Below are 115,343 nucleotides of genomic sequence, written 5' to 3'. Positions count from 1 at the left end.
CTTAATAATCCACGGGGCCTAAGTTTTGCTCCTGATGGAAGTCTCTACGTCACAGAAGCAGGAACAGGCGGAAATGGAGCTTGTGTTCCTTCACCGAGCGTTGCCAACCAATCTTTATGTTATGGCACGACTGGTGCAGTGACAAAAATTAGAAATGGTACGCAACAACGTATACTTACAGGACTTCCTTCTTTGGCATTACCAGATGGTACTGATACTTCTGGGCCTCAAGATATCAAATTTGATGCTACTGGCAAGCCTTATATTGCAATTGGGTATGGTTCAAATCCTACATTTCGCGCCACATTAGGTAACACTGATTTAGGAAAAATCATCACTGCTAATTTTAATACAAATTCCTGGACTAGTGTGGCTGATTTAGCTAATTATGAACTTGCAAATAATCCCGATGGAGGCGATGTAATTAGCAATCCCTTCTCTATTCTTTTAGATGGAAATAATATTGTTGCAGTTGATGCTGGTGCTAATGAGTTACTCAGTGTAGGGACTGATGGAAGTAATTTGAAAGCGATCGCCACAATTCCCCGGCAGACATTAACTAATCCAATTTTCCCCTCTGGCCCATCGTCATCGCCATTTGAAATCCAAGCAGTACCCACAAATGTCGCCAAAGGCCCAGATGGCGCTTATTATATTAGCCAATTAACTGGTTTTCCTTTTCCACAAGGTGAAGCAAAAATCTATCGAGTTGGTGCTGATGGTCAACCAACAGTTTATACCGATGGATTTACTCAACTTACTGACTTAGATTTTGATAGTGAGGGCAATTTATATGCTTTGCAATACGCCAATCAGTCACTTTGGAAAGGTAATCTAGATGGTTCTGTAATTAAGATAGCTAGGGATGGGACTCGCACAACTATTCTTAGTGGCAATGGATTAGAGTCTCCTACTGCTTTGACTATTGGTGCTGATGGTGCTATTTACGTGACAAACCGAGGCGATCGCCCTGGACTTGGACAAGTGATCAAAATTGAGAATCCTAAGTCTGTTCCTGAATCTACTTCTACTTTGAGCTTATTAGCATTTCTTGGCACTGCGAGCATTATGTTGCACAAGGGTAAAGCCAAACGACTGAAGATTTCGGGCAAGTTTGTTCAGGAGTGTTGAGTCAGCGATCGCCCTCGGTGTTTCCCCTTCTCTACGAGACGCTACGCGAAGGGGTAAGTTTTTCCATCAGCCGTTGTCTGCTTGGTGCTGGTGGTGTTGCTATTCGTAAAATTAACTCTAACAACCAAGGGGCGAGGCGTTGACACAACACGGCTAAATGACTTTGCCATCCAACTAAAATTTCTGATGAATCATTCTGCATTCCGGTAACGAGTGCTTTAGCCACTTGCTGGGGAGTCATAGGGATCACCCAGCGAAATAATTTTAAGTCGCGCACCATGTCTGTGTCTGTCAGGGAAGGCAGTAATGCAATGACGCGGATATTGTGTTGGGCTAATTCTTGACGCAAGGCTTGGGTAAATCCTAAGATGGCAAACTTGGTTGCTGAGTATGTCGCCATCGTTGGTGCTGCAACTTTCCCCATCAGACTCGATACATTGACAATTGTCCCTTGTCTTTGACTGGCCATGCGTCGAGCAATCAAACTAGTGAGGTTGTACATTCCTAACAAGTTCACAGAAATTTCTTCTTGAACTTGGGGCATTTTAGATTGCAAAAATGAGCTTTGGTATGCAACTCCCGCACAATTAACTAGCAGATGAATCTGTCCGTAATTGCGCCATAGTTGGGCAACAGCGATATTTACTTCAATTGTCTGCGTCAAATCTAAAGCCACGATCGCAGCTTCTGTACCCATCGCCTCGATTTCGTTGGCTACTTCCACTAACTTGCGGCGATCGCGTGCTACTAATATCATCCGTTTGATGCCTTGTTGCGCTAATTCGAGAGCGATCGCTCGTCCAATTCCACGCGAAGCCCCTGTAATTAGGGCAACTTTACCTTGAATCTCCATTAGTTTTATTCTCCAAAATTTAAGTCTTACCAAACTCTTCGTTATTGCCGATATACACAAGCAAGAGCTACTTACTTGTCGGCACAAAGTAAGACAAATAATCAATCGCAATTGAAATCAAACTGAAACTAAGCCTTTAGCAACGAGATATTTCTTGGTTAATCTGCAATCCCTCATAGTTGTCTATATGAGGCAGAAATTTCTGGTTTTGAACCCGTCAAAGCCTAACACACTTGGCTGAATGGGTATAGCTCATAGATTTTATTTCTCCTAGATCCGAGCGTTCATCAGCATCCTTGCCATACACACGTTAGCAATTAAATCAAGGTATTGCAATATTCTTTAATAAGGATTTCTTAATACTTCTTAACGACAAGCATAATATATATACAAAAGATTTTATTAAATAAGTTTTTATGAATCCCTCAGTACAAATATCTCACTTTCCTGACAAATAGCCTGATTTTGAGAAAATTACATAGCTTGGAAACAAATAGTCTTTTGGCAAATGGTTGCAATAGTTAGAGTTCCGAACTAAATCATCAAATCGCATCAGTATATTTACTGCTTTATTGAGATAAAGATTGATGACTTTTATTTATTGAAAATCATTAAAGAGGATTAATCATTGTTTGGAATCATCTACTACAACTTTAGGATAAATAGTAATTTGTTTAAGTTTAGCTTTGAGTTCATCAAAGTAATGCTTGAGACTTATCTCGTCTACAACATACTTCAATTATTCGTGAACAATAAGATCCCCGACATCTGAAAGAAGTCGGGGATCTTAGCTGTAAGTCAATATGATTGCTAATTGATGATTTTACCTAAAGCTACACTCCGTGAATTTACGTAATTAGTAATTCCCCAGCTAAAATTGACTTGCTCAAAGCAAGGATAGATATTTCCTTTTCACTCATATCTCTATTATATTTTTCCAATTTCCTATAACTAACGGGGAGTAGGAATAGGTTGAGGATTTGATGGTTTGCTTGCCTGGGGAGTTGGCCCACTCCAAATTTGATTGAACTGATCTACCGATAATGACTGTAAAAGACTGAGATTAAGTGGCTCTTTGCTGATAAATGTAGCGTAGGAAGGCTGCAAATAGGAACGATATTCAGGGCGGTTAAGAAGATGGGTTTCTAAAAAAGCGACGCTGAGGGCGTTGAGATAAGAAAAAACAGCAGCACGATCGGGGCCTAGCAAGGCAGGTGGTACAGGTAAGACATTGTTTTGAGGAGTAGGTTCGGCGATCGCAGAAAAGTGGGTGGCATTTTCAATCAAAGCCAGGTACTTATTAGAGTCAGAAAGCCAGGTAAAGGGGCGAATTTGCTCAAATACAGGTGGTGCGAAAACATCTTGACTACCTGCTACCAGCATTACTGGAATTTTAATTTGGCTGATTCCCCCTTGACCCAAAACTGAGCTGTCAATGGGATTAATTGCAATGATCGCCTTGATGCGATCGTCTTTGAGTTCGTAATTTTTTGGAGGTAACTCAGTTGCTTGACACTGCAAAAAGAGCGACAAATTAAAGGAGGAATTATCGGGATTACAATCTTGCCTGAGTTGCTCAAAGTTAATATTGGCTCCTGCTAAAGTCAAAACAGTATAACCACCAAAGGACTGACCGATCGCCCCGACTTGCTGAAAATTGAGTTTTCCCTGGAGGGTGGAATCGGATTTATCTAGACGCTGAAGTTCATTGAGTAGATATTTGATATCCAAAGGTCGATTGATAAATTCTGCTGCATCAGGCGGCCCTGCCAAACCTGCAAAATATTGCTGAAAGCGTTCGGCATTACTACCAGGGTGTTCTAATACAGCAACGGCAAAACCATAAGATGCTAGATGTTCAGCCAGGTAGACAAAGGTAGAGCGGTCTGAGGCCAGTCCGTGAGAAATTACAATCAGAGGAAAGGGAGGCGAAAGTAAATCTCCAGGGTTTTGTGAACCTGCTTTTGGCAAATAGATATCCACAGGTAGACGGCGTGAGCGAGAAATGTCATTTAACTCCAGGCTTTTTTTCTGCCAGGTGAATTTTCCTGGCGATCGCAAATCTGGTTGTTTGGAGAAGTCAATTTTGTCAGTGGCGGCTTGAGCGATCGCTTCTTTTTGAAGAGAAGCAAAAACTTCATCCTTTTTTTTAATTAATTGCGACAAGTCATCGACTATCCTTAATCCCTCTGTGAAATTCACCCGTATAGTATCGCTAGGGAATTTCCGCAGTAAATTCACCACTGTTAACCCCTCTTTTTGATCAGCAGCAGACAAAATTAAAGAGGCACGTATGGCATAAAAGCCATTCTTGCGAGACTCAGTGAGGAGTAATTTTCCTAGTTGTTGCACCAGCTGCTCGCCTATCGGTGAGTAGGTAACTTGAGATACTAATGTAGGAGTGACATTAAAGCGCTGCTGGAGTAGATCCCGCAGTTGAGCGAGTTGTTCAGGAGTCGCACGACTAGCATAAAATGAAAAATCTTGATCGATTTTGCCCTCTTTAGCAAAGGTTTCCAGCGAATCCACCGATAAGGAAAATTCGCCGAAGGGAGGATAATAAAAGCTAATGCGTTCAGCTCCCAATCCAGGAGTAGCAGTCAAGAACGTAGATAGCAAACCTAAACCCAGATATTTCAAAAATTTTTTCATTAGAAAAACCCACTATCTAACCCTACTTAAACAAGTTTGGACAGGGAGGAAAGCGGGGCGGGATCTATAACCGCTTTCCTGTTTACACAGGCTACAAGCACAACAAAGCAAGTACTTGCATCCATAGTTTCGCATATACGCAATAATTGGCACTCAAATAAATTTTTGGATGCTAAGGCGCACAGCTGTGATCCCCTATTTATTGTCCTGAATTATCAAAACATATCGGTAACAAATTTTTCCGCTAAACAGCATTAGTAGAGAGATAATAGATATAGAGATCAAAATAAGTTATATGTCTTTAGCCTCCTGCGCTTGTTGTGCTGTCGTCCTTAACCAACAACAACAAAATATCTCGCACCAAAACCAGTGCCAGGATGTGCCAGTTAACCACAGCAAGAGTATGGTTAAAACTTGCACTGTTGTTGAAAATGGTCGGGTGGTTGTTAAAGCCTTAGAAGCACCACTCAATCAAACTGACGAGTAAATTTCACGCCTCTAATCTAAAGGTAAAACATCGTGGAAGCGGTTGTAATCAATGTAGCGATGTCCATCGGGTGTGTGGTGAAAGATATCGACAAATTGATTGTTCCACAAAATCTCATTCGCACTATAGCTATGACGGGCATGGACGACCTGGGCAACTGTTTCATCAATGCCACTCAAAGAGACAATCAGGATAGTATTTGTCTGGGTTAATGATTCTGGTGTCATCCCATATAGAGGACTAAACTCATCAATCACATGCATCACTGACCAACTTAACGTGAAGCTAGGTGTTTGGTTCCTCACCAGTTTGAGATCGTGGAACCGACGCATGAACTGTCCTTCTAGGGTTACTTCGTCGCGCATCAAGTAGACTCGCATCTGCGCCTCCAGAATCGTATTGCGACGCTTATTAGCGCTGCGAAATATCAGAGTCGGCATCGCATCATGAGCTGTAATGACAGCAACACGACTAAAAAGTACGCGGGCTGTAGGTCGAGAGAATCGAGCAAAGGCTAGTCCGGTCATTACAGCAATTCCCACCAAACCCATCATTGCTTCAATGGTGACAATAATGTTGGCGTAAGTTGTTTTCGGATACATTGCCCCATAGCCAATAGATGCTAGGGTTTGCACACTAAAGAAAAATACATCTAAAAAAGAGCCAGGTCGGGCGTTGGCAATACAATCTCCTCCGATCAAGTAAGCTAGGGCAAATAGAGCATTAATACTTATATAAAAAGTACAAGTCAGGAGCAGAAAGCCAATCCAGGGAATCGTTAGCAGCAGATGATAAGGATCGCGCCAGTAGGAATGCCATGCACCCATACCTATAATCTCAAATTTTCCATCTTGAACTTTAATCCGAATCGGTGGGATCAGACGCTGTCGTTTCTTGGGTGAAAGTCTCTTCAGTCGAAATTTCATTGCAAGTAGCCAAAAGAACGGCAACTTCTTAGTATTGTAAATTAAGTTGCTTTAGAGACATTCCACTTACCCGCAAGGCAATGGAAACTTCACTTTTCTTTTCTTAAAATCAGCAAAAAAATAGGGTGGACATTGCCCACCCTAGTAATTTATCTGCTAGAAACTTATTTTTCTGGCTTTAGTGATTGACCTTTAGAACAACGGTCAAACCACTCCTGGTATTTTTTCTGGTGCGACTCATCTTCAACAGCAATGGTAACACGCACCTGCTTACAGCCGTGATTTCGCTCTAGTGCGATCGCATTCAACAATAAGTTAGCAATTTTAGGCGAGCTAAATTCGCCACTGACCGTTAAACCGTTGTCAAACCGTGTAGCTTCGAGTCTTTCTCCCGCCGTCAAGTCAACGCCAGCAATTTCTCCTTGTCCTAAATCAATTTCTGCAAGTTGTTTGTGTTCTGGGCTAATTTGTTCCACAATCAGCTTTTCATGCCGGACAGGAACTTGTACCATCCGGGTTTCAATTACTTTGCGAACAATTACCTCACCAACTTTACGCTTACTGCTTTCAACAAATAGTCGTTCTTCTAGGAGACGAATAATCTGTTCTTCAGGAACCTGTTCTAAATTTACTGGTTCAACTGGGGTATTTTTAATTTGATTATTGGCTAGTTGCTCATTTGAGTTGCTATCGCCTGGTGTTTCCGCTTCTAAATATTCAGGCATATACTCAATTTCTGATTTGTTTAAGTCTAGGAAAACAGATTTAGTCGGCTTGTCGATTTGTTTTATTCTCTGACTCTGTAACCGAAATAAAGAAGAATGTTGCTTGCCTAACTGCTGACCATATTTTACAGTTTGTTGATTCGCCTGCTTAGATATAACTAAGTTTAACCGACGATTAGCATCCACAATTAGATCATGAACTACTCCTACTAGCTGACCTTGCTTATCAAACACAGCAAAATTATTAACCTTCTTTCTTAAATCTGCTAAAGAGGAGCTAGTGCGAGAGTTACCATTTGCCTGTACAACATTTTTTGCCATAGGTTGGCTATTTATCTTCAAAGTTTACTAACTGCTTCTACTTAGCTAAATTAAATGTATTAATCGTCTGGATACCATTTAGAAAATGTTTGTATTTTCACATTTATTCCAGCCACATCCAGAGCAATATTTGCTATTGCAAGCACAGGTAAAGCTAATTCAACAGCCTCACCTGCACTGTGTAGAATTAATTATTAGTCATTAGCTACTAACTAATGACTATATTTAGTTAGCGTTCTTCAATCGGAAGATTACCAGAATTCACATCTAACTCTTCACGACGCACAGTTTCTTGAGTTTCAACTGTGTCTTGCTCGACTACTTTTCTCACTCTGACTTCTTCGCGCAAAAATGCTTCTTTGCGAACATCAGCAGTTTCTTCATGGATTTCTACACGAGCAACTTCGCCTTCACGGAAGTCTGCTTCGCGCCCAGAAACAGCCTTACCCGCATCTGCTGGAGTTACACGCTCAATCACAACTCTTTCTCTTTCTACTGGCACTGCAATCCGTGCAGTATCAGTCTCAACGTGCTTACCAATTGTTACTTCTCCAGTTTTTTGGCGTCGTTTACTGGCAATCAGCCGTTCTTCGTACAATCTTAGAGTTTGATGATCTTGCTCATTTAATCCGAATAAAGAAGGCTCACGTTCGTAAGTGTAGTTATCACGAGCGTAAGTTGGAGTTGGAGCTGGAATTGGAGCTGGAGTTGTACCCAATCCTGCTGGTGCTAAAGGATCTAATGGTGTTAAAGGATCTACAGGAAGAGTCGAGTCTATAGGTTGGCGATATACACCACGCACCCGTTCTTCATAGTCGTAATCAAGGGTTTGGCGTTCATTAAACTCAGGCAAATCTTCAGCTTGCTCTCTAGTCAAGCCAATTGTGTATACACGATCAACGCTATAGTCGACACGGGCACGACCAATTGGTAGTAGTACTTTTTTACCAAAAATCCAGAAACCTAAGTCAACGATTAAATAGCGGAAATGACCTTCTTCATCTACTAAAATATCGCTGACAGTACCAACTTTCTCATCAGTTCCTTGTGTATAGACACCAAGCCCTTTAATGTCATGACCATCAAAACTCTCTTGATAATTAGGCTCAAAATCTTCTAGTTTGTAAAGAACCATGATGTTTAACCTCAAAAATTATTCTTCTCATCTCTTAATAACTAAACTAGACATTTAATTATTTTTCTACATCCTTCTGCCGAATGAATTATTTCCAGAGTAAAATAATCGAAAGTTATAGAGGTTTTTATTAATATGGCTAATAAGAAAGGCAAAATCATTCTAATTTCGCCTTTTATTACGAAAAATATCTTTACTATTTGTATATGTTAAGCCAAATCCATTATTATAAAAGGTTGTTTTAAAAGTAGTTAGCTGTGATTTTAGGGAGTTATTGATTCCCTTTAACCCACGCCAGTCGCTCCACTTGGGGAAACCCCAAGACCGCGCTGGCTCCCCTGAAAAAAGGGGGGACTGGAATTAAAGTCCCCCTTGAAAAGGGGGATTTAGGGGGATCTAGAACGTTTTGTTACCCAGAAGAGGATTTTTCAAACAACCTCTAAGATTGCCACAAAGTTACGCTTCTTTAAATGATTTATCAAAAAGTTACTTTTTGCTATTGAATAAAAAATACAGGCATAGATAAAAATTAACTTTGCCTGCATTATGATTTCAGATCAATCTACTAAACAAAATTAGGAACCAGCTAATTAAATCGTTTCATGTGCATTTATACCATTTTCTTGCACATGTAAATTACCCTCAGTATCAACATCTAATTCTTCTCGACGAATGGTTTCTTGTGTTTCTACAACATCCCGTTCTACTACTTTCTTGATGCGGATTTCTTCACGTACAAAGGCTTCTTTATGAATTTCAGGCGTTTCTTCGTATACTTCTATACGTGCTACTTCTCCTTCTTGAAACTTAAGTTCACTAGGATCTATAGCTTTACCTGCTTCTGTTGGCACAACTCGCTCAATCAAAACTCGTTCTTTTTGAATAGGCACTGTAACGTTTGCGGTGTCTATTTCAATGTGCTTACCGACTGTTACTTCTCCGGTTTTGATCCGGTGTTTGTTGGCAATTAATCGTTCTTCATAGAGTCTGAAAGTTTGATGAGATTGATCGTTTAACCCGTATAAAGCTGGTTCTGCCTGGTAATTGTATGTATCGCGATCATAAGTTACACCGCTACTTGGAGAACGAAATACACCACGTACCTTTTCTTCATAATCTCTATCAAGGATCGCATCGTCTGTGTGATCGGGTAAACTTTCTATTTGCTGTCTGCTTAATCCATCAACATAGACACGTCTTTCTGAATCATTAATCCGGGTAAGACCAATTGGTAGTAATATTTTCTTGGCAACAAAATCTAAGCTGATATCAACAATTAAATAGCGAAAGTGACCATCATCATCAACTAAAACATCGGCTACTGAGCCAACTCTATCTCCTCCCTCAGTATAAACATCCAGGGCTTTAACGTCGTCTTTGCCAAATATTTCTCGATAATTGGGGTCAAAATGTTCAAGTTTGTGAATAGGCATACAGTGTTCCTAATTTGTGTATAAGGTTTATTTGCCAGTGTAAAAAATATTATGCTAAGTTTCATCCTGCTGGCGACTGAGTTTAATAGAGATAATTGAGGATTTATATTAGGGAAATACTCTAGTTGAACGCTATTAATAATCAATCGAGATATAACTAAAGTTATAAAAAACCAGATTTGATACTGGTATAAAATAATTTTTCAACTGGTTGAGGCGATGTCTACGACGGGCTACGCCAACGCACAATGGCGACAAGCAAATTTATTACCCATACTATTGACAAAAGAGAACGAATGAAACAGCCCTGTGTTTTAAAGGGATTGGGCAATCTCTTCTCTGTAAGTCCTAATTAAGAGCCAATACTGAAACAATGGGAGTAGACACTACAGAACCATGCAGATTATGAGTGAACTTCCAAATAGTCTTGAAGATGCGATCGCCCAATCTCGTACAGCCGTCCAAGCTGCCCTTGCAGATGGCTGTACTCGCATACAAGTTGAGTTCCTGTTTCCAGAACTCAAGTTTATGCCAGTAGCAGAACAATTTTTGCCCGTGTTTACAGATTATGATTCTCGTTTGAAAATTTTCTTTGCTGACGCGGGTGCTGCGGCTTTAGCCCGTCGTGATTGGGTAGATGCACCATTTCAAATTTTGGATATTGGTACGGGTAGGGCTGCTTCTTTGCAGACAAAAATTCAGCCAGAGGATGAAATTTTCTTGTTCATTGCCCCCACTTCTGTAGAAGTACCGCAGTTGGAAAAGTTATGTGAAGTAATAGGCGATCGCCCTGTAGTCTTTTTAAATCCTCGCTTAGAAGATTCTGGAACTGTGGGTATTGGTTATACAGCCAGAAAAATCCGCGATCGTTTCATCAGTACCATTGAATCCGCCTATTATCTGCGCCCCATAGACGATCAAAGTGCCTTATATCGCTGCTACCCAGGACAGTGGGAAGTTTGGCTAGAAACCAACGGCGAATATCAAAGTATTGCCGAATTACCTACAAAACCATCGGGTGATGATTTGGATCTCATCCTTTTAAAAGGACAACCGCAAACAACAACAGACGCGACACCTGCGAAAAAGCCCAGTGTATTTAAAAGTTTGCAACGGTTTTTAAAGGCGTTAAGCAGTTAGGAAAAAGTAGAGGTAGCAGGAGGAAACTTTCTCATCTGCTGCCTCATGGGGAATGGGTAAGGGGTAAAGGGTAAAGGATGTATTCAAAACCTTTCCCCTTTTCCCTTTCCCCTTTAACCGAACCGTATTGCCACCGCCGTATGAAACTCAGAAATAGTTGAAGTGCCGATGAAACTTTTCACTTCAACCGCTATTACTTTTCCCTCTCTTTCTGCCGCAATAATTCTCTCTGCTCCCAAGTCGATGTACATATCAGTAATATTTTCTATGCGAATTAGCAAAGGGTCATGATACCAATTCTGTATGAAGATGCGCCAAACTAAATAAGAAACGAACCGCAAAGGGCGCAAAGAACGCAAAGAAAGAAGCCAAGAGAATTTAGCGCAGCCTCACAAAGAAATGGTATGAGTAATTCGCCACCCGTCCTTTTGTAATGCCAATTTCACAACATTGTGAAATTTATCTCTAGCTGACATAAACTATTTCTCAGCCTGTGTAGGCATGATAAATATATTTTGACAAAATCCTCAAAAAAGAAGAGGAGTTAGAAATTTTACAGACGCGATTAATCGCGTCTCTATAACTTTTTTAATTCCCTTGCAACGGTGCATTTAAGACTTTCTCGATGCGATCGCGCGTTTCTAATAAGTGCGCTTTAGTATATTCATCCTCTGAATTAACCCCTTTGAGTTTATCATCTAGTTGTTTGAGTTTATACCAAGCCAGAGTACGAGCATCTTCTGGAACATTTTCTTTTCGCAATACCATAGCAGTCAAAATGTCCAGATATTGACGCTGCAAGCCTCGCCGCAAACTAGCAATCTTCATTGATTTAGCTTTTGGTTTGATGACTTCCGTCCAAATATCTGATTGCAAAGTGTCAAATAGTTCTGGCAGAGTCAGTGCTTTTCCTTCGGGAGTTTTGAGTTCAATATCCTTGAGACGAGAAAGGCGATCGCCTGAAAGTAAATCTCGCAACACAGAACCCTGCATCAGTAGCACCAAGTCATGAATGGGAAAATCCAAACGACCTACTTGTGGAGAACTACCCCAATGCCGCCAACGGGAAGGTGCTAATTTATTCAGTAATTCTGGTGAAAAACTAAGGGCATCTTCTGCAAATACATATTTTTGTAGCGTTTCTAAAGCTTGGCGTTGTTCTTCAACTGGTACTGCTTCAAATGGTAAACGGTGTTGGGGAACTCCAGAGACTTTCTCGGCAGGTAACTCGCTAGGGTGAATGCGATAGAAAGATTGTCCTCCGATGTATTTTGTGGTGAAATATATTTGCTGGAAATAGTTACCTAATACTGTGCTAAAACGTTCGCTGACATCGCTGTAACTATCACCAGCCGTTGGGAAACGCTTATCGAGACGTTCCCACATCACCCGCGAATTATTCAATTGCCACTGAGAATAAAGCAGCACATTACCGCTATTATCCCAAGCATTAGCGGTTGGGTCGAGGTCATATACATCTTCATCTGTGGAATAACTCAACTCTGGCTTGTAGGATTGTGCAGCAATTTCCTCCAAAATTGGCTTTTCCGTTAGAGGAGTTGATGCCTGAATTGTTGTGTAGCCGTACTTAATCGCCCATTCATCATAAGGCCCCACCATACTAGGAAAATAATCTCCCTGTTTTGTACCTTGAGGAGCGATATTTGGGGGAATATAATCCATTACGGAAGTTGTCAGACCTTTAGTTTTGGTAATTTCCGTATTATTCATCTCTTGTGGTGGTAGCAGTGTACTACCACGGAAGTTATGGCGTAAACCAAGAGTATGTCCAACTTCGTGAGCGATGATTAAACGTAAATATTGATTGATATATTCCTTCACCTGGTCTGGAGTGGCTATGGTATCTGGCAGTAGTGACATCGCCAACGAACCAAAGGCAAACTGGTTAGCAGCTTCCATCCCGTAGCATAAATCGTACTCGCCTGCCATTTTCGACAAACGACTCAACAATCCCTGTTGCCCTTCTACCTTCTGGGGTACACCATTGTTTTTCGCATCTAAACCATTGGTGCAAAGTAGGCGATTTTGCATCAAAGCTGATAAGGTAGTGCGATTTTCTGTTTGGCTGGGTTGGACTATTTTACGATACTCACTCTTGAGTGCCCGGATAAAGCTAGCATCTACAAGAATGTCTGCATCCAAAATTTCTCCTGTCAATGGATTAACACGGGATGGCCCCATTGCAAAGTATCCATCTACTGTGTTAATCCAACGAATCGTGTTGTAACGAATATCTGCTGGGTCCCATGTGGCATCATCTGGCATTTGGCGGACTTCAATTGCATCTCTGAATCCGGCTTTCAAAAAGGCTTTGTTCCACATAAGAACGCCTTCTTTCATGGCATCGCGGTACTCTAAGGGCACAGCGTTATCAATCCAGAAGACAATTGGTTTTTTGGGAGGAGAAATAACTGCTTTTGGGTCTTGCTTTTCTAAATGCCAGCGATTGATGTAGCGGACAAAAGAATCGCCTTGATCGTCTTTGGATAAATCTTGGTAGGCGGTGATAAAATAACCGATGCGATCGTCAGCAAAGCGCGGTCGATAATCTTGATCGGGTAGTTGCGAGAGGCTGTAGTGAACGCGTAGGGTAAAGCCACGGTTGTCAGCTAGGGAGGCAAAGTTTGCCACTTCACTTTCATGGTCAACGCTACCAGAGAAATTCAAAATTGATTCAATTTCTAAGTTTTGGGGAAAGGCTTTGGCATTACCAAAATAAGATTGGTCTGTGCTTCCTGGAAGTCCTAAACTTGCAGATAATCCACTTAAGTCTGTGAGTAACAAATCACTCAAGTCGATGAGAAGAGTTTTGCGTTGTGGATGAATGCTTTTAATCGAAATGCTGTATAAAACAGAGTCACTAAAAGACCGGGCTAGCGATCGCACTTGGGGATCTCCCTCGCGAGTGCGAAAATTCACATTGCGAATCACAAAGTGTAGTTTATCATCCACCCGTTGGAAATAAAACAAAAAATCTTGCAGAGGCATACCACTGTAAATACCCCGTTCGCCAATGCCCGATTCCAGGGTTGCCGTAGCTAGGTAATTTTTATTAAGTTGCTCTGGCTTAATTTCTAGATAAATCTTATTTTTTTCTTTATTGCGATAAAGAGTGAACAATCCCCCTGATTTTTGGGTATCTTTGGTTACTTCATTAAATGGCTCTAAATCATCCTTTGCTGGTTTAGTACTAGAATTAGGCTTTGTATTCGGTTTCTCTGAGGGTTTTGCAACTTCCAAAAACGGTTGTTGTCCTGCTTTCTTTAGGTCTTTTACTACCCAAATAAACGGTTGAGGCTGTACGTGTTTACTTTGATTAACTACCCAAACTTGCCCTGAAGGTAGGCTCTGTTTCTGAGGAAGATTGATATTATTTACCGATAAGGCTGAAATTTGAGTTGAAGAAGTTTCTGTCGTTAACTGACTATTAGATTTTTGCCCACTTCTGGCTGTAACCACGCCTTCTAAAACTCGATGACTAGCTGACATTTCTGTATCAACTCTGTTAACAGACGGTGACTTAGCGCTAGCCGTTGCTACTCCTAAAAACAAACCATGTAACAAAATAATATAAAAGGTTAATCTGTTCATCGCATTCATTCCCCGATAACTATCCCGTAGTTAATTTTTAACTTTTGCAAAGCTATACAGCCTGCCTGATGTCGATTCTCTTAGCTGCTTTATATTAAGCAGAAAACTTTTGAATGTGCCAATTTCAGATTTGGGATTAAAATTTTTTTGGTAAATGCCTCGCTACTTGTAGTCAGGTTCAATCCAAAAGACCTTTGTGACACTCGATAGGGTTCGCGCAGCATCTCGATTAGAAGCGTTAGTCTCTGAATCCTTAGTGTCAATCTCAAATCATTGAGTCAACTAACCTTGTCGTCAAAAATCGTTTGACTTCAATTTTAGTTGCCATTTTTCAGCTTTGTTATGCTGTTTTGGTGTAGGATTTTTCCTAACAATTGCGTCTCCCAGAAACAGGAAGTATTATTTGTACATCAGACTAGTAAATTTTTGGGAAAAAAGTATAACAAATTAACCAAAACATGGGGATTACTTGATTTTTGAAAGATTTTTTTAGCTAACACTTCATTTAGATCAGGAGAAGAGGCTTAAAGCGACTACATCCGAGCAAGAAACCGCCTTCCAAGAACGGCGTTGGCAAATTCACAAGAAGTAGCCCAGCGTAGACATCGCCAACTCGTGATTTTTTGAATATAGTATTTATTTATACTATTGATTGTTGGAAATGATCAGCAAACTAGCATAGAAAAGTTTTTAATTCAGAATTATCAAAACAGTAATTTAAATGTAACAACGGGCACAGAAATGTCAACATATTTATCTCAAGTCTGGCTGCTGCTGAGAAATTATGTGAGGGGTACAAGGTTGCAAGAGATGCCAAAGACCACATCGGCAGAAAATGAAGCAGTTTTACCTCAAGGAGAAAGTATTAAAGCAGAGAAAAGCGTTAAGTTTACTCAAGATAATTTACAGGAATATTTATACTCCTTAAGACTGCAAGAAAGTTTAAAAAAATGGACAATAGCAGGCAGAGGTTTGACTTCTGAGATCGGCGATCAGATATTGGGCATACCATCTGGGTTTTGTTTTCGAGTGTGCGATCGCCAGATGCATGAAGAGATTTACGATTTATTGGGCAATAGTGCCCTAAAACCAGAAATAGTCAACCAACTAATGGAATTGGTTGTAACTGATCAAAAAATTCGCCCAGAACAGCTTTTCTGGCGGCTAGAAGATTTTTATCGTCGTTGGTGTCAAGGAGAATTTATCGATGGGACACCAAATGATAACCTACCTCAGAAAACCAGGTTAAAGTTGGCGGCACAAAATATTGCGATCGGCTTGAGACAGGTAGACATATATACAGGTCTAAACGTACTAATTTTACTGTTAGAGTTACACCGCTACGCCCAAAGGCGAGATGAACTCAAACAAAAAATTACCTTCTATCCATCTGCCCAACCAGACACAGACAACTTTTTCACATCCCAACTGCTGCGGATTATTAACTATAGCGATGCCCTAGAAATTGGCAACTTTAGCAGTATAGTTGGGCAATTCCTCAAAGGCGGCAACTTTCGGAATGCTTACCTGGGTGATGCCAACCTTACTGGGGCAGACTTTACCGGTGCCGACCTCAGCCTTGCTTATCTCGGCGATGCTAACTTAACTGGCGTAAACTTCAGTGGTGCCAACCTGAGTGGTGCTAACCTTGGCGATGCCAACCTCAGTAGTGCCAACCTTAGCGGTGCCAACCTTAGCGGTGCCGACCTCAGCAGCACCAATCTTAGCGGTGCTAACCTTAGTTGTGCCAACCTTAGCCGCGCCGACCTCAACCGCGCCGACCTCAGCAGCACCAACCTCACCCGCGCCGACCTTAGCCGCGCCGACCTCAACCGCGCCGACCTCAGCAGCACCAACCTTAGCCATGCCGATCTAAGTAACGCCATCCTTTTTGGTGCGAATTTAAGTGAAGCCAACCTCAGCAGGGTCAGCCTCAGCCATGCCGACCTATGCCGCGCTGACCTCAGTGGCGCTGATTTGAGTTACGCCATCCTCAACGGTACTAATCTCAGTGACACAATTCTTTTCAGTACCAACCTTAGTGATGCCATCCTTATAGCCGCAGACCTCAGCTACGCCAAACTGAACGGTGCCAAACTTAACAATGCCAGACTTAACGGTGCAATGTTCTTAGGTGCCGACCTTAGCGGCGTAGACCTGAGTCGGGTGATTCTCAACGAAGCCGACCTTAGCGGCGTGATTCTTAACGATGCCGACCTTAGTGGTGCCGACCTCACCGACGCTATCTTGTTCGGTACAGACCTCAGCTATGCCAACCTTAATAGTGCTAACCTCAGTGGCAGTAACCTCAGTGGTGCTATCCTCAATGGTGCGGATCTCAGCTATAGCAACCTAAGTTACGCCATACTAGGTGGAGCCGACCTCAGCGACGCCAATCTCCAAGAAATGACCTGGGGTAAAAAGCAGCAGTGGGAAGGTGTGCGGGGATTAGAGACAGCAGTTAATGTGCCAGAGGCATTAAAAGAAGAACTGGGATTGAATTGAGATTCAGGGGAACAAGGGGAAAACTAAAATCCCAGCTTTAGGCGATCGCATTTTCTCTTCCTCCATATCTTCTGCGCCTTCTCTGCGAAGGCGGTTCGTCATTCTGCCTACACATATTCAGCTTGCTAGAGTGTGAGTAGTTCACGTAAAATATAGTGCCATTGTTGCAGCAGTTCTCATGACCTCATCTGCGTCGTTTGACACATTAGAGTCTTTACAGGCGGATATCGCTGAATTGGTCGCTCGTTTACCGACATTAAAAAATCGGCAATTTATTCAGCAAGCACTTGCTACTATTATTCGTCTAGCTGATACCGAAATTGAGCGTCTCGATTGGAAAATATTGTCGGCTGCATTAGCAGATATGGAGCGCGGTTTCCAGCTTTTTTATGATTACCGACACGTTCGCAAAGTTACTATCTTTGGTTCTGCTCGTCTAGCACCAGATACACCAGAGTACCAAATGGCCCTTGAGTTTGCTCGTGCTATTTCTCAATTGGGATTTATGGTGATGACTGGCGGTGGTGGTGGAATCATGCAGGCGGGTCATGAAGGTGCAGGGCGAGAAAATTCCTTTGGATTAAACATTCAGCTACCCTTTGAACAGGAAGCAAACCCCTTTATAGAGGGCGATCCCAAGCTAATTAACTTCAAATATTTCTTTACCCGCAAGTTATTTCTCCTGAAAGAAAGTGATGCTGTAGCCTTGTTTCCGGGAGGCTTTGGCACTCAAGATGAAGCTTTTGAATGTATGACATTAAGTCAGAACGGTAAATTTGGCCCAGTACCTCTAGTTTTAATCGATCGCCCTGGTGGTGATTACTGGCGCTCTTGGAGCGAATACATTGATAAGCAATTAGTAAAAAATGGTCTTGTCAGTCCTGAAGACCCCAGCCTTTACACGGTGACAGATAACCTGGATGTGGCTTGCGACGCTATCACCCGTTTTTACCAGGTTTATCACTCCTGTAGATATGTAGGCGATAAGTTAGTCATCCGCTTGAAGACAGATATATCAGACGCGCTTGTAGAGAGACTCAATACTGATTTTAGCGACATTATTATTCAAGGAAGGATTGAAAAAAGTCAGGCATTACCTCAAGAAGCCCAAGATGAAACTGCTGGACTACCCCGCCTGATTTTGTACTTCAATCAACGCGACTTAGGGCGTTTGTATCAGATGATTGCCATAATTAACCAGATAGGTACTCCTTCATTAGAGGATGCAGCGCATCCAGAAAGGAAGTAAGTATAAAAAATGCAAGGGGAGAATTTTGAATTACTTCCCTTTCTTACCTTCAAGGTTATAAAATTTCGTAGGCGTAGGGTGTCGTAGACATCGCCTGTTTCTGAATCAAGCTAACTGCGTAGTCTCTTCATATAAAAAAAGTCTACTGTATAAGTATTTTTATCAGAAATCTCATGCGGGTATCTTCTTGAGCAATGGGCATTTTGGCATTTTCCAAAGAGCTACAAAAACAATATTATTCACCCTACTTACAGATGAGAAAAACACCAGTTATTATGACTCAATACTGATTGTCTGAAAAAAACTTGTATATTAGCACAGTAAACAACGTTTCAAATCCTGACAGAGGAATAAAAGATGCTGGAATTATTGGGTTCAGGTTTGGTGTCGCTTTGGCTGGAAATGGCTGGGGTACAAATCAAGCCTCTAGATGCCTTAGATGCACTAACTTGGCAAAGTAGCCCTGGCTTAGTTATTGCCCCCGATCCAAATCCAGCAGGGGCGACTACGGTACAGGAATATCTGAAAAAGCTCATAACATCAAAGGTGGTGGCGCAAAATCTGGCTGAGAGTCAGGGAATTTGGATGCAGTCGGGGCCGATGTTGATGGCAAATCACCAAGGTACGACTCCTCTACCGGCTGCTTCTTTAACCAAAATTGCCACTTCCCTAGTTGCTTTGAAAACTTGGGGGCCAGATTACCAATTTGATACTTTGGTGAGTGTTACTGGGCCTGTAGTAAATGGGGTTGTGCAGGGCGATTTGGTTGTTGCTGGCCGTGGCGATCCTTTGTTTGTTTGGGAAGAAGCGATCGCTCTTGGTAATACTCTCAATCAAATGGGTATCAAGCAAATAAAGGGAAATTTGATCGTTAGTGGCAATTTTGCCATGAATTTCCAACGTCAGCCGATGCTGGCGGGTTTGATGCTCAAGCAAACACTAAATCGTGCGACTTGGGGTCGCCCCGCTATTTATACACACTCAATCATGCCCAAGGGAACGCCCAAGCCTCAAGTTATCATTGCAGGTGGGGTGAAAGTTGAGGCGCAACCAAATCAACAAACTTTGTTACTGCGTCATCGCTCATTACCCTTGAAGCAACTGCTCAAGGAAATGAATGTTTATAGTAACAATGATATGGCAGAGATGCTGGCAGAATCAGTGGGGGGAGCGGCTGTAGTGCAATCAACTGCTGCTAACCTGGCTAGGGTGCCACAAGCGGAAATTCAGTTAATCAATGGTTCTGGACTGGGGCCGGAAAATCGCATTTCCCCCAGGGCTGTTTGTGCCATGTTTATGGCAATTCAAGCTGAGGCATCTGCCCATCAGTTGAATCTTGCTGACTTGTTCCCCATGTCTGGATTCGATCACCGGGGGACACTGCACACCAGACACATTCCCCTTGCGACTGTGATCAAAACTGGTACTCTCCGGGATGTAAGCGCTTTAGCGGGAGTGATGCCCACACGCGATCGCGGTTTGGTTTGGTTTGCTATTATCAATCGTGGGACAAATGTCTGGGGTTTCCGTACTGGACAAGACCAACTCTTACAAAGTGTTGTCAAACAATTACAACAACCTCCCACAGTTCCTATTGCCCTCACTCCCCACTCAGTCATCAACTCTTTACCCCAGCTAGGCGCAGCTAATCGGAATGAAATTTTATACAAAAGTTAGGGACTTCCATAGTCCACGGTTAAAACAGACAGAAGACTAGTCTTAATTAGCAATCCAAAAGTTCTATCGATGGGTAAAAACCGAACTTGTAAAGGGTAAATGTCCATAATAGCTTTTGGGTTAAATTTTCTATTAAGTTGATTACAGGTTGTTCGCAAAATGCCCTAACTCCAGTAGTGAAAACAGGCGAAACCTAAAGTAAAAATAACTGTAAATAGATTTGTCACGACTAAGCAACAATTAAGCTTATAAATTAGGTTGTGATTATGCGATTTCCCAAATTACCCCGGTCTTTACGTCAACTCAGTACTCATGTTTTAGCGATCGCGCTAGGAGTTTTGCTAACGGTTAGCACATTGCAGGTATTGCCCTCCCAAGCCGAACCCGCACCCCTAGTAACTGCTGGTGATAATTCACAACTGATTGCCCAACGGCAATCACCAGCCAGTGGTGCGATCGGTAGCAGTAGCTTTGTGACAGCAGCAGTGAATCGTGTTGGTTCAGCAGTTGTCAGAATTGATACTGAGCGGACAATTACTCGTCGCGTCGATCCATTTATGGAAGACCCCTTTTTCCGGCGGTTTTTCGGTGACGGTTTCTCCCAACAGATGCCGCCTTCTGAGCAGTTACGCGGTTTAGGCTCAGGTTTCATTATTGACAAGAGCGGGTTAGTTATGACTAATGCTCATGTGGTCGATAAGGCTGATAAAGTAACAGTCCGACTCAAAGATGGCCGCACCTTTGAAGGGAAAGTTCAAGGTATTGATGAAGTTACAGATTTGGCAGTAGTCAAGATTAACGCTGGTAGCGATTTACCAGTCGCGCCCTTGGGTTCTTCCAGTAATGTACAAGTAGGAGACTGGGCGATCGCAGTTGGTAATCCTTTGGGATTTGATAATACCGTTACCTTGGGAATTGTCAGTACCCTCAAACGTTCTAGCGCCCAAGTTGGTATTAGTGATAAACGTTTGGATTTTATTCAAACAGACGCCGCTATTAACCCTGGTAACTCTGGCGGGCCACTATTGAATGGTCAAGGTGAAGTAATTGGTATTAATACAGCCATTCGCCCTGATGCAATGGGAATTGGGTTTGCGATTCCTATTGATAAAGCTAAAGCGATCGCAGGACAATTGCAACGTGATGGCAAAGTTGCTCACCCCTATCTAGGTGTGCAAATGCTAACTTTGACACCCGATCTCGCCAAGCAAAATAACACCGATCCCAACTCTCCTACTCAGATACCAGAAATTAATGGGGTTTTCGTCATGCGAGTTGTCCCCAATTCTCCAGCTGCATCTGCGGGTATCCGGCGCGGGGATGTAATTCTGCAAGTTGATGGTAAAGCAATTACCAGTGCTGAACAATTACAGAATGTTGTGGAAGACAGCCGCCTTGGTCAAATATTACAGGTGAAAGTGCAACGGGGTAATAAGACAGAGCAGCTTTCAGTCCGCACAGCCGAGTTGCAAAATGCTTCGTAGGGGCAATGTAGCTGATTTAAATTGTGTAGAATAGTAAGGGCACAGTATTGCTGTGCCCCAGGCGCGTGTCGTCTCAAAATGAAATCCACTGGTTCAGCATTTCGTTTCACAAACCTACGAAATGCTCGTTTGAATTTTGGGGTCAAAACCAGCAGTCTCATTCCTCTAGTTCGTTTAAAGACTGGCGTAATGCTGCAATAACATCTTGGGCTGACTGATGCCGAAATTTACCTGTATGGAAATCAGCTAGGGTTTGTTGAGCATCTGTAGCTATTTCTGCACGACGATTTTCATAGTGGCGGTTTTGTAGAATCTTGATCAGCATTTCTTGCTGCTCGGAGGAAAGTTGCAAAGCGTCTTCCAGCACTTGATTGAGAGTACTCATGATCAAATTAGACTATCAACTCTCAGGTTGAAAATGATTACAAAGTTGAGTAAATTATAGCGTTCTACCTCACAATCTACGAGACAATCCGCCTTTACACACCAGATCGCGCCATCTCAACAGAAAAGCGAATTGACAAGTAAGTGCTTGTGGGTAGCTTGCCACCGTAAGCATCGTTCTAGCACTGATTAAAAACTGCCAATCGAGTCAAATCACTTACCAACGGTTAATATTAGACCTTCATGGGCTAATATGGCTTGAGGAAAAGCAGATTTAATATCGACTTGCACCCGATCAAGAAAATCATCATGGTCATCTGGGTGATGATGAGAAATGGCTAGCCGTTGAACGCCAGCACTCAGAGCTGCATTCACCGCAGCTTGCCAGAGTAAATCAGCACAGTCATGGTTGTGAGATGTCGGGGGAGTGTAAGTAGCATTGGCAATCAGCAAGTCAACGCCTTTAATAAACTCTAAAATCCGCTCTCGCTCCACTTGATCGGCATTTTGGTGCAAATCTGTGATGTAGGCAACACTATACTCTTGCCAAGTAACTCGGTAGCCAACTGACCTCTGAGTTTGATTAATTAATGCAGTTGTAATGGTGACATCATCTAACTTCACGTCACTGTCTGGAGTCAGATTATAAAATTGCAATTCCGACTGCATTACCTGTAAAGGGTAAGGAAAGTGTGGCTGGAGCATCTGATCGTACAGACATTGTTTGATTGAGGCTCCATTTGAGGCAGCTGTGCCGTAAATATGGAAGCAATTTTCTCCAATAAATGCAGGAGCAAAAAAGGGAAACCCTTGAATTCGGTTTGATTGGCAATTGGTAAAAAATAAATGGGCTTCTAATGGCTGTTGTAGTTCTTGCCAAGTTTTACCCAGTATCCGTAAGCCAGTACCGCCATCAAAAATCAAGCGTTTCCCAGCTACCTGCATTTCTAAACAAGCGGTATTACCACCATAACGGTTGGTGTCGCTACTTGGGGTGGGAATCAAACCTCTTACACCCCAGAATTGCACGAGAAATTCACCTGCTGGATTACTTGGCAGGGTAGCGGACTTTTCAGGTATGTAGCTTTGGGAACCCGACAACTCAAAATTTGACATTTTTCTTGAAATTTAGACCTTACTGAGCAGGTCATCGTAGCGCCGCACTTCCAACAGCCTGTTTTTTTCGTCCACAATGACTACCGTAGGAGAGTAACTTTTTAACTCTTCTGGAGTGAACTGCCCGTAAGTCATTATAATCAAGCGATCGCCAATAATGCCTAGACGTGCTGCTCCCCCATTTAACTCAATAACTCCTGAATGGGCTGGAGCCGGGATCGCATAGGTAATAAAGCGCTGACCGTTGGCACTATTAACTACTTGCACCTGTTCATAAGGTAAGATACCAGCTTTTTCTAAAAGTATTTCATCAATGCTGATACTACCAACGTAGTTGATATTCGCCCCTGTGAGGGTGCAGTTATGAATTTTTGCCAAAAGGAGAGTACGCTGCATTCTGGTTTCGGGTTGGTGGCAGATTTTAAAATCCGTAACAAGGGAAAGTTATCAAAGTGAGGAGTTAGGAATCAAAATTCATAACTCTTAACCCCTAACTCCTAACTCCTCTATTATCCTCTATAAGCTTTGACGGATTTTTCAACTATTGCTGCAACCTTGTCCACATCTTGCCAACCGAGAATTTCAGTCACCTTTTTTTCCAAATTTTTATAACTACGGAAAAATTCGGCAATTTCCTCTAAGCGGTGTGGTGCTATATCATTCAGGGATTTTACCTGAGTGTAACGCGGGTCTTTGTCAGGAACACAAAGGATTTTTTCATCGCGATCGCCACCGTCAATCATCTCCAAGAAGCCAATCGGTCGCGCGGCAATAATACAGCCGGGGAAGGTCGGCTCGTCAATTAAGACCATACCATCTAGGGGATCGCCATCATCAGCCAAAGTATTGGGTACGAAGCCGTAGTCATAAGGATATTTTACCGAGGAATAAAGTACTCGGTCTAGAGCAAAAGCTTCTAGTTCCTTGTCATATTCGTATTTATTTTTACTTCCGCCAGTAATTTCAATCAGAACGTTGATTAGACCCGGTTTCGGTTGAGCAGGAATACGAGATAAATCCACAAAAAAATCCTCTGATAACAATAAATCATCGGGGCACTCAGTCAGCTTCGCTCCCCGTGTAGAATTTTAGGGCAATATGTGGATCTCTTCTCAAAGTATTCATTTGCTCTCTTAATATTCCCTTTCTAGCTTGCTTTTAGGGCTTGGGGGGTGGGCTTGTTGTATCTCACTTAAGTGAAAACCGCTATGGTTGGCGATCGCCCTATAATCAATTACCTAAAATATTTAACAAACAATTATTCCATTTTGCAATAAATCTCCATATACCTTAAATTGGTATTTTTGAGAAAGTCAATTATTCCTCTATAGTCTAACCAAGTATCGAGTTCAAAATTTTTAGTATCATTCAAAACATAATTAAATAGTGCCTTATTTTCTATTTCAAATAAGTGCAAAACACCATTAATTGTTTCTTCACGGAATTCTGGCAGATTAGCTTCTATACTAATTAATTTTATTGGACGAGACAACCCTTTCAATGCCTCTAATTCATATCCTTCGACATCAATTTTTATGTATTCCGGAGTCCCAAACTGATCAATTAAAGAATCAAGGGTAGTAGTGGGTACTTCATAAGTTTGTAAGCTAGCAGAAAATTGAGTTAAGTTTCTATCCTATAAAGGATTGAGATGGATAATGCCGTACAACATTCTTACGCGGTATTAGCTAGTTATACCTGCAATCATTGCAATACGGTTCCATTAAGCGTCAAACCAGGTGAAGTTAATAAGGACAAATAAATGGTCTTTGACAAACATGAAACCAAGCTTAGTAAACTGCTATGCTTAAGAGGATCTTTTAAAAGAGTCTTTTGCTCTTATAGTTAGTACAGCAAAGCATTTGATACTATTTCTTGATGAAGACGCAGAGAAAGAACTTGGCGCCTGCGACACCTTCCTTTGCTAAGGGACATCCAAGAATTAAATTACTCAATTCCTACATCCAACGTCACTATCCAATTCTTTCTCCCCATGCCTTCCTATTTTTTTAGTTGGAAGTCCCTAAGGAGAGGTTGGCAGGGATCAAAATAATGTGCAGCTTCATAGAGAAATGGTATCAGTACATAGCAAAACCTTGATTTGCAGTCTGCGTTTAACCTAGCGCAGACTGCAAAGTTATGCTTTAGGGACTTTTAAAACATCCTCTTAGTATTCATAAGAAAAATTGTCATTGCTAAGTTTTTCAGCATCGAAGACATTGGTTGCTAAAACAAATCTTCCAGATCGTTTGGTTTTACTTGGCGTTCACACCTACAGTATATGGATTGTAGCTCTCTTCTGCTGGTGAAATATGAATGGGAAGCTTTATCAATCTTGACTTCCTTTGAGGTTTTGAACTAGAGGTTGCTGGTTAATTTGGACATTAGTTGAAGAATAGTGAGCAATGACAAACACGGGTAGAGTGAGAGTCAACAGAGCGATCGCAGTTCCCACGATGTCTGCCAAACGTTGGGAATATGTGTCGGCAGAATTGGCAGACTGGCTATTTGAATTCATACAAAATTGAAGTTATTCGTAACACTGTGTAGGTCTACTCTCTGAGTGAGAGCCTTGATGCTATTTTAGCTATTTTTAAACTGTAAAATGTGTAGCATTCTACAACCTAAATCGGTTATACACCTGTCATAATAGCGTTTTTATACCTAAAATTATTAATACCAAGTTACAAGTCAACAAATCATGTTTTATTTTTTGATTAATATCTTCAGATGTTTCCCTGTATGGTGTAACGGTTCGCATACGCAAAGTTAACTTTAACAGCATCATAAACAACATTTTTTCGCTGCTTAAAGATTAATTAGCAAAATCTATTTGTCCCATACTTCATGATTATAACATCCTGCAACGCCTTTCATAAGGTCATTTTACTGGAATTACTAATTTGTGATACAGGACACAAATTAGCAATTGTACTGATAAAAATACAGTATCTCGATTGTTAGACGGTAGTTATACAGAACAATATTTGACACTAGATCAGAAATAGGTAGGAATGATTTTTGTAACCAATCGTAACTACCGAATAATACAGATACCTCAACTGTGTTATGCAGCATACATTCAGTAAGACCACTAAACAAATATTTCAGAATTTCAATTTTTAAATCTGTGTAATATCACAGTTATTTTGTCAATCTATATATAGGTAGAGTAAAAAATATTTGAGAAGAAGGCGTAGAGGTATAGAGGTGTAGAGGGTTATCGTCAGATTTTGCTTATAATATCTGAACAAAATCCTCAATTCAAATTTCTAGATCCTAAAATCTGTATAAATTTTTGGATTAATCAAAATCTAATAAGAGAAACTGTGTAACAAATTAATCAGCTAAAAAAACCGCCACTAACTATCATAGGGCGGTCTGGTTAAGCAATCGGAGGGTAATTACAGATTACTCTGCTAATAAACGAAATTGCTGTAACGAAGTTTGCATTAAATTGGGCATTGGGCATTTGTACTTAGCGAACGTGAGTGCGTCTTTAAGAGTTGCGGTTGGCGCACTTGTACTGAGCGACTTGTGCCGAGCGTATCGCTAAAGCGAAAGCTCCGCTAACGCGTAGCGTCTCGTAGAGAAGTCCAGGTAAGCCGAAGTAGCCTCTCGAAGAGTTGTATTGGGCATTGGTTATTAATTCTTCTCCCCTTCATCTCTCTCCACTCTCCATTCCCCATTTCCTACTCCCTTCCATAAACACTTATTGGTTCCTTGATAAATCGAGTGTAAAGATGCTTAAACGTAGACTTAATTACGCGGGGCATACCAAAATCGATAGGCATCAAATTGTCTGGTAGTCGCCAATCTTCTATTTTTAATAAGTCAGGATTTAAATGCGGAAACTCTATAGCAGCAAGTTCTGGACAAATTCCTAGTCTTTGAGAAGCTGCAACTGTAGGTACTTGTTCTGGAGGAACATTGAGGATTTCTACCATTGCCCGATCTAAAGCAAATATATCTGATGCAGCTGCTAAAATGCCCAAATGGCGAGGTTCTCCATTACTGGGGCCATTTCCTTCATGACCGATGATTCCATCTAATATGGTTAAGTTAGGATTAATTGCCCTGGCAGTTTCTACTAACATTTCACCAAATCTATTCGCATCTTTTCCAGCTTCCATGTGCCACCAAGCTTTCATTTTGCCGGGGACGCAACCAAACAAGTTTTTTACGCCCAGTGTTAATGTTAACTGGGCATGGGATTTAACTTTCGGTAGATTAATTACTACATCTGCTTCCATCGCTTCTTTTGACAGGCGTAAATGGTTAAAATTATCACTAACGGTTTGGTAACGTTGACCGTGAAAATCGATGATGGGAAGATTGAGTTCTTCTAAAATAGGCAGATAGCCGTTTGCTACTGCTACGCCCTTGGCACTACCAAAAGCCGGACTATCGCCCAAAAATGGCTTACCGCCAACCTCAATTACCATCTGGGCAACTTCGTAAACTAGTTCGGCACGGGTGATACACTCTTTACCAGGACGTGAGCCTGTAAGTAGATTTGGTTTTAGTAAAACGCGATCGCCTTTTTTAACAAACGCTGCCATTCCTCCAAAAGGTTCTAGCAGTGTAACTAAAGATTCTCGTAAAGCCTCTCGTTCATAAGATGTAGCCCGAATGAGACTGACAGATGATTTTTGAGTCTGCATGGTATAGATAGGGGACTGGGGACTAGGGACTGGGGACTAGGAAATAAATATTTAGGAATACTTTCTCAGTACCCAATACCCAATCCCCAGTCCCCAATACCCTATTATTCTGTTTTGAGCGCTAAGATACCACTCATCTGTTCTAGATTTAGCACTGTGGCTAATTCTGCCTCATTCATCAATCCTCGTTCTAAGACAATCTGCCGTAAAGATTTACCAGTTTCTAAAGATTCTTTGGCGACAGCTGCGGCATTTAAATAACCGATGTGGGTATTTAGTGCGGTTACTAAAGCTAAACTGCCTTCGGCATAAGCTAAACAACGTTCCTGATTAGCAATAATTCCATCGATGCAGCGTTCGGTGAGTGCAGCGATAGTATTGCCCAGTATTTCGATACTGTGAATTAAGTTATAGGCAATCAGTGGCATCATCACATTTAATTCTAATTGTCCAGCTTGTGCGGCTAATGCGATCGCACTATCGTAACCCATCACCTGAAAACACACCATTGATGTCATCTCTGCCATCACTGGGTTATATTTTCCTGGCATAATTGAGGAACCGGGTTGCACTGGGGGCAATTGAATTTCTTTTAAGCCTGTTTTTGGCCCCGAATCCATCAGCCGCAAATCGTGAGATATTTTGGCTAAATCTTGCGCTAAGTTGCGTAAAGCACCGGAAACATTTACAAATGGGGCCATACTTTGCATGGCTGCCATGAGATGGGGTGCAGGTTCTAATGGAGTATCAATCAATTCTGAAAGGACTTCTACCACACGGGCGCGATATAGAGGATGAGTATTTAAACCCGTTCCGGCTGCACTACCTCCCAAACCCAGCACCATCAAATCTCCAGAGGCGGTGTAAATCCGGTTTTGGTGTTCTGTAAGAATTTGCGCCCAAGCCCGAAAATTCTCACCCAAACGCACGGGTACTGCGTCTTGTAAGTGGGTTCTGCCAGATTTGACGATATCTTGAAATTCTACAGCTTTATTTTCTAAGGATGCGATCGCACCATCTATTGCTGGGTGTAATGTTTTGGATAATGCCAATAATCCACCAATCCGAATTGCAGTCGGAATCACATCATTGGTAGACTGCCCATAATTAACGTGGTCGTTGGGACTAACACGTTTATAATTGCCCTTTTCTTCACCAAGTATTTCTAAGGCGCGATTTGCCAAAACTTCGTTGATATTCATGTGGTGGGATGTTCCAGCACCCGCCTGATAAACATCGACAACAAATTGCTCTCGGAACTTCCCAGCTAAGATTTCATCAGTTGCTTGCACAATCGCCTGACTAATATCTTGGGGAATGCAATTTAGTTCTCCATTGACAATTGCTGTAGCTTTTTTTATGATTAATCCGGCATCTACGTAGGTAGCTAAAGGCTTAATGCCGCTAATGGGGAAGTTTTCTATGGCTCGTAGCGTTTGTATACCGTAATAAACGCTACTAGCAATTTGGCGATCGCCCATCGAATCGCGTTCGATGCGGAATTGAGAGTCTGTGTGTTCAGTCATAGTATTGTTTTAAGAGAGCTTCAGAAAACAGATTTTCCCACGCAGGCACACTCAGATACACTAATCTGCATATATTTTGCATATTTGCTTGCCAGGTTGTTGCTTTACACTTGTTAATTTTGAATTTTGAATTTTCAATGACGCTACCCAACTGGATTACCTTCTCTCGCCTTCTAGGTGTACCATTTCTGCTTTATGGCTTGTACAACCCCACACCACAAGCTAGGTGGATATGTTTGGCGATTTTTATCATTGCGGCGTTAACTGATTGGTTAGATGGCTATTTAGCGCGAAAACTCAACCAAATTAGTGAGTTGGGTAAATTTCTCGACCCCTTAGTGGATAAATTTCTGGTACTAGCGCCATTGATGGTTTTGATTGAACTAGAAAAAATACCGGCTTGGGGAGTGTTTTTGATTTTAGCGCGGGAATTAGCGATCGCTGGTTGGCGAGTGAATCAAACGACAATTACCGGAGCGAATATTTGGGGTAAACTCAAAACTCTTAGTCAAATAGTTGCGATCGCACTTCTAATTGCACCCTTACCTGAAGTGTGGCAAACTCCCTCTTTGATAGCCTTTTGGGTTTCTGTCACCTTGACTTTAATCTCTGGGGGTATTTATCTTTTGCCGCAAAAAGCTAGCACTGCTGATTAAAAACATCTACTGTATCATCGTTATAAGTCTGAGATTTTCCTAGATAATCATGACAAAATATTTGTAGCTAGTCAGAAATTTCTAACAGTGCCCAAGAAAATCCGGGAACTAAAAGCAATGCTCCTAAAAGCTGGATTCATTTATAGAAGCGGCAAAGGCAGTCATACCGTATGGAGCCATCCTTTGCTACTTTACAGCCTCACTTTGTCTGGCAAAGATGGAGCAGATGCAGATCGTTACCAAGAAAAAGATGTTAAAAATGCGCTCATAGAAATAAAACAACTGGAGGAAGAAGAAGACAAAGGAGAACAAGAATGAAACCACAATATAGTATTGTTATTCAGTGGTCTGATGAAGATAAAAAGTACGTTGTCAGCCTACCTGAGTTTGGCCCCTATGCACATACTCATGGAAATACCTACGCAGATGCTCTAAGTAATGGTGAGCAAGTGCTGGAACTTTTGATTGAAGATTACCAAACCCAAGGAAAACCACTGCCAAAGCCTTTGACTGCAAACGTTTCCTTTCAGTTTAATTCCTAAAAATTATAGCTAGGTAATCCAGTAACATCAGTTTGCAGAGCAAACAAATCACCTGAGTAGAAACTTTTATCAATTTCGGCTTGGCTGAGTCCAACTGAAGCGGTAGTAATGTAGAGTGTTTGCAAATCTTCGCCACCAAAGGTGCAACTTGTTACGAGTGGAACGGGTAGATTAATCCGCAATATCTCTTCACCCTTGGGATTGAAACGAATCACACACCAACCATTCCACATAGCTGACCAAATATTTCCTTGACTATCTATTGTCAACCCATCTGGATAGAAAGATTCATGAGTTAAATCAACAAAAGTTCGGCGGTTGATAATATTGCCTGTTACTGAATTAAAGTCATAAGCATATATTTTTTGGTGAGGAGAGTCAGCCAAATAAAATGTTTTTTGGTCAGGACTCCAACCCAAGCCATTAGAAATAGTCAATCCTGTTTCCATTACATGCAATGAACCATCAGCATCATAACGATAGAGACTAGCCTGAGGTTTTTCTGAAGAAGACATTGAACCGATCCAAAAGCGACCTTGAGGGTCACATTTGCCATCATTGAGACGGTTCTCTGGCTGATTTGCTTCAATCTCCAAAATGGGAGTAACTTCGCCTGTCTGGGTGTTGAGGAATGCCAGGTGATGACGTAGTGCCATAATTAATCTATCTTTACCTGCTGTTGCGATCGCACCTACTACATCTCCCACATCAAAAAACAAGTCTTTCCCTGTAGCAGGATTGAACTGATGTACCCGATGGTTGTAGATATCAACCCAGTAAATTAGGTTTTGGGTAGAATCCCAGATAGGGCCTTCACCCAAGCGGGCACGGGCTTCTAGAACATTCTGGAGTGGATATTGCACAACCTGGCTCATTTTATCAACCAACAACAGCATTTGCAGAAACTAGTTTTAGTAGCTTTGAGGCAATTCTAAAAAAGATTTGCCTTCCTTGATCAAAAAATTGTCATTCCTATTCCAGTAAAAACTAAAGACGCAATTTCTCGCGTCTTTCCCAAGTAGAAGAAAATATTTTTGATTTTGATTCTCGCCAAACCTTTACCGCGATCCGTTAACTTAAAGTTAGTCGGTCAAGATTCTCCTTATGTACCAAACAGACCCGCCTCTATCTCCCAAAGAAGTCCTACCAACCATGTATGATCTTCCCAGTGAATACCCAGAGGACTCTGGTTTGCCTGACGAATTTCACCTTTTTCAGCCCCAACTTCTGCGCGAAACCTTCTGTCCACCTAACTATCCAGCAGAGGAGGTATTTGTTGCCAGTGACTTAAATCTTTACTATGATCTCCGGCATACACTATGGTACAAACGCCCGGACTGGTTTGCTGCTGTGGGAGTTTCACGTCTCTACGAACAGCAAAACTTGCGTCTAAGTTATGTGATCTGGCAAGAAGGGGTCGCTCCTTTTGTAGTGGTAGAATTGCTTTCCCCTGGCACTGAAAAAGAAGACTTAGGACAAACTCTACGGGAGGTTAACCAACCGCCGACTAAATGGGAAGTTTATGAGCGAATTTTGCGAGTTCCTTACTACATTGTTTTTGACCGATACACTGACAAACTCCAAGTATTCCAATTAGTTGCAGATAGTTACAGCGAATTGGACTTGAGTACTCCACGGGTGTGGATGCCAGGTTTGGGACTGGGTTTAGGACTTTGGCAAGGTTCTTACCAAGGAATTGAGCGATTGTGGCTACGTTGGTATGATGCATTCGGGAATTGGCTTCCCACGCCGCTAGAACGAGAAAGTCAACGTGCTAATAGATTAGCAGCACAACTGCGCGAGTTAGGCGTTAACCCTGATGAGTTATGATGCTGCGATCACATCAGCGAAACGGGCGGTTAGAAACCGCGTCTACACGAAACAAAACCCACCTTTGTGGGTTTCAAGCCCTTAATTTGACCTTAGTCCGCGGAGGTGGACTTTGCCTGTATAGCCGCAAATTCTATTCGTCCTGGCTACTCACAACGCTTGTAAAATCTCCTCATCTACAGAGAAATCTACTTCAGCTTTATCTTTTGCATTAGCTAAATAGTCATTTTCCAGAGAATCTTGTAACCCAGAAATCAAATCATATTCAGGATGCCAGTTTAATTCTGTTTGCGCTTTATTCACCGAAGCAAAGAAATGCTGTACCCGCATTGGAAAAGCTTTACGCTTGCCGAAATCAAACTTTTTCGGGTCGTAATGGACAATTTTGATAGCATCGGGTGATTTACCAGCCGCTACAGCACTAGCACGGGCTAAACCATCGAAAGTGACAAAGCGATCGCCTGAGATATTATAAATCTGTCCTATGGCTTGTTTATTGCCCAAAACCTGAGTCATTGCCAGCGCCAAATCTTTTACATGACCTAGCTGGGTGATATGCAAACCATTTCCGGGGATGGGAATGGGGCGATCGCGTACAATTCTGTCAAAAAACCAGCCTTCCAACTCATTATAATTACGAGGGCCGTAAATATAAGTAGGACGAATAGAAGTGAATGGTGATCCCAATTGAGTCAGATAAGCTTCTGTTTCATGTTTACCTTTATGGCGACTTTTGGGATCTACAGCATCACCTTCTACGTGGGGCAATTGGTCAGATTTGAGATACACCCCCGCAGAACTCATATACACAAAATGTTGCACTCGGTTTTGAAAAATCTCGGCTAGTGGTTGAGTATCTGTCAGTTCTCGCCCGTTATTGTCAAAAATAACATCAAAGTCCTCTTGTAATAATTTTTCCTTCAAGTGAGTAGGATTAGTGCGATCGCCTATAATTTGTCCTACTCCCTGTAAAGAAGGTGCTGGTCGATTTCCACGATTGAACAGCACCACCTCGTGTCCTTGTTCCACTAGTAGTTGAGTCAAATACACACCAATGAACCGAGTACCACCCATAATCAGAATTCGCATAAATTCACCTTTCTATATCAGTTGTCTTCAAGGGAGTAGGGAGACAAGGGGTACAAAAAAGACAATGGGAAATTATTGAACAAGTTTCTTTTCTCCCTTGTCTTCTCCCTCTTCCTTGTCTCTTCTCCATACCCAATGACGGCAGTTGACGGCAGTTGCTCCACTTGGGGAGACCCCAAGACTGCACTGCCTCCTCCACTTGGGAAAACCCCTGCGTACCCGTTACTGCCTCCCCAATGCCCCATTCCCCAATCTGAGATTATCAGGTTGCAGCATCCATCTGGAACCTCTGAGGAAAAGATTCCGTCTTATGTGCTAATCTGGGGCGCTTCCCGTTAATTAATCACAAGGGGGAACTTTTCAGTTAACGTCATCAAGTTAGCCTTTGTATTTTCCACTTATTCAAGTTAGCTGTGCCCTTGAAATATGCTCTGGTTCATGAGTGGCTGACACCCAAAGCCACAGGTGGTTCAGAACTCGTTGTCCGAGAAATCTTGAATCACATTGATGCTGATTTGTATGCTCTCATCGATTTTGAATCCAGCAATAGAGAAAGTTATTTATACAAACGTCAAATTGGCAAGACGTTTCTCCAAAACTTTCCCTATGCCCGCAACGGTATACAAAAATACTTACCTTTGTGGCCTTTGGCAATTGAACAACTTGATTTGCGACATTATGATGTAATTCTGTCTTCATCTCACGCTGTTGCCAAAGGAATCCTTACCACTTCCGAACAGATGCATATTTGTTACTGTCACAGCCCTATGCGCTATGCCTGGGACTTGACTTTTGATTATCTGCACCACAGCAAACTGGGTAGTGGTTTACCTGGCTGGGTGACGCGATATTTATTACATCGTTTGCGCCAGTGGGATGTATTGAGTGCCAATCGCGTTGATTACTTCATTGCTAACTCGCAACATACAGCTCGGCGGATTTGGCGTTGCTATCGGCGAGAAGCAACAGTCATTTACCCACCAGTGAATATTGCAGAATTTCCATTTCTGTCTAAGAAAGAAGACTTTTACCTGACAGTTTCCCGGTTAGTGAGTTACAAGCAAATATCGTTGATTGTCAAGGCTTTTAATCAACTAAAACGACCATTAGTAGTCATTGGTACAGGAGATGAAATGAACAAGATTCGCGAGATGGCAAACTCCAACATCCAAATACTGGGATGGCAACCCGATAATGTGGTAAAAAAATATATGTCTAGGGCTAAGGCGTTTGTATATGCAGCTTGTGAAGATTTTGGTATCGCTCTAGTGGAGGCACAGGGCTGCGGCACGCCAGTGATTGCTTACGGTGCAGGAGGCGCTTTAGAAACAGTGCGAGATATCCACTCTGGTGTGGATACAGGGACAGGTATATTTTTCAGGACGCAAACAGAGGCAGCTTTGGTGGAGGCAGTAGAAAAGTTTGAAATGTATGAGGGTTCGTTCAGTTCCGAGTATATGCGATCGCACGCCGAGCAGTTCTCACCCCAAAATTTTGCAGATCGTTATTTAGATTTTGTAAACAAATGCAACGAAAAAAGACCATTTTTACAATGATGGTCTTGATTAATGTCTGATTTTTTTAGGCTTTTGGCAATTTCCCCCAGAAGCACCTCATTTTGGCTTTAATATTGGGACTATGTGTGGTGTGGATTATTAAGGAGTATGATGACTGCCCAGAGCTCACTCCTCTCCGGCAAGCGAGGCGTAAGGCAAGACACTAGAGCGTCTACGCGTTTCTTAAAACGCAATCAAAAAACAAAGACGCCAAAAGTTAAACCCAAAGGTTTATCTTTTCAGGGTTTAAACGGAGAGTTTGCCAAGCGACTGTTCGATATAGTGTTTTCGCTGTCGGTATTAATTTTGTTCTTCCCCGTCTACTTAATTTTGGCCTTGCTGATTGCCTTCAGCTCAGAAGGCCCAATATTTTATATCCAGGAACGGGTAGGGAAAAATTACAAAGCGTTTAATTGTATTAAATTCCGAACAATGGTAAGCAATGCGGACGAAATCCTCATGCAAATGATGGAAACATCACCCGAGTTGCGACAAGAATTTGAGAGCAGTTTTAAGCTAAAACAAGACCCCCGGATTACCAAAATTGGTCGATTTTTGCGAATTACTAGCTTAGACGAATTTCCCCAGTTCTGGAACGTTTTAAAAGGGGATATGAGTGTAGTCGGCCCTCGACCCTTGGTAGCAGAAGAACTGCCAAAATACGGTTATCACATTGATGAGATTTTAACAATCCGTCCAGGAATTACTGGTTTGTGGCAGGTATCCGGGCGTAATGACATTCCTTACCCTCGGCGAGTCCAAATAGACCTGCATTATGTCAAATTTAGGAATTTATGGCTTGATTTATGGATCATCTTGAAAACTGTTGATGTGGTAATTCTACCCAAAAATAACGGGGCATACTGAGTAACTACTTAGGCTGGATTCTGTGGGGCAGTTAATGCCCCTAAGTACCAATTTTTCCCTATGGCTAAACGACTGTTAATCTTTCTTTATATAGTTATCTATAGTTTGTGCCTTTTTACTTAATTCAGACTTTTCTGAATGTGTATCTGTGGTTTGTTTTGTCACGACTCGGATTTTCGCCAGAAATTTAATTTAAAAAGCTTATTTTATTAAGTCTTCATAAAACTAGATATATATAAAGTTTTGACAAAAAAACAACATATATAAAAATAATCTTGATTTATCTGGTAAAAGAAAAAATATACATAATTAAACAATCTTGATCTATCTCAGGTTGGCCTTACGTGTGAAATTGCTTTTTATTAAGTATATTTATTTACGAAAAAAGTCTTTTAACAACAAGAACTCGTAGGTTTCCCATTAGGCAATTGAGCAATTAGTTGCTAGGTTGTATCAGATTGGCTGTAACTTTTTAATCAAGGACAATAAGGGATAATTGAGCATGACGCAACAGAAGCGAGCGTTGATTACTGGTATCACTGGACAAGATGGTTCATATCTATGTGAGTTTTTGTTGGAACAAGGTTATGAGGTTCATGGCATCATTCGCCGGACTTCTACCTTTAACACAGACCGCATCGATCATATTTACGAAGACCCCCACAAAGAGGGAGTGCGGTTATTTCTTCACTACGGTGATTTGACAGATGGTACGACGTTGCGGCGTATTTTAGAAGAAGTAAAGCCAGTAGAGATTTACAACCTCGGCGCTCAATCCCATGTCAGAGTTAGCTTTGATTCACCAGAATATACGGTGGATGCTGTAGGAATGGGAACATTGCGTCTGTTGGAAGCAATTCGAGACTACCAGCATCGTACCGGAATTCAGGTGCGATTTTACCAGGCGGGTTCTTCAGAAATGTACGGTTTAGTACAAGCAATACCTCAAACTGAGACAACGCCCTTTTATCCCCGCAGTCCTTATGCCTGTGCGAAAGTTTACGCCCACTGGCAAACTGTAAATTATCGTGAGTCTTATGATTTGTTTGCTTGTAACGGCATACTTTTTAACCACGAGTCACCACGACGGGGTGAAACCTTTGTAACTCGCAAAATTACTAGAGCCGTGGCTGGTATCGTTGCTGGTAAGCAGAAAAAACTTTACATGGGTAATCTAGACGCCAAGCGAGATTGGGGTTATGCGAAGGATTACGTCAAAGCAATGTGGTTGATGTTGCAGAAAGACCAGGCAGACGATTACGTAATTGCTACTGGTGAAACCCACTCGGTACGCGAGTTTTTGGAACTGGCATTTAGTTATGTGAATCTCAATTGGCAAGATTATGTAGAGTTTGATGAGCGTTACCTCCGTCCATCTGAGGTAGAGTTATTGATTGGCGATTCTACCAAAGCACGGCAGAAGTTGGGCTGGGCACCATCAATAACCTTTGAAGAATTAGTTTCCTTAATGGTGGAAGCAGATTTACAAGCATTGGGTCACACTTCACCCAATGGAAATGCTTCGCAATTTCCAGATGATATTGCGACTATTCGTCAAAAACTGGGCGCTTTGCACTTCTGATTTGCATCACAGAGGATAAAAATATGACTGCCTTAGAACTAAAAAATCAACGCATTCTCGTCACTGGTGGGTCGGGGTTTCTAGGTCGTCAGGTGATCGATCAACTGTGTAAAGCAGGAGCCGATCGTGAGAAGATTACAATACCGCGATCGCACGATTCCGATTTACGTGTCTGGGAAAATAGCCAACGTGCAGTTGACCAGCAAGACATAATCATCCATCTAGCAGCTCATGTGGGTGGTATCGGTTTAAACCGTGAAAAACCCGCAGAGTTGTTCTACGATAATTTGATTATGGGAACCCAGCTCATTCATGCTGCCTATCAAGCTGGAGTACAAAAATTCGTTTGTGTTGGCACAATCTGCGCCTATCCTAAATTCACTCCAGTGCCATTCAAAGAAGATGATCTTTGGAATGGCTACCCAGAGGAAACCAACGCTCCCTACGGAATTGCAAAAAAAGCACTTTTAGTTCAATTGCAATCTTACCGTCAGCAGTACGGTTTTAATGGGATTTATTTACTGCCAGTGAATTTATATGGCCCAGAAGATAACTTTGACCCTGGAAGTTCCCACGTCATTCCAGCATTAGTTCGCAAAGTTCACGAAGCCCAAATTAAAGCAGAAAAGCAACTTGCAGTTTGGGGTGATGGCAGTCCCACCCGTGAGTTTCTGTATTCAGAAGATGCAGCGCGGGGGATTGTGATGGGGACTCAATTCTATAACGAATCGGAACCAGTTAACTTGGGAACCGGTTATGAAATCTCCATTCTTGATTTAGTAACTCTAATCTGCGAATTGATGGAGTTTAAGGGGGAAATTGTGTGGCAAACTGATAAGCCTAATGGTCAACCCCGCCGATGTTTAGATACTGAACGTGCAAAGCAAGCTTTTAATTTCACGGCTCAGGTGAGCTTTGAAGAAGGGCTAAAGAATACTATTGAGTGGTATCGTCAACACGCTGCATAACTATGTACTGGTGAATGTAGAGTGATACAAGCTGGGTGATACCCAGCTTATTTTTTTGACTATTTTTATGAACAAAGTTAATTATCAATTAAATAAAGTAGAACTGCGCCGCACTCTACTTAAAAAACGTCAATCAATGTCTGTTGGAGAATGGAGAGAAAAAAGCGATCGCTTATGCTTTCATTTACAAAACTCTACTTTATTCACCCAAGCAAAAACAATACTCGCTTATTTCAGCTTTCGCCAAGAACCTGACCTTAGCCCCCTATTTGCCAACACTAAATACCGTTGGGGATTTCCTCGCTGCGTTGATAAATCCTTATCTTGGCATATTTGGACACCTAACGATTCTATCCAAAGCGGTGCTTATGGCATTATTGAACCACACCCTGACGCTCCCCTATTAGATGCTGCGGAAGTAGATTTGATTCTCGTCCCCAATGTAGCTTGCGACTATCAAGGATATCGTTTGGGTTATGGTGGCGGATATTACGATCGCTTGCTCAGTTTACCGCAATGGCAGACAAAGCCGACTATCGGAATTGTTTTTGATTTTGCCTATTTGTCTCATATACCTATTGAACCTTGGGATAAACCACTACAAGTTATTTGTACGGAAACCGGATTGACTCAAAAAGGTTCCAGGATTCAGGATAATGAGGACACATTATCAAATGTTTTATGACTAATCCAACGTCATCTACCACTGAGCAGGAAGCAATAATCGACGAGATTATAGCAAGTAGTCTCCAAGCTCAACAAAAAACAGGCCCAGACCTCCGCCAAATTCATAGCAAAAGTCATGGACTCCTTTGGGGAGAGTTCATTATTGAACCCAATCTTCCTGAAGACCTGAAAGTAGGTTTGTTCAAAACGCCTCAAACCTATCCTGCATGGATTCGGTTCTCTAGTGGTGGTTCGCCTGAAAAACGTGGGAAATTCCACTCTGACAGCCAGCCTGATGTTCGCGGTATCGCCATCAAGGTGATGAATGTGGACGGGCAAAAAGTCTTGGATGATGAAGAAAAAACCCAAGATTTTATACTCAACAATTATCCTATTTTCTTGACTAAAGATGTTCGTGATTACGCCGATCTTTCCCAAGCAGGTAGTGGAAAACTTTCCCCAGAACGGCTGGAAGAACTTGGTTACGCCTTTGCTATCTTGCAAAAAATTGGTAGCAAAAAGTTAGGAAATCCACTTTTGATTCAATATTGGAGTATGGCTCCGTTTAAATTTGGTGAGCGGATTGTAAAATTATCTGTAAAATCTCAACAGCTTGAGCAACCACCAGAAACACTTCCAGAATCAGAAAATTACCTTCGAGAAACGCTGGTCAAATATTTGACTGAAGAAGGTCGAGAAGCATCTTTTGACTTCCTAATTCAGTTTTATGTAAATGACGACAAAACACCGATTGAAGACCACGTTCGGGAATGGCAAGAAGCAGATTCACCGTTTATTAAAGTTGCAACTGTCCGTATTCCCAGTCAGAAATTTGACTTTGAAGAACGCAAACGTTTAGATGAGGGTATATTGTTTTCCCCTTGGCATACGCTCCTAGACCATGAGCCTGTTGGAAGTGTAAATCTCTCTCGCAAGAGGCTTTACAGCGAACTTGCAAAGTATCGAAGAGAACAAATTGCCCAACGATCGCGGGAACCACAACCTTATGTAGCGATTGAAGATTAACTACTGTGAATTTGCTTCAAACTCTAAGATAAACTTTTGAAAGCTGTGTGTACAACATCAGACTTTCTACCAATTAAATCTAATTAGTAAAAATTGAAAACCAAGATTACCGACTTTTTTTAAAAGTCGGTAATCTTGGTTTAGCAAATAATTGTATAACTGCTGTAGATGATTTTTATGAAACTAATGGCTCAAGAATCTGATAAATATTTAATTTCTGCAATATAATGCCTTTTATAAATTGGGGAAAAACTATGAATAAAGATAATGAATTAACTGAAAAGTTGAACAAAATGTTGACTGAATCCGCAGATAAAGAATCTGTTATTAAGTTTTTAAGATTGAGTAATTATTCAAAAGTCGAATCAATTATAATTTTAAAAAATGCTTTGGGTATTTGTCTTCTCGAAGCACAAGATATCATTCACAACAGTCAAACATGGAGTGATGTAAAAGAATATGACGCAAAACTAATCAACGACTTCTTTGATTTTCTGGAAGGATTAGGTAGTTCAGAAAGTGAAGAAATTTAATTGTATTAATATGTGAATAAATTCCATAACATAAGTATGTGAATTTCTTTAAGCAGATTTTTAATGATAGGTTAAAATAAAATTTAAGCAAATTATTCAGTAAAGTCATGTCTGACTCAGTTCAGTATGTCACTAACGCAGAGGGGAAAAAAATTGGAGTGCTGTTAGATTTAGAAACTTATGAACAGTTAACTAACTTATCTGTAGATTCGGAATTATTGATTGGTTTAAATGTAGATGAGTTGCAAGCTTTGGCAGAAAGTTATTTATCTCCCAAAGCTCAGATACAGTTACAGGAATTATTAGTTAAAAATACTGACAATGATTTGTCAGATGAAGAAACTGAAACCTTAGACAGATTATTGGCACAGGTTGACCAATTAAATATTCTTAAAACTAGAGCTAGATATACCTTAAATATTTTTCAAAATAAATAGCAACTAGCGTGAGTGTTTACATTCCTGTTGAATTAAAAAAGGAAATTCGTAATTATTTTGCTGATTGTTGTACTTACTGTCGCACTGCTGAAGCTTTAACAGTCACTACCTTTGAATTTGAGCATATCATTCCTTTGTCTGCTGGAGGGAAAACTGTATTTGAAAATCTATGCTTGGCTTGTCCATCTTGTAATCGTTATAAAGCAACTCGCCAAACAGCAATTGACCCTAATACTCAGAATGAGGTTAAATTATTTAATCCACAACAGCAACTGTGGGCAGACCATTTTACTTGGAGTGAAGATGCTACAGAAATTGTAGGACTTACAAAAAGTGGGAGAGCAACAATTTATACTTTAAAAATGAATCGTCCGCAATTAAATCGTGTGCGGAAAATGTGAGTGAAAATGGGTGAGCATCCACGAAATATTTGAGCAAGTTGTAGTGTTATTAAGAAAGTTGTAATAAATATTTAGAGAACTGGGAAAGTTATTAATCAAATGCTGAACTGGAAAAAATCACGATCGCAAAATCTGTTAATGTATGCGCTGTTGGGAGCGATCGCACTGTTGATGCTCTTTCCTTTACTATGGCTAATTAGTACATCATTGAAATCGCCAACGGAAAATATTTTTCAGTCGCCGCCACAGTTGCTACCCAGTCAACCGACACTAAATAACTTCTCTAGTGTGTGGAACTCTTTACCTTTTGGACAATACCTGTATAACAGTACCTTGGTATCAGTGCTGACTGTGGGCTTAAATCTGCTGTTTTGCGCTTTAGCTGCCTATCCATTGGCAAGATTATCGTTTGTCGGGCGAGACTGGATTTTTGTGGCGATCGTCTCTACGATTATGATTCCCTTCCAAATCGTGATGATTCCTCTCTATATTTTGACAGTGCAGATGGGTTTGAGAAATACTTATTTAGGGATGATTTTTCCGAGTTTAGCTTCTGCCTTTGGCATTTTTCTGTTGCGTCAAGCTTTTATGAGTGTGCCCAAAGAAATAGAAGAAGCCGCCCGGATGGATGGCAGTTCAGAGTTAGGATTATGGTGGCATATTATGTTACCCGCAGTTCGCCCAGCACTGGTAACTTTAGCTATTTTTGTATTCATTGGTGCTTGGAGTGACTTTTTGTGGCCTTTAATTGTCATCCAAGACGAAAATTTATATACTCTTCCCTTGGGAGTCGCCAAGCTAGCAGGTACATTTTCCCTTGACTGGCGGTTAGTAGCGGCTGGCTCAGTGATTGCGATCGCCCCAGTATTATTACTATTTCTATTTTTACAACGTTACATTGTACCTACAGAAACAGGTAGCGGCGTTAAGGGATAAAAATCTCTTTCCCAATGCCCAATGCCCCAATTCAATAAGCACCAGTTTTTTTAAATACCACCCAGATAGTTTTAATAATTAGACTCAGGTCATAAGTTACAGACCATTTACTTTGATAATCCATATCCATCTTGACAATGGTTTCAAAGTCTGTAATACTAGACCTTCCATTAGCCTGCCATTCTCCGGTAATCCCTGGTTTGACTCGCAATCTATCCCAGTGGTGTGGATCGTAATGGCTGACCTCATCAAGAGTAGGTGGACGAGTACCAACTAAACTCATATCCCCTAACAAAACATTCCAAAATTGGGGTAATTCGTCCAAGCTAGTACGCCGCAAAAATTTCCCTACGGGAGTAATGCGAGGATCGTCAACAGATTTAAAGATGTGACCTTTAGCTTGGTTTTCAACCAAATGCTTGAGTTTATCAGCATCGACAATCATGGAACGGAATTTCCAGATGCGAAAAGTTTTTCCGTTCAAACCGCAGCGAATTTGGGAATAAAATATTGGGCTTGGCTCATGAATAAAGGTAGCAATTGCTACAGGAATTGCTACCATAAATGTAATTATCAGCCCCACAATGGCTCCAACAATGTCAATCAGTCGTTTTCTCGCACTTAAAGTTGACGGGTGTGAAGGCTGTTGCGAACAATTAATTGAATAAAGATAAAGATTATTCACAAGGGCTAACTTCTTTTATAACAGGAATTTTTGCATTAGTAGCTTAGACATAGAGATGATTTTTAGCCGAGTTTTCCTAATTTTGTCACTACTACCGAGTGTTACTATACACAGAATTTCTACAAGAGAAAAACTGAAAACTCAAGTTTTACAGAATCTTTCAATTAAAGTGATGGATTGTAAATCTATAGTGTTTTTCTCTATCTAATAAAAAACATACTACTATCCTACACATTCCAAAAATTACTGCCCTGAAGTACTGATAGTACTTTGCAAAATTCCAAATGCTTATACGTAAGCATTTGGAATTTTGAGCAGTATCCTTATTTCTAGGGTAATGTACTAGTCTCAACGATCAACCTCTAAGGCGAAATTCACCGTATATGGTTCTTCCAGTGATTGCTGATTACTAGCCTTGATCGCATCTAGATAGCGACGCAAAGACAACAGTTGTTGGGAATTGGGACGGTAAGTGAGACTTCCTTGTTTTTCAAAAAGTGGTGCTGTGGCGATCGCCTGATAGTCAGGATTTTCTTGCGAACTCTGGGTAAGCCAGGCTGAATCTGTAACTGAAGGGATCAAACCCGAAGGTAGTTCACCCTCCAAAAAAGCCAGCAGTCTTTGCTGACAAGTGCGAGTATTGATGCCACGACCCTCAAATAACTGGATAACTTCACCGAAAGATAAGGGACGGTCTGGTAGCAGTCGCAGCAATTCTGTAAATAGGAAATAATCAGTGTATTGTTGTCTGGGTATATCTAAAATCTGGGGATGCAGAGGCAGCATCGCCAAACCATAAGCAACCCGACTGCAATTAGGAGCGCCGTTTTCGCCGAGATATAAATCTTGAATAATCTTAGCGCTGGGGAGTTTTTGGCGTAACCAGCGATTCACCGTCCCGACACAAGCGACTCCACCAGTCAGGATAGCTTGATTAATGGCTTCTGTAGGGATGCCACGAGCTACTAATAACTTGTTGAGTTCTCGGTTCAGGCGGCGCACAAAGGGGATAAATACCTGGCTTTCTAAGTCTCGTCGTTGCAAAATCCATCGCTGATCGGCTAATTCCAGAGTAAAAGAGTCTTGGTGTTGCAAAATCAGCTTTAGAGCTAATGCTGCATCTAATACCGCCTGTCCCAGTAGAGAACTTTCTAGACGCTGCTGGAGGCGAATTCGAGCAGTGATATCTGGTTCTCCGACTCTGGGTAGCTCTAATTCTTCCAATCCTAAACTCTGCCAACGCATTTGGTCTAAACCGGGAATTGACGGTTGCCATTGCCAAGGATTGCTGCTGATAGTTTTGCGTTGGCGTAGCCCGCCGCAGGCATCGCTTGCTGTTTCTGAGCGTGATTGGCGAGATTTCGGAGGCAATAGCAGCTGGCAAATAATATCTTGTTCAATTCCCTTGCCAGCATAACCAAAACTGTGGAGCATGAAATCATTGTATGTCAATTGCACCAAGCTTTCTGGTACATTCACCAGCAACATTTCTGTAGCAGTTGTCCCAATGTTAATCACAAGGGTATTGCCAACAATGGAATGTTCGCTGGTTTTTGCCGGATGATCGCCTTGACGAGCGCTCAATTTTACTTGCTCACCGTTAGCAGCATCGAGTTCCGGGAGTAGACTAGCGATCGCTTCTTCAACAAAAAAGACTTGCTGCGGATGTTGGATGAGTTTGCTAGTCAGTAAAGCTTCCCGCACGTTAAAGCGATACTGTTCCGACCAGCTAGATGGACAGGTACAAATCACACCAGCAATATTATTGATAATCTTGGGAAAATTTTGTTCGCTGATGCCAACAGCAGCTGCCATTAAACTGGGGGTGGTAGAAGTTTTTTCAGATTTGAGAGTCAATAGTAACTTAGAGAGCGATCGCACAACCCAAATCAAAGGCCCTGCCGAAAATTCATTTAATTGCAAAACAGGTTCCCATTTTTGTCGTTCACTCTTGTAGGGGATGGCTACTTGTAAATAAGGTTTCAACTGCGCCGAGTAGAGATTATTTGTCGTCGGATCTGCCGTTGATCTTGGTGTTGTAGCAGTGGTGGCCGAGTGATCAGTCCCTTTTTCTTGAGCAACAGCCGCAGGTGCTGTTTGCTCATGTACTTCGATACTTTCGTTTTCTCCGTGGGGTATAGAAGCTGTAGGTAGATAAACCTCTGTTGGTAAACGAAATGATTGCTGGAAAGAACTTGCTCCTGGTGGATTTTCTGCTGACCAGTAGATAGGATGTACAACAAAAGTCGAGCGATTTAATAATGCGGCAGAAATTCCTGTTGTACCTAAATCAATTCCTAAATACCAAACTGATTCTATAACATTGGGCGAAACTTCTGGATTATTTATGGAGTTGGAAATTCCAGGTAAAGAACTTTCTTGAACAGGAGTTGTAACTTCCTTTTGTTTATCAGTTTCTACTTGGGTAACGTTCAAACTGGAGACAGCAGCAGTTGAAGTATTCTCTGTTAATTGGAGATTTTCAGGGGGAGTTGTGGGGATTGTGTCTTGAGTTTTATCATCAATTAGTTCCGAGAAAATATCCACGTTGATAGCTGGTTGCGACTCAGAATTTAGCTGCCGATCAAAATTAGCCAAATCCCGATCTAATTGCTGCAACTGTTCTTCATCTAAGGAAATATCAGGTACAGATGGAGCCTCGTTTGACTCAATAGAAAGCAAGTTTTCTTGTGGTGAAGCAGCAATGTAGTTATCTGAAGACGCTTCTTGCCGATCATCATTAATTAATACTTCCGATGTAGCGATACTTTCAGGAGGTTTTGCCAAGGTAATTTCTGCTACTTCTGGAGTAAGTGCTGTAGTTATGGCATCCTCCACAGAGGATGATACTTCCAGCCGTTGCTCCTCACTACCTGTATCAGGCAATAGGTCAGTTAGGGTATTAATTGTATCAACACTAGCTGGCTGAGTGCCGATTTGTACCGGAAAACTCTCTGTTTGGGGGGTATGGAAGCTAAAAGGTGAGTCTAGATCGGTTTCCTCTTCAAAAAATAGTTCTTCCTGTGGCTCTGGTGAATCTGTGGTTTCTTCTAAAGTCTCTTGGATTGAAAGATCCGTATCTACGATTGGGGTGACAGGTGGGGCCTCAGCAATATTTAACGATGAAGGAGAGGCTGTGGATAAGTCATTTGTGGCAACATCAAGGCTTGGATTATTAACATCACCAGCACCAAACAAACTAGCGTAAAGTTGGTCTACTTCATCACCAATTAACGCAGAAATATCTTGCGGTAATTCGGTCAGGGTTTCAGAAGATTCAGACGAGTCTAAACCAAGCTGCAACATTGCTGCATCTAAATCCTCTGTGAGGGTAGTCTCCTGTTGCTCAGAATTAATAGTGAGTGGAGATGAAGTTTCTGGCTGTATAAGTTCTAAAGGTTGGGGTGCAACGTCAGCAGCGATCTCGCCTGGTTCAGCCAATGATGGTAGTATCTCAGATTCTACCTCCAGCAAAGATGGCTGGGAACTAGAGGATTCTTGCTGCAAATGCTGGGTCAAATTATTCAGAAAGCTGGCCATCAGCTGTTCGCCTTGCATCCCCTTGCTATGCATTCTTGCCAGTGCTTGCGACAAGGATTCGTAATAAGTATTAATGTTACGCTGTAGTGCATCAAAGACTACATTCACCGTCCCATCTAGTGATAATAGGCGTTGATCCAACTCCCTGGCCAACTGTGTTAACTGCTCCACACGCTCAGGAGATTCTAATAAAGGTTGAGTTGCAGAGTTCGTGTGATTAATTCCTCCTGAAGAACTGGCGGAATTTTCTCCCGTCTGTCCAATCAGTGGCGTTAAAGTTGGCACTAGGCGACTCATGAGTACCTGTAAAAATTCGGTAATCATTTGCTCCTGGTTTGTCAACTGCTGCGCTAGGGAGTAGTTTTGCAAACGCTTTTGTTCTAGCTGGCGAATTTCCTGTATGAGAGTGGCTCGCTCTTGCAAGAGCAATTCTAATTCCGATCGCAACGGCTGAATCAATCTCGACAATTCATTTTTTAATTGTCCTGCGCCAATAGTATTCTCTTCCTGACTGGTTTCGAGGGGCGGTAGTGGATACTGGTTACGATCAATAAATTTTGTTAACACAGGCGATGGCGGTTCTTCAGAAGGCTGATTTGGGACGCCGCTCTCGAATGTTTCTTTTTCTTGTAATTTCACCAAGAAGTCGCGAATTCGTTCTAAAACTTCTTTAGGCTCTTGCGCTTGACCAGACAGAAATCTAGACAGGCGCTTGCCACCACTGGCAAGTAAATTGTCAATGTCTGCGATCAGCTTTTGAATTTCATCTGTACTGGAAGTCACTTTTATTACCTTACTTAAAAAACTATGTCAACTAATGTGACAATTACTTTACAATCACCTTACCCCTATGGGGATCTTGCGACGCGCAGCGTCGACATAGGAGAAGTTTTGAGCGGCAAAATCCGCTTTGGACTTGTGACTGTCATTATGTTATGGATTACTGTGAGTCGTGGCAATCTTCAGTCAGGGTTTGTGTGAGAAGCTTAGTTTTCCAGGTCATTGTTTGCCTATTTTTGAAAATCGCTAAAATACCTGAGCAATAATTTACTCCCTTTAGTATCATTGATGTTGTTTGCCTATATTCTTAACTAATCAAGTTTGCAGTGCAGCTAGCCCCTAAGCAATACTTCCGTTGGCTATAAACTACTTTTTGCAAAACTTTTACCCTGTTTAAACTTATAGGTAAGGATTATTTAGAAAAACGTTATTGTCGCTTTTTTATGTAGCATAGTTTGGTTTTCTTTTTGAAAGGGAGCTGTGCAATGATAGCTTAGGCTAAAAATGGCGCTTTTGTTTGTTGTGTGTACATAGCAGCTTGAATAAAGATGTCGTAATGGAAGACCGATATAGCTTGCAAGCACAGGCTAATTCCTGGATGATCACCTCCGCTCCCTTTTTTCAAGGGTTGCCAGAAACTGCTGTGGAATCAGCCCTCATCCATCTTGTCACCCGCACTCACCCAGCCAATCAAGTAATTCTGCTAGAAAATGACTGGGGCGGCTCTGTGTATTTTATTATGGATGGATGGGTAAAAATTCGCACCTACAATCTGGAAGGAAAAGAGGTAACGCTGAATATTCTTGGCAAAGGAGAATTGTTTGGTGAAATGGCGGCCCTAGATGAAGTACCTCGCTCCACGGACGTTATTACCTTGGCCCCGACGGTAATTGGTAGTATGCCTGCTCAGGATTTTGTCAAGTTACTTCAGATAGAACCCTTAGCGGGAGTTCGATTGGCGCAACTCATGGCACGACGTTTGCGGCAAGTAAATCGCCGATTGCGGTTGCGGGAATCTGATAGCCAGTCACGGGTGGCAGATACGTTGTTATTTTTGGCAGAAGGACAGGGAAAAAAAGGGCAAACAGGAACCGAAATCCCCAATTTACCTCATCGGGAATTGAGTAGTTTGAGCGGACTGGCGCGGGAAACAGTTACACGAGTGTTGACAAGACTAGAAAAAAAAGGCTTGATTAAACGGGATCAAGATACTATTTGTATTCCCGATTTGTCAGCTTTAGAAAGAATGATCGTTTAAGAACTGGTCAAATATGAGTATTTTAGATTCTCTGCCAGATGAACCAGAGGTTGATCCATCCCCTGAATCTCCAACTCCTCAGAATCATTGGTTAAATAAAGAACAGCAGTTAACACCTCCTAAACTCAAGGCTGATACACCCTTGAGGATGGTGGAAACAGCATTTTTAGCCAGTACCGCTAGCTTAATTTGGTTTATTAATTTTTACTTTCCCTTGGGCCCAGTTTTGCGGATATTTTTTCCGGTGCCGATCGCGCTGGTTTATCTGCGTTGGGGCAAACGTGCGGCATGGATGGCAGCACTTACCTCTGGGTTACTGCTGACGGTGCTGATGGGGCCAGCCCGCAGTTTGCTGTTTATCATGCCCTACGGGTTCATGGGCGTGCTGTTGGGAGCGACGTGGTATCGTCGTCGTGTTCCCTGGATTGTTTCTATCACTTTGGGTACGCTGTTGGGTACTTTGGGAGTATTTTTTAGGCTGTGGTTGCTGTCTGTGTTGTCAGGTGAAGACCTGTGGATTTATCTGATTACCCAAGTGACTGAATTCATTGAGTGGATATTTTTGAAGCTGAGTTTTTTGGTGAGTCCCAGTGTGTTTTTGATTCAAGTGGGAGCGATCGCTCTAATTATACTCAACAACCTGATCTACCTTTTTGTGGTACACCTAGCAGCATGGTTGCTTTTTGACCGCCTGGGCAACCCCATTCCCCGCCCACCACACTGGGTGCAAGTCCTAATGGATTATGAAGGATAGTTATTAGTCATTTGTCATTGGTTAAATGATCAGTCCTAACTAATAACCAATACCCCATGCCCAATTCCCAAATTAGTATTTATACCCAAAAAGAACAAGGTGAAGAATGGCTGCGAAGGTATCGTGGTTGTCTACCCACATTTGCCTGTGTTTTAGGATTTACTGAAACTGGTTTAATTCCAGGGATTTCGGCAGCTGGTCGCACTCCAGAGGATCGAAAATATACTGCTTGTGCCGATGCCGAGTTTTTGTATTACGGCCCAGAACATAAAGCCCAATATCCCCTACCGCCATTAGCGGCTGGGGCTTCACCTGTACTGATTTCTCGCGCTGTTTTTGAGTCGCTAAACATACCAGTTCATTTATTTAATGCTGGTTTACCCCAGCCTCCTGCTGTGCCAGTAATTGATTTGGGTGGCGCTTCTGCTAAATGTTTAAGTGGAGGTGCTGCTATGGAAATCACAACGGTACACCACTTGTTTGAACAAGGGCTACTTTGGGGAGAACGCCTTGCTGCCAATATCCAACAGGGGTATCTGATTATCGGTGAGTGCGTCGTCGGAGGTACTACAACTGCCTTGGCAATCTTAACTGGTTTAGGTATAGATGCTGCCGGAAAAGTTAACAGTAGCCACCCTGTTTGTAACCACACGCAAAAGTGGGCACTAGTGCAAACAGGACTGGAGAAGATGATGGGAAGTAAAGTGCAGGATGAGATATTGCAATCTCAAATCCCAAATTCTGTAGATCCTCTAGAACTCGTCGCTGCTGTGGGCGATCCCATGCAAGTGGTGGTAGCTGGTATGGCGATCGCTGCTAGCCGTAGTTGTGGTGTAATGCTGGCTGGTGGGACGCAAATGCTGGCGGTTTATGCGCTCATTAGTGCGATCGCTCAAGCTTACGCTTTATCATGGCAACCAGAAGCAGTAGTTATAGGCACAACCCGATGGGTGGCAGAAGACCCTACTGGCGCTACAGTTGACTTAGCCCTCAACTTAGGAAAAAGCAGCTTAATTCAAAGTGGAGGAACCCCTCCCCTATTAACAACTCATCTGAGCTTTGCTAATTCTCGTTATCCCCAACTGAAAGCTTATGAACAGGGTTTTGTCAAAGAAGGTATGGGTGCTGGAGCCGCTTGCATAGCCGCCCATCTTAGCCAAGATTGGCAGCAACACCAGCTTTTGGCAGCCATTGAAGCTCAACTGGAACGGCTAAGTACAGCATTTAATTAATTTGTAGCGAATTAAATTTAGCAGAATTCTCCGCTTCTGTGCGCTTTGTTAAAAACTTCCAAGATTGTCATCAACTGCTAACAATAAATTAATTAGGTGTTAATGATAAAAACGCAGATTAATCAGAAAATCTTGGTTTTTGAACTATACAATGCCCTAATTACATCAGTCTTAGGGTTGTTTTTTGTTTAATAGTGAGGAATACACTAATAGCTTACAGGTAAATATATCACACTATTACGTAAATATATGTAATAGTGTGTTTAACTTTTTTATCAATTTTGGTGGCTTGATTAGTTGCTTATATTTAATACCTTCCCACCAAGCTATCACTCGAAATTGAACCTAAAGGCTTGTCTTCCCTACCTCAATCCATTTTTTAATTAGTTGAACGAACTCAAAGTTAAATTTAGTGAATTCTCTCTCTAAGTAATTGTTCTTCTAAAGCAGCAATGCGATTGTACGCTGCTGTTAATTGTGCTGTCAGTCGTTGTATTTGAATTTCTGGTGTTATATTATCTCCACTTTGACGATGCATATCTAGATAAACGCCATCTGTTAATACATCTTTGTGTTCCATTTCTGGATTTAAACTGATACGTCCTTTGAACTGGTAGCCTCCAGCCGTACCATTTCCCTGATGATTATCCTTTGCTTGTGTATTCGCTAAAGAACACTCTGAGAAAGCTTGAGCGACTTTTCCATCAAGCTGCTCAATTACTTGACACAGGTCATCCAGTTTTTGGCTTAAAGTCAGAATCTGTTGCTGTAATAGCTCCATTTAATACCTTTATCCGTAGATTTTCTTTATGTTATTCAATTTACTCCCAACCTTAACGATACTTATGGATTATTTAAGTATTGATAATTTTTGATGGAAATATGACATTTAAATCATTACTTCTAAATATAAGTAAAGTTTCACCATCAGTACCAATAAAGAAAATTATCGAGAAAAATTAATCTTTAGGTCGTGATATGACAAAAAAATCGCTAATTTGAGTCAAATATTCTAATTTATCGGTATTATCAATAGAAAATACCGAAAATTCTCCAACTCCACTTTTTCAGCTAGTCAGCCACTGGTAAATCTCTGCTTAATATTAGGTATAATCAAAAATCTTAAATCCAAAATCAATGGATCGACGGTCTTTTTTGCTAGGTACAAGCACATTGGCACTTTCACAACTGCTTTTTGGCTGTGGTGGAAACAAGCGGACGCAACTAAAAGTACAGTTATTAAAAGGTTCTATACCTGGTCAGGTGGTGAATCAGTTCCACAAAGGTTTGCAGCCACAGGTGGAGTTAAAGTTTGCTCCAGTTGAGCAGATACAGGATTTATTTCAGCAATTACAAAATTGGCAGCAGAAACCAAAAGCTACTGATGAGCAAGGATGGAGTCGCTTTATACCCTTTAGGCAAGGTAAAAAAGCAGCTGAGGCAGATTTAGTGACATTGGGAGATTACTGGCTAAAAGCGGCTATTGAGCAAAAATTGATTCAACCACTCCAAGAAGTACAGGGAAACCAATTAAAACAGTGGTCTGCTTTAGATGAAAGGTGGAAACAACTAGTAACGCGCAACGACCAAGGTAATTTGGATACTCAAGGGAAAGTGTGGGGTGCGCCTTACAGGTGGGGTAGCACGGTGATTGTTTATAACCGTGACAAGTTGCGAAAATTGGGATGGATGCCCACAGATTGGAGTGATTTGTGGCGAGATGGATTACAACAGCGCATTTCCCTACTCAATCAACCACGAGAAGTTATTGGTTTGGTCTTAAAGAAGCTGGGAAAATCTTATAATACAGACAATCTTGACCAAGTACCAGACTTGGAAAAAGAATTACAGACATTAAATCAACAGGTGAAGTTTTACAGTTCCAATCACTATTTGGAACCTCTAATTATGGAAGACACTTGGCTAGCGGTTGGTTGGTCAAGCGATGTACTGCCCATTTTGGGACGTTATCCGCAACTTGCCGCAGTTATACCCCAGTCAGGAACAGCAATTTGGGCAGACTTATGGGTACGTCCCGCAGGGATTACTAGAGATAGTTTATCAGATCAATGGATTGATTTTTGTTGGCAACCAAGCACAGCTAAACAAATTTCGGTGCTGACTAAAACTAATTCACCAATTCCTACAAATATTGCCGCTTCCGATATTCAAGAACCATTATGGAGTTTGTTAGAGAGCGATGTCTACGACGGGCTACGCCTACACAAAGTTTTCGATAAAAGTGAATTTTTACTTCCTTTACCTCCATCAGCAATAAAACAATACGAGTCTTTATTCGCCAAAATTAAGGTTTAATTGGGAATTGGGAATTGGGCATGGGGCATTGGGCATTGATTTCCCATTTCCCTCATCTCCTCCAATTCCTAACTCCTGGAAAGACTTGGGTTAATCGCGTCTCTATTTACTAGAGTAAACGTTGTAAACCTATCTTGTTCTTAACAGTTGTTTGGATACTGCATAAAGCTGGACTTATACTAAAGTTGCAAGTGTAGGTTGCCAAGGGTTCTTTTTGATAATTAAATACCCGGACGTTGTAACCAAAGTTCCGTGCAGCGCTACCCAAGCGATTTACGAAGTCGTAGCGCTCTACATACTCTAGTAAGCTCCAAATTTGCTGATTCACGATCAAGTCTACTCGTGCAGGTTCTTTGTCAGAAGCTGGATATGCTATCCAATTATCTAACAGCTTTTTTTCAGAGTTTTGTTGTGCCCACCATAAACTGGGAACGGTTAATCGCGCTGGGTTTATGGTGTTAGCTGTGATTACATAGTCTTTTGGCTTGGTTAATAAGTCTAGTTCTAAAGGCGCACTAGAAGGCGAGGGTATTGGGGGCGTTTGCGCTAGTGAAGGCGGGACTAATAAAACTGTGAGGGCAATAGTTAGTAGTAATGAAAACGGTGTCTGGCGATGGCTGCGCCCGCCGCAGGTATCGCACAATTTGGGTATATGCATAAATAACTCGTAATTCGTAATTAAGTTATTAAGTCAAAATTCGCACATTTTAAACTTTAATGGCAACGATGCGAATTCTTCGATAATCTGCCGTCCAAGTTCCTTGTTGATACAGCGTCGGCTTGAGATATTCCTCTACGACGCGAATTACTTGTATTTGTTGCTCACTAGAAAGTCCTGCTAAAAAAGTGCCAGCGAACATCCCAATCCAGTTTGCCATACCTGCTTCTCCCTCTGCTAAAGGAGTTGGACGAGCAAAAAGTATGGCATAAATAACATCAAAGCCTTGCTGTTCTAATAGGGTGGCGTATTCAGCAATACTAGGGAAATACCAGGGATTTAGAGCTTGTGCGGGGATATTAATTGTTTCTAAGGCGCTTTCTAAAGCTGTGGCGATCGCCTTTATATTTCCCTTACCACCAAATTCTGCCACAAAACGCCCTCCGGGTTTTAGAGATTGATGGATGGCAGCGATCGCACTATCTGCTTCTTTCACCCAATGTAATACAGCGTTGGAAAATACAGCATCCAATGGCTTATCTACTTTAAAGTTACTAGCATCAGCAACATCAAAGCGAATATGGGGATAGTTTTGTCTTGCCTTCTCAATCATCGCGGATGCACGATCAACTCCTATTACTTCAGCACCAGCTTGGGCAATTTTTTCTGTGAGTTGTCCAGTACCACAGCCAAGATCCAAAATGGATTCTCTTGGCTGAGGGTTGAGGAATTTTAGCAAGTCCTCACCATACTGCCAGACAAAGGCGTGTTTATCTTGGTAAAGAGCAGCATCCCAAGAATTTTTAGGTATTGAAAGATTATTCATAAGTAGTGAAATTACAGTGTGTTGATTTGCCGATTCATCACCGCCTAATTATCACAGTAGAAAAGATTTTTAATTATGTCCAATATATATTTTCACCTTAACTAATATTTTAAAGATATGAGTTTAGGTAACAGATGGAACTACGACACTTGCGCTACTTTGTCACCTTGGCAGAAGAATTGCACTTTGGACGGGCGGCAGAACGATTACACATTGCCCAACCTCCCCTAAGTCAACAAATTCGGCAGCTAGAGGGGGAATTAGGTTTTGAACTGTTTTACCGCACGAAACGAAAAGTACAGTTAACAGAAGCGGGGCAAGTGTTTCTGGATGAAGTGCAGCAAATTATGAGGCAGTTACAACAGGCAATCCAAGTCGGGCGGCAAACTAGTCGCGGCGAAGTTGGAGAGTTGGTGGTCGGCTTTGTCAGTTCTGCGGCGTATAATATTTTGCCTATTATTTTGCGAATTTTTCGTAGTTGCGTTCCTGGTGTGAGCATCGAGTTGCATGAACTAACTACAGATCAGCAGTTAGAGTGGTTACGAGAAGGTCGAATGGATGTGGGATTATTGCGTCCACCTATTGAAGAAAATAGATTTAGCTGCGAAACAATTTTTCAAGAGTCGCTGATGGTGGCACTACCTGAAGCACATTTGCTAGCAAGTCAATCTAATGTGTGTTTGACATCCCTTGCCAATGAACCGTTTATTTTATTTCCCAGGATATTAGCACCAGGACTTTACGACTTAATTATTAGTCTCTGCCAACAAGCAGGCTTTAGTCCCAAGGTTGCCCAAGAAGCTATCCAGATGCAAACGATTGTCAGCCTAGTAGCAGCCGAGATGGGTGTGGCGATCGTCCCAGCATCTTTGCAAAATTTGCAACGGATTGGGGTAGTTTATAAGACTTTAGAAGAACCTACCCCAAAAGTGGGTATTGCAATGATTTGGCGAAAAAACGAGACATCGCCAACTGTGTTGAGGTTGGTAGAAATAGTTAAACAAGCTGCCCAGCAATGGTGAATAGGGCAGCTTGCAATTATTATCGCAATGCAGACACTCCCATAGGGCCACGAGTTACGCCCAATTGATTTTGCAGTTTCAACTCGCGCCAGAGTTGGGAACCTGTAATCTCACCTTGCAGTAGTTGAGTGTAGCAATGTATTGTTTTACCCACTTCTTCTGGTGTTTCATTGACAAACTCAATACGAAACTGACGTAATCCCAGTTCTATGAGGCGCTGCACGTACTCGGCTCCGGTTTGAGCAGTGCCATTAAATACAGTATTACGACAACCTACATCGGCTTTGAGGACATGTTCGCTACCAACGCGATCGCGCAGTTTCACTTCCTGCTTTTCACAAGGTCGTCCACAGTTAGTGTAGTCTGTACCTGTCGATAGAAAGGCACAAAATACACAATGCTCCATGTGAAACATCGGTATATGTTGATGGATTGTCACCTCAAACCACTGGGGTGGGCAACTGGTAAGCAGGTCTTGCAGTTGAGTAATATTCAGGTCGTAGGATGCTGTCAGCCGTTCTAAACCAAAGCGTTGCTGAAAGTAGTCTGCTGTTAAGGGATTAGCAACGTTGAGCGAAAAATCTCCAATACAACGGTCTTGAGCAAAGAATTGTAATTGGTCATAGTTGCGTATTAAATAGCCATCTGCTTCTGAAGCACGTACCTGCTGCAAAATCCAATTTTCCCCCGGTTTGGTAATTCGCGGAGGTGCAACCCAAATTGTGGGAAATGGGGATTGTTGCCTTTGTTTATGTACTAGCTGCACGGCTTCTCGGTAGGCGCGGGGGTCTTCAAATTCACAGTATAAGGTTTCAATACCAGCTTTCAGGGCAGCTTCGAGTTGCTTGAGGTTTCGTACTAAGACGATGAGTGAAGGAGATGTAGCTTTAGCTTCGCGCAGGGTGGGAGATAAGGGAGATGAGGAGGGTAGTAGGTCTTGGAAAGAGACTTTAGAACGTAATTGCCAGCGTTTGGGTTGACTTCGCAATTCTTCCAACTGCACGACGATTTCCCGCCGCATCCGGTTCAATTCACTGACGGGTAGCATAATAGCACTGTTGAGGTGGTTGGTTAGCGTTCCCAAACAGAAAGGTGTGTTACCCAAACGACCGAATTGTTCTTGTAAACGGTCGGTATCTAAGGGTTTGGTGTGCGCCTCCACCAAGGAAATTGCAGACTCTACTTGGACAATATTACCGAGTCGATCGCGGGCGATCGCAATTAATGGCTGACCAACTTCTCCATAAATCTCCAAGTCAATCGGACGTTGAAATTGAGGATTTTCGCCTGCAAAACTTTGACGTAGTTGCTTATCGAGTTCTGGATCGCTGGTTTTCCAAATGCGATCGCCTATATGCACTCGGCGCAGGTTCAAGTCATTTCGCCCAAATGTCAACATAGCTTCTTTACCTTTGCACACCACAGCATAAACCCGGCCGCCTTCTTCCTTCGCCTCTGGATGACCACAGTCAAATACTATTCCATCCCCCGGTTTTACAGGTGCTTCCAGTTTGACTGTTACCTGTTCGTTGTGAATGCGGCTGACTTCACCCAAATAAACTCCACGTTTTTTACCAAAACGGGCGTGAACTAGTTCCTGATTATTAATCCCACCAAACCAACCTGTGTAGAGTCCGCGAGAAAATGCCATCTCTAAGTTGTAGTGTTCTTGATTTGATTGACCTCTCCCCCAACCCCTCTCCGAAACGGAGAGGGGAGCCTTCATTCCCCCAACGCTAGTAGGGAAGGGGGTTAGGAGGTTAGGTCTTTCTAATTCTGTCATCACCCCATCTAGGGCTTGCCGATAAACACGGGTGACATTAGCAACATACTCTGGGGCTTTCAAACGACCTTCAATCTTGAGACAAGTTACTCCTGATTTGACTAAATCTGGCAGAACATCTAACCCTGCTAAGTCTTGAGGACTAAGTAAATATTTGTGATCGCCTAAATTCACAACTTCGCCATCAGCGATTAAATCGTAGGGCATCCGGCAAGCTTGGGCACATTCACCTCGGTTGGCAGAACGTCCGCCTAAAGCCTCGCTAGTCAAACACTGACCGGAATACGCCACACACAAAGCACCGTGAACAAAAACCTCCAAGGGTAGCGAAGTTTCTGATTGGGCAATCTGCTGCTGTATTTTATTGATTTCCTGAAGAGAACATTCACGCGCCAGCACGACTAATTGACAGCCGAGGGATTTAGCAAATTCCACTCCAGCCGCACTGGTGATAGTCATTTGGGTGGAAGCATGGATGGGAAAATCTGGGGAGAGGTGACGAATCAGACGACAAATTCCGACATCTTGGACAATCACCGCATCCACACCTGCTGCAATAATTGTGCAGAGATATTGCTGCGCTTCTGCTAATTCTTTGGGAAATATTAGCGTATTGACGGTGACATAACCCTTTACGCCCCGACGGTGCAGGAATTTCATCAATTGGGGTAAGTCTGCCTCAGTAAAATTTTGTGCCCGCATTCTGGCGTTAAACCGATCCAAACCGAAGTAAATCGCATCTGCCCCATTTTCCACAGCAGCTTTAGCACAGTCCCAATTACCTGCTGGCGCGAGTAATTCAGGACGTTTAAGGGAGAGTTGGGAAGGGTTAAGTAGCACCATAATGATTTTATCTAAGTTGGTGAGGGATGGTTGGGAAGGGCTGCTAGGGGCGATCGCTATTTAAAATTAACAGAAGTTCGATAATTCCTGAGAACTGGTTTTAAGTAGTTTTACGATTAATGTTATATTTTATTTGTTATTTTTTATATATTTTAGTAAAAATACGGTAATAAGTATAGATTTAGCCAAATTATTATAGATTAAGTATTTCAGCAATTTTCTATTCCAAATTTTTAGAATTTTGAATTAAATACATTAGAAAATATATACAGATTAAAGTATATGGAACAACCACTTATATCTATTGTAATTGCAACATATAATAGAGCTTCTAGTTTACGTAGCTACAGTTTTCCAGCGATCGCGAAACTTGACTATCCAAACTATGAGGTAGTAATAGTTGATGATGCCTCAACAGACGATACACAAAGCTTTCTCAAGGCTGGTAACGAGAATATAAAAAACCTTCTTATTCTACGAAATAATCAGAATCAAGGAGCTTGCTTTTCTAGAAATCTCGGTGTTGCTCACACCAAAGGTGAGATTATTGTCCTAATGGACGACGACGTGAGTCCATTTCCTGATTGCTTTAATGAATTAATCAAAATTTACACAGAAGACCCAGATGTGATGACTATTTGGGGGTGTATTTACGAACAGGGTGGTTCTGCTAAAGGAACAATAACATTTGGCACTGGTAGCCTCTGGTCATTACGACGAGAAATCTTTAATCATTTTCGCTTCGATACAAATCTTCGATATTTTAGAAGCAGTGCTTGCGACGAACACGAGTTAGCACGACGAATACAAAAGCATGGTTTCAAAATTATTAAGGCTAAAACAGTCAAAGCAGAGCATTTCCAGGCTCCTGCTGAAAATAGAATCTGGAGAGGACTAGGTGGAGATTTGAATTACCTTTATGAAAAGTTGAAATATGGATCTATTCTCCAGTATTATGGCTTGTTAATTCTTGGGTTTCTATTGATAATAAAACGAGTAATTACAAAAGTAGAGTTGAATAAAAGTTGGGATAATCATCCTTACAATCAAGTTTTGCAAACACCGAATCGTCTATTTTTATTTATGAAAGAGCGACAATTTTCTCTAGCTGCAAAATGGTTATTTTATATTACGATAGATATTCCATTTCGAGCTAAAACGAAGGAAATTAACGAGTCATTTGCTAAAGCCTATAGCACTAAATGGCCTGCATAATATTCCCTGTCTTCTGCTCAGTTTATCGAGTTGATGGAATTTTAACAAGTCAAACAAAATATACCATTTAAACTTGGGCAAAAACAAGAGCGATCGCTTTTCATCAGATTTGGGGTTAAGTAGTACCATAGTGATTTTATCGAAGTTTATGGGGAGGGAGTGCGATCATAACTAATCATCCTTTATAAAATTAAAGATGATCAACTATCATTTAGTTATGAAGCATACAATTAATAAACGTATGTCTCAAGCCAATTTAAGTACCAAGGATCGTTGATATATTCAAAAACTTTTTTCTTTACAATTTCATCTGATTTTAAATGTTCTGAGGATAAACAAGCTAACAGGATTAAATATTTCGCAAGTGGATAAGGATTTTGTTTAGTTTTGGGGAATAGGTAAGCATTTAAATCAAAAGATAATTTTTCTTGCTTCCCAATATATCTGATATTGTTTGCTACTGAGCCTGAATCTTCTAGTCCTGAAGATGTTTCCTCGTCTAACATTTTTTGGCATAAATCATACCTATAAAAAATAATCCTTGGAATTACAGATATAATTTGTCTTCTCAAAAATGGATCATGTAGCCAAAGTGATTTATTACTTTGTATTAAAGATAGAATTTCTTGAGGTTTACCATACTTTGCCATAAACCATAATGTGCAATAGTAATCAAATGACTTTTTATTTTTCTTTAATATTGAGTAAATTTTGTCAATAATCTCTTTGCAATATTGATTATTTGGAATAGACCAATCAGTTATAAGTTTTACGATGTAGAATAGAGTTACATCATCATATACTTTTAAATTTTCTAATATTTCGATAACTACTACTGAAGTCTCATACGAAAAACCTAACAAAGATAAATAGTAAATTATGTTGCTTCTAATACTAGGATTTTTTAAAAATAATTCTCTTATATTATCTAATAATATATTAGATTTTAGTTTGCCTGCTATTGTGAAAAAACGTTTAGTAACTTTGTCCCAACTTTTTAAATTACTTAATTTTTGATGTTCTTTAAATTCTTCATAAAGTTGGCAAACTATTTCGTTATATTTATTTATGTCAGTTTCTTTTGTATTTATTGAATCCAAGAACTTATTTTCTTTAACTAAAAAATGTCTTTCAACTTCTTCAGGATTATATATATTGGTCTTTCCAAGATTTAAAGCTAATCCTCTACTTTTTAATACATCATTTATTACTCCTAATGTTTCGCAAGCTTCTTCAAAAGAGTTAACACCAAAGTTAATATCATCCATCCAGCGAACAAAATTACCATTTGTTCTAGATTGAATAACTTCATCAACCTCAAATAATAATGCATGAGCTAATAATCTTGCTGCTTCTAGATTGATAGTTGGTAATCCTTTTAATGATGATGGTAAATAGTCTGGATTCCATGAAAGTTGTTCAATTATAGTAAATAAAAGATCCAAAACAACTTCGGGTGTTTCAATTTGACTGGAAATTATATGACGTAGTTCTCTAAGTCCAATACTGTCATAATAGTTAGCAATGTCAGTAACTGCTAAAAAACTACAATTACTACCAAATTTCCAAATTTCTTTTTGAAATTTTTTCCACTGTATATGCCAGGGATAGTCCCGTAAATTTTTAAATTCGTGTGGTAATTTAAGAGTGTGTTTATCTCTAGAATAATAAGCTTGTTTACTAGGTTGAGAATTTAATAGCTTTTGTTGCAGGCTTTTTTCAACTATAGTCTGTAAAACAAGTGCATCAGATGGACACGGTAACATTATATGCCTACATACACCATACTTTTTTTCTAATTTATAAATGAGGGGAGATTTAGCACGATATTGGCCACTAAGAATTTGTTGCTGGATAAAGGCACTACGTTCCTTAATATTGATATTAAAGTCATAATAATCATGTAAATCACTAATGTCTTGCGAGCGTAATTGTTGACGAACTACATTACGCCAAACTTCTACTAAATTAGCTTCAGAAAAAATTTCTTGTAAATCTTTTACTCTCTGAAGATGAAATCTTTCTGTAGTTTTCATATTATTTACAGCAAGAAAGTTTTATAAGTTAATTAGATAAAAATCTTTACAAAGAGAGCTTTGCATAGCCTAGATTCAAGCAAAGGCATTATAATAGCAAAGCTTACTTATTGTCCTAAAGATATACTAGTAGCATAAATTACTTTAAATTATGATAATTTACTGCTGACTGGCTCACTCATCCTCATGTTTTCACGCTGAAGTAGTGCGCCCAAACTCAATTATGTCAGATTAACACCTGCTCAGTTTTATAAGCAACAATAATTACACGCAGAAGAAGAATGAATGATCGCTCTAGTATGGTAATTCAATGGTCAGATGAGGATAATTGCTACTTAGTACACTTACTGGAATTTCCTTAGCAGCAGTTCCACATTCATGGTAAGAGTTATGAAGAAGCCGATAAACATGGGCAAGAAGTAATTGAATCTCTGATTAGAATGGTATGAAGAGCAAGGAAAACCTTTGCCAGAGCCAATTACTTTTCCTCATAAACCGTTAAAAGTAGCTTAAATCTTTTGCACAGGTGGAGCGATCGCTACCCCGAAAAAATAAATTTTTCTTTGTTGTGAATCATGATTTCATTAGAGGTGAGAGGTGCTTTACACAATCATGCGATAGTTTTGATTATTTATTAATCAATTTAAACTATAGGTGTAACAGCAACTGATGATAAAAAATTAATCAAGTCTTGTATTAATGGGTATTGTTGCAATGTCTGTATTTCATCATCACTAGCACTAGTTAATATTTTATGAATAACTGGCGTATCTTTGCTTAAAACTGCTTCTAAAAACATTTTTGGTTTGCTCTGAGCAAGTTGCCATTCTAAATCAGTAAAGCTACGTTTTGCTAATTTTTCAATCAATGGGCGATTTTGTAGTAATATTATTTCTATTTCTGGAACTGCCAGTAAAACTTTAAAAGGAATGCCAGGAGATGCTTGACTGAGTAGATAATTTAGTGCGTCTAATTGTTCGCTAACAAGTGAATCATCTTCTGTATCTGCATCCGTTACCAGAGCAACAGGAATTGATCTAGCAACCAGGATTGTACTCGCTAACGATCGCGCTCCATACTGACCCGAACCATCGATAAATTTAATTTCTTGAATAATAGATTGTGGTAGCAATCGTTTTAAAATTATTATGTCTTGATTTCCTTCTGTAATAATATAAGCTTGGGTCATGTTTTTGCCTCAATCGTAATGTTGTAATCAGGAAGACCATATTCAATACAATATCGATATTTTTTGATTAGCGACCTACTTGTACTTTTGTTTTGCAACGAATAATTAATTTCTTCCCCTCCCCATAAGAGGATCGTTTGGGGTGAAACAAATCTCGCTAACGTTATAGCTGCTTCCGTAAATCCATTACGACTAAATACACTACCGATAGTTGTTGCTGGTCTGCGTAATAGTTGATTTCTTAGCTTTGCAATTGGTTCAATATTAACCTTTGTACTTAAATCTTTGCATTCTATAATACAAGCTAAAGCTTCTGAATAAACTACTCCATCAATTTGTTCTAATTCATCTCCATCGACTCGTACACTATAAGGCCAGGTTACTTCAGCACCATCGAGTTCAAAGGCTCGTAAAACTAAATACTCTAATGCTTTACCTTCATCCCAATCAGGAGTATCACCTGATTCAATTTCTGACCACAGTTGTATTAAATCATCCCAGTTATAGTTTGCAATTTTAGCTTCATACTCTTTCCCTGTAGGCATGATTTAGTTTTAATTGTAGTACTGCTGTTCTCTCTTCAGAAAACACATACTGAATAATTTACTTTATTTACTTTAGGTTAAATTGCGATACCTCCGATGGTCACTGAATCTCGACTTCGCTCGATTTCCGCTTTGTCGTTCGCGCAGCGTCTCGTAGAGAAGTGCAAGCTACGCCTACGCACTTTACCCCAATCCTTCAATATCAGCACTTTCGCCTTCGGATTCAACAGGCTCAAATTTCACCTTGTTGTATAAATCTTGTAGAGAAATCTCAAAGGATACGGTTACAAGTGCGATCGCTTCATCTTCTTCATCATATTCACGAAGCGTCCATTGTTTTTTCCCAGTTTTAGAAAATTGATCTACATGAATCCGTGTTTGATCAATTAATAGATATTCTTGGAAAGTAGAAATAGTTCGGTAAGCCTGAAATTTATCTTCGCGTTCGCATAGCGTCTCCGCAGGAGAATCATAGTTTTTAGTAGATTTAGACAAAACCTCAACAATAACTTGGGGATTTGTAATAATATCTGTACGGTTATTGAAAAATTCTGGTTCATCGGCTATTACTGTCACATCTGGATACGTGTAGATACGCTTTTGGTGTATCCACAGACGCATATCGCTGTTAAACACTTCGTATTCTTCTTGTCTGAACGCAAAGTTTAACACAGCATAGAAATTACCAGCTATCCGATTGTGATTTACTGTTCCACCCGCCATAGGAATTATTTGCCCATCAATGTATTCACTTTTGTAGTCAGCGGCTTCTTCTAGCTCTAAATATTCCTCTGGGGTATAGTATCGCTGTTTTGTTATTTGCATAATTTTATCAGGTAGCAATGTTTAACGATACGGAGCGTCTAGTGACCCATATTTACTGAACAGTTTAACGTGGTTAGATAGATATGTTATGTGCTTTGTAAAAAGTAAGCGTAGGCATCGCTATCTCAATTCACAAAGATTGCTAGCTTCTTTTCCTATTGATAACCGGCTGCTTGTAACAGAAACAACTTGGCATAACGTCCTCCTAGCTGTAACAGTTCTTCGTGAGTTCCCTGTTCTATAACTTCCCCATTTTCTATAACTAGAATTTTGTCAGCCATTCTTACTGTTGAGAAGCGATGGGAAATCAAAAGTACCATCTGATTTTGAGTAATAGCGCGAAAATGATTGAAAATCTCAAACTCAGCTTGGGCATCTATTGCTGATGTTGGTTCATCTAATACCAAGATATCTGCTTGCGATCGCATAAATGCACGAGAAAGCGCAATCTTTTGCCACTGTCCCCCAGAAAGTTCTTGTCCTCCCTTAAACCAACGACCAAGTTGAGTCTGGAAGCTTTGGGGTAATTGGTCAATAAAAGATTGCGCCATCCCTTTTTCAGCAGCAGTTTGCCAACGGTTTTTGTTTTCAAGATGTTCTACATCGCCCACGCCAATATTTTCCCCCACAGTGAACTGGTATCGGACAAAGTTCTGAAAAATCACACCAATCCGACGCCGCAATACATCGACATCCCATTCTTGCAAGTCCAAGCCATCTAAGAAAATTCGCCCAGAGTCTGGCGTGTAGAGTCGGGTAAGTAGTTTGATTAAGGTAGTCTTTCCAGAACCGTTTTCACCGACAATTGCCAGTTTCTCTCTGGGTTTGAGATGCAGCGAAATGTTTCTCAATGCTGGCTTGGAACTTCCTGGATAAGTAAATGATACGTTCTCGAAACGGATACCATCTTGGGAATTTAAACCAATAGTTGCCTTACCCCAAGACTTTGGTACTTCTTCTTCCAGGAAATCATAAAGATTTGATAAATATAGATTGTCTTCATACATCCCTCCAATAGAAGTGAGGGCACTGGAGAAAGTAGATTGTCCTTGGCGAAACACAGTGAGATACATTGTCATATCTCCCAAGGAAATCTTACCTCGCACTGTTTCCAGGACAATCCAAGCATAAGCTAGGTAAAAAGCACCAGTACTGACTAAACCCAGGAGATAGCCCCACAGTCCTCGCCGCAGAGTCAAATCGCGGTCTTCGCCATAGAGTTGATCGAACAGGTTGCGGTAACGCCCTAGCAACATCTCTCCTAGTTGGTAGAGTTTGACTTCTGTAACAAAATCTTCTCTTGCTAGCAGATTTTCTAAGTAGTGCTGTTGACGAGTTTCTGCCGCACGCCAACTAAACAAGCGAAAGCCTTCTCCAGCAAACTTTGTTTCAGAAATAAATACAGGCATAGCTGCCAAAATCAGCACCACAACCGCCCAACCTGAGAAATTTATTAACAAAATACCGTAGGTGAAAAGGGAAAGAGCATTTTGCACTAACCCAAAGGTGCGGTTTACTAAAGAAAGGGGACGAACTGATGCTTCTCGTCGGGCATTGGTTAATTTGTCATAAAATTCTGAGTCTTCAAACTGCCTAAGATCCAGTGTCAGCGCCTTTTCTAAGATGAGTACATTCACTCGCTGACCCATTAGCGCCCGCAATAACGACTGACAAATAGTGATTCCCCGTTGACTGCCTGCTAGTAAAATTACAGCGATCGCTTCTAATCCTACATACGACAAAGGATGAGAAATATTGACAAAACCATTGTGTGAGTTAACTTGAGAGGCAAATACCACTGCATCAACAATTAACTTACCGAGGTAGGATATCGCCGCCGGTAAAAGACCAGCCATTAAAGTTAAACTAGCCAGAAGAATAGTCAGCGATCGGCTAGTAGTCCATACTAAGCTTACAGCCCGTCCACTGTAGCGGAAAACCGTCAGTGATTGGCGTAGGATATTTCTTTTTTTTTAATTTTCATCTTTTTTTGGCGAGATACCCCAGCTTGGGCTGCTCTTTCTGACTCTATTAAATCTTTATTAATTTTACATTTTTCTAAGAATGTTCGCTGAAAACCCTGAAATTAAAACCTAAAAACTTTTTGGGGTTTTTATGTTTCAGTGTGGTCATACCATTTCACAAAATAATTGATACAAATCACTTTTCTTGCCTCCCCTGCTCCCCCTGCCCCCTGCTCCCTTGCCTCCTCCTCAACCCCACAATCTTCGGCCTGCTTTCCCACTTAATTTTTGGTGAGTATCTTTCAACAAAGCTGGAATATCTAACTTTTCTGGACAGCGAGGCAAACAGTCACCGCATTCTGTACAACGGTTGCCTTTCATTCCAGGGAACCAGTGACCGGCATTTTCAAACATTCCGTAACGATATTGTCCATAGTCTTTCATGTCGTATGCTACGGCGAGATTACGTAACCGTAATACCTCTGGAATATTGATATTTTCTGGACAAGGCAAACAAGCATAACATTGGCTACAATTATCAGTTTCCAAGGCAACTTTTTGGTGATTTTCTAAACGCCAAAAAGTGGAAATTTCTGCTGATGTTAACTCTCCATCATGGTCAGCGATTCGTAAAGGTTCTATTAATTCATCTGGGTTAGCTGGCCCTATGCTCAAAGTATTAATACGGTTATCAGAAAGTAAAAATAGATAACTTAGTTCTAAGGGTGAATACGGATAACATAAGTTTTTTAAAGTCTCAGGTGGCGTGTAGAGGCGTCCTCCCTTATCAGCAGGGGAAATAATGAAAATGCCCATATCTTTCTCGGCAGCTAGTTGAATCGCTGGGGCGTGCCGTTGGAAAAAATAATAATAATGCAGATTGACAAATTCAAACAAATCTGTGTTAATTGCAGCCTGAATTATCTCTAATGGTCCGTGGGTGGAAAAACCAACGTGTCGCACTCGGCCATCAGCAACAGCTTCCTCCACGGCTTGCATACAGCCATTTTTGGCTTGCACCCACTCCAGATGCTGCCAAGTGTTCAAACCATGAACACCCAAGCAATCTAAATAATCAAGCTGTAATCGTTCTAGGGATTCGTCGATACACCGACGCATGGTGTCAGCATCTGCTGTGGCTGAGATTTTGGTAGTGACGTAAAGCTTCGTTCGAGATACTGATAACCCAGCTTTTAGTGCCCTACCAAGATACTCCTCACTTTTGCCGTAACCTCTGGCAGTTTCTAGATGATTAATTCCTAGCGCTAAGGCTTGCTCTATAGTCTGGTGAGCATTTTCAAAATTAGCCAGGTAGCGCATTGTTCCCAGAGAAAAAACCGAGAGGCGCAGATTCGTTTTCCCAAAGCGTCGGTATTGCATCTTTAAACAAAGAGTTAGGAGTCATTCAATTTTAGATTTTAGATTTTAGATTTTTCCTTGAATTTCTTCTCCCAAGGGAGACGCTGCGCGAACGGGTGACGCTCGGTCGCCCTTGGCGTGTCATAGACAAGACTCGCTCTAAGCGAAGCCATGCCGAAGGCTTTACGCTGCGCTAACAGCAGTCACTTATGGGGGAAACCACGCCAGATGCTTCAAGTCTGGCATTGCCCGCCCAAGGCACTGGCTCCCCAAGATCGTGCTGCTTCACTAAAATCCAAAATTCAAAATCTAAAATTGCCTAGCTGTCGCCATTACCAAAGCGCTTGATCAAATCTTCAGGACGGAGATTGGAAATAAATTCACGGAAGGCTTGCTGTTCGGCTTCATCTGCATCGCGATCAACAGGGATAGAAGCATCGGCAATCACTTCTTCCATTACCCAAATGGGAGTATTTGTACGGAGGGCAATAGCGATCGCATCGCTAGGACGCGCGTCAATTTCTTTTTTGACCTCGCCTTGCTGGACAATTAAAGCTGCATAAAATGTATCCTTTTGCAGAGAATGAATAATTACCTTTTCTAGAGTCATATTCCAAGTCTCTAGAATATTCACAATCAGGTCGTGAGTTAAAGGTCTGGGAGGCTTCTGATTCTCTAGTGCGCCCATAATGGCCCTAGCCTGTTCCTGACCAATGTAAATTGGCAAAGCCCGCCGATCTGAAGAATCTTTCAAAAGGACGATCGGGCTGCGGGTTATGGCATCTAATGCTATGCCAGCGACTTTCATTTCAATCATTGGCTAGGCCTCTACAATCCTTTGAGAACCTTGGATGCTGTGTAACAAATAGTACCCCTTTTGGGGCGGTTTGGCGAGACTAATAAACATAAGCATTCGTTCTCTATAATTGCTTCTATTAAACTCCGAACTTGTGGTGAAAACCAGAGTAAGTCAAATTGGTCTTCTTAAACAATAACCTTCTTACCCAAGTATGCCTTGTGAAGGATGCTAATGTGTTAATATTCCTATACGAAAAAAAGTCAGAAAATATACTTGGATGTTCTAAATTTCTGTGACAATTACCAATTGCTTTCAGGCAAAATTAGGCAATAAATAGAGTTAGTTTGATAAAAAAGCCGTGTTTACAGGATTAATCCAGGCATTAGGAACGATGGAACCCTTAGGGGGCGATTCTTGGCAAATTACTTGTGTGAGCCAGTCGGGTGAAGTAATTATGCAAGATTTGGCTTATGGTGACAGTGTTGCTGTAGATGGTGTTTGCCTGACAGTGGAACAAGTTTTAAAAGACGGGTTTATTGCCACGGCTTCACCGGAAACTCTACGCCGCACTACTCTGGGAGGTGAGCAAACCCAACAGAGATATGTCAATTTAGAAGCGTCACTCAGGGTAGGCAGCAAAGTTGGCGGTCATTTTGTGATGGGTCATGTAGACGGCATCGGTCAATTGCTAGTGGCACAACAAACGGCTACTTCTTGGGAAATGACCTTTATTGCATCCGAGGCGATCGCACGGTACATTGTCCCCAAAGGTAGCATAGCCGTCAATGGCATCAGCCTCACAGTCGCCGATTATGAACCAGAACTCTCCCAATTCAAAGTAGCGGTTATTCCCCTGACATACAGCCAGACAAATCTTCGCTATTTGGTTTCTGGGAGTTTAGTGAATCTCGAAGGGGATATTCTCGGCAAATACGTCGAAAAATTCCTTTATTCTGGCAACCCCCACACCACCGCCCATGATGACAATGGTATAGATGGCATTACACCCGCATTCCTAGCAGAACACGGGTATTTGTAATTGGGCATAGGGCATGGGGCATTGGGAAAGAGAAGGCAGTGTTTCGACTACGCTCAACAACCAGGCAGAAGGCAGGAGGCAGAAGTTCTTGAATTTTGAATTTTGAATTTTGAATTGATTTCTTCCCCTGCTCAAGAACTGCTCCCCCTGCCCCTCAAGTTCTTCTAGCTACCTGGTTCTTGACTAACCTGGGCGGTTTGCAAGCCTCGCACTAACTGACTGAGGGCACTTTGCAATTCCACGCCTGGGTCAGTAGCAACCCACCCGTTCGGTGTCAGATGGCGGACTTCAAAGTGCAGATGAGGGCCTGTGGAAGCTCCGGTGCTGCCAACTCGCCCGATGACAGTTCCAGGTTGTACCCACTGACCAGGTTGAACAAGGATTTCTGACATGTGACCGTAAAGAGTTTGTTCAGCAGATTTGTGATTTAGGATCACGGTCAAACCATAACCGCCCAACCAGTTAGCAGTTTCCACTTGACCAGCAGCTGCTGCCAAAACTGGTGTTCCCGTAGGCGCACCCAAGTCTGTACCAGCATGGAAGCGTTGATTTCCTGTGATTGGATGAATTCGCCAACCAAACAAAGAAGTAATGGGAGCGGGAATAGACAGTGGATACATCATTCCCGTACCACTATAGGCAACTCTCCCTATGTAGGGGATTTGCGGCAATACTGATGCCAGTGAAAAGTCGTAAGCTACGTTGCTGGGACGGGGTGCAATGTTACCATCTGCCATTGGTGGAGGTAAAGTCCCGCCACTTGGCGCAATGGGAGTTGCACTCACTGTTGTGGGGCTAAACTCGCTGGGATTTGGGATAAATCGATTCGGGCGATATGCGGTTTTGGTGTCACCACTAGAAACACTTTGAGCAGCACGCCATCTACTGGTATTGCCAGTAGTTGCAATCTGCCGCACGGGTGGAACTACTGGTAATTGTGCGTTTTGACTTCTTCGGAGCCAATTAGGTGCTGCTTTACCATTAGAATCAGCTATATTCTTTTGGGGTGTTTTGGCGCAAACGCCGCCTAATACGCTTTGCCCTGAAGGCAAAATCGATCGGCAACCACTGGAGCGTTCTGTGAGAATTACGGAATTTGGTGCTTGATAAGTACCTGTAGCACCACTGTCATAACTATTAGGATCAATATAGGCGTTATTATAATCCTTTATTTTCCCCGCAGTTGTACTGACAGGGCTGTTTGAGTTATTTGATGGTTGAGCAACTTCTGGGAGTTTTTCAGGTGCATAGCGGGCAGGGGTATTGGGTTTTTCCTGTCTCACCCTTGCAGGAGTAACCTGGGAGGCTTCTACCTTGGGCTTTGACTGTCTGATAATCACAACAGGTTCAGCAGCTTCAATTTTGGGTGTAGACTGCCTAACTGGCTCTTTTGATTGAGCAACCTCTGGCTTGCGTAGTCTCTGTCTGAGTCTGGCACGCCGTTGGGAAAATTCCGGTTGTGTTTGGTCTGCCTGGGGCGCAACAGCCTGTTGTTTTATTGGATTTGTAACTGCTGAAGGCTTGGAACTTTCAATAGTAGGAACAATGTTGTCTATTTGTGTTTCCGTTTGGGCAAACACAAAGCCGCCGCTAAGGAGGCTGACGCTACTGAGCCAACAGAGACCCTGGGCTGGTAGTGTCGAGGCAAAACGTTTTTTTGTTAGACCTTGCTGCCATAAGTAGTGCAAACGATAAGGGGCAGAATTTTTGCGCTGCGTCATTTGTTCTCTCAGTTGTGTGTAATTAGCCTAAAGAGATGATGCTAGTGGTTTGTCTTGCCCAAAGAGCGAAATTTTGAACAAACCCCTCAAATTTAAACGGAAGATTTATGGTACCCCAAACTGATTGTACCGGGTTGAATATAAATTTCCGGTGTATTTAGTTCCTTTGTATCATGTGTTTCTAAATCAACTCGTAAATTTCCTTGAGATGTCACCCCAACTACTGTACCCGAAAGATTATTGATGTAGACGCGATCGCCCATGTTTGTAAGCAAATCTAAATAGCGAGACAAGAGTATGCTTATTCCTTCTTGAAAAAGGCACTCCATACCGGATTCTATTCCCAGCAAGACTGTAGAGGTGAGCATTTCCAGACACGAAATTGGTCTGAAATCTTGGGAAGCTTGCCACGATTCCAGATTGATTCCAGTTTCTGGGACTGGGTTTGTCCAGTTAATACCAACACCGATTACTGCTTGGGTAATTTGTCCTTTGTTTACTTTGGTTTCTGTCAAAATGCCGCCTAGTTTGCGACCATTTAAAACTAAATCGTTGGGCCATTTTATGCCAACATCTATGCCGTGTTGGCGCAATTGCGACGCAATTCCCCAAGCAGTAGCGAAAGTTAGCTGATAGCTGTCAGTAGCTTCTATTTTGTGGTCGAAAGAAATCCCCACGGAAACATATAATCCCCCAACCGGAGAAATCCACTGGCGGCCCCATTGTCCCCGCCCAGCAGATTGCACAGTTGCGATTACTACTGTTCCTGAAATAGCCCCTTGGTTGAGTAGGCTCCAGAGGGTTTGGTTGGTTGAGGAGACGTTTTCAAAAAAGTGAAGAGAAAATGGTAAATATGTATGCTTACGCCCTGCTTGCAAGGCTGCTTCCAAGTTTTGCAGATTAAATCCCACAGCAGTTAACCCAAATTCCGTTGTTCAAGTTAGCATTGATTGGCTGATGAGTGATTTCCGTTTAGGTTTGGTTGAAGATGCACACTTGGCACTGGCACAATTGGGAAGGACTGCCCTATCTAACTTGTAGTATTCTGGAAGGTTGGCATCACGGCTTTTTTACCCAGCAGTTTTGGCCGCGATCGCCACAAGTTATCACAGAAGTATTGCAACCAGAGGCATCAGTCTATCGCTTAAAGCAGGTTCATGGCAATACTGTTCTCACCCCCCAAGAAGTTGAAAGCTTTTTAAACTCTGCACAGGAGGATTTCGCATCGGCAGATGGTTTAATCAGCGAACTGCCTCTCCAAGCGGTTTGGGTAGCTAGCGCAGATTGTACACCTGTGCTGATTGGGGATGTGCAAACTGGACGGGTGGCGGCATTACACGCAGGCTGGCGGGGGACTGCTAAAAAGATTGTCCCCTTGGCGATCGCTCGATTACAATCTCAAGGCAGCAAACTTGATGATTTACGCATTGCGATGGGCCCAGCGATCGCTGGTGAGGTTTATCAAGTCTCTATCGAAGTGGCTGCCGAAATTGGGGCTAGTATTATATCACATGATGACGAAGAAAAAATTGTAACTGCATTACATGAGTTACCAAATTCACCTTTACTAGAAGATCCAAATCCCGGAAAAGTAAGGCTGGATGTGCGGCGAGTGAATACCTTGCAACTGGAAAATATGGGAATTAGTGCAGAACAAATTGCGATCGCACCTTATTGTACTTTCCAAACTCCAGAGCATTTCTTTTCTTACCGTCGGGAAAAAGAGAAAAAAGTACAGTGGTCAGGGATTGTTAGTAGGAAAATGAGTCACTAGCCTATATTCTCATCACGGGATAGTTAGGATGTTCAGGATTCGGGATAAGTCGTTGATTTCTACAATCCACCAGTAAATCCAGCGTTTCTAGAACCGTCTGTCCAATCAGGACTATATTACCTGTAACTAATGTGGCTTCGGTAGTTTCCCGTCCTGCCAATTCAATAATTACGGGTTCCGTCACGCCGATAGATTCTTCACTACCGTTAGCGTATTGAGCAATCTGCTGTCCTCGAATTCTTAGACCAAGTTGCTGGACAATAGACATGGGTAGTACAGTACGTACTGCCCCAGTGTCTACTAATGCTTCAGTTTCATAAACCCGCAGCATATTTGGATTGAGCATTCCTCGGCTGACAAGCGCTTCATCAATGGCATTGGTGAGCTTGACTTGGACTCGAACTGCACCCATAGGTTGATTGCTGGCAGAAATTGCACGATTCAGATTTGCCATAATCTATAGAATTTGTTCTGGAGTTTGAAGCTTGGATAAGAGAAAATATTTTTCCTAAGTTTTGATTAAGTTTGTATAACTAAGTTAATTGCTATTCACCATTTCAAGAGTTAATATTTCTTTTGGTTTATTAACGACCAACTGCATAATGTCCAGCCACAACGAACCTATTATGGTATCAGGAATATCATCTCCAACATGGACGGGAATTATAACTTCAGTTCCATCAATAATAAGTTTGCCTTCATAGATATCGAATCGTGCTTCCCCTCGTGCTGTCCGCATTTCAATCTGTGCCGTCATCAATGACCACTCTAATACTTCCAAATCTTGAGTATTGATAGCTAACCACCCATCTGTAAACCCAGTATCGAGTAAAGCTTCAACAGAAAATTTGTCATTATTAGCAGCAACAAGCTGAATTTCAAATAATAGTTCGCCATTATCCCCAAACGAACCTGAAATCATAACCTGCCGCAGCTTCCTGTATCGTTGAGTCGGAATATAGTAAGTTTTACTTCGTTAGTATTGCCATAAGCATCATGAATTTTTTGCATTATTCCCAAGAGTGTTGGGTCAATGAGATACTCTTGTGTTTCGGGGTCGATAGCAATATGCCAGTTATAATGCGTTTCAATCAGAGTTGGACGTAAGCGCTCGAAAACAGCACGACACCGCATAGCAAGAGCATCACGTTGTTCCTGACGCTGATGTACTTCTTCAGAGACTAAGGTTGATGCTGGTAAAATGCGGGTGCGTTTTGGCTGAGATATCTGTGTCATATCATTTCCTATTCATATCTAAATAAAAACCTAACTCAAAGCTTCACTCAACAACTCGCAGTGTAATAAAGCGCCATCCACCAAAGATTGGATTTTCTCTGATGATAAAGGATCGCCATTGGCGTAATGCTCCATCCAAGTCAGACCAATCAAATTGGGGTCATCGGGTAAACTTGCTAAATCCCATCCAGGCATTTCTAAATCTTCCATCAGGCGATTTACCTTGGGGTCATAACTGAGAGCAAAGCAGCGACAACCTTCAGCCGCAGCCATAATTAAACTGTGCAGGCGCATCCCAATTGCCATTTCCACGCCACGAAACACACCTTTTAAAAGTTGCGGATCTTCCAGACACAAAATTTGGCTAACATCTTTAAGATGTGGTTGAATAGCTTCGGCAATACTTAAATCTTCACTTTTTTGAAACGGCAGTAATAAAATAAATGCTTGCGTGGCTTTTTGAAAATCCACCAAAGCGCGAGTTAAGTTTGCTAAACGTTTTTCCGTAAGTTGGGGGTGCGATCGCAACGTTACCGCAACTCTCGGCGCAGGTAAATCCCAAAGTCCTGGAACTGGTTGAGATTCCAACGCCCAAACCGGGTCAGGAGCTATAATACAAGGAATTTGCCAATCAGATAATAGAGCCGCACTGGCGCGATCGCGGACACTAACTTTGGTACAATTACTAAAGGTTTGCCGTGCCAACCAACGAGTTTGCGGACGCACTAACGGGCCAATACCTTGCGCCCAAGCTACAGTTTTCAAACCCATTTTCTGCGCCAATGCCATCAGTCCGCCATAGTAAAATGGGCTAATAGTACTGGTAACATCTTGAATCAGACTCCCGCCGCCCCAAATCAAGGCATCACTTGAGCGAAAAGCTTCCAGTACAGCTAAGGGAGCCATGCGATCGTAGGTTTCTACATTGTAGCGATCGCGCGTTTCCTTTGGATTACCAGAAAGCACCACAGGCGTTACATCAGGTGGTAACATTTGCAAAAGCGTTGCCAACAAAGCTTCGTCACCACCATTACCTTTACCGTAATACCCAGACAATAACGCCCGCATCTTGACCATTTTGGATTTTAAATTAACAACTTTTTTTATACAGAATATCTGTCGTTGCTACAGATAGTAGACTCATTCACAATTTCTATTTTCAAACTTCGTAAAAGAGGAAGATAAAAAAGACTCCTAACTGCCAACTCCTAACTCCTAACTTTTTTATGCACACCCTTTCGATTCCCACCTGGATTATTCATGTTTCTAGCGTTATTGAGTGGATTGTTGCCATTTGGTTAATCTGGACTTACGGCGAACTCACTAATAACCGCAACTGGTGGGGATTATCCCTTGCCATGTTACCAGCTTTAGTCAGCGCTATGTGTGCCTGTACCTGGCATTATTTCGACAACGCCGAATCTCTGGAATGGCTGGTAACGCTTCAAGCTACCATGACTTTAGTTGGTAATTTTACGCTTTGGGCAGCCGCGTATTTGATTTGGCGTTCTACCAAATCTGTTGACACTGTTGAACCAAAACCTATTAAATCAGAGCAATGATTTCTAAAGAAACCCTGTTTGCACTTTCACTGTTTCCCTATTTGGGTTTCTTGTGGTTTATCAGCCGCAGTCCGCAAATGCCACGTTTAGCGCTGTATGGATTTTACGGCACGCTCGTCTTTGTTGCCATCACCATTCCGGCGGGGATTTATGCTGTATTACATTATGGCGAGTCTTTAGCCAATGTAGATTGGTTGCACGGTGGTGCAGAACTATTTTTGACGCTTTCTAACATCTTGCTTGTGCTGGGTTTTGGGCAAGCTGTAAGGCAATTAAAAATGAAAAATGAAAAATAGTAAATTCAGCTATAGATAGGTTTTGATTGCAATGAGGAAGAGTTAAATGGACGTAATTCCAGCAATTGATTTACTAGATGGTCATTGTGTGCGACTGTATCAGGGAGACTACGATCGCTCGCAAGTTTTTAGCGAAAATCCTGCTGATGTTGCCAAACAGTGGGTAGATCAAGGTGCTACCAGATTGCATATAGTTGATTTAGATGGTGCTAAAGCAGGTAAAGTAGTAAACCTGGGGGCAATTGAAGCGATCGCTCATGCGGTGTCAGTACCCATTGAAATTGGTGGCGGATTGCGCGATCGCACCAGTGTACAACAAGTATTTAATCTAGGCATACAGTGGGCAATTCTTGGAACCATCGCCGTAGAACAACCCCAGCTAGTGCAAGAACTCTGCCAAGAATTTCCCCAACAGATTATTATCGGTATTGATGCCCGTAATGGCCGAGTAGCAACTCGCGGTTGGTTAGAAACTTCAGAAGTCTTAGCCACTCAACTTGCTGTACAAATGCAAGAATTGGGTGCAGCCGCCATAATTTACACCGATATCCATCGGGACGGTACGCTTACAGGCCCAAATTTAGAAGCTTTGCGAGAACTTGCAGCAGCAATTTCCATCCCGATAATTGCCTCTGGCGGAGTAAGTTCTGTCACCGACTTGTTGAGTTTGTTGGCTTTAGAACCTCAAGGCGTGACTGGCGTAATTGTCGGACGTGCCTTGTATACTGGGGATATTTTACTCAAAGAAGCATTACGAGCGATCGGGCCTGGGCGGATTCAAGATATTCCACCCAATCTCGGTTTTTCTACCTTTGCCTAACATTTTCTTGGCAAGACCGTTATCAAAATTTAGAATTACCCTGGTTGCGCTGGTGGGATAATCAGGGTAATTTGCTACAAACAGATGGGAGCAATGGCAACACTTGGCTGCTAAACTCAGAGAATTAAATATTAACCCCGATGAGTTAGTTTAATTATTTTGGCAACTATCTTTAGATATATAGGGTAAACACTACGCGATTTCTCATTAGAAGTAGCTTCCTACTAATGAAAAAATCCTAGATACATATTTAATTTATTTTGTCAATACGTAATCTTTGGCATGGTCTAATAAATCAGCAGGGCCTTCTGTGGGCTGAATTTATATTCATGCTTTCAGTAGATGCAGTTATGATTTTGCAAATGCGACTATATATGTGTTCTCAAACAATAAATAGTTGCTGTTGTTCAAATGATCAAATCAGATTTTATCAGACTCTAGTAACTTTGGTTTTTTGCCAATTGTTTGATGTTTTGAGAAGGTAAGACAGTAAGACAATGAATAACATCCTAAAACGCACACTTCTACCCAGCCTCATGGCTGCAAGTTTAGCTGGTGTAACTTTAGTTCCCGCAAAACCTGCTGCTGCTGATGACCAAGTACTAAGAGATGCAGGTATTGGGGCTGTTACCAATGTTGTAACCGGAGCTGTTAGGGGAAATGGCAGTGTATTAGGGAATGCTGTAAAAGGTGGTGTCACTGGTGCAGCCGTCAATGGTGCAAATGGTCTGAGAAACACTCGTGGTCGCCGTCACCGGAACGCCGCTCAAGATATTGGAGTTGGTGCAGGTGCTAGCGCAGTAACTGGTGTAATCACTGGCGATAGCAGAGATACTCTTGGCAATGCTATTGATGGTGCGGCTGTAGGTGGAGCAATCCATCTGTTAACCAATCACAAATAATTCGTAAATTCATCAGCTGAAATACTTTACCAACGATTAACGAATTTATCCCTCCCTAAATCCTCTGGTTCCTAAAAGGAGCAAACCCAACCTCTCTTTCCTAGTAGGGAAGGGAGGTTGGGTTGTATTCTGTTGAGATATATGCCACCGCCAGTTCGGATGAAGTTAGGTTTAACGTAACGCGAAAGTCCCCACCTTCAGCGTACTCGCAAGGTAGGGATGAATAGCGGGAAATTGCGAAAACCTCTCAAATGTTTTTGAACGTAGTTCAAACAGTGCGGAGAGGATTTGAGTAATTTCCAATTATTCCTTTGGTGCTTCTTGAGATTTGATATACTGTTTTATCTTTTCGATCGGTGCGCCACCAGATGAAGCAACATAGTAAGAGCTAGACCAAAGGACAGGTTTTTTGTAGAAAGTTGCTAAATGTTCTGTGAATTCTTTTTGAATAATTCTACTAGAAGCTGATTTCAGACTTCCCGCTAAGGCTGATAAATTATTGTCAGGATGGAAATCAAGCAGTAAGTGAACATGGTCTGATTCTCCCGAAAATTCTATCAGTTCGCACTTAGTTTTGATACAAAGTTGCTAACCAGAGGCAGAACTGGGTTCATCAAGTCGCCACACAAATTACCCGCAGTAACAGCATGGTGGCAACTGAAAAGCTAGAAGTAAAGAACATGACCAGTAGAGCTCATAATGGCAAAGGCAAAAAGCAGAAGGCTGGGTTGAATAAATCAATACTCGATGTTGGCTTTGGAATGCTTCGTAGTGCGATTAAATACAAAGTTGAGCAAATTGGTGGTGTATTTATCGAAGTTCCAACTAAAAAAGTCAAGCCTTCTCAAACCTGTCCTAAATGTGGAAACCAACACAAGAAAACACTCGATATTAGAGTGCATGAGTGTGTTCTTTGTAATTACATCCAAGATAGGGACATCGCTGCTGCCGAAGTAATGCTTTATTGGGCTAAAGGAACTCTACCGGGATTGGGAACCAGTCTCGTAGGCGCAGAGTCGCCTAGCTCTACTCCACGCACCCGCAAAACTGCGGGAAGCATGAAGCAACTAGGGACGAAGAAGCGCCAAAAATCTACAGAAAACTTTGCTAAAAACGAACTGAGGGATGTAGAAACCCGCAGTTCAGGCGTTCGCGCAGCGTCACGAAGTGAAGCCAACTGTGGGTAGTTCATTAGTAATCCCTAGCCCTTCAACGCCTTTCTAAAGTTTCGACGATAAGATTGATTTGTAATAAACAAAGCTGGCCATAGCAAAGATAAACCAATCCGATTGGTTAAAGTCGGATTAAAATTAGTCCGTCCAAACCCATTCCAAAATTTCCAAACACCGCCTCCGTAAACGCCTACCAAAGCAATAAAAATTAAGGTACTCATTCCCATCAACTCCGTTAGTAACTGACAGAATTTAAGTTAAGTTTTACCAGATAAGGTAATCAGATTGTAAGTAACACTGAGAAGGTATGACAAAACTCTCCAGTTTTTGATATCTAAGTCAGTTAAACACACATTCTCTTATTCCAGTGTAGAATAGCCTCATGGATTGCAGCTAGTTTAAGCCTCATCGATTGTATTTTGTCGCATAAACACTAGAAACTTTGGGCTTAATGCATAAAGCTACAGTTGTTATTGAATAGCTTGCTCTAATTCTAAGCAAGAAATTATGTTGAAAATTTAAGCTTAGACAAAACCAAAACCTCATTTGGAATTTAGAGGTTTTTGATTGAGCGCTCTCAAAAACTCCTATAAAAACCTTTCAGTTTAAATGTTGCTACAAATGGGCAGCAGAGACATTTATTCTACTTATCATAACTTTCTGGTATACCTACTGGTGATAAACCTGCGATCGCTCGTAGGTTTTGGCAACGAATCAACTCAGTAAAATTGAAACTGGAACGCCCTTCAATTTTGGCTACCGCTTCAATTGCAGATAATAGGTGCTGTGCTGCTTCAGCTTCTGAATAACCACGTCGCTGTGCTATTTTAACTGCTGCGGCATCGGCATTCAACTCTGACTCTTGAGATTTATTAGTGCGCCAGATCCGAAAAGCTGCGATCGCACTTAATCCCCCAGCTACGGCTACACCCACTATATCTGACTGTGCTGCTTCCCAGAATCCGCCTAACAGCCCAGCCAACACCATACCTTGATAAATATCGGGTTTAAACCACTTCACCCCCGTTAACCAGCTAACCATCTGCAACAGCAGCAAGTCTCGTTGCGGCTTGGTCAAGCGTCGCCACAAATCAAAATTAATATATATCGGTCGCGCCTGATTCCAGGGTTGGGGAAAGGAAGCGTCAATCACTTTTGCTTGCTCTGGCTTACTAACGATTTTTGTCGTCATCCGACCAGAAGCAGGCATCACATCTAACAAACGGCGAATTTCAACATTTGGCTCCATAAATTTAATTATTAGCCATAATGTGGATAGTAACTAGGTGTGTAAAAAATAAACTTTTCGTGTTAACCTTTGATTTATGAGATGCTCTCGCAGCCTTGAATAGATTCAGATCGAGCGATAAGAATATTGATTAAGCAGTTTGATAATGCGGCGGAATTTTATAGTATTCGTTTGCCGCCCAATTCAAAACCTCAAAGTTTTGGATCACCATTAAGACTATATTTTATAACTACATGGACGCTTTTGCCCCCCTCCCGCCTGAATGGACGAATAAGGCAATACATGCTTATGATTTTTGCTGTCCTAATTGCCACTCAAGTAGCCTAGAAGCTGAAAAAGTTTGGCTAAATCGGCGATCGCCTGTACTTACAGAAGACCGTCGTCGCAAATGGCAAGAGTTCTACTACTGTCATTGTGGTTCTGTGTGGTGGGCTTGGAGTAGCGATCGCCCGCCAAAAGATATATCCAATCAGCCAGATTATAATCCTACATAGCTAATTTTTTTCTTAAACAAAACCCCACCAAAAAGTGGGGTTTTGTTTATCTAATTCTCAGCTTTATATTTCATCACCAATTTTAGAAGGTGAAAGTAGTACGTAGAGTACCTACGTATTCAGTATCGTTAGCGTCGTTATGCTCTGGATTGAAGATTACCAACAAGCCAGGTGTTACCTGAATATTATCGGAAACCTTGTACTTGTAAAGACCCTCTAAGTGATAAGAGGTACTGTCATCTAAGGCAGTATTGCCAGCAACATTTTTTATGCTACCACCAGTAACTTTGGGTGATTGACCAAAGATGACACCCAAAACGTTACCTTCGCCACCAAAGTCTTTGAGAGCAAGTGCTCCAGCCCAATACCAAACATCTGCATCTGCACCTGCATTAGCACCAGTAATAGCATCAGCAGTTGTATAACCTCCCCAACCACTAAGAGCCAACTTAGGGCTAAATTGGAAAGTAGCTTCTACACCGTAATTGTTGGATATAGTACGAGTGTTATTCCCAAAGGGATTGTTGGCAAAAGCACTACCTGTACCTTGGAAAAGGCTATTGTTAACAGTATTGTTAACAAGATTAGTTTGATAAGTGCGGGCGTAGGTTAGACCAATATTAAAAGCTTTGCTGGGTTGGAAAGATAACTGGCCAAAGATAGCATTATCACCGTCTAACAGCCCATTATTAAGGGTAGGGTTATTAGCAGTCCTAGCTAGATAAGCACCACTCAAACTGATTGGTCCGGTAGGATTGAAAGTAACTGTTAAACCAGCACCACCTTGACCTTGACGATATATGGGGCTGAAACGTCCATAACGGGAGAGCGCACCTCTACCAGAGCTAGCAAAGTCAGGGTTGAAGGTATTAACGTTTTCATAGAGCTCGCCACCGGTAGCATCAACTTTGACACGCACTGCGTCAGTCAAGTTGAAAGCATAGTTAATTTTATCGATTACAACAGAGTTGCCATTATCTCCATCAAAGCCCAAGCGGGTCATGTTAGTACCGCTCACAGTAGCATTGGAGATGGTGTTGTTAGCATTCAGCCGGATTTGCAACTGGTCTTTACCAGTGAAACTGCTGTATAAGTTTAAACGAACGCGGTCAGAAAAAGTGGTGTTAGAATTCAAGTCTTGAGTCGGAGCACCACTAGGAGCTGCTCTATTGTCACCAAAAACATCAGACACGGCGAAAATTGCTTCTCCAACCAACTTGGTGGTAGTGGAGAACTGATTAGCTTCCAACTCAGAAGTGCGGGCTTCTAGTCCATCAACACGACCGCGCAGAGTTGCTAATTCAGCAGAATATTCTTCTTGTAAGCGCTGTAAAGTAGCTAAATCTTGTTTGCTGACCAAATCAGCAGTCGCTGTAGCAATAAGTTCGTTAACCCGGTCTAGACAGGCATTCAAACCTGCGGCAAATTCATAACGGGTCAAAGCACGGTTCCCTCGATAAGTACTGTTGGGATAACCTGCAATACAGCCGTAGCGCTCAACTAGAGATTGTAAAGCTTGGAATGCCCAATCTGTGGGCTGCACGTCAGAAAATTGCGAAACTGATGTTACCTGACTCATTTCATTAGAATCTTGAGTTTCAGATAACTGGGCAACATTTGTTACCTGGTCGTTGACTTCAGCAGCTAAAGCACTATTGGCAGCAAAAAATGCAGCAGCTAAAACAACTGGACTAACCTTAAAAAGATTCCAGAATCGTTTTGTCATTTTATTACTCTCACTCACACCTAATAATCCACTCAGGGTAAAATGCTTAAAACACTTTACTTTCAGGAATTTTACACACAATCACAGCGACGATTATACCCTTATCCCGTGAGAAATACAAGTTATTTAATATAGTGCTGAACTATAATTTTCAATTAATTTATTTGGTAATCGCAAAATAATACGGCGTTTGTGACGTAAGACTGTTCCTTGTTCTTCCAACTGTTGTAGAAGTCGGGTAACTGTTACTCGCGTAGTATTTAATACTTCAGCAATATCTTGATGAGTAACATTTAAATCAATTAATTTACCTTTATCTACTTCACGTCCAAATTTTTCACTTAACCATACCAAAAACTGCCATAAACGTAGCGAAACTGGTTTTTGATGCACAATACTTAGCAGATCCTCTGACTGTTGAATGTGAGACAACAATGCATTAATATCTTGATGCCACAGATGAGGTGGCACAATGCTTAGTTCCACGCCAGTAAGGCATTCAATTTGGTAGGGCTTGACTCTAGATAAAGGATAGCCAATTAGATCCCCTAGTCCCCAATAACCAAGAGTGATAAATGTTCCATCTTCACTCCACGTTAAGGTACGAACTGCACCGTGTTCAATACGCCAAAGTACGTCATTTTGAGGTGGAATTACTTCTCGACGGGTAAATATCTGCTGGGGCAATTGTCCGCCCAAAGCACAGCTATTTGACACGAAAGAAGAGTTTGAAGTAGAACTTTTTGAATACATCATTAACCGTAACTACATAATTATCAGGTAATTTCGTTATTTCTAATGATTAAGAAACTCTAATAATTTGTATTAAAATTTACTTGTATATCTGAAAGTTGATCCTTCTCAATTAGAGCTAGGGACTAACTCAAAATTTTCTGATGGCAACAACTTGTTATTTTAGGTATTTATCTATTTAGATAGAACCGAATTTTTTTAGTTGTTTATCTGTTACTTTAATTGTGCAAGTTTAAGAATAGGTAAGCTTTTAGTAAAATATTTAGTTAACTTATTTTTAATTATTTTTGGTATTTTCTGAACACTAAGTAAGTATGTAGACACAAAAAATTATAAATATTAAGTGACAATACAGTTGAGATCAGCCCAAAACACTATGTAGAGACGCGATTTATGCGTCTTGAAAGACCAATTATCTACACCAATAACCCTTAACTCAAGGGTATTGGATTAGGTGGAATGACGGTTATTTCAGATAAATTCAGATCCCCGACTTCTTATAGACACCCGTAGGGTGGCTTCCTGAAGGGTAGAAGTCGGGGATCTGGGCAGTAAGTCAATTAAGAGCGTTGACCGGTGACAATATATGCTACCCTTTGACCGATATTGGTGGCATGATCTGCCATACGTTCCAGACAACGAATTGCCAGTGCCAGCAGTATAATTGGCTCGACTACACCAGGCAGATCCCGTTGTTGGGCTAAAGTCTGATAAACGCGATCGTAAGCATCATCTACAGTATCATCCAGATGCTTTAAACGGCGTCCACCGGCTTCATCGAAATCCCCCAAAGCTTTCAAGCTAGTTGCTAGCATCGCTTGGGCGTGAAGGGACATAGCTTCAATATCGGGCATTGACGTATGAGGCGCATAAGGAAAAATTTTAATCGCAATTTCAGCTAAATCCTCAGCATAATCGCCAATCCGCTCTAAGTCTCGTACCAACTGCATAAAGGCACTTAAACAGCGCAAATCTGGAGCCGTAGGCGCTTGTAGCGTCATAATCGCCGTACAGTCTGATTCGATTTGACGATAAAAGCGATCAATCTTTTTATCTAATCGAGGAAGTTCTTCAGCAGCTGTTAAGTTACGAGCAAATAACGCTTGGTGGCTGAGGCGAAATGATTGTTCTACCAAAGCACCCATACGTAATACATCCCGTTCTAAGCGCCTAATGGCGCGTGCGAGTTGTGGTCTTTGAGGATTGGGAGTATAGTCGACAGCTTTCACACTTGTTGTCTCAAAGGTGAAGATATTACTAACTATAGTCTTGGCTTAGGGAGTTTGCCATAACTTCAGGAAATTGGAGTTGCATCCACGCACCGCCAGTTTCTGGATGGTTCATTGCTTTGATTGAACCACCGTGGGCGATTAGAATTTGCTCAACGATCGCTAATCCTAATCCATTGCCAACGATCGCCCCGATGGAGTTACTATCTTGGGGGGAATGAGTTCGCGCTTTATCTCCTCGATAAAATCGCTCAAAAACGTGGGGTAAATCTATCTCAGAAAACCCGACTCCAGAATCAATCAGATTTATTTCCAAGATTGGGGAAGCAGGATAGTTATCTTTTGTTAATAAGATTTTCGCTTCAACATGAATGCTTGTACCAGGAGGACTGTACTTAATGCTGTTGTCTAGCAAGTTGAGAAAAACCTGGTAAATCCGGGCTTTATCTGCCTTAATCCACAGATTTTCAGGGCCAGAATAAGAAAAAGACAGATGTTGGCGCACTGCCAAGGGTTCTAGTGTTTCCCAAACAGATGTAATTAGCGATCGCAATTCTACAGCTTTGGCTTGCAATTGCATGGTTGGGTTTGCTTCCATTTGGGTGAGGTCTAACCAGCTTTGCACTAAGTTAATCAGCCGATCAACTTCCTGCATCAAACGGTTAACCCAACGATTTAAAGGTGGTTCCAAGCGATTTTGTAAAGTTTCTACAACCAAGCGAATCGAAGTTAGCGGCGTTCTAAGTTCGTGTGCTAAATCGGAAAAAGAGCGATCGCGTACTTGATTTATATCTAATAGGGGTTGACGATTTTCTAAAAATACTCCAACTTGTCCATTGGGTAAAGGCAAGCTAGAAGCCCGCAAAGCCAGAGATTTGATTGTTCCCATCTCTGCCGCATCATCACAAGACGGATGAAATACCCATTCTCCCGTCTGGGGTTTTTGGCGATCGCGAGTTTGCTCAATTAAATGATCGAGTTCATAAGACCGTACTAACTCCAATAACAAGCGCACCTGTTCTGGTTGCCACCTTTGCAGATACAAAATTTCCTGCGCCTGTCGATTACACCACAGCAGTTGATTTTCCTCATCCACTTGCAAATATCCCACTGGTGCAAAATCTAGCAGGTCTTGGTAAGTTTGCAACGACTGCTGTAAATCTTGGCGTTGCTGCTTCACCATTGCTATTTTCTGCTGCAATCCAGGAATCAGCAGCAGTCCCATTTTGTCAGAATGCGAGGTTAACGGTCGGAGTAAGCGCCCCAGGTAGCGGTTAAGTTGAACCTGTTGCCAAATCCAAAACCCAATGCCTATCGCTAAACCCAGCAAAAATCCCAATAAAAGCATTCGAGTTGTTAGTTTCTTGGTCACTACTAAAAACTAACAACTATCCCAACTAATTATCCAAACCTATAGCCAAAACCTCTTACAGTCACAATATATTCGGGATGACTTGGGTCTTGCTCTAATTTTTCGCGCAACCACCGAATGTGAACATCTACAGTTTTACTATCGCCGACGAAATCCGGCCCCCAAACCTGATCGAGCAATTGTTCTCGTGACCATACCCGGCGGGCATAACTCATAAACAGTTCCAGCAAGCGGAACTCTTTGGGGGAAAGACTCACTTCTTGACCACGAACCAGCACACGGCATTCTTGAGGATTTAAGGAGACATCCTTAAATTTTAATACTGGTATTTGTGGTAAATTACTTAGGCGTTGGCGGCGGAGTAAAGCACGACAACGAGCCACTAACTCGCGCATACTAAAGGGTTTGGTCAGGTAGTCATCTGCACCCACCTCTAACCCCAAAACACGGTCAGTTTCACTACCCTTAGCACTGAGCATTAAAATAGGTACTGGGTTTCCTTGATGACGCAGCAAACGGCAAATATCTAGCCCATTGATTTGGGGCAGCATCAAATCAAGAATAATCAAATCGAAGGGAAGTTCCCCTGAATGGGTTTCAAAACTTTTGAGATACTCCATAGCAGACCGCCCATCAGGGGCAGTTATCACCCCGTAACCTTCTTCTTCCAGAGCTACAGCTAGCATTTCCTGGATTAATTCTTCATCTTCTACTACTAGAATACGGCTGGTTTGTCCAATGTCCGTTCTAGGAGAATACTTGGTCGATTCACTGGTATACATTGATATCACAAAAGTCTAGGACTGTGCTTGTATCAATTAGGATGATTGAGTCTATTATCTCGCTTTATTGTCACCGCGCTTCTACTAGGGTTAATTCTTTTAGATTTTTTTTACAAAAAATAACATCTACCACAGCAACCTTCTAAATCATAAATCACTGTGGTTGCCAGCTTCTAAATAGTCTTTTACAGCAGTTTTCATATATTTGAACCACATAGATTTATCTATCTTAGGGGCGTAAGGGCTTGCGTTTCTACAGGAGATGGTCTGTTTAGCTGATAATTGCTGTAATTAAGGGCTTTTCTGCCTTCACAAAATGATATGTGATAGGAAAAACATGATTACATGAAGGATTTTCTTGACAAGAGGAGATGAGATTAGGTATATTTATTTTAGTACATTTGTACTAAAGATTGAAAGGAAAAACTATACCTGAAAGACAAAAGGATATATATGTGGAAAATTCGTACACCACGTAAGTATCATCTGTCGATCATTCCAGTATTTCCACTGCGTTAAAAATGTTGATTTAAAGCTACTCTGATGTCTGCATAGGGTAGTCATTGGTATGGCTTGCTACCCAATAAATCATTTGCCTATTGAAGGGAGTTGGAAGATGACTACAGTTGGAGTCAAGGACAGCAAACAACAACTAATGCAAGCATTTCAACAAATTATTATTCAAAGAAAAAAGCTGGAATCTAAAATAGCAACCAAACAAGAGGAAGCAGAAAAGGCAAAAAGTCAAGAAATTCTGCGAGCAGCTTCTGCATATACAGTTGATAGTATTGTTAAAGGTTTAGCTGATTTACAATTGGAGTTTGGCAGCATTCTCAACGCCTTATCTGAAAAACTAGCTCAGGAAAATTCCAAATTAGATGAATTGAACCGAGCCATAGAAATTGAAACTCAACGCCTACAAGAGCTTCAACAAATCAGAGTTGTTGCGGATACATTAGACATATTAAGTCAAGAACACCAAGAAAAATTAAAAATCCTCGAACAAGATACTATCAGCAAAAGGGAAGCACTAGAAAAAGAAATTACCATCAGGCGGAAAGAATGGCAAAAAGAGCAAGCAGAGTATGAAGAAAAACTTCAAACATATAATAATTTATTAGCTAAAGATCGCCAGCAAGAACAAGAAGAATCTCAGTATAAGTTAGAAACTGCTCGTAAACTCAATACAGACAGTTACGAAGCGGTAAAGCGCCAGCAACAAAGGGAAATCCAAGAAAATTCTCAAAAGAAAGAGAAAGATTGGGCAGAACGAGAAAAAATATTCGCAGAACGCCAACCACTCTTTGCAGATTATGAGCAAAAAGTAACTACATTTCCTAACGAACTTGAAGAAGCCGTTAAGAAAGCTAGAGAAGAAGCAATTAAAGAAACAAGCCAAAAAGCTAAATTTGAGGCTGATTTATTTGAAAGAGAATGGGAATCTAACAAACAGAGTTATGAACAAAAAATTCAATCTCTGGAAGAAACAATTAAGAAACAGTCTGAGCAAATAGAAGGTATTTCTGCTCAATTGCAAACTGCATTAAAACAAGCACAAGACTTAGCTATGAGGGCTTTTGGTAGTTCTAATCCTAAATAGTTGTGAGTCTGTAGCATCTTAATCATTTTGAATTCCTGAAGAGGAGGTTTGTTGTGGTGGTAAAAAAACCGACTGATAAGAATACTAAAGTAGAAATTCTTCAGGCGTATGAGGAGTTAGCTAAAGAAAAAGCAGCACTGAAATCAGAACTTGAGCAAGTCGCCAAAGTCAACCAGTCTGGAACTAAAGAACAGCCTAAATTAGAACAAAAAACACCTATGAATCAGCTTTCTAGTGTCCAACAAAAAATGAACAATACAATTGAAAGCTTGGCAAAGATTCAATTAGGTTTTGGCAGTGCTGCTAATGAATTATCGGAACAGCTAATCACAAAAGCCTCTAAGTTAGAAGAAATCAGACGAAATTTAGAAGAAGAAATCCAACAATTAACACAGTTGCACAATTTAGAAATTTCTGATGATATCTTGGATACTCTCATCCAAGCTTATGAAGATAATACTAAAGCTTATCAGGAAGAATATACCCGGCGTTCTGAAGTTTTATTCCAAGAAATACTAGAGCAAAGGAATGCTTGGGGAAAAGAACAGGAGGAACAGCAACGGGCGACAAAAGAAAGGAATGAAAACTTGAATAAAACTCGGCAACGTGATGCAGCAGAGTATAAGTATAATTTAGAACTTCAGCGACAACTGCAAAATGACGAATACGAACAAGAGCAGAAAGCGTTATATAAGCAACTGGAAGAATTATTACAAGAAACAGAAAAGCAGTGGGCTGAACGGGAGAAAGCAATTTCTGAGAGAGAGAAACAATTTGAAGAGTTAAAAGCTAAGGTAGAGGCTTTTCCGAAAGATAAAGAAGCAGCCATCAAAAAAGCTACAGAAGAAGGCAAAGGCATCGCCCACTACCAAGCTAAAATAAAATCAGATTTATATTCTAAGGAAGTGGAAGGGCAAAAGCGTTTTTATGAACAAAGACTGCAATCTCTAGAACAAACTATTACTAATCAAGAGACGCGAATTCAAAATCTTTCTAAACAACTTGAATCAGCTCTTAAACAAGTCCAAGATTTGGCAGTTAAAGCTATTGAAGGTAATTCAAATGTTAATTCCTATCAGGCAATTAAAGAAATAGCTTTAGAACAAGCAAAGACTCAAGCAAAAAATAAATAAGCTGATTTATTATTGATGAAAATTGCAGAGACTTAATTTAATTTAAGTCTCTGCAAGTAATTGTAATGCTTTTTATTCGGTTATCTTTGGTCTTTTGATATCTGGTGGAGGCTGTGGTTTTTTTCTCTTTGTTCCGGTAGCTTGTGTTTGGTTGACTGCTTGATTGGAATTTTGTTCTTGACTAGACATAATACTAGGTTTTAATATCTACTACAATATTATCTACATCACGGGTATTATTGATTACGGAAAGATATCACAGAAAATTTAAGTTTAACTAAAACAAGTAGTAAATAATATTACCCCTATAGGGACTTTCACTTTTAACAGGATAAATACAAATCTTAATAAATATCTGATGTAAAAGAGACTTAGCACTGCTACGTCTCTACAAGGGTTCTGGATAATCCATATTTAATTTATGGAGATGTTTAATAGCGGGGGTGCGATCGCCTCAGCTAACTACAATAGATTGAATTTCTATCGTGGGTTGAATCTCTATTTCAACTTGAGCTTCAACAAAAGGCGTATAAATTGGAATATCAGCTTGTATGGCTTCAAAGCTCACAATTAGAGAATATGGAACACTAGCTTCTGGATCGTTATTCCAACCTTCATGTCCAACAACGGCAATGGAAAATGCTTCTGTGAGTTCAAATGAATTTACAACAGCCCAATCTTTTTGAAGGGTTCCTGCACTTCTAGATACACCTTTAATTATTCCGTGATGATTTTGTTTGCCGAGCATCCATTTAAAAAGACCTTCTCCCTTCTCCGCATCTTCTGGAGCATCAAACTCTTTCAAAACTCTAGCCTTAAAAAGTTCTGGATCTTCTCCTTTTTTACTACATTCCCAATCAAGCCAAGTTGAAAGATATTTTCGACGATTTCTACGAGTTCGACGTGGTTGGGCTTTGTATGATAAAGTAACCTCCAGAAGAATCTTAAATGCCTCTCCTTGAGAACGTAATTTTTCTGGCAGTTTTACTTGGTAAATATGAGCTTGTTTAGCTACAATGCGGCGCTCTTCTCTTGTCATCAAAGTGATTCTATTGGGAGCATTACCCAAAGCACGAGCAACATCGGGAAGACCATAACCAATTTGACGTAAAATGTGCAGTTTATCGCCACCATATTCCACTATCCATTCTGGCCATCTTGCTGATTGTACTATTAATGCACGGTAAAGAAGGCAATTTTCATTAGGTAACTCGGCCGCAAGACGTGCAGCAATATTGCTTACTTTTGGTGCTGCAAAGGAAGTACCAACTTTATCAGCCCCAATTGCTGGCCCACCGTTCAAAGTTGACCGTACTAATTCGGGACAAACATCTTTAGGAAAGGTGATGTTTGGTGGTATACCTTCATCTATTACTAAATCTCCACCATACTCAACTACTTCCGGTTTAATCGTCTCCCAAATTCCTAATCCACAGCACGAAAAAGCAGAGGGTTTATCTTTCTGTGCAATCGAATAATAAGGTGGTGCATGATAAGAATTTAAAGCAATAGAGCCAACCGTTAAAGCTTGAAAACTTTGTGCAGGGTTAGCAATTCTGGATGAATCTTCTAATAAATAGTCTGGATATTGTCGATTTGCTACTATATGTTCTCTCACAGATAATCTTGTAAAGCCAATTCTACTGTAGAGAGGTAAATTTCCTGCTGCAACAATAAAGAGAATATCCCTTTGCCATGTCAAATTATCAATAGATGATGCCCAAGCGCTCATATATCGGGTTAGGCAGGGAACAGAACCAGTAATAGAATGGTTAAAAATTCTAGTTCTCGTTTGTTCTTGATAAAATTCAACAATCTCACCCAGAAGATTCGGTGGAAATAATTGTTTAGGTAGTTTGCGGTTAGCCTGAAGAACTCTGGCATTTTGAATCCAGCAAACAGCCTTTTCATTACCACTACGAGGTATAGTTCTTGGATAAAGGATTGCACCAGCGACACTTGTTCCATGTCCACCATTGCTAACATAGTCTGGAGTTTTATCAGTTTCTCCTGGAACCCAAGACCTTGAGTTTTTTGAATCAATTGCTGCTTTTAGCAGAGAATGTCTTTCTTGAATACCACTATCTATAACGCATACTCTAGGAGCATTTAACTCAGGCGATTCTAGTTGAAATGATGGAGAGTTAATATCAGATAGGTCTTGCCGCTGAATAATTTCAGCAAACTCATCTGGCTCACTAACATCAAAAATGTAGGGGAAATTCTCAACTAAATCTTTTAAACCTTTACCGGAAATTTGAATTCGACATGAAAAGCTATCAGGCAGAGTGGCTGTACCAAGTTCACCTCCATCATCTTGAAAACCTTTGATAATCTTGCCTTTATAAAATTGAATAAACTCTTCAAATTCGTCTTGCCTTTCCCAGGATATCTCTTCCCATTCTTGCTCAGTTAACTGACGTTTCTGAATCCAATTATTAACTCGTTTTGTAAAATTCTCATTAGTTTCATGAGGTTGGAGTTTTGGATAATTAGGTAGCTTGGTTTTGGTTCCTACACAGGCAACACCTACATCAACAGTGTATATCTGCTCTTCCTTTATAACAAGCCATTTCTCATATAATTCAGTAAATAAGTTTGGAGAAAGAATCAATTCTGGCTTTTTTTTACCGTCTATTACTTCCCAAATTTCAGCAACTTTATTACCACCATACTGCTCATTAATAAATTTTTCTATCTTTTCTTGTAGTTCACTAAGTTCTAAATCTGCTGATGCTCCGATAATATATCCATCTTCTGTATCAGCAATCAATTCAATACCATATGCTTTCAACCCATCTGGATTAAAAGAATCAGGATCAATTTCTAAGATAATACGTCGAGATTTAAGTGGCGGCTTCTCTTCTTGCTCTCGTTCTTCTTGAGTTTCTTGCCATTCAAAGATCAAGGAGTCAACCGAACCTTTGAGTTTACCTCCATGTCCCTGGCGATTGCCTAGATTAACAACTGTTATAGGATTTTTTTTTCCTCCTCCTGGTGGCGATGCAGCACGTCCTTCTGTTGTCAGCCTAAGCTCGATATGCGGAAAACCCTGAGAACCTTCAACCATTTGTTTCTCCGAACACCAAAAATTAATACTAAAAAACTTTGATTTCTGCGATCGCTTCTTCTAAGTGTTCTTGAATCACTAGCTCCTCTCGCTCAAGGATTGCTCTTTTTGCTGCATCTTGTGCAACCCTCACAGCTTGAGCCGCAGAAAAATCTCTCATCTGCTCAATGATCCTTGGCCAGTTGATAGATCCCACTTCAATTGCAGATAATGTTTCTTTTAGTATAAATTCTAGCTCCTGTTCTCCTGGTTTGGGTACTGCGATCAAGTCATCAAATCTTCTCCAAAGAGCAGTATCTAGAGATTTATTTAGGTTTGTAGCTGCTACTAAAAGCCCAAAAGAGGGTTGATACTCATCCAAAATTTGAAGAAATGTATTGACTACTCGCTTAATTTCTCCTACTTCTTGAGAGTCTTCTCGTGTCTTAGCAATTGAGTCACATTCATCAAGAAACAATAAACATGGACTTTTTGAGGCATCCTCAAATACAAGTCTTAAATTGCTGGCAGTTTCGCCTAAAAAAGACGACACCATTGCATCAAACCGAACTTTCAAGAGTGGTAATCCTGTATTCCAAGCTAAACGTTCTGCTCCTAGTGTCTTTCCACACCCAGGAGGCCCATATAAAAGAATTTTTTGTCTGTAACGCAATCCATGATGAGCAAGCCTATCTCTAGCCGCATACTCGCGTTCAATTCGACAGAAACGTTTTTCAATATTTATTGGCAACACCATGTGATGCCGCAAATGATCCCTTGGTATGATAGTTACTAAAGGAAGATTAAATCGCTTACTGGTTGATAATTCAGTTAATGTCTGTAAGTTTTCTGGTACTGAAGAAGCAGGTTTGCTAATGTTAGTAGGCTTCTCTTTCTGGCTTTTTTTAGTGATATTCTCTAACTGGTCAGCTAAGAGAGTATGTCCCTTACTGCGTTCTTCCTCAATCACTAGGTATGTAAGCTTATCAATCGCGTCTTGATCTGAACTAGCGATCGCTCTAAAAAATCTCTTGAGAAGCTCTGCTTTCATACTGCCTCTCAGTATAAATAGTAATTTTGGACTACCTTGGTACTATTGTACTATGAAAGTATAGTGCGTTATAAATCATAACGCGATCAGCTTGTTTCTAATCATTATATTAAGTTATATAACAAAAAATCATTCTTCTGCTTAGAAATTTACTATATCTAAACATAAGACATTGCTTTCAAGGTCTATATAATCATCCCCTTCAATCAATAACAAAGTCATCATATCTCCCTAAACAAACCCTGTTAATCTGAAATCAGACATAGCTTTTAGTTCCTCCATAGATACTTTCTCAGAATAGTATTTAAATATAATTTTAATTGCTTTATCTTTATCTAGATAATACTGATAGCTACTATCCTTTTGCATCAAATGTTCTACAATTTTTTTTATCCGGGCTAGAAGTACGTCTCTTTCCTCAGAAACTTCCTGCATAACTTCCTCCCAATTAGTAACTTATTACTCCAATTATAGCTAATCTTTCTTTATATAAAAAAGGCGGGCCTTTCAGCCCACCCCATACTATTTTGAGAATATTCTGTTGCTATTAACCCAACAATTGTTTAGCCTTAGCTAACACATTATCAACGCTAAAGCCAAATTTCTCTAAACAAACACCACCTGGAGCCGAAGCACCAAAGCGATCAATACTAACAGTATCGCCTTCAGTACCCACGTATTTGTGCCAACCGAAACTAGCGGCAGCTTCTACAGACAAACGCTTGGTGACAGCTTTCGGCAAAATTGACTCTTTATAAGCCGCATCCTGTGCTTCAAACAGTTCCCATGAAGGTAGCGAAACAACACGAACTTTCTTACCTTCAGCTTTGAGTTTTTCGGCTGCGCCAACGGCGAGGCTCAATTCTGAACCAGTACCAATCAAGATGATATCGGGTGTACCTTCGCTATCCACCACGGTGTATCCACCCTTGGCTACACCCTCAACCGATGTACCAGCCAAGTTGGGGACGTTTTGACGGGTGAACGCCAACAGAGACGGAGCATTTTCCTTCGCTTTTTCAATCGCTATTTTATAAGCGCCAGAGGTTTCGTTACCGTCTGCGGGACGAAACACTAATAAATTAGGAATTGCTCGCAAGGAAGCGAGAGTTTCAATGGGTTGGTGTGTTGGGCCATCTTCACCTTGTCCAATGGAATCATGAGTCATCACCCAAATCACGCCAGCTTGGGAAAGGGCGGATAAGCGGATGGCAGCACGCATGTAATCTGTAAAGATCAAGAAGGTAGCACCGTAGGGGATTAATCCTGAAGTGTGCAGCGCTATACCATTACAGATTGCGCCCATAGCATGTTCCCGTACACCAAAGTGGATGTTGGGGTTTTCGTAGTGCCCTTTTTGGAAGTCGCCTTTACCCTTGATTTCGGTCAAGTTGGAGTGGGTTAAGTCAGCCGAACCACCAATCAATTCAGGTAATACCCCTGCTAGTTTGTTGAGGCAGGTTTCTGAGTGTTTACGGGTGGGTAGTCCTTTGTCTTCGGGGGTGTAGGTGGGTAGTACCTTATCCCAACCATCGGGTAGCTTGCCGTTTAGGTAGCGTTCAAATTCAGCCGCTTCTTGGCCATACTTAGCTTTGTAGTCGGCAAAGGTTTTGTTCCATTCGTCTTCGTAGCCTGCGCCGCGCTCAACTGCTTTGCGTGTGTGGTTAAGAGCTTCTTCGGGTATTACGAAAGGTTCGTATTCCCAACCCAAATTTTTCCGAGTCAAGGCAATTTCATCTCCACCCAGGGCAGCACCGTGAACGCCAGCAGTGTTTGCTTTATTGGGGGAACCGTAACCAATAATGGTTGTTACCTTGATGAAAGAAGGCTTATCGGTGACAGCTTTAGCCGCTTCAATTGCTTTAGCGATCGCTTCTAAATCGGTATTACCATCTTCGACGTGTTGGACGTGCCAACCGTAAGCTTCAAACCGCTTAGAAACATCTTCGGTAAATGCTACATCTGTGGAACCGTCGATGGAAATGTGGTTGTCGTCGTACAGAGCGATGAGTTTGCCTAATCCCAAGTGTCCTGCAAAAGAACAAGCTTCACCAGAAATTCCTTCCATGTTGCAACCGTCACCTAAAATTACGTAGGTGTAATGGTCAACAATCTTGGTATCGGGTTTGTTAAATTTAGCGGCAAGGTGCGCTTCGGCGATCGCTAAACCAACTCCATTAGCAATTCCTTGACCCAAGGGACCAGTTGTGACTTCCACGCCTGGGGTCATGAAGTTTTCGGGGTGTCCAGGGGTTTTGGATTCCCATTGACGGAATTGCTTGATATCTTCAATGCTTACACTGTCGTAACCTGTCAAGTAAAGCAGGGCGTACTGCAACATCGAGCCATGACCGGCTGACAAGACAAAGCGATCGCGATTAAACCATTTGGGATTCTTGGGATTAAACTTCAAAAAGCGATCCCAGAGGACAAAAGCCATTGGAGCCGCGCCCATTGGTAGTCCTGGGTGTCCCGATTTTGCCTTTTCTACGGCATCAATAGCCAAGAAGCGGATCGAGTTAATAGCCAGTTCTTCGACGGACAATTCTTTGGCGGATTGGGTTGCAACAGTCATAATCTCTTGTTTTTAACGACGGGTTAGCACTCTTCGTAGCTTCTCTTGCTGGGGTTATTTTAGATTCCCCACAGTATCCTCATCATCCCACTCCCACTTATCGATGGACAAGCGGGATCTCCTGAGTTTATGGTGATAAATCAAGCTGATAATTGGGTCATGCTGAACGCTTACTTTATATCGGAATGATATTTCTGATACTTTGGGCATGGGGCATTGGGCATGGGGCATTGGGCAAGTGGGCAAACGAGTAGAGTCCGAAATTCTGCCTCCTGCCTTCTGCCTCCTGCCTCCTGACTTTTTTTAAACGTATTTCTTAAAGGCCAGTGTGACATTATGACCGCCAAACCCAAAAGAGTTGGATATTGCCACCTCAACTTTTTGAGCGCGGCTAGAGTTAGGTACGTAATCTAAATCACACTCTGGATCGGGATTTTCCAGATTGATTGTCGGTGGAATTTGGTCATTAGCGATCGCTAGTACTGTTGCGACTGCTTCAATACCTCCAGAACCGCCCAATAAATGACCTGTCATCGATTTGGTGGAGCTAATTGCTACCTTATAGGCGTGTTCTCCCAAGGCTTTTTTGATTGCTGAGGTTTCAGTTGAATCATTAGCTGGGGTACTAGTGCCGTGAGCATTAATATAGCTAATTTGTTCGGGAGTTATGCCAGCATCCTTGAGGGCTAGTTCGATGGCTCTAGCGGCTCCGAGTCCACCGGGTACGGGGGAGGTGATATGGTAAGCATCACAAGTCATGCCATAGCCGATCATTTCGGCATAAATGTGAGCGCCGCGACTGATGGCGTGTTGCAGTTCTTCTAGAATTAAAATTCCTGAACCTTCACCCAAGACAAATCCGTTGCGATCGCGGTCAAAGGGACGGCTAGCATGAGCTGGGTCATCATTGTTAAAAGAGAGGGCTTTGCAGGCGGCGAACCCAGCTATCGACAATGGTGTGACAGCTGACTCTGTTCCCCCGCAAATCATCGCTTGGGCATATCCCCCTTGAATTAAGCGAAAAGCATCACCAATGGCATTAGAACCAGCAGCGCACGCAGTTACTGGGCACGAGTTTGGCCCTTTAGCACCCGTGTGAATTGCCGTTAATCCTGCGGCCATATTGGCGATCATCATCGGGATCATAAATGGACTACAGCGATCGGGGCCACGGTTGAGGTAGATAGTTTGTTGGTCTTCTAATACCTTAATGCCACCAACGCCAGAACCGATCATGACACCGACCTGTTCTGCATTCAGGTCATTGATCACTAACTCCGCGTTAGATAAAGCCTGTTTTGCTGCCGCAACCCCAAATTGGGAAAACCGATCCATACGCTTGGCCTCTTTGCGCTCCAAGTAATCATGCGGATCGAAGTTTTTCACCTCACCAGCAATTCGGCAATCATGGCTAGATGCATCAAATAATGTGATGTAGTCAATGCCATTGCGTCCACTCAATAATCCATCCCAATATTCTGTTGCTGTGTTACCTATAGGTGTAATCGCGCCAACACCAGTTACAACAACGCGTTTACGTGTATGATCTGTCATGATTCAGTTAAAAATGGCGAAAAAGCAGCAGGCAAAAAATTTGAGGCTAATGACTAGGTACTGGTGAGCCAGCCCGGTCTTAAAGGTTTGCTTTATGAACGACTGGCCAGATTTCCAGACTTAGAACGACTGGCGTTAGCTACATTAGGAGCATTACCCAAAGGTGACTAGGTGCGCGGAAAAATCTTCCCAATTCCCAATCTCAATCCCCAATTAAGCTGATGCGGTAACTTTATTATTGATGTAATCTACTGCGTCTTGAACCGATGTAATCTGCTCGGCAGCTTCATCAGGAATTTCGATATCAAATTCTTCTTCCAATGCCATCACCAACTCAACGGTATCGAGGGAATCTGCTCCCAGGTCTTCCATAAACTTGGCTTGTGGTGTGACTTTGTCAGGGGGTTCAACACTCAGTTGTTCGACAACGATTTTCTTGACCTTTTCAAAAAGTTCCGCTTGGCTCATAAATAAAAGTCCTTAACCACTTGCTACGATCTCCTCTTTAGAGGAGACATTGTTTTTAGCATATACATCTTATCGTCAAGCGCGATCGCCCGTATACTACCAAGGGATCTTCTGTTAGAAAACTCCTCCCTTTCCTTAAATGAATAGGGTAAGCCTTCTCGGAACACTTCGGCAGTGAAGGCTGTTACGCCATCGCCGATAGGGTATAAATGCTTCGGATTTCAATTATTGCTAAAATTTTTTACAATGTCTCGATCAGTATTTACAGCCTTGCTAGCAATCAGAATATGTAGATGCTGCGATTTGGAACCTAGACGGTTAAAGGGTCGCTAAACTTCAAACATCAGAATTTTGGTGCTAACAAGGAATAATAAAACGGTTATTGTTTAGAGCGATCGCTCTAACCCAAACATACTTCTATGCTACCTCACACCCTGAAATACGCTTACTTCCCTGGTTGTGTTGCCCAAGGGGCCTGTCGGGAACTTTACCAGTCAACTCAAGCGCTTACCCAAGCACTGGGTATTGAATTGGTTGAACTTAAAAAAGCTGCTTGCTGTGGTTCTGGCACATTTAAAGAAGATTCGCAACTGTTAGAAGATACAGTCAACGCCAGAAATATTGCCCTAGCAGAAGAATTAAATCTGCCGTTGCTTACCCATTGCAGTACTTGTCAAGGTGTTATCGGTCACGTCAACGAACATCTGAAAGAATGTAAGACTTCTAACCCTGTTTACGTTGAACAGGTTAATAGTTTGCTGCATAAAGAAGGCTGTTCGCCTTATCGCGGCAGTACTGACGTTAAACATCTTCTTTACGCCTTGGTGAGAGATTACGGTTTAGAGGAAATTACCAAACGTGTCACCCGAAAGTTAACTGGATTAAAATGCGCGGCTTTTTATGGCTGTTATCTCCTCCGCGCCCAAAAATCTATGCCTGATGACGACCCTTTCCAACCGGAAGCGATGGAAAATATGTTTCGGGCGGTGGGTGCAACACCAATTTATTATCGAGGGCGGACACAATGTTGTGGTTGGCCGCTTTCTAGTTATGCCACTACCCAATCTTTTAAGATGGCGGGGATGCATATTCAGGATGCTTTAGCATCTGGTGCTGATTGTATAGTTACACCTTGTCCTTTGTGTCACTTAAATTTAGATTCGCGTCAGCCAGAGGTAGAAAAGGTGATTGAACAGAAGCTAGGTTTACCGGTGTTGCATTTACCCCAGTTGATTGCTTTGGCACTTGGGGTTAGTCCAAAAGAACTGGGTTTAGACCGTCACGTTGTTTCCACAAAGCCGGTGTTGGAAAAATTAGGTTTTAACGTGAATTAGATGGCTCAATTAAGTAACGCAATTAAAATACCACTAGGAGCTTTTATTACATAAAATTGTCCCTCTCCAAATTGGAGAGGGACAGACTTGAACTTTAGTTCAAGACAGGGAGATTAACAATTCAAACTACTTTTGGTTTTTACAATGCGCTCTCATCTGGAGTTTTGGATTTAGCTTTTGCCTTATTGGCACTGCGTTTGAGGGCAGAGAGTCTTGCTTCGTATTTCGACCGTTGGCGCTTACTAGGAGTATTGTCAATCAGGGTTTTCAAGGCGCTACCGAGACTCTTGTAGGCATTGGGGAGGCTATAACCAAAACGAGTTGCCAATGCGATCGCTTTCTCATCAGCATTGAGCAATTCTCTCAGTTGCTTTTCCCCATTATTCTTTTGGTACAGTCGCCAGCCTGACACGCCACAAAGCGACAAAGCTAACACCAGCAGCAATCCATCTTGTACCCACAATTCGCCGACAGCACCACCTAAACCAATGGCTAACGCTGCCATTTCCCAACCATCTTTAGGAATTGTGTCATTTTGAACGCGAGCAACTTCATGCCAGAACAGCAGATTACGCTGATCCATTGCGAGGGCATCCCATTTCACCAAGTCAATTTGAATTTCTACCTGGTCTTTACCAATTTCTTCGCAACGAACCAGGGGTGGATTGACTTCAGTTGTGCCTTCAACCGTGACCCAGCTCTGTAATTCTGGCGGTAGTAAGCCTTTCAACCGCCGTAGTTCACTCATTTCCGCTTTGGCAGAGGAGGTTGCATAGGATGTCATAATATCCAGCCCCAGAAAATTTTAGTATATAGTGAGGGTATCACTTTGGAGTATAGCTATTTAAGTGATGATCCGTCTCACTCGCTGGGAAAACTTCCTCGCTTTTTTCGCGCTTCCATTGCTTTTTCCAGCACATCTAGCAATCCTGGAGCTTCTTCTTGGATACTGAGTAATAGTCTTTCCCCAAGTTCTATATTCCCCGGATCAACACCTGTTGCCATTACTTCTTTCAGGCGAGGTATCGCTATGCTATCGACAATCTGAATTAACCCACTCAGGCAACGGTGAAATTGTCTTTCTGTGAGAATCGAGTCTTCTAGAGGAAACTCAATAATGGCACGGATTTCGCCATCGGCTGGGTCATACTCCCATTGCAACATTTTGGTTTCCCAGGAAATGGCAAGCATTGTTTGTAGGATAACTCCCTTGTGAGGATGATCTTGAATTCCTGCAAGAACTTGAGGGGCAAATACCCGGAAAAATTTTCCCTCTTCATCCAACTGGACAACTATTAGGAAATCTTCTAGGTTATCAGCCTCTACACCTGTTATAATTCGGTCTTCTTCATCATCAAAACGGTAGTCCCAACCAAGGTTATCTAAATAGTTGGCAATTTGTTTGAGGTTAGCTCCCATAAAAGCCTCATAAGGAACGGTGGAGCAGCTGTTACCAGACCTAGTTTAACCTGCTAGGGGTAGTTGTTTGGGTTGGTGTGGATACTTCTAATCCTATAGAAGTGTGCAATTAGGGTATTGGGCTTGGGGTATGGGGTATGGGGCATTGAAGATAGGAAAAATAGATGAGCTTTCGGCGTTGTAAATGATATTTTCTGAAGGATTGCTCTTTATTAAAAAAGCGATAATCACTATTTTTTAAATCTTACCCAGTGAGGGATATGGCAATAACTCTCTTTAATTTTAATATTCTCTTTTAGGTTGAATGAATGTCTAGCTAGATTAAGCATGGTGGCAGTATTTTAAATCAAATTTGACAGCTGAAGCCAAGCTGAGAAAATTTTTACATAGCATCTGAGCCTTTTGAAATTATAAGTAAAAACTTCAATAACTGCTTTTAAAAGCGAATAAATCTAGCATAGAGGTTAGTATATTTTTATATTGCAATTAACTGATTTTTTACGGAACAACTATATTAATTAAAAAATACAATTTTATTGTCGAGCATGAATTAACTTTATGTGTAAATCAGCATTAATTCTGGCGATCGCTTCGACTTTAGGAGCTATAATTGCGGGTGTATTCTTTGGTAAACAACAGTTAACAAAACGTGGGATTGCTTTGTTTGCTTTTATCATCAGCATTTTCTTAATTGTGTTACCACTAAACTTTACATCTCGCCTTTGGTTATTGTTAATTGCAGTTTTACTATTTGCAGGTTTTTGAATTGGAGGAAAGTTTACTAAAGTACTAACTCCTTGACTTTCTCTACTATGCTTATTATCTTTCCCGATAATTCTCTGGTTAATTGGCGGTGGATTTGGATTGCAATCTGTAAATCAGTAGTTAGGGAATTTAAAAAAATAAATTACCCAAAAAATTCAGGAGTCATAATTTAGAATGATTCTAGTATTTGACTCCTTTTAATCTTTTAAATTTTGCCTTCTTTGGTCAGTTGTATAATTTATTGTGCATCTAACCAAGCTTGTAAATCCGCCAAGCTGCTAAAATCCAACAGAGCAACACTTAGATTCTCAAGCACTGTTAAGGGTAAATGAGAAATCGTTGCTTGCATTTCTTTAGACAGTTCTTGCCCAAGACGCTTAGTTAATTGTCGAACAATTAATTTAACAGTTGCTTCCTGTTCTCCTTCCTGTCGTCCTTCCTGTCGTCCTTCTTCCTTAATTTCTCGATAAACTCTCGTTTGCTGTAAAGTTATTCCTAACATGATTTCCACCTCGGCTCGGCTTAAATAGGCTTGGGGATTGTTGAAATAGTTTGTAGAAAATTGAGTCTCGACGCATTTATGGGTTGCGATAAATTTATTTGAACTCATAATATATCTCTAGATGGCTTATAACACAAATTTTATTTATGACTGGTTTTGTGGTGTAGTGGTATTGTTCCTTGGCAAAATCTCAGATAGACGATCGCACTGTAGAATCTTACTAATATTGATAAGCGATCGCTATGGTAAAAGTTATTATTGCTATCTTAAATCAGCACTTACTTGATAGTCATTTCATCAGCTTATCGAAAGGCATCCGTCATTTCCTAAAAAATTCGGAGTTGCAAATCCGTAACGATAAAAAAAGTGCCGATAATTATTGCTGAAGATGTTCACAAATGGTATGGAAAGTTTCACGTTCTTTCAGCAATTTAATTTATTTTCTCACTTTACAGTACTGCAAAATATCTCTTTAGTACCAATTTGGGTACGGCGATCGCCAAAGGCAAAAGTCGAAGAATTGGCAATGCAACTATTAGAAAGAGTAGGAATTTTAGGACAGGCGCAGGAATATCCAGGACAGTTATCTGGTGGACAACAGCAACGAGTAGCGATCACACGTGCTTTAGCTATGCAACCCAAAATTATGCTGTTTGACGAACCCACCTCAGCCTTAGATCCAGAAATGGTACGAGAAGTTTTGGATGTAATGCGAAATCTCGCCCGTGATGGGATGACAATGGTAGTCGTCACCCACGAAGTTAGATTTGCGCGTGAAGTCGCCGACCGAGTTATTTTAATGGATAGCGGTTCCCTCGTTGAGTCAGCCACCCCTGACGCATTTTTCAGCAACCCCAAAGAAGATAGAACACGCAAATTTTTGTCACAAATTCTCTAAAACCTCTGCGCCCCTTTACGTTCCACTTCTAACCCTTTTGTCCCACAACCTCACACCAAGCAGCAGCAAAAAAACCATCTGCGTGCTGACTACATTCTCGTAAAGCACGACTCATTGCTGTAAGCGATCGCTCATCAGTCCAACCTTTCTCTATAGCTCCATCCACCTTTGCAGAAGCCTCAATTCGCAGCGCCAAATATTCTGTACCTTCACTCAGCGACTCAGAACATTCATAAGAAGCCGAAGCTTTGATATTAGTAAACCCACTTTGGCGCAGCAAGGCACGTAACTCTCTACCTACGTAAGGATTACCAGAATTCTGCTGCTGGAGCCACTTGTAATAAGAAAATGCTTTTTCCAGTTCCGGTGTAGACGGTGCAATCAAAAACCCGCCCCAGTCAGGACTACGAAGCCCAACAATTCCCCCCGGTTTCAAAACTCGCCAAAGTTCCCCCAATGCCTGCACAGGTTCTTGCAGATGCTCAAACAACGCATGGGAAAAGATTGCATCAAATGAGTTATCTGGAAAGGGTAGAGAATATATATTCGCTTCCAGAAAATTAGTATTACTCACACCTTGAGTAAAAGCACTTTCAGCAGCTATCTGGATTTGAGAGATTTCTCGATCAATACCCGTAAGCATACCAGGAGCGATCGCTTTTGCTAAACCCAAAGCGATCGTCCCAGGCCCGCAACCACAATCTAGCAATTTCATCCCTGGACGTAAATAAGGCTTGAAAAACGCACCATGAGTATCTAAGCTGCGTTTTGCCATGAAATTCGTTGCATTACTCGAATAGCCTGGAGTATACTTTTCCTGCATTGCTCTGATTCCCTGCAATATTTGTATGAGTATCATAAGCAGGTACTTTTCAGATGTCCAATATATATTTATAGAGATTTGAAACTTATAAAATATCAAAAAAATGGAATTGCGACATCTGCGCTACTTTATTGCTGTCGCTGAGGAACTGCACTTCAGTAGAGCCGCCGAGCGATTGCACATTGCTCAACCGCCCCTAAGCCAGCAGATTCAGCAACTAGAGGCGCAATTGGGAGTAGAACTATTTCATCGCAAAACCAAGCGACAGGTGCAGTTAACGGAAGCTGGACAAGTATTTTTGCAAGAAGCTTATCAACTTTTAGCTCAACTGGAAAAGGCAATTGAGCTAACCCAAAAAACAGGAAGAGGTGAAAAGGGACAATTGCGAGTTGGATTTACCAGTTTGGTAACTTACGATTTGCTTCCTGTAATTTTGCGACGGTTTCGAGAACAGTTTCCAGAAGTAGAGTTGATTTTGCAGGAATTAACCACAACTCAGCAGGAGCAAGCGCTACAAGAACGTCGTATTCATGTAGGCTTTGCCCATCCACCATTAGAAGACAACACACTCAATCAAGAGTGCATTCAGCAAGAAGCTTTGATTGTGGCTATGTTAGAAACTCATCCCTTAGCGGAACAAGAAAAGATTTCAGTGCGATCGCTAGTAAATGAAAACTTTATCATGTTCCCTCGCCATTTGGGTCCCGGACTTTACGACCAAATCGTAAGTCTTTGCCAGCAAGGAAATTTCAGCCCGAAAGTGACTCAAGAAGCGATTCAGATGCAGACAATTATCGGGTTGGTTTCGGCGGGAATGGGGATTGCGATCGCACCGTCTTCATTGCAAAATCTTCAAAGGTCTGGTGTAGTTTATCGCGCTGTAGAGGAAAAAACACCATTAGTAGAAACGGCCGTAGTGTGGCAACAAGAAGATATAACACCTGTTTTACAAAAATTTTTGCAAATTGTGAGAAGTGTCTAAAGTTAATTAATTAGCTATCTTTACGCTATGTAAAAATAATTTGCTCATCAGCTTGCCTGAACTCAATATTAAATTTATCAAATACAACTTCTCTTCCCAAAAGTAATTGCTCTCCACCTGTATTATTTTGTAACCATGCTACAGGAGCAATAAAACTGTGTTCATCAATTGTCATTTCAACATTACGTAAAACATACTCAACTCTTCCGCCTATAGTTTCTGCTAACAATGTTGATTCTGCATCAGCCAAAGCATAACCTAAATCTTGACCGACTTTTAAAGAAATTAAACTTAACTCAGCACCAGAGTCTACTAACATCGTTGTAGACATTTCTATATCTCTATGTTTCAGTTTTACATGATAATTTGGTTGCCAATCATGGCGGGCAACTGTGCGAAACCGAATAGGTAGAATTTGAATAGAAGCAGTACGACGGGGAACCAAGTAAATTGCAAATGGTTGCTTTGAAGCCTCTGCTAATTCTAGAACTTCACGCAATTTTTCACTATGAGCAATTAAGCCATTAGCATTATAAGCAACATATTGATTTTTATATAAATCTAATAACATTTGGCGATTCTGGTTTAGCCACTTCAGCATTTGCTTGCTTTCGTCAGGAGAGGGTGTTTTATTCATAGCCTTAGATGAGAATTTCAACCATTTTCTACCAGCTTGCCTTTTACCTATGATTGTATCTGCGATCGCGGTGGATCTTCTGGTTAAAAAAGAGCGATCGCTCTCTCATCTGCGGTTCGTTCAATCCTCTGGAGGATGCCAACCCGCAAGTACCCAATAACTGCGAACTTCCAGTGCATCTGCATCATCACTCAAATGTAGAACTGCAACAGTTGCTCTACCAGTCGGCGTTTTGCCAACAATACGTAGACCATCTTCACTCCAGCCAAAATGCTCAAACCAGACTTGAGTACGAGGGTTAAATAGCTTTACCGTTTCGCTCGTCTGTGGATCAACCCCTGTAGTTTTATCACTTTTGTAGCGATTACATAGGGGACAAGCTAGCCACAAGTTTGATTCATCATTACTACCATTTTTAGATATGGGAATAATGTGTTCAATTTCCAAACGTGCCATTACTAAACGCTGAGGACTTAAACAATAGCCACAGCGATTTCGAGCATCGGTGCGGACACGACGTTCTATTTCTACAGAAATGTAAAAGCGTGCCATTGCTGTTAATTGAGGGCTGGTTTCAAGCCGCGTTCAACAGCAACTTTTAAGGCTCTTGCTTTACTTACTAAGCCACGTCGATAGACCTGCATGAGTTCATCTAGTTGACGAACTTCTGCATCATTAAGCTGCCCCTCTCGGTGACGCGCTTGCAAGTCACTGAAAACTTCTTGCTGCTGAGTTTCCATCTGCATATCGCACATAGCCAAAACCTGATCATCCGGTAGAGACTCCAGAGGTAGTTCGGTAATGGCGCGGTCAATCCATTCTAGTAATACATCTTCAAGTCGCCGATGTGTGAAAGCAGCGATTTCCTTTGCTTTTTGTGCCAGTGTTTCAGGAAGTTGAAGGGTGACAATTTCAGCCATTTTCTACCTGCTTGCTTTTACTTATGATTGTATCTGCGATCGCTCTGCATCTTCTAGTTAAAAAGTGCGTAGGCGTAGCCCGTTGTAGACATCGCTATTACACAAACTACAACTTAATTTGGGAATACTGAGTAAAACGCAGATATTTTAGCAATTAAGAGAAGATTATGAGTATACCATTGACAGTAACTTTCACACTTGCTAATTGGATTGTCAAAGGACTGCAAGATGGAACTTTAGAAAGAGTTGGAGGTGTAATTATAGATCGAGCGAGCAAACATATTGTTACCTGGTTAAGGGAACCTAATAATTCTCCAGTTCCAGGATCAAGTTCTTCCTCTAACAATTTACTTAACCTTGTTTTTTCCGGTGCAAATCTTGTTGCTTCTGGGGCAAATGCTGCTGCTACAAGTCAAGGATTAGCTAATGTCAGTGGACGCTTGGGTGGAGTTGAACAAACAAGTTTAGGTAACATGGCTGTTTCAGGGGTAAACCTGATTGGAACAGTCGCTAATGCGGCTATTTCTGGGAAAGGCTTCGCTGATGTCAATGAACGTTTAGGTGGGATTGAAAATCAGTTAGGGGAAATTGGGCAAAATCTGCAACTAACTCAAGGTTTTTTGCAAATAACTACTGCGTCTAGTGTACTTACTCTTGGTGCTTCAGTAATGGGCTTTGCTGTAATAGCACAGCGTCTCAATGAGCTAGAAAAACGCCTAAAACAAGCGGAAGAACTATTAAACAAAATCAACCGCAAAATAGACCTTAGTTTCTATGCTAATTTTCGTGCTGCAATTGAATTAGCAACTAATGCTTTTACGATGACCAAAACTGAAAATCGTAGAAGCAGCGCACTACAAGCTATTAACCGCTTTTTAGAAGCAGAGCATATTTATGCTGAATATACCGATATTGAAATTGAGCAAAAAAGCCAAATTGCTGATGAATATCTTCTGACTTTATCTTTAGCCTACTTAGCTGAAGCACGTTGTTATTTAGAATTAGAAGAACACGATACAGCACTTCGACGCTTTCAAGAAGGAGCAAAAGTTCTACGTTCACGTATTAAAAAATATATTGGTATTTTACTCACTTCTAATCCAGCAGCATACTTACAGCCTTGTTACAAAGGTCAGATAGATTTGCGTAGACTAACGCGAATTTACCAATGGATTGACCCAAATTTGGATGAAAATGCTGTTTTCGAGATGCAACGTGAGAACTTATTTAAAATGGGACAAGAGTTATATTCTACATATAAATGGGTCGATTCACTACCGCCAGCCATTTTAACTCGTGATGAGGTTCAAGGAGGTTGGTTTGGCCCAGATCATAAGGATTTAAAACAGGAAGCAGATAAACGTCTTCCTAAAGTTATGGAAGCGGTAGAATCTATGATAGAAACCCATTGCCGTTTTAAATCTTACCAAACAGAAGTGCAAGCAATATCACAATTAGGAATCAGCTTTCATGACTGGCTTAAATTAACTCCGTCTACAGAAAGTAAACCAGATGGTGCAGAATTAATGTACATTATTCCATCCAAACCTTTAGAGTTACAGCCTTCCATTTGAACTAATTACAAGACTAAAGATAAATTAATCAAGGTCAATAAAGTCTCTAGGAGTAATAATCTGGTTTTGATATTCGGCTAGGGAATTGAGTGATAAAAAGTCTTGATATCCTGTGATTAAAATTCTGCATTTGCATCTTTAGCAAGTTTTAAAAATTTGTTGTCATCTGGATCTCTACAGGCGTTTATTTGAGATTTTATTTCTATAAATTGACTGTACTTTTTAACTATGTTCAAAAAATCTTGTCGGTCTTCGTCTGAGATATATTTATCGAACTTAGGTTTATAAATTCGTGTGTTTAATTCTTGATAAGTTTCATCGCTTTGAGCAATTTTAAATTCTTTATAGACTTTATTAAGGCTTTACGGGCTGTTCCATTAGGACTTAGAGCAGCACTAAGTAAAACATTTGTGTCAATGACAATTAGTTTATGATTCATCGGCGAGTAATTCTTCTAGAGTTTCTTCGGTTAATCCTTTGGCTTGAGCATTTCTGCCGATTCTATCAAAAACACTAAGTAAATCTTCATCTTTATTATTTGAAGAGGTTTTCTTTATTTCTTGAATAAGTTGTTGTTGTTCTTGTGCGGGAAGTTGTAGGACAAGATTAAGAATTTGCTCGAAGGTTAGGGAGAGTTGATAGGTTTTTTGAGTCATGGTGAGTTTTGGAGTTAGTGAATAGAAACTTGTTAGCTTTTTTAATTAGGTTTGAGCCAGTTTTCTACTTTTAAATCACAATTTCTCTATCCCTTGGCGAATTGCATTATCCATATCCTCAAGAGTTTTGGGTTTACCTTGATATTTTAAGTAACCTACTACATCATCTAATTTCATTACTACAAAATCTTTCTTAGGCTTTAAAAGAATTCCATTACCCATATCAATAATAAATTCTTGACTTAATTACCATTGATGAGCTTCCCGCAAAGATTGAGGAATAATTACTTGTTCTTGGGGGGACAATTTGGTAATTTTCATTAACTTAAAGAGTAAAAAACTAAGAGTAATATAAAAATTTTAGCATTTTTGATTATCCCAATCTATCCTCTTCCTCTGCGTTCTCTGTGCCTCTGCGGTTAGTAAAAAAAAGGACGAACCCAAAAGCTCGCCCGTCACATAATATTATGCTGTTGCTCAATCCAAACCTAAATTTAAATCTTCGCTTCTTCTTTCACCAACTTATCCCAACCCAAATCTTTCAAATTATTATTCCGACGCAACGGACGAGTCACCAACTCTAAAATGTCACGCGCATTCGTAAAGCCGTGAATTTGAGCAAAAGTGAACTCTACCGACCACTTTGTATTAATACCGCGTGCTTCTAACGGATTTGCGTGAGCCATACCAGTAATTACCAAATCTGGTTTCAACTCATAAATCCGTTGAAGTTGATTGTAATTATCCGGCTTCTCTACAATCTTTGGTAGGGGTGAACCCATTTCCTGGCAAGTTTTCTCCAACAATGCCAACTCAGCACCTTGATAGCGCTTATCCATATAGGGAATGCCGATTTCGTGAACAGTCATCCCACAACGGATTAAGAATCTTGCTTGGGAAATTTCCAGCAAGTTATCACCCATGAAGAATACAGACTTACCACGAATCAGTTTCACGTAATCTTCCAACCCTGCCCAAATTTGTGCTTCCCGTTCATCCAAACCCTTGGGAGTAATACCGAACACCGAGCAGATTTTCTCAATCCAAGCGCGAGTGCCATCGGGGCCAATGGGGAAGGGTGCGCCAATGAGTTTACATTTGCGGCGGCGCATTAAGGTGGTAGCTGTGCGGCTGAGGAAGGGGTTGACACCAGCGACATAATACCCTTCTTCTAGTACTGGCAGTTCAGTGAAGCGCTTCGCGGGTAGCCAGCCGGAAACTTTGATGCCTTGTTTCTTCAGTTCCAAGGTTAACTGAGTCACCACGGGGTCGGGAAGGGAGCCAAAGAGAACTAAGGGTGGATGATCTACGTATTCAGATTCATCTTGGGCAACATCTTCTTTCTTTTTACCAAAGTTGAGCAGTTTTGCGATCGCATTCCGTTCGCTTTTCTCTGTTTCCGCCACCGGAGCCTTATCAGGACAACGGTTAGCCATTGCTGCTAATACGGTGTCTTCCCCTTGGGTGAAAGCGTAATCTAGACCATTTGCCCGCGCTACAACGATGGGAATCCCGATTTCAGATTCTAGCTTCGGTGCTAAACCTTCCAAATCTGTTTTGATAATTTCAGTAGTGCAAGTGCCAATCCAGACAATTACACTAGGATTGCGATCGCGTTTAATTTGCAAGCACAACCGCTTTAACTCTTCATAATCATTCAGTTGTGCCGAAATATCGCCCTCTTCTAACTCTGCCATTGCATAGCGGGGTTCAGCAAAAATCATCACCCCCATCGCATTTTGCAGGAAGTAGCCACAAGTTTTTGTCCCAATCACCAAAAAGAAGCTATCTTCAATTTTTTGGTATAACCAAGCCACGCAGCTAATTGGGCAAAAGGTATGGTAATTTCCAGTTTCACATTCAAAGCTTAAAGCTTCTGGTTGTTGAGCGACAGTCATTTTGGTTTTTTCTCCCCTTGATATTTAATGGCAGTTCAACCAATTTCAGATTTTAGATTGATAATTTTGGATTGAAGGCTGGGACAACAAAAATATCCTCTGTCTAACGACAATTTCCCTAATTCCTCATCCAAAACCGTTCGACTGAGCGACTTGTGCCGAGCATCTCGACTTCGCTCGATGGAACCGGAGCCGAGGTAAGCCGAAGTCCCAAATCTAAACCTTAAAATTGCGAAGAACGGCAATAATTAAGCGTTGGGGAAGAGGCGGGCAATTTCTGATTCATCAAAAACGCCTGCTGGCAGTTCTTCCCCTAAAAAATCGTTATTTTCTTCAGCCTTTTGTAAAGCTGTTTCATCACCCCAGACATCTGATAACACGTCTTTAAACGCATTCTCATCTAGTGGACTATCTCCAAGCGCCTCGTCTTCTTCATCCAGCTTTACTTCCATTGCAGCTGTTGTATCGAAGGCAATTTCCCCAAACTCATCTGCTTCTAGGCTAGAGCTTTCGAGAGACTCATCTTTTGAGTTGTGTCCGTTGGTTAGGGAAATATCGCCAAAGCCATTTTCCGTTTCTTCCAACTCGCTGATTTCCAGACTTTCATCTTCAGAATCCACAATTGTGAACTCTTCAACTACCGCCACCGCCGCAAAGCCATTTGTATGAGTGTGTGTCAATGTTTCATCTTCAGGCTTTTCATCAATGACAGATGCTGCTTCTTCTACGTATTTCTCTACATCTGGGTTGACGACGAAGCGATTACCGAGAGCTAAATCTGGGTCAAAATGCAAATCCAGCACTTCAATCAGGGTATCGGCGTCAGGATTGAGTTTGGCAAAGGGCAACATTAACTGCGCTAGTTTTGGCTCTAGGGCGTTAAGAACTCCCAGGATGAGGTAGGAAGGTGGTCGCTTCCCGCCATCAGGGGTGTAGACTGATTCCACTTCCATGTGAAGGGTAATCCAGTCTCGATTATTCTGGAAAAATTGCAACCACTTTTGCTTTATTGAATCTGTAAAGCTGTGAAAGAATGCCATGTTATTGTCCCCCATCCTGAGAACTTGGTGATTTATACAATCATCAAGTCTAGTTCTTCTTCTGAATTAGGAACCTGGGGTTTACCCGGATTTAGATAAAAATCGGATAACAAAGAGAACAACTCCCGATCTGGTGAATCATTAGGTACAACACCTTCGGGACGGGCTAGAATTTGGTCGGCGATGTTGAGATAGTAGTCACAAACGTAGTCTAGGGAAGGATCTTGCTCTGCCATCTCAAACAAAGTCTTACCTTTCACACGGGAAACACGAATATCTTCAATTAAAGGTAAAACTTCCAAAACTGGCATGGGCACTGCTTCTATATATTTTTCAATCAAGTCACGCTTAGATGTGCGATTGCCAATTAACCCAGCTAAACGCAGTGGGTGAGTTCTTGCTTTTTCGCGGACTGAAGCAGCGATCCGATTAGCCGCAAACAACGCATCAAAGCCGTTGTCTGTAACGATCAGGCAGTAATCTGCATAGTTGAGTGGTGCTGCAAAACCACCACAAACTACGTCACCCAGAACGTCAAAAAGAATTACATCGTACTCATCAAAGGCGTTGAGTTCTTTAAGTAATTTTACGGTTTCACCGACTACGTAGCCGCCACATCCAGCACCCGCAGGCGGGCCACCAGCTTCTACGCAATCAACACCGCCGTAGCCTTTATAAATTACATCTTCCGGCCAGACATCTTCGTAGTGATAGTCTTTTTCTTGAAGGGTGTCGATAATTGTCGGAATCAAAAACCCAGTCAGGGTAAAGGTACTGTCATGTTTTGGGTCGCAACCAATTTGCAGCACTTTCTTGCCACGTTTAGCTAGGGCGACGGATATATTACAGCTAGTTGTGGATTTACCGATACCACCTTTTCCGTAGACTGCTAGTTTCACTGTTGTTTCCCTCTTATAGCTTCTTGTCAAACTTGTTGCTCAAACATTTGCCTTCACCTTTCCTGAGATGGCGATGCGTGAGGTCTGTTGATGTCATTATTGGGCAAATTACCTAGAAAAGAAAGTGGCTCCTAATCTGTAAAACGGTCTTAGGCGATGAATTAAACCTTAATTATCTATATTTGGTTTTTTACTAACTTTAAAGGCTTTAAAAGCTATCAAAAGAGTCAAAAAAAAGTTTTTATTAATTATTTTTATAAAAAGAGTTACAAAAAACAAAAAGCTGAAATCCTATTTTTTGAATGCTTTTCATAGAATTAGCTAATGTTTTTACAACGTGTTTTCAAGTCATTGAGGCGCAGGGTCAAGGGGAAAGAGAGGTATATGCAGCCTGATGCTGGAAATACTACTGGAATTTGCGTTAGCGTAGCTCACCAAAGGTATCGTAGATAAATTGCCAGTTTTCAGTCGCTAGTCACAACCATTTAATTGCTGCTTGAAAGTAAGTTAGTGTAATTTTGTAAAAATTTATTAAATTACCAGATATTTTCTAAGATTATTAAAATATTTCGGCTGCCCCCTGTGATCGAGGCGGCAGCCCACTAGGCATTCCCAGTCTAAGACTCAGAACGAGGCAAATCAGGATACGTCAGTTTCAAGCCCGTGGATTTCCTGTAATGTTTGCCAACCAGCTTGCCACTGAGAGTTATCTTGTAATAATTTGGCATTTATCCAAAAACGGACTTTTGGATCGCAAGCAGAAACCATTTCGGCGTAAACCCACTTAGCCTGATTTTTACGGTTAACAACTTGGAAGTGCCGCCAGCCATCAATTTTTTGCTGTGCTGTCCACTTAGAACCAACTAGGTAAGGAAATTTTTGTTTTTTTGTCATTTGTTATTAGTCATTTGTCATTTGTCATTGGGAAAACACTTTCTTAATTGCCCATTTCCCATTCCCCATTTCCCATTCCCCATTCCCAAATTAAGATGTCACCAAATCGCCGTTACGGGTAAACTTTTGGCAATGCAAGTCACTATCTTGCTGGACACATAGCGAAAACCATCTGATATGACTCCAGCAGGTGTTGATGTTGTTGGTAATTTTGCGCTTTTTCTTGGAAAGGCGTTGCCTTATGACTTCATTAGGGCAAAGAATTTCTAATGTACCTGTACCATCTTCGTAATTGATGATCCGAAATAGACAATTTTGCAACATCGCACGGCTGCTACTGTCAAAGAACCTCTTAAATCGCTGTAGCTTTTCCCCTTCAGTCATTTGGCTGATGGGTTTTATTTTCAATAAATCTTCATCCTCAAAGTCAAAGTCATCATCTTCAAAGTCGTAGGGGTCAATCATTTTCAGCATCCACTAGGCGACCTGGGATTATGTTAACTCTGTGTGGGAGCAGGAGGAAAATGGTAGAGGCATAATTTGAGGCAAAGGATTTTATAGACAAGTATAAAGAAGTGCTAGAATACTTATTATAAGTACTCAATCGTACAAAAAGCTTGAACTTGCCGCAGCACTACAGCTACTAAATATAAAAGAACTTTCAATAAAATTAAATATAAAGTCATAATAGATACTTGAATGCGAAGATTCTACTGGGAATAATACAATCACAGGGTATTGGCTGAAGATGTTTTAAATGAAATCATTAGTATTTAAAAATAGCAAAAATATCTAGCTTACTTTCTAAGTAGTTCCGAAACTGTATGTTGCAATAATGTCAAATTGAATAATTCTTATTTGATGTGTGTAAGCTTCTATGGTAAAGCGATCGCTCGAAGCATCCCTCGCCGGGATTGAAAAAGCCAAAAAAGCGTTTGCTCGTAAAGGGTTGACACAAGACAATTTGGCTTTTGAAGTTAAGTTAAAGACTCGTCAACCAATTTGGCGGTTTTTTACTGGGCGTCCGGTTGAGCGTCATATCTTTATCGAAATTTGTTCTATGTTGTCCTTGAATTGGCGGGAGATTGCAGCTAATCTTCCAGAAGAACTTTCTGAATCAAAAAAACTTGGTGCTGCCGTATTCTTAGATATTGATGCTCTAGTACAACAAGTGCGATCGCAACGCTTCGACAAAATTCAACACCAGTGCGGCACTTTGCAGTTATTAGATGTTACTCGCCCCGTTAGAATCGACGACATTTACATCGATGTCAACATTTTGGAGGAAATTGCCAGCCTTCAGTGGTTAGACTTTGCTGATTTGCAAAAGTTTACATCAAAAGAATTTGATCGCTTTGGTTTAGGTGAAGTATCCCAGACACAAATCGCAGGGATCGCGGCAGTTCAAACTTACTCAAAGCTGCGGGTGTTGGGTAAACCGGGAGCAGGTAAAACCACTTTTTTACAACATCTGGCGATTCAATGCAACCGAGGGAGATTTGCTGCAAATCGGGTTCCCATTTTTGTCACCTTAAGAGATTTTGCCGACGAATCTACAGAAGCAGGAGAATTCCATTTACTCAACTATATTTGCAAAGAATTCCTCACCTGTGGAATTTCAGATCCGTCTGTGTTGGAAACTTTATTGTTAGAGGGCAGAGTGTTGCTGTTGATGGATGGATTAGATGAAGTACTCCATCAACAGAGTAAGGGTGTCGTCAATGAGATTCGCAGACTATCTGAAAAGTATCAAAAAAATATGTTTGTCGTCACCTGCCGCACGGCAGCTAAAGTTTTGAACCTCAGACGCTTTACAGATGTTGAAATTGCCCCTTTTAGTCAAAAGCAACAATTTGCTTTTGCTCAGAAGTGGTTTACAGCAGTTACGAACACGAACATCGAAAATAAACAACAACAAGCATTTGAGTTTATTAAAAAATTAGATTTACCCGAAAATTTACAATTTAAAAGACTTGCTGTCACTCCCTTGTTTTTGCATCTTACCTGCTGGGTTTTTCATCACCAGAACAAATTTCCAACCCAAAAAGCTGCTTTTTATAAGCAGTGTTTAGACCTGCTCTTGGGCAAATGGGACGAAACTAAAGCAATTGAGCGGGATGAAGTGTATGAAGGTTTTTCATTACCACAAAAACTTAAGTTGCTGAGTCAGGTTGCTAGCGCGACATTTGAGCAGGGTAATTACTTTTTTGAACAACGCATTGTTGAGCAATATATTAGCGATTATATCGGTGATTTGCCAAATGCTTCCACAGAACCAGAAGAATTGGAATTAGATAGTGAAGGCGTACTTCAGGCGATAGAGTTGCAACATGGATTACTAGCAGAACGAGTGCGGGGGATTTTTTCTTTCTCTTATTTGACGTTTCAAGAATATCTGACTGCTCGAAAAATCGTTGCCAGTTATAATTTACAAGCATTAAAACAACCGTTAGAACGTCTAGTGACTCATATTACTGAACCTAGATGGCGTGAAATCTTTTTGTTAACGGTTGCGATGCTGCGGAGTGCAGATTTTTTGGTACTGTTGATGAAGCAAGAAATTGAGGCCCTAGCGGCTCAAGATTCATATTTGCAAAAATTTTTAACTTGGACAAGTCAGCACCTTCCCTACGGGACGCTGCGCGAACGGGGAAGTCAAAAGCCAAAAATCAAAAGTCAAAAGTCTCTTGCTGGTCTTGATTCTGCTGCAATTGGGGCGTTTTATCTTGCCCAGGACTTACGCAACTGGCACAGCGTGATCGCTATTTTATAGTATTTATGTACTATATAAAGTGGCTGACCCATAG

At 41.3% G+C, this 115,343-nt stretch carries 105 protein-coding genes and 6 pseudogenes (1 of these 111 running past the window's edge); 44 read left to right on the top strand and 67 right to left on the bottom strand.

Going from position 1 to position 115,343, the window contains the following annotated elements; genetic code table 11:
- Positions 1-1,131, top strand: the 3' portion of a protein-coding gene (locus tag RMX98_RS13105) for a ScyD/ScyE family protein (protein WP_322677175.1). The gene continues 105 nt to the left of window position 1, outside the view; the window shows 1,131 of its 1,236 coding nt (coding positions 106-1,236); its start codon lies off the left edge, out of view; it ends in the stop codon at positions 1,129-1,131.
- A gap of 31 nt (positions 1,132-1,162) precedes the next feature.
- Here the strand turns inward: RMX98_RS13105 and RMX98_RS13100 are convergent, their stop codons facing one another.
- Both RMX98_RS13100 and RMX98_RS13095 read right to left on the bottom strand, forming a co-directional pair.
- The gene (locus RMX98_RS13100) at positions 1,163-1,984 is read right to left on the bottom strand and encodes an SDR family NAD(P)-dependent oxidoreductase (RefSeq protein ID WP_322677176.1); all 822 of its coding nucleotides are present in this window, start codon (positions 1,982-1,984) and stop codon (positions 1,163-1,165) included.
- 951 nt (positions 1,985-2,935) lie between these two features.
- Positions 2,936-4,636: an alpha/beta hydrolase gene (locus RMX98_RS13095; RefSeq protein ID WP_322677177.1), complete on the bottom strand. Its 1,701-nt coding sequence runs from the start codon at positions 4,634-4,636 to the stop codon at positions 2,936-2,938.
- A 295-nt stretch (positions 4,637-4,931) separates the two neighbouring features.
- Between RMX98_RS13095 and RMX98_RS13090 the strand changes: the two genes are divergently transcribed.
- Positions 4,932-5,123 carry a hypothetical protein gene (locus RMX98_RS13090; RefSeq protein ID WP_322677178.1) on the top strand — a complete coding sequence of 64 codons (192 nt, stop codon included), beginning with the start codon at positions 4,932-4,934 and terminating at the stop codon, positions 5,121-5,123.
- A gap of 11 nt (positions 5,124-5,134) precedes the next feature.
- On the opposite strand, the gene RMX98_RS13085 is transcribed toward RMX98_RS13090, so the two are convergent.
- The 4 genes from RMX98_RS13085 to RMX98_RS13070 form a co-directional block, all read right to left on the bottom strand.
- Positions 5,135-6,049: an ion channel gene (locus tag RMX98_RS13085; protein WP_322677179.1), complete on the bottom strand. Its 915-nt coding sequence runs from the start codon at positions 6,047-6,049 to the stop codon at positions 5,135-5,137.
- Between the two features lie 164 nt (positions 6,050-6,213).
- Positions 6,214-7,095, bottom strand: coding sequence for a YsnF/AvaK domain-containing protein (locus RMX98_RS13080; RefSeq protein WP_322677180.1), 882 nt, complete (start codon positions 7,093-7,095; stop codon positions 6,214-6,216).
- Between the two features lie 229 nt (positions 7,096-7,324).
- A complete protein-coding gene (locus RMX98_RS13075) occupies positions 7,325-8,230 on the bottom strand; it encodes a DUF2382 domain-containing protein (protein ID WP_322677181.1) in 906 nt (301 codons plus the stop codon).
- 590 nt (positions 8,231-8,820) lie between these two features.
- Positions 8,821-9,663, bottom strand: coding sequence for a DUF2382 domain-containing protein (locus RMX98_RS13070; RefSeq protein WP_322677182.1), 843 nt, complete (start codon positions 9,661-9,663; stop codon positions 8,821-8,823).
- Positions 9,664-10,068: 405 nt separating this feature from the next.
- Between RMX98_RS13070 and RMX98_RS13065 the strand changes: the two genes are divergently transcribed.
- Positions 10,069-10,803 carry a DUF1995 family protein gene (locus RMX98_RS13065; protein WP_322677183.1) on the top strand — a complete coding sequence of 245 codons (735 nt, stop codon included), beginning with the start codon at positions 10,069-10,071 and terminating at the stop codon, positions 10,801-10,803.
- Between the two features lie 131 nt (positions 10,804-10,934).
- Here RMX98_RS13065 and RMX98_RS13060 read toward each other — a convergent pair.
- The 3 genes and pseudogenes from RMX98_RS13060 to RMX98_RS13050 all read right to left on the bottom strand — a co-directional run.
- Positions 10,935-11,093 (bottom strand): annotated as a pseudogene (locus RMX98_RS13060) (element excision factor XisH family protein); the annotation flags it as partial.
- Between the two features lie 99 nt (positions 11,094-11,192).
- Complete coding sequence (locus RMX98_RS13055) at positions 11,193-11,279, bottom strand: element excision factor XisH family protein (protein ID WP_322677271.1); 87 nt, start codon at positions 11,277-11,279, stop codon at positions 11,193-11,195.
- 112 nt (positions 11,280-11,391) lie between these two features.
- Positions 11,392-14,415 (bottom strand): zinc-dependent metalloprotease, encoded by a 3,024-nt coding sequence (locus tag RMX98_RS13050; protein ID WP_322677184.1) that lies wholly within the window; start codon positions 14,413-14,415, stop codon positions 11,392-11,394.
- Between the two features lie 741 nt (positions 14,416-15,156).
- On the opposite strand from RMX98_RS13050, the gene RMX98_RS13045 reads away from it, so the two are divergent.
- The 4 genes from RMX98_RS13045 (at position 15,157) to RMX98_RS13030 (ending at position 21,330) form a co-directional block, all read left to right on the top strand.
- A complete protein-coding gene (locus RMX98_RS13045; RefSeq protein WP_409881439.1) occupies positions 15,157-16,920 on the top strand; it encodes a pentapeptide repeat-containing protein in 1,764 nt (587 codons plus the stop codon).
- A 178-nt stretch (positions 16,921-17,098) separates the two neighbouring features.
- Positions 17,099-18,169: an LOG family protein gene (locus RMX98_RS13040; protein ID WP_322677186.1), complete on the top strand. Its 1,071-nt coding sequence runs from the start codon at positions 17,099-17,101 to the stop codon at positions 18,167-18,169.
- Positions 18,170-18,526: 357 nt separating this feature from the next.
- Positions 18,527-19,846, top strand: a complete 1,320-nt coding sequence (locus RMX98_RS13035) for a D-alanyl-D-alanine carboxypeptidase (protein WP_322677187.1) — start codon at positions 18,527-18,529, stop codon at positions 19,844-19,846.
- A gap of 266 nt (positions 19,847-20,112) precedes the next feature.
- Positions 20,113-21,330 carry an HhoA/HhoB/HtrA family serine endopeptidase gene (locus tag RMX98_RS13030; protein WP_322677188.1) on the top strand — a complete coding sequence of 406 codons (1,218 nt, stop codon included), beginning with the start codon at positions 20,113-20,115 and terminating at the stop codon, positions 21,328-21,330.
- Positions 21,331-21,487: 157 nt separating this feature from the next.
- Here RMX98_RS13030 and RMX98_RS13025 read toward each other — a convergent pair whose 3' ends face one another.
- The 8 genes and pseudogenes from RMX98_RS13025 to RMX98_RS12990 all read right to left on the bottom strand — a co-directional run bounded on the left by RMX98_RS13025 (position 21,488) and on the right by RMX98_RS12990 (position 29,020).
- Positions 21,488-21,715, bottom strand: a complete 228-nt coding sequence (locus tag RMX98_RS13025; protein WP_322677189.1) for a hypothetical protein — start codon at positions 21,713-21,715, stop codon at positions 21,488-21,490.
- A gap of 212 nt (positions 21,716-21,927) precedes the next feature.
- The gene (locus tag RMX98_RS13020) at positions 21,928-22,830 is read right to left on the bottom strand and encodes an MBL fold metallo-hydrolase (RefSeq protein WP_322677190.1); all 903 of its coding nucleotides are present in this window, start codon (positions 22,828-22,830) and stop codon (positions 21,928-21,930) included.
- 12 nt (positions 22,831-22,842) lie between these two features.
- Positions 22,843-23,226, bottom strand: coding sequence for an aspartate 1-decarboxylase (gene panD, locus RMX98_RS13015; protein WP_292767098.1), 384 nt, complete (start codon positions 23,224-23,226; stop codon positions 22,843-22,845).
- A gap of 113 nt (positions 23,227-23,339) precedes the next feature.
- On the bottom strand, positions 23,340-23,852 hold the full coding sequence (locus RMX98_RS13010; RefSeq protein WP_322677191.1) for an inorganic diphosphatase: 513 nt from the start codon (positions 23,850-23,852) through the stop codon (positions 23,340-23,342).
- 236 nt (positions 23,853-24,088) lie between these two features.
- Positions 24,089-24,424 (bottom strand): annotated as a pseudogene (locus RMX98_RS13005) (FkbM family methyltransferase); the annotation flags it as partial.
- 735 nt (positions 24,425-25,159) lie between these two features.
- The gene (locus tag RMX98_RS13000) at positions 25,160-25,348 is read right to left on the bottom strand and encodes a hypothetical protein (RefSeq protein WP_322677192.1); all 189 of its coding nucleotides are present in this window, start codon (positions 25,346-25,348) and stop codon (positions 25,160-25,162) included.
- A gap of 1,174 nt (positions 25,349-26,522) precedes the next feature.
- Positions 26,523-27,494, bottom strand: coding sequence for a DUF362 domain-containing protein (locus RMX98_RS12995; protein ID WP_322677193.1), 972 nt, complete (start codon positions 27,492-27,494; stop codon positions 26,523-26,525).
- Between the two features lie 104 nt (positions 27,495-27,598).
- Positions 27,599-29,020, bottom strand: a complete 1,422-nt coding sequence (locus RMX98_RS12990; protein WP_322677194.1) for an aspartate ammonia-lyase — start codon at positions 29,018-29,020, stop codon at positions 27,599-27,601.
- Between the two features lie 137 nt (positions 29,021-29,157).
- Between RMX98_RS12990 and pgsA the strand changes: the two genes are divergently transcribed.
- The 3 genes from pgsA (at position 29,158) to RMX98_RS12975 (ending at position 30,218) form a co-directional block, all read left to right on the top strand.
- Positions 29,158-29,676, top strand: a complete 519-nt coding sequence (pgsA, locus tag RMX98_RS12985) for a CDP-diacylglycerol--glycerol-3-phosphate 3-phosphatidyltransferase (RefSeq protein WP_322677195.1) — start codon at positions 29,158-29,160, stop codon at positions 29,674-29,676.
- An 87-nt stretch (positions 29,677-29,763) separates the two neighbouring features.
- Entirely contained in the window at positions 29,764-29,994 is a 231-nt protein-coding gene (locus RMX98_RS12980; protein WP_322677196.1) for a type II toxin-antitoxin system HicA family toxin, read from the top strand.
- Positions 29,991-30,218 (top strand): type II toxin-antitoxin system HicB family antitoxin, encoded by a 228-nt coding sequence (locus tag RMX98_RS12975; protein WP_322677197.1) that lies wholly within the window; start codon positions 29,991-29,993, stop codon positions 30,216-30,218. The genes RMX98_RS12980 and RMX98_RS12975 overlap by 4 nt, the downstream gene beginning before the upstream one ends.
- On the opposite strand, the gene RMX98_RS12970 is transcribed toward RMX98_RS12975, so the two are convergent.
- Complete coding sequence (locus RMX98_RS12970) at positions 30,215-31,093, bottom strand: SMP-30/gluconolactonase/LRE family protein (protein WP_322677198.1); 879 nt, start codon at positions 31,091-31,093, stop codon at positions 30,215-30,217. The two genes, RMX98_RS12975 and RMX98_RS12970, sit on opposite strands and share 4 nt — an antisense overlap.
- 229 nt (positions 31,094-31,322) lie before the next feature.
- On the opposite strand from RMX98_RS12970, the gene RMX98_RS12965 reads away from it, so the two are divergent.
- Positions 31,323-32,048 (top strand): Uma2 family endonuclease, encoded by a 726-nt coding sequence (locus RMX98_RS12965; RefSeq protein ID WP_322677199.1) that lies wholly within the window; start codon positions 31,323-31,325, stop codon positions 32,046-32,048.
- Between the two features lie 150 nt (positions 32,049-32,198).
- On the opposite strand, the gene RMX98_RS12960 is transcribed toward RMX98_RS12965, so the two are convergent.
- A complete protein-coding gene (locus RMX98_RS12960; RefSeq protein WP_322677200.1) occupies positions 32,199-33,137 on the bottom strand; it encodes an NAD-dependent epimerase/dehydratase family protein in 939 nt (312 codons plus the stop codon).
- Positions 33,138-33,550: 413 nt separating this feature from the next.
- Between RMX98_RS12960 and RMX98_RS12955 the strand changes: the two genes are divergently transcribed.
- From RMX98_RS12955 to RMX98_RS12910, 10 genes are all read left to right on the top strand, one after another.
- Entirely contained in the window at positions 33,551-34,693 is a 1,143-nt protein-coding gene (locus RMX98_RS12955; protein ID WP_322677201.1) for a glycosyltransferase, read from the top strand.
- A 111-nt stretch (positions 34,694-34,804) separates the two neighbouring features.
- Positions 34,805-35,560, top strand: a complete 756-nt coding sequence (locus tag RMX98_RS12950) for a sugar transferase (RefSeq protein ID WP_322677272.1) — start codon at positions 34,805-34,807, stop codon at positions 35,558-35,560.
- A 502-nt stretch (positions 35,561-36,062) separates the two neighbouring features.
- Entirely contained in the window at positions 36,063-37,142 is a 1,080-nt protein-coding gene (gene gmd, locus RMX98_RS12945) for a GDP-mannose 4,6-dehydratase (RefSeq protein ID WP_322677202.1), read from the top strand.
- Positions 37,143-37,165: 23 nt separating this feature from the next.
- On the top strand, positions 37,166-38,110 hold the full coding sequence (locus RMX98_RS12940; RefSeq protein WP_322677203.1) for a GDP-L-fucose synthase: 945 nt from the start codon (positions 37,166-37,168) through the stop codon (positions 38,108-38,110).
- A gap of 67 nt (positions 38,111-38,177) precedes the next feature.
- Positions 38,178-38,795, top strand: a complete 618-nt coding sequence (locus tag RMX98_RS12935) for a 5-formyltetrahydrofolate cyclo-ligase (RefSeq protein ID WP_322677204.1) — start codon at positions 38,178-38,180, stop codon at positions 38,793-38,795.
- Entirely contained in the window at positions 38,792-39,802 is a 1,011-nt protein-coding gene (locus RMX98_RS12930) for a catalase family protein (RefSeq protein ID WP_322677205.1), read from the top strand. Before RMX98_RS12935 ends, RMX98_RS12930 begins: the two co-directional genes overlap by 4 nt.
- 254 nt (positions 39,803-40,056) lie before the next feature.
- Positions 40,057-40,335 (top strand): hypothetical protein, encoded by a 279-nt coding sequence (locus tag RMX98_RS12925; RefSeq protein ID WP_322677206.1) that lies wholly within the window; start codon positions 40,057-40,059, stop codon positions 40,333-40,335.
- 107 nt (positions 40,336-40,442) lie between these two features.
- Positions 40,443-40,772, top strand: coding sequence for a hypothetical protein (locus RMX98_RS12920; RefSeq protein ID WP_322677207.1), 330 nt, complete (start codon positions 40,443-40,445; stop codon positions 40,770-40,772).
- An 8-nt stretch (positions 40,773-40,780) separates the two neighbouring features.
- A complete protein-coding gene (locus tag RMX98_RS12915) occupies positions 40,781-41,173 on the top strand; it encodes an HNH endonuclease signature motif containing protein (protein ID WP_322677208.1) in 393 nt (130 codons plus the stop codon).
- Positions 41,174-41,272: 99 nt separating this feature from the next.
- Positions 41,273-42,109: a carbohydrate ABC transporter permease gene (locus tag RMX98_RS12910; RefSeq protein WP_322671168.1), complete on the top strand. Its 837-nt coding sequence runs from the start codon at positions 41,273-41,275 to the stop codon at positions 42,107-42,109.
- Between the two features lie 31 nt (positions 42,110-42,140).
- On the opposite strand, the gene RMX98_RS12905 is transcribed toward RMX98_RS12910, so the two are convergent.
- Both RMX98_RS12905 and RMX98_RS12900 read right to left on the bottom strand, forming a co-directional pair.
- Positions 42,141-42,794, bottom strand: coding sequence for a sugar transferase (locus tag RMX98_RS12905; RefSeq protein ID WP_322677209.1), 654 nt, complete (start codon positions 42,792-42,794; stop codon positions 42,141-42,143).
- A gap of 348 nt (positions 42,795-43,142) precedes the next feature.
- Positions 43,143-47,117 carry a hypothetical protein gene (locus RMX98_RS12900; protein ID WP_322677210.1) on the bottom strand — a complete coding sequence of 1,325 codons (3,975 nt, stop codon included), beginning with the start codon at positions 47,115-47,117 and terminating at the stop codon, positions 43,143-43,145.
- Between the two features lie 553 nt (positions 47,118-47,670).
- Here RMX98_RS12900 and RMX98_RS12895 point away from each other — a divergent pair.
- Genes RMX98_RS12895 through cobT form a run of 3 tightly spaced genes read left to right on the top strand, consistent with a single transcriptional unit; the run spans position 47,671 to position 50,358 of the window.
- Entirely contained in the window at positions 47,671-48,372 is a 702-nt protein-coding gene (locus tag RMX98_RS12895; RefSeq protein ID WP_322677211.1) for a Crp/Fnr family transcriptional regulator, read from the top strand.
- A gap of 13 nt (positions 48,373-48,385) precedes the next feature.
- On the top strand, positions 48,386-49,126 hold the full coding sequence (locus RMX98_RS12890) for a DUF2232 domain-containing protein (protein WP_322677212.1): 741 nt from the start codon (positions 48,386-48,388) through the stop codon (positions 49,124-49,126).
- A 56-nt stretch (positions 49,127-49,182) separates the two neighbouring features.
- Complete coding sequence (cobT, locus tag RMX98_RS12885) at positions 49,183-50,358, top strand: nicotinate mononucleotide-dependent phosphoribosyltransferase CobT (RefSeq protein WP_322677213.1); 1,176 nt, start codon at positions 49,183-49,185, stop codon at positions 50,356-50,358.
- A gap of 409 nt (positions 50,359-50,767) precedes the next feature.
- Here cobT and RMX98_RS12880 read toward each other — a convergent pair whose 3' ends face one another.
- Positions 50,768-51,139 (bottom strand): hypothetical protein, encoded by a 372-nt coding sequence (locus RMX98_RS12880; RefSeq protein ID WP_322677214.1) that lies wholly within the window; start codon positions 51,137-51,139, stop codon positions 50,768-50,770.
- Positions 51,140-51,495: 356 nt separating this feature from the next.
- Here RMX98_RS12880 and RMX98_RS12875 point away from each other — a divergent pair, with 356 nt between their 5' ends.
- Positions 51,496-52,674, top strand: a complete 1,179-nt coding sequence (locus RMX98_RS12875; protein WP_322677215.1) for an extracellular solute-binding protein — start codon at positions 51,496-51,498, stop codon at positions 52,672-52,674.
- 109 nt (positions 52,675-52,783) lie between these two features.
- Here RMX98_RS12875 and RMX98_RS12870 read toward each other — a convergent pair whose 3' ends face one another.
- Together RMX98_RS12870 and RMX98_RS12865 are read right to left on the bottom strand one after the other, a co-directional pair.
- The gene (locus tag RMX98_RS12870) at positions 52,784-53,332 is read right to left on the bottom strand and encodes a hypothetical protein (RefSeq protein WP_322677216.1); all 549 of its coding nucleotides are present in this window, start codon (positions 53,330-53,332) and stop codon (positions 52,784-52,786) included.
- Between the two features lie 49 nt (positions 53,333-53,381).
- Positions 53,382-54,158: a class I SAM-dependent methyltransferase gene (locus RMX98_RS12865; protein ID WP_322677217.1), complete on the bottom strand. Its 777-nt coding sequence runs from the start codon at positions 54,156-54,158 to the stop codon at positions 53,382-53,384.
- A 134-nt stretch (positions 54,159-54,292) separates the two neighbouring features.
- On the opposite strand from RMX98_RS12865, the gene RMX98_RS12860 reads away from it, so the two are divergent.
- On the top strand, positions 54,293-55,180 hold the full coding sequence (locus RMX98_RS12860; RefSeq protein ID WP_322677218.1) for a LysR family transcriptional regulator: 888 nt from the start codon (positions 54,293-54,295) through the stop codon (positions 55,178-55,180).
- Between the two features lie 19 nt (positions 55,181-55,199).
- Here the strand turns inward: RMX98_RS12860 and RMX98_RS12855 are convergent, their stop codons facing one another.
- Positions 55,200-57,806: a U32 family peptidase gene (locus RMX98_RS12855; RefSeq protein WP_322677219.1), complete on the bottom strand. Its 2,607-nt coding sequence runs from the start codon at positions 57,804-57,806 to the stop codon at positions 55,200-55,202.
- Between the two features lie 282 nt (positions 57,807-58,088).
- Between RMX98_RS12855 and RMX98_RS12850 the strand changes: the two genes are divergently transcribed.
- Positions 58,089-59,021, top strand: coding sequence for a glycosyltransferase family 2 protein (locus RMX98_RS12850; RefSeq protein ID WP_322677220.1), 933 nt, complete (start codon positions 58,089-58,091; stop codon positions 59,019-59,021).
- Between the two features lie 230 nt (positions 59,022-59,251).
- Here RMX98_RS12850 and RMX98_RS12845 read toward each other — a convergent pair whose 3' ends face one another.
- The gene (locus tag RMX98_RS12845; RefSeq protein ID WP_322677221.1) at positions 59,252-61,057 is read right to left on the bottom strand and encodes an RNA-directed DNA polymerase; all 1,806 of its coding nucleotides are present in this window, start codon (positions 61,055-61,057) and stop codon (positions 59,252-59,254) included.
- 281 nt (positions 61,058-61,338) lie between these two features.
- Here RMX98_RS12845 and RMX98_RS12840 point away from each other — a divergent pair.
- Positions 61,339-61,570, top strand: a pseudogene (locus RMX98_RS12840) (type II toxin-antitoxin system HicB family antitoxin).
- Between the two features lie 130 nt (positions 61,571-61,700).
- On the opposite strand, the gene RMX98_RS12835 reads toward RMX98_RS12840, so the two are convergent.
- The 6 genes from RMX98_RS12835 to RMX98_RS12810 form a co-directional block, all read right to left on the bottom strand.
- Positions 61,701-62,246 carry a hypothetical protein gene (locus tag RMX98_RS12835; RefSeq protein ID WP_322677222.1) on the bottom strand — a complete coding sequence of 182 codons (546 nt, stop codon included), beginning with the start codon at positions 62,244-62,246 and terminating at the stop codon, positions 61,701-61,703.
- Positions 62,243-62,791, bottom strand: a complete 549-nt coding sequence (locus RMX98_RS12830; RefSeq protein ID WP_322677223.1) for a restriction endonuclease — start codon at positions 62,789-62,791, stop codon at positions 62,243-62,245. The genes RMX98_RS12835 and RMX98_RS12830 overlap by 4 nt, the downstream gene beginning before the upstream one ends.
- Positions 62,792-62,974: 183 nt before the next feature.
- Positions 62,975-63,616: a Uma2 family endonuclease gene (locus RMX98_RS12825; RefSeq protein ID WP_322677224.1), complete on the bottom strand. Its 642-nt coding sequence runs from the start codon at positions 63,614-63,616 to the stop codon at positions 62,975-62,977.
- 155 nt (positions 63,617-63,771) lie between these two features.
- Entirely contained in the window at positions 63,772-65,472 is a 1,701-nt protein-coding gene (locus RMX98_RS12820; RefSeq protein WP_322677225.1) for an ABC transporter ATP-binding protein, read from the bottom strand.
- A gap of 357 nt (positions 65,473-65,829) precedes the next feature.
- Positions 65,830-66,960, bottom strand: coding sequence for an aldo/keto reductase (locus RMX98_RS12815; protein WP_322677226.1), 1,131 nt, complete (start codon positions 66,958-66,960; stop codon positions 65,830-65,832).
- Positions 66,961-67,258: 298 nt separating this feature from the next.
- The gene (locus RMX98_RS12810; RefSeq protein ID WP_094349146.1) at positions 67,259-67,756 is read right to left on the bottom strand and encodes a bifunctional nuclease family protein; all 498 of its coding nucleotides are present in this window, start codon (positions 67,754-67,756) and stop codon (positions 67,259-67,261) included.
- Between the two features lie 340 nt (positions 67,757-68,096).
- Here RMX98_RS12810 and RMX98_RS12805 point away from each other — a divergent pair, with 340 nt between their 5' ends.
- Positions 68,097-68,777 (top strand): riboflavin synthase, encoded by a 681-nt coding sequence (locus RMX98_RS12805; protein WP_322677227.1) that lies wholly within the window; start codon positions 68,097-68,099, stop codon positions 68,775-68,777.
- A gap of 164 nt (positions 68,778-68,941) precedes the next feature.
- Here the strand turns inward: RMX98_RS12805 and RMX98_RS12800 are convergent, their stop codons facing one another.
- Together RMX98_RS12800 and RMX98_RS12795 are read right to left on the bottom strand one after the other, a co-directional pair.
- Complete coding sequence (locus RMX98_RS12800) at positions 68,942-70,498, bottom strand: M23 family metallopeptidase (protein ID WP_322677228.1); 1,557 nt, start codon at positions 70,496-70,498, stop codon at positions 68,942-68,944.
- 92 nt (positions 70,499-70,590) lie between these two features.
- On the bottom strand, positions 70,591-71,409 hold the full coding sequence (locus RMX98_RS12795; protein WP_322677229.1) for a biotin--[acetyl-CoA-carboxylase] ligase: 819 nt from the start codon (positions 71,407-71,409) through the stop codon (positions 70,591-70,593).
- A 77-nt stretch (positions 71,410-71,486) separates the two neighbouring features.
- On the opposite strand from RMX98_RS12795, the gene pgeF reads away from it, so the two are divergent.
- The gene (gene pgeF / locus RMX98_RS12790; protein ID WP_322677230.1) at positions 71,487-72,272 is read left to right on the top strand and encodes a peptidoglycan editing factor PgeF; all 786 of its coding nucleotides are present in this window, start codon (positions 71,487-71,489) and stop codon (positions 72,270-72,272) included.
- A 1-nt stretch (position 72,273) separates the two neighbouring features.
- Here the strand turns inward: pgeF and RMX98_RS12785 are convergent, their stop codons facing one another.
- The 4 genes from RMX98_RS12785 to csaB form a co-directional block, all read right to left on the bottom strand.
- Positions 72,274-72,726: a retroviral-like aspartic protease family protein gene (locus RMX98_RS12785; RefSeq protein ID WP_322677231.1), complete on the bottom strand. Its 453-nt coding sequence runs from the start codon at positions 72,724-72,726 to the stop codon at positions 72,274-72,276.
- Between the two features lie 84 nt (positions 72,727-72,810).
- Entirely contained in the window at positions 72,811-73,194 is a 384-nt protein-coding gene (locus tag RMX98_RS12780; protein ID WP_322677232.1) for an aspartyl protease, read from the bottom strand.
- Positions 73,191-73,508 carry a hypothetical protein gene (locus RMX98_RS12775; RefSeq protein ID WP_322677233.1) on the bottom strand — a complete coding sequence of 106 codons (318 nt, stop codon included), beginning with the start codon at positions 73,506-73,508 and terminating at the stop codon, positions 73,191-73,193. The genes RMX98_RS12780 and RMX98_RS12775 overlap by 4 nt, the downstream gene beginning before the upstream one ends.
- Before the next feature lie 30 nt (positions 73,509-73,538).
- Positions 73,539-74,576 (bottom strand): polysaccharide pyruvyl transferase CsaB, encoded by a 1,038-nt coding sequence (gene csaB / locus RMX98_RS12770; protein ID WP_322677273.1) that lies wholly within the window; start codon positions 74,574-74,576, stop codon positions 73,539-73,541.
- A 158-nt stretch (positions 74,577-74,734) separates the two neighbouring features.
- On the opposite strand from csaB, the gene RMX98_RS12765 reads away from it, so the two are divergent.
- The 4 genes from RMX98_RS12765 (at position 74,735) to RMX98_RS12750 (ending at position 77,088) form a co-directional block, all read left to right on the top strand.
- Positions 74,735-75,070, top strand: a complete 336-nt coding sequence (locus RMX98_RS12765) for a DUF2499 domain-containing protein (protein WP_322677234.1) — start codon at positions 74,735-74,737, stop codon at positions 75,068-75,070.
- Positions 75,067-75,366: a DUF3593 domain-containing protein gene (locus tag RMX98_RS12760; RefSeq protein ID WP_322677235.1), complete on the top strand. Its 300-nt coding sequence runs from the start codon at positions 75,067-75,069 to the stop codon at positions 75,364-75,366. The genes RMX98_RS12765 and RMX98_RS12760 overlap by 4 nt, the downstream gene beginning before the upstream one ends.
- A gap of 46 nt (positions 75,367-75,412) precedes the next feature.
- Positions 75,413-76,186, top strand: a complete 774-nt coding sequence (gene hisA / locus RMX98_RS12755; RefSeq protein WP_322677236.1) for a 1-(5-phosphoribosyl)-5-[(5-phosphoribosylamino)methylideneamino]imidazole-4-carboxamide isomerase — start codon at positions 75,413-75,415, stop codon at positions 76,184-76,186.
- A 497-nt stretch (positions 76,187-76,683) separates the two neighbouring features.
- Positions 76,684-77,088 (top strand): hypothetical protein, encoded by a 405-nt coding sequence (locus RMX98_RS12750; RefSeq protein ID WP_322677237.1) that lies wholly within the window; start codon positions 76,684-76,686, stop codon positions 77,086-77,088.
- A gap of 303 nt (positions 77,089-77,391) precedes the next feature.
- Here the strand turns inward: RMX98_RS12750 and tnpA are convergent, their stop codons facing one another.
- A complete protein-coding gene (tnpA, locus tag RMX98_RS12745; protein ID WP_409881444.1) occupies positions 77,392-77,646 on the bottom strand; it encodes an IS200/IS605 family transposase in 255 nt (84 codons plus the stop codon).
- 23 nt (positions 77,647-77,669) lie between these two features.
- Between tnpA and RMX98_RS12740 the strand changes: the two are divergent.
- Positions 77,670-78,275, top strand: a pseudogene (locus RMX98_RS12740) (RNA-guided endonuclease InsQ/TnpB family protein); the annotation flags it as partial.
- Positions 78,276-78,289: 14 nt separating this feature from the next.
- Here the strand turns inward: RMX98_RS12740 and RMX98_RS12735 are convergent.
- Both RMX98_RS12735 and RMX98_RS12730 read right to left on the bottom strand, forming a co-directional pair.
- Positions 78,290-78,481, bottom strand: a complete 192-nt coding sequence (locus RMX98_RS12735; RefSeq protein WP_322677238.1) for a hypothetical protein — start codon at positions 78,479-78,481, stop codon at positions 78,290-78,292.
- Between the two features lie 422 nt (positions 78,482-78,903).
- Positions 78,904-79,509 (bottom strand): DUF3318 domain-containing protein, encoded by a 606-nt coding sequence (locus tag RMX98_RS12730; RefSeq protein ID WP_322677239.1) that lies wholly within the window; start codon positions 79,507-79,509, stop codon positions 78,904-78,906.
- Between the two features lie 233 nt (positions 79,510-79,742).
- On the opposite strand from RMX98_RS12730, the gene RMX98_RS12725 reads away from it, so the two are divergent.
- On the top strand, positions 79,743-80,003 hold the full coding sequence (locus RMX98_RS12725) for a hypothetical protein (protein ID WP_289799312.1): 261 nt from the start codon (positions 79,743-79,745) through the stop codon (positions 80,001-80,003).
- A gap of 82 nt (positions 80,004-80,085) precedes the next feature.
- On the opposite strand, the gene RMX98_RS12720 is transcribed toward RMX98_RS12725, so the two are convergent.
- The 5 genes from RMX98_RS12720 to RMX98_RS12700 all read right to left on the bottom strand — a co-directional run bounded on the left by RMX98_RS12720 (position 80,086) and on the right by RMX98_RS12700 (position 85,865).
- On the bottom strand, positions 80,086-81,729 hold the full coding sequence (locus tag RMX98_RS12720; protein WP_322677240.1) for an iron uptake porin: 1,644 nt from the start codon (positions 81,727-81,729) through the stop codon (positions 80,086-80,088).
- A gap of 126 nt (positions 81,730-81,855) precedes the next feature.
- Positions 81,856-82,485, bottom strand: coding sequence for a Crp/Fnr family transcriptional regulator (locus tag RMX98_RS12715; protein ID WP_322677241.1), 630 nt, complete (start codon positions 82,483-82,485; stop codon positions 81,856-81,858).
- A gap of 557 nt (positions 82,486-83,042) precedes the next feature.
- A complete protein-coding gene (gene phoU / locus RMX98_RS12710; RefSeq protein WP_322677242.1) occupies positions 83,043-83,711 on the bottom strand; it encodes a phosphate signaling complex protein PhoU in 669 nt (222 codons plus the stop codon).
- 28 nt (positions 83,712-83,739) lie between these two features.
- A complete protein-coding gene (locus RMX98_RS12705) occupies positions 83,740-85,059 on the bottom strand; it encodes a sensor histidine kinase (RefSeq protein ID WP_322677274.1) in 1,320 nt (439 codons plus the stop codon).
- A gap of 53 nt (positions 85,060-85,112) precedes the next feature.
- Positions 85,113-85,865, bottom strand: coding sequence for a response regulator transcription factor (locus tag RMX98_RS12700; RefSeq protein ID WP_322677243.1), 753 nt, complete (start codon positions 85,863-85,865; stop codon positions 85,113-85,115).
- Between the two features lie 616 nt (positions 85,866-86,481).
- Between RMX98_RS12700 and RMX98_RS12695 the strand changes: the two genes are divergently transcribed.
- Together RMX98_RS12695 and RMX98_RS12690 are read left to right on the top strand one after the other, a co-directional pair.
- Positions 86,482-87,465 carry a hypothetical protein gene (locus tag RMX98_RS12695; RefSeq protein WP_322677244.1) on the top strand — a complete coding sequence of 328 codons (984 nt, stop codon included), beginning with the start codon at positions 86,482-86,484 and terminating at the stop codon, positions 87,463-87,465.
- Between the two features lie 53 nt (positions 87,466-87,518).
- Positions 87,519-88,598, top strand: coding sequence for a hypothetical protein (locus RMX98_RS12690; protein WP_322677245.1), 1,080 nt, complete (start codon positions 87,519-87,521; stop codon positions 88,596-88,598).
- Between the two features lie 454 nt (positions 88,599-89,052).
- Here the strand turns inward: RMX98_RS12690 and RMX98_RS12685 are convergent, their stop codons facing one another.
- From RMX98_RS12685 to acpP, 6 genes are all read right to left on the bottom strand, one after another.
- Positions 89,053-91,668, bottom strand: coding sequence for a S8 family serine peptidase (locus RMX98_RS12685; protein ID WP_322677246.1), 2,616 nt, complete (start codon positions 91,666-91,668; stop codon positions 89,053-89,055).
- Positions 91,669-91,696: 28 nt separating this feature from the next.
- Entirely contained in the window at positions 91,697-92,698 is a 1,002-nt protein-coding gene (locus RMX98_RS12680) for an ATP-binding protein (protein WP_322677247.1), read from the bottom strand.
- 231 nt (positions 92,699-92,929) lie between these two features.
- Entirely contained in the window at positions 92,930-93,133 is a 204-nt protein-coding gene (locus RMX98_RS12675) for a hypothetical protein (RefSeq protein ID WP_322677248.1), read from the bottom strand.
- Positions 93,134-93,245: 112 nt separating this feature from the next.
- A complete protein-coding gene (gene tkt, locus RMX98_RS12670; protein WP_322677249.1) occupies positions 93,246-95,273 on the bottom strand; it encodes a transketolase in 2,028 nt (675 codons plus the stop codon).
- A gap of 303 nt (positions 95,274-95,576) precedes the next feature.
- Positions 95,577-96,827, bottom strand: a complete 1,251-nt coding sequence (gene fabF / locus RMX98_RS12665) for a beta-ketoacyl-ACP synthase II (RefSeq protein ID WP_322677250.1) — start codon at positions 96,825-96,827, stop codon at positions 95,577-95,579.
- Positions 96,828-97,040: 213 nt separating this feature from the next.
- Positions 97,041-97,295, bottom strand: a complete 255-nt coding sequence (gene acpP / locus RMX98_RS12660) for an acyl carrier protein (protein WP_322677251.1) — start codon at positions 97,293-97,295, stop codon at positions 97,041-97,043.
- A 419-nt stretch (positions 97,296-97,714) separates the two neighbouring features.
- On the opposite strand from acpP, the gene RMX98_RS12655 reads away from it, so the two are divergent.
- On the top strand, positions 97,715-98,629 hold the full coding sequence (locus tag RMX98_RS12655; RefSeq protein WP_322677252.1) for a CoB--CoM heterodisulfide reductase iron-sulfur subunit B family protein: 915 nt from the start codon (positions 97,715-97,717) through the stop codon (positions 98,627-98,629).
- Between the two features lie 139 nt (positions 98,630-98,768).
- Here the strand turns inward: RMX98_RS12655 and RMX98_RS12650 are convergent, their stop codons facing one another.
- Both RMX98_RS12650 and RMX98_RS12645 read right to left on the bottom strand, forming a co-directional pair.
- A complete protein-coding gene (locus RMX98_RS12650) occupies positions 98,769-99,413 on the bottom strand; it encodes a DUF3318 domain-containing protein (RefSeq protein ID WP_322677253.1) in 645 nt (214 codons plus the stop codon).
- Positions 99,414-99,490: 77 nt separating this feature from the next.
- Complete coding sequence (locus tag RMX98_RS12645; protein WP_322677254.1) at positions 99,491-100,048, bottom strand: hypothetical protein; 558 nt, start codon at positions 100,046-100,048, stop codon at positions 99,491-99,493.
- Positions 100,049-100,606: 558 nt separating this feature from the next.
- Here RMX98_RS12645 and RMX98_RS12640 point away from each other — a divergent pair.
- Positions 100,607-100,813 (top strand): hypothetical protein, encoded by a 207-nt coding sequence (locus RMX98_RS12640; RefSeq protein ID WP_322677255.1) that lies wholly within the window; start codon positions 100,607-100,609, stop codon positions 100,811-100,813.
- 238 nt (positions 100,814-101,051) lie between these two features.
- On the opposite strand, the pseudogene RMX98_RS12635 reads toward RMX98_RS12640, so the two are convergent.
- Positions 101,052-101,339 (bottom strand): annotated as a pseudogene (locus RMX98_RS12635) (DUF4351 domain-containing protein); the annotation flags it as partial.
- A gap of 397 nt (positions 101,340-101,736) precedes the next feature.
- On the opposite strand from RMX98_RS12635, the pseudogene RMX98_RS12630 reads away from it, so the two are divergent.
- Positions 101,737-102,213: pseudogene (locus RMX98_RS12630) on the top strand (amino acid ABC transporter ATP-binding protein); the annotation flags it as partial.
- Between the two features lie 28 nt (positions 102,214-102,241).
- On the opposite strand, the gene RMX98_RS12625 reads toward RMX98_RS12630, so the two are convergent.
- Positions 102,242-103,036 carry a methyltransferase domain-containing protein gene (locus tag RMX98_RS12625; protein WP_322677256.1) on the bottom strand — a complete coding sequence of 265 codons (795 nt, stop codon included), beginning with the start codon at positions 103,034-103,036 and terminating at the stop codon, positions 102,242-102,244.
- A 103-nt stretch (positions 103,037-103,139) separates the two neighbouring features.
- Here RMX98_RS12625 and RMX98_RS12620 point away from each other — a divergent pair, with 103 nt between their 5' ends.
- Complete coding sequence (locus RMX98_RS12620) at positions 103,140-104,018, top strand: LysR family transcriptional regulator (protein WP_322677257.1); 879 nt, start codon at positions 103,140-103,142, stop codon at positions 104,016-104,018.
- Between the two features lie 25 nt (positions 104,019-104,043).
- Here RMX98_RS12620 and RMX98_RS12615 read toward each other — a convergent pair whose 3' ends face one another.
- From RMX98_RS12615 to RMX98_RS12605, 3 genes are all read right to left on the bottom strand, one after another.
- On the bottom strand, positions 104,044-104,655 hold the full coding sequence (locus RMX98_RS12615) for a retropepsin-like domain-containing protein (protein WP_322677258.1): 612 nt from the start codon (positions 104,653-104,655) through the stop codon (positions 104,044-104,046).
- Between the two features lie 120 nt (positions 104,656-104,775).
- Positions 104,776-105,207 (bottom strand): HNH endonuclease signature motif containing protein, encoded by a 432-nt coding sequence (locus RMX98_RS12610; RefSeq protein WP_322677259.1) that lies wholly within the window; start codon positions 105,205-105,207, stop codon positions 104,776-104,778.
- Positions 105,208-105,212: 5 nt separating this feature from the next.
- The gene (locus tag RMX98_RS12605) at positions 105,213-105,575 is read right to left on the bottom strand and encodes a hypothetical protein (protein ID WP_322677260.1); all 363 of its coding nucleotides are present in this window, start codon (positions 105,573-105,575) and stop codon (positions 105,213-105,215) included.
- Between the two features lie 167 nt (positions 105,576-105,742).
- Between RMX98_RS12605 and RMX98_RS12600 the strand changes: the two genes are divergently transcribed.
- On the top strand, positions 105,743-107,149 hold the full coding sequence (locus RMX98_RS12600; RefSeq protein WP_322677261.1) for a hypothetical protein: 1,407 nt from the start codon (positions 105,743-105,745) through the stop codon (positions 107,147-107,149).
- 116 nt (positions 107,150-107,265) lie between these two features.
- Here the strand turns inward: RMX98_RS12600 and RMX98_RS12595 are convergent, their stop codons facing one another.
- The 8 genes from RMX98_RS12595 to RMX98_RS12560 all read right to left on the bottom strand — a co-directional run bounded on the left by RMX98_RS12595 (position 107,266) and on the right by RMX98_RS12560 (position 113,001).
- The gene (locus RMX98_RS12595) at positions 107,266-107,439 is read right to left on the bottom strand and encodes a putative toxin-antitoxin system toxin component, PIN family (RefSeq protein ID WP_409881442.1); all 174 of its coding nucleotides are present in this window, start codon (positions 107,437-107,439) and stop codon (positions 107,266-107,268) included.
- Positions 107,440-107,577: 138 nt separating this feature from the next.
- Positions 107,578-107,805: a hypothetical protein gene (locus RMX98_RS12590; RefSeq protein ID WP_322677262.1), complete on the bottom strand. Its 228-nt coding sequence runs from the start codon at positions 107,803-107,805 to the stop codon at positions 107,578-107,580.
- A 75-nt stretch (positions 107,806-107,880) separates the two neighbouring features.
- Entirely contained in the window at positions 107,881-108,027 is a 147-nt protein-coding gene (locus RMX98_RS12585; protein ID WP_322677263.1) for a hypothetical protein, read from the bottom strand.
- Positions 108,028-108,299: 272 nt separating this feature from the next.
- On the bottom strand, positions 108,300-109,703 hold the full coding sequence (locus tag RMX98_RS12580; protein ID WP_322677264.1) for a ferredoxin:protochlorophyllide reductase (ATP-dependent) subunit N: 1,404 nt from the start codon (positions 109,701-109,703) through the stop codon (positions 108,300-108,302).
- A 248-nt stretch (positions 109,704-109,951) separates the two neighbouring features.
- Positions 109,952-110,743, bottom strand: coding sequence for a DUF5331 domain-containing protein (locus RMX98_RS12575; RefSeq protein ID WP_322677265.1), 792 nt, complete (start codon positions 110,741-110,743; stop codon positions 109,952-109,954).
- Positions 110,744-110,775: 32 nt separating this feature from the next.
- The gene (gene bchL / locus RMX98_RS12570) at positions 110,776-111,642 is read right to left on the bottom strand and encodes a ferredoxin:protochlorophyllide reductase (ATP-dependent) iron-sulfur ATP-binding protein (protein WP_292774821.1); all 867 of its coding nucleotides are present in this window, start codon (positions 111,640-111,642) and stop codon (positions 110,776-110,778) included.
- A gap of 639 nt (positions 111,643-112,281) precedes the next feature.
- A complete protein-coding gene (locus RMX98_RS12565; protein WP_322677266.1) occupies positions 112,282-112,536 on the bottom strand; it encodes a TIGR02450 family Trp-rich protein in 255 nt (84 codons plus the stop codon).
- A 90-nt stretch (positions 112,537-112,626) separates the two neighbouring features.
- Positions 112,627-113,001, bottom strand: a complete 375-nt coding sequence (locus RMX98_RS12560; RefSeq protein WP_322677267.1) for a hypothetical protein — start codon at positions 112,999-113,001, stop codon at positions 112,627-112,629.
- A gap of 412 nt (positions 113,002-113,413) precedes the next feature.
- On the opposite strand from RMX98_RS12560, the gene RMX98_RS12555 reads away from it, so the two are divergent.
- Positions 113,414-115,309: an NACHT domain-containing NTPase gene (locus RMX98_RS12555; RefSeq protein ID WP_322677268.1), complete on the top strand. Its 1,896-nt coding sequence runs from the start codon at positions 113,414-113,416 to the stop codon at positions 115,307-115,309.
- Positions 115,310-115,343 lie beyond the last annotated feature (34 nt).

It is taken from the genome of Nostoc sp. DedQUE02 (genome assembly GCF_034531035.1).
Classification (GTDB): domain Bacteria; phylum Cyanobacteriota; class Cyanobacteriia; order Cyanobacteriales; family Nostocaceae; genus Nostoc.
This window is presented reverse-complemented; position numbering and strand designations above follow the sequence as displayed.

What these genes read in the sequence shown, in the direction of transcription:
- RMX98_RS12765 (WP_322677234.1), top strand. Translation starts at nt 74,735, where the DNA reads ATGCACACCCTTTCGATTCCCACCTGGATTATTCATGTTTCTAGCGTT.
- RMX98_RS12815 (WP_322677226.1), bottom strand. Translation starts at nt 66,960, where the DNA reads ATGCAATACCGACGCTTTGGGAAAACGAATCTGCGCCTCTCGGTTTTT.
- RMX98_RS12825 (WP_322677224.1), bottom strand. Translation starts at nt 63,616, where the DNA reads ATGCAAATAACAAAACAGCGATACTATACCCCAGAGGAATATTTAGAG.
- RMX98_RS12580 (WP_322677264.1), bottom strand. Translation starts at nt 109,703, where the DNA reads ATGACTGTCGCTCAACAACCAGAAGCTTTAAGCTTTGAATGTGAAACT.
- RMX98_RS13080 (WP_322677180.1), bottom strand. Translation starts at nt 7,095, where the DNA reads ATGGCAAAAAATGTTGTACAGGCAAATGGTAACTCTCGCACTAGCTCC.
- RMX98_RS13100 (WP_322677176.1), bottom strand. Translation starts at nt 1,984, where the DNA reads ATGGAGATTCAAGGTAAAGTTGCCCTAATTACAGGGGCTTCGCGTGGA.
- RMX98_RS12780 (WP_322677232.1), bottom strand. Translation starts at nt 73,194, where the DNA reads ATGATTTCAGGTTCGTTTGGGGATAATGGCGAACTATTATTTGAAATT.
- RMX98_RS12910 (WP_322671168.1), top strand. Translation starts at nt 41,273, where the DNA reads ATGCTGAACTGGAAAAAATCACGATCGCAAAATCTGTTAATGTATGCG.
- RMX98_RS12615 (WP_322677258.1), bottom strand. Translation starts at nt 104,655, where the DNA reads ATGAATAAAACACCCTCTCCTGACGAAAGCAAGCAAATGCTGAAGTGG.
- RMX98_RS13030 (WP_322677188.1), top strand. Translation starts at nt 20,113, where the DNA reads ATGCGATTTCCCAAATTACCCCGGTCTTTACGTCAACTCAGTACTCAT.
- RMX98_RS12735 (WP_322677238.1), bottom strand. Translation starts at nt 78,481, where the DNA reads ATGAGTACCTTAATTTTTATTGCTTTGGTAGGCGTTTACGGAGGCGGT.
- pgeF (WP_322677230.1), top strand. Translation starts at nt 71,487, where the DNA reads ATGCACACTTGGCACTGGCACAATTGGGAAGGACTGCCCTATCTAACT.
- pgsA (WP_322677195.1), top strand. Translation starts at nt 29,158, where the DNA reads ATGACGCTACCCAACTGGATTACCTTCTCTCGCCTTCTAGGTGTACCA.
- RMX98_RS12925 (WP_322677206.1), top strand. Translation starts at nt 40,057, where the DNA reads ATGAATAAAGATAATGAATTAACTGAAAAGTTGAACAAAATGTTGACT.
- RMX98_RS12995 (WP_322677193.1), bottom strand. Translation starts at nt 27,494, where the DNA reads ATGCAGACTCAAAAATCATCTGTCAGTCTCATTCGGGCTACATCTTAT.
- RMX98_RS13075 (WP_322677181.1), bottom strand. Translation starts at nt 8,230, where the DNA reads ATGGTTCTTTACAAACTAGAAGATTTTGAGCCTAATTATCAAGAGAGT.
- RMX98_RS12845 (WP_322677221.1), bottom strand. Translation starts at nt 61,057, where the DNA reads ATGAAAACTACAGAAAGATTTCATCTTCAGAGAGTAAAAGATTTACAA.
- RMX98_RS12685 (WP_322677246.1), bottom strand. Translation starts at nt 91,668, where the DNA reads ATGGTTGAAGGTTCTCAGGGTTTTCCGCATATCGAGCTTAGGCTGACA.
- RMX98_RS12610 (WP_322677259.1), bottom strand. Translation starts at nt 105,207, where the DNA reads ATGGCACGCTTTTACATTTCTGTAGAAATAGAACGTCGTGTCCGCACC.
- RMX98_RS13085 (WP_322677179.1), bottom strand. Translation starts at nt 6,049, where the DNA reads ATGAAATTTCGACTGAAGAGACTTTCACCCAAGAAACGACAGCGTCTG.
- RMX98_RS12965 (WP_322677199.1), top strand. Translation starts at nt 31,323, where the DNA reads ATGTACCAAACAGACCCGCCTCTATCTCCCAAAGAAGTCCTACCAACC.
- RMX98_RS12645 (WP_322677254.1), bottom strand. Translation starts at nt 100,048, where the DNA reads ATGGGAGCTAACCTCAAACAAATTGCCAACTATTTAGATAACCTTGGT.
- tkt (WP_322677249.1), bottom strand. Translation starts at nt 95,273, where the DNA reads ATGACTGTTGCAACCCAATCCGCCAAAGAATTGTCCGTCGAAGAACTG.
- RMX98_RS12590 (WP_322677262.1), bottom strand. Translation starts at nt 107,805, where the DNA reads ATGACTCAAAAAACCTATCAACTCTCCCTAACCTTCGAGCAAATTCTT.
- hisA (WP_322677236.1), top strand. Translation starts at nt 75,413, where the DNA reads ATGGACGTAATTCCAGCAATTGATTTACTAGATGGTCATTGTGTGCGA.
- RMX98_RS13095 (WP_322677177.1), bottom strand. Translation starts at nt 4,636, where the DNA reads ATGAAAAAATTTTTGAAATATCTGGGTTTAGGTTTGCTATCTACGTTC.
- RMX98_RS12785 (WP_322677231.1), bottom strand. Translation starts at nt 72,726, where the DNA reads ATGGCAAATCTGAATCGTGCAATTTCTGCCAGCAATCAACCTATGGGT.
- RMX98_RS12760 (WP_322677235.1), top strand. Translation starts at nt 75,067, where the DNA reads ATGATTTCTAAAGAAACCCTGTTTGCACTTTCACTGTTTCCCTATTTG.
- RMX98_RS12950 (WP_322677272.1), top strand. Translation starts at nt 34,805, where the DNA reads ATGACTGCCCAGAGCTCACTCCTCTCCGGCAAGCGAGGCGTAAGGCAA.
- RMX98_RS12620 (WP_322677257.1), top strand. Translation starts at nt 103,140, where the DNA reads ATGGAATTGCGACATCTGCGCTACTTTATTGCTGTCGCTGAGGAACTG.
- RMX98_RS12870 (WP_322677216.1), bottom strand. Translation starts at nt 53,332, where the DNA reads ATGCATATACCCAAATTGTGCGATACCTGCGGCGGGCGCAGCCATCGC.
- RMX98_RS12705 (WP_322677274.1), bottom strand. Translation starts at nt 85,059, where the DNA reads ATGCTTTTATTGGGATTTTTGCTGGGTTTAGCGATAGGCATTGGGTTT.
- RMX98_RS12940 (WP_322677203.1), top strand. Translation starts at nt 37,166, where the DNA reads ATGACTGCCTTAGAACTAAAAAATCAACGCATTCTCGTCACTGGTGGG.
- RMX98_RS12715 (WP_322677241.1), bottom strand. Translation starts at nt 82,485, where the DNA reads ATGATGTATTCAAAAAGTTCTACTTCAAACTCTTCTTTCGTGTCAAAT.
- RMX98_RS12575 (WP_322677265.1), bottom strand. Translation starts at nt 110,743, where the DNA reads ATGGCATTCTTTCACAGCTTTACAGATTCAATAAAGCAAAAGTGGTTG.
- RMX98_RS13050 (WP_322677184.1), bottom strand. Translation starts at nt 14,415, where the DNA reads ATGAACAGATTAACCTTTTATATTATTTTGTTACATGGTTTGTTTTTA.
- RMX98_RS12775 (WP_322677233.1), bottom strand. Translation starts at nt 73,508, where the DNA reads ATGACACAGATATCTCAGCCAAAACGCACCCGCATTTTACCAGCATCA.
- RMX98_RS13065 (WP_322677183.1), top strand. Translation starts at nt 10,069, where the DNA reads ATGAGTGAACTTCCAAATAGTCTTGAAGATGCGATCGCCCAATCTCGT.
- fabF (WP_322677250.1), bottom strand. Translation starts at nt 96,827, where the DNA reads ATGACAGATCATACACGTAAACGCGTTGTTGTAACTGGTGTTGGCGCG.
- RMX98_RS13020 (WP_322677190.1), bottom strand. Translation starts at nt 22,830, where the DNA reads ATGTCAAATTTTGAGTTGTCGGGTTCCCAAAGCTACATACCTGAAAAG.
- RMX98_RS12680 (WP_322677247.1), bottom strand. Translation starts at nt 92,698, where the DNA reads ATGAAAGCAGAGCTTCTCAAGAGATTTTTTAGAGCGATCGCTAGTTCA.
- RMX98_RS13055 (WP_322677271.1), bottom strand. Translation starts at nt 11,279, where the DNA reads ATGTCAGCTAGAGATAAATTTCACAATGTTGTGAAATTGGCATTACAA.
- RMX98_RS12820 (WP_322677225.1), bottom strand. Translation starts at nt 65,472, where the DNA reads ATGGCTGGTCTTTTACCGGCGGCGATATCCTACCTCGGTAAGTTAATT.
- RMX98_RS12695 (WP_322677244.1), top strand. Translation starts at nt 86,482, where the DNA reads ATGACTACAGTTGGAGTCAAGGACAGCAAACAACAACTAATGCAAGCA.
- csaB (WP_322677273.1), bottom strand. Translation starts at nt 74,576, where the DNA reads ATGCGGGCGTTATTGTCTGGGTATTACGGTAAAGGTAATGGTGGTGAC.
- RMX98_RS12990 (WP_322677194.1), bottom strand. Translation starts at nt 29,020, where the DNA reads ATGACTGAACACACAGACTCTCAATTCCGCATCGAACGCGATTCGATG.
- RMX98_RS12700 (WP_322677243.1), bottom strand. Translation starts at nt 85,865, where the DNA reads ATGTATACCAGTGAATCGACCAAGTATTCTCCTAGAACGGACATTGGA.
- RMX98_RS13070 (WP_322677182.1), bottom strand. Translation starts at nt 9,663, where the DNA reads ATGCCTATTCACAAACTTGAACATTTTGACCCCAATTATCGAGAAATA.
- RMX98_RS12930 (WP_322677205.1), top strand. Translation starts at nt 38,792, where the DNA reads ATGACTAATCCAACGTCATCTACCACTGAGCAGGAAGCAATAATCGAC.
- RMX98_RS12895 (WP_322677211.1), top strand. Translation starts at nt 47,671, where the DNA reads ATGGAAGACCGATATAGCTTGCAAGCACAGGCTAATTCCTGGATGATC.
- RMX98_RS13040 (WP_322677186.1), top strand. Translation starts at nt 17,099, where the DNA reads ATGACCTCATCTGCGTCGTTTGACACATTAGAGTCTTTACAGGCGGAT.
- RMX98_RS13035 (WP_322677187.1), top strand. Translation starts at nt 18,527, where the DNA reads ATGCTGGAATTATTGGGTTCAGGTTTGGTGTCGCTTTGGCTGGAAATG.
- RMX98_RS12835 (WP_322677222.1), bottom strand. Translation starts at nt 62,246, where the DNA reads ATGACCCAAGCTTATATTATTACAGAAGGAAATCAAGACATAATAATT.
- cobT (WP_322677213.1), top strand. Translation starts at nt 49,183, where the DNA reads ATGCCCAATTCCCAAATTAGTATTTATACCCAAAAAGAACAAGGTGAA.
- RMX98_RS12750 (WP_322677237.1), top strand. Translation starts at nt 76,684, where the DNA reads ATGAATAACATCCTAAAACGCACACTTCTACCCAGCCTCATGGCTGCA.
- RMX98_RS12800 (WP_322677228.1), bottom strand. Translation starts at nt 70,498, where the DNA reads ATGACGCAGCGCAAAAATTCTGCCCCTTATCGTTTGCACTACTTATGG.
- RMX98_RS12935 (WP_322677204.1), top strand. Translation starts at nt 38,178, where the DNA reads ATGAACAAAGTTAATTATCAATTAAATAAAGTAGAACTGCGCCGCACT.
- RMX98_RS12810 (WP_094349146.1), bottom strand. Translation starts at nt 67,756, where the DNA reads ATGATTGAAATGAAAGTCGCTGGCATAGCATTAGATGCCATAACCCGC.
- RMX98_RS12655 (WP_322677252.1), top strand. Translation starts at nt 97,715, where the DNA reads ATGCTACCTCACACCCTGAAATACGCTTACTTCCCTGGTTGTGTTGCC.
- RMX98_RS12890 (WP_322677212.1), top strand. Translation starts at nt 48,386, where the DNA reads ATGAGTATTTTAGATTCTCTGCCAGATGAACCAGAGGTTGATCCATCC.
- RMX98_RS12865 (WP_322677217.1), bottom strand. Translation starts at nt 54,158, where the DNA reads ATGAATAATCTTTCAATACCTAAAAATTCTTGGGATGCTGCTCTTTAC.
- RMX98_RS12725 (WP_289799312.1), top strand. Translation starts at nt 79,743, where the DNA reads ATGGACGCTTTTGCCCCCCTCCCGCCTGAATGGACGAATAAGGCAATA.
- RMX98_RS12600 (WP_322677261.1), top strand. Translation starts at nt 105,743, where the DNA reads ATGAGTATACCATTGACAGTAACTTTCACACTTGCTAATTGGATTGTC.
- gmd (WP_322677202.1), top strand. Translation starts at nt 36,063, where the DNA reads ATGACGCAACAGAAGCGAGCGTTGATTACTGGTATCACTGGACAAGAT.
- RMX98_RS13090 (WP_322677178.1), top strand. Translation starts at nt 4,932, where the DNA reads ATGTCTTTAGCCTCCTGCGCTTGTTGTGCTGTCGTCCTTAACCAACAA.
- RMX98_RS12860 (WP_322677218.1), top strand. Translation starts at nt 54,293, where the DNA reads ATGGAACTACGACACTTGCGCTACTTTGTCACCTTGGCAGAAGAATTG.
- RMX98_RS12960 (WP_322677200.1), bottom strand. Translation starts at nt 33,137, where the DNA reads ATGCGAATTCTGATTATGGGTGGTACTCGGTTCATTGGTGTGTATTTG.
- RMX98_RS12850 (WP_322677220.1), top strand. Translation starts at nt 58,089, where the DNA reads ATGGAACAACCACTTATATCTATTGTAATTGCAACATATAATAGAGCT.
- acpP (WP_322677251.1), bottom strand. Translation starts at nt 97,295, where the DNA reads ATGAGCCAAGCGGAACTTTTTGAAAAGGTCAAGAAAATCGTTGTCGAA.
- RMX98_RS12730 (WP_322677239.1), bottom strand. Translation starts at nt 79,509, where the DNA reads ATGGAGCCAAATGTTGAAATTCGCCGTTTGTTAGATGTGATGCCTGCT.
- RMX98_RS12880 (WP_322677214.1), bottom strand. Translation starts at nt 51,139, where the DNA reads ATGGAGCTATTACAGCAACAGATTCTGACTTTAAGCCAAAAACTGGAT.
- RMX98_RS13025 (WP_322677189.1), bottom strand. Translation starts at nt 21,715, where the DNA reads ATGAGTACTCTCAATCAAGTGCTGGAAGACGCTTTGCAACTTTCCTCC.
- RMX98_RS12975 (WP_322677197.1), top strand. Translation starts at nt 29,991, where the DNA reads ATGAAACCACAATATAGTATTGTTATTCAGTGGTCTGATGAAGATAAA.
- RMX98_RS12920 (WP_322677207.1), top strand. Translation starts at nt 40,443, where the DNA reads ATGTCTGACTCAGTTCAGTATGTCACTAACGCAGAGGGGAAAAAAATT.
- RMX98_RS12875 (WP_322677215.1), top strand. Translation starts at nt 51,496, where the DNA reads ATGGATCGACGGTCTTTTTTGCTAGGTACAAGCACATTGGCACTTTCA.
- RMX98_RS13045 (WP_409881439.1), top strand. Translation starts at nt 15,157, where the DNA reads ATGTCAACATATTTATCTCAAGTCTGGCTGCTGCTGAGAAATTATGTG.
- RMX98_RS12585 (WP_322677263.1), bottom strand. Translation starts at nt 108,027, where the DNA reads ATGGGTAATGGAATTCTTTTAAAGCCTAAGAAAGATTTTGTAGTAATG.
- RMX98_RS12560 (WP_322677267.1), bottom strand. Translation starts at nt 113,001, where the DNA reads ATGATTGACCCCTACGACTTTGAAGATGATGACTTTGACTTTGAGGAT.
- RMX98_RS13000 (WP_322677192.1), bottom strand. Translation starts at nt 25,348, where the DNA reads ATGAATTCAAATAGCCAGTCTGCCAATTCTGCCGACACATATTCCCAA.
- RMX98_RS12605 (WP_322677260.1), bottom strand. Translation starts at nt 105,575, where the DNA reads ATGGCTGAAATTGTCACCCTTCAACTTCCTGAAACACTGGCACAAAAA.
- RMX98_RS12565 (WP_322677266.1), bottom strand. Translation starts at nt 112,536, where the DNA reads ATGACAAAAAAACAAAAATTTCCTTACCTAGTTGGTTCTAAGTGGACA.
- RMX98_RS12675 (WP_322677248.1), bottom strand. Translation starts at nt 93,133, where the DNA reads ATGCAGGAAGTTTCTGAGGAAAGAGACGTACTTCTAGCCCGGATAAAA.
- RMX98_RS12625 (WP_322677256.1), bottom strand. Translation starts at nt 103,036, where the DNA reads ATGCAGGAAAAGTATACTCCAGGCTATTCGAGTAATGCAACGAATTTC.
- RMX98_RS12970 (WP_322677198.1), bottom strand. Translation starts at nt 31,093, where the DNA reads ATGAGCCAGGTTGTGCAATATCCACTCCAGAATGTTCTAGAAGCCCGT.
- RMX98_RS12720 (WP_322677240.1), bottom strand. Translation starts at nt 81,729, where the DNA reads ATGACAAAACGATTCTGGAATCTTTTTAAGGTTAGTCCAGTTGTTTTA.
- RMX98_RS12830 (WP_322677223.1), bottom strand. Translation starts at nt 62,791, where the DNA reads ATGCCTACAGGGAAAGAGTATGAAGCTAAAATTGCAAACTATAACTGG.
- panD (WP_292767098.1), bottom strand. Translation starts at nt 23,226, where the DNA reads ATGCAGCGTACTCTCCTTTTGGCAAAAATTCATAACTGCACCCTCACA.
- RMX98_RS12855 (WP_322677219.1), bottom strand. Translation starts at nt 57,806, where the DNA reads ATGGTGCTACTTAACCCTTCCCAACTCTCCCTTAAACGTCCTGAATTA.
- RMX98_RS12640 (WP_322677255.1), top strand. Translation starts at nt 100,607, where the DNA reads ATGTGTAAATCAGCATTAATTCTGGCGATCGCTTCGACTTTAGGAGCT.
- RMX98_RS12555 (WP_322677268.1), top strand. Translation starts at nt 113,414, where the DNA reads ATGGTAAAGCGATCGCTCGAAGCATCCCTCGCCGGGATTGAAAAAGCC.
- RMX98_RS12650 (WP_322677253.1), bottom strand. Translation starts at nt 99,413, where the DNA reads ATGACATCCTATGCAACCTCCTCTGCCAAAGCGGAAATGAGTGAACTA.